The following is a 114,488-nucleotide window of genomic DNA, read 5'->3' on the forward strand; positions in this document are numbered from 1 at the left end:
CGCCTTCGACATGGAGAAGATCGCCGTCGATAACGGCTCGATGATCTCGGCCAGCTTGCTCGGCGCGCTGGCCGGGTCCGATGCCTTGCCGTTCACACGCGAGAGCTATGAGCAGGCCATCGGCGCCGGCGGCCGCGGCGTCAAGGCAAGCCTCGCTGCCTTCGCCGCCGCCTACGATCGGGCGCGCGCCATCGCGAGTGCGCCTTCGGGCGACAAGACTGCACACCCTGCGGCCGCTGAAACCCGCTCGGCCGCGGCGACAAATGTCAGCGGCCCGGAAAGCCTGTTGAAGGGCTGGCAACAATTGGCGGCGCGCGTCGCTGCTTTGCCTTTACCCGTGCACGACATGGCGCTTCGCGGCCTGAAAAAAGTCGTCGACTACCAGGACATCGCCTATGGTGGCGAGTATCTCGACCGGCTCGACCGGGCGGTCGTCCTGGACAATGCCGAACATGACTACGTGCTGTCGATCGCCGCGGCCAAGCATCTGGCCAACGCCATGTGCTACGATGACATGATCCGCGTCGCCGATCTGAAGACACGCTCGACGCGCGACCAGCGCGTACGCCGCGAAGTCGGTGTCAAGCAAGGCTCAGTCCTGCAGGTGACCGAATATTTCCATCCGCGCATCGAGGAATTCTGCGGCACGCTGCCGGCCGGGCTCGGCAGCTACATCGAGGACCGGCCGAAGCTCGCCGCCTTTCTCGACCGCCGCATCAATCGCGGCCGCCACATCCGCACCGACAGTTTCGCCGGCTTTGCCGCTTTGTGGTTCATCGGCGGCTTGCGCCGCTGGCGCCGCCGCCTGCTGCGCCACAAGGTCGAGACCGCGCATCTCGATCGCTGGTATGCGCTGGCGCTGGGCCAGGTCGGCCAGGACTACGCGCTTGGTACGGAGATCCTCAACTGCCGCCGGCTGATCAAGGGTTACAGCGACACCCACGCCCGCGCGCAGTCGAAATTCGACCGGGTGCTGTCGGCGCTGGACATGGTCAAGGGCCGCCCGGACGCCGCCGACTGGATCCGGCGCCTGCGCGAAGCGGCGCTGAAGGACGAGAAGGGCGCCATGCTCGACGGCGCGCTGAAGACCGTGGCGTCGCTGGGCGACACCTCGCCGAGCTGAGGCGCTCGTTCGATCCGGCTGCAACTCAGTCTGTCTTCCATGTCGCCTTCGACGCGGCAGTCTGCACGGCAATTCTCAGGCCAATGATCTCAGCGATCGCCGCCTCCAGCACGCCGACTTCTACTCCCGCGACAGGCGCAACACATCCCGCTCTACTACGAGAAGCAACCGGCGCTTGTTTGAACTACGAAGGGCACCCTGGAAATCCGGACTGCCCGACGTGTCGGTTACGGACATGGATTTCGCTTATTTGGGCTTGCGTCCAAATAACTTCTCTAACAGACAGGGCTAAAATTTGCCAGCAATTCCAAGGATAACTGGTGCCGCTTGCGTGACTCGAACACGCGACCCCATCATTACGAATGATGTGCTCTACCAACTGAGCTAAAGCGGCCCGGGAAGCCGTGCTTCCAAGATGGGCTGGGTGATAGACGCAACCGGCCGCGAATTCAAGATGGCTGCCGCGAATTCAGGACGAGCAATTCGTCTCCGTCCCAGGACGGGCACAAGGGCAGCCGCCGCGCCGATGCGATGCCGTATCGGCAGGCCGCCCCGTCCGTCACGTCGTGGCCGTGACGGAAGAATCAGCGAAAAAGGTTGATTTCTTTACCGAAAACCGCCGAAATGAGCTTTGTTTCCCCCGGCAAGGCAGAATGCACCCGCTCGCTTGTTGATTGATTGGTCGCCTGCGGCTAACGATCATGACAATGTGAGTGAAATTGCAGAGGGAATTCGTTTGGACGCGATCGAAAAAGCGATCCGCAACGCCTTCGAGAAAGGCAATGCCGACGACCGGGCGTTTCGCGAGCGGGTCTACCGATCGGCTTTCGCGGCACTCGACCGTGCCCTGCAGGCCAATCCAAACGTCACCGTGGAAGTCGCCATCAAGCGCCGCAAGGCGGTCCAGGCGAAGATCACCGAAATCGAATCGGAATTCCTGCCGGCGGTTGCCGACGTCGCCGCGCCGACCGACAGTTTGGAGGCAGCACCGGAGGTGGAGCCTCTGGCCGAAGCCGAAGCCGAGCCCGCGCCGTCGCCCGATGTCGTCGTTGACAGTCCGGCACAGCCGCCCGAATCCGATGCGCCCCGGTCGCGCGTCCTGCCGGTCGTCCCCGACATAATGCCCGATGCGCCTGTTCCCGAAGCGCCGGTGATCGACATGGGAGCCTCGGCTCCGGCCGAAACCGACGCCGAAACAGACGACGCGGAAGTGACGCCCGACCGCGACGACCGGCGGGCGAGGCGGCGGCGCCTGCCTTTGACCGCGATCTTCTTCGGTGTGACGCTGCTCGCAGCCGCCGGCATCGGCCTTTATTTCGCCAACCAGACCGGCGTCTTCAAATCGGCGACCGAGCTCGACACGGCGCCGCCAGAAGCGCCGCCAACGGTCGACGGCGATGATTTCACGCCGGACAACACCGCTTCGCCGCCAAAGCAGGGCGAGGCGGACCAGGCGCGCGACTGGATCAACGTGTTTTCGCCGGGCGACCCGACGCAGGTCAATGCACCGTCGGACGCCAAGGCCGACGTTATCCAGGACGAAAGCGGTTCCTTCCTGCGCATCCGCTCGGGTGCATCCGGTTCGGCCATCAGCTTCGACGTCGGGCAAGGCGTGCTGGAAAAACTCGCCGGCAAGCATGCCACATTCGACATCATCGCGCGCTCCGAGGAGGGCCAGGAGACGCAGATTTCCGTCGATTGCAATTTCGGCGAACTCGGCGACTGCGGCCGCAAACGCTATGCCGTCGGTCGCGAGCGCAATGAATATCTGTTCGACGTGCGCTTTCCCGACAAGCATCCAGGTGCTGCCGGCACCATCGCCATCAATTCCGACTTCGACAAGCAGGGCAAGTCGGTCGACATCTACGAGATTCGCGTCTCGGTCGTTCCGTAAAGCACGTGGCGTTCGGACCGGCCTCATGCGACGCAGTTTAGGTTCTTGTTTTGATGCATGTCGTTACCGCAAAACCGCTGCACGCTTTTGCGCGACATGCATTAACTATCGAGCAGCGCCTGCAGCGTCTCGATGCGGTCGGCTTCCGCCGCCGGCTTGTCCCAGCGCAGCCGCGAAATGCGCGGAAAGCGCATGGCGACGCCGGATTTGTGCCGCGTCGAACGGTTGAGCCCTTCGAATGCCACCTCCAGCACCAGGCCCTGTCTGCGGTCGGCCCGTACCGAGCGCACCGGGCCGAAGCGCTCAATCGTATTGTCGCGGACATATTTGTCGATTTGCCTCAGTTCCTCGTCGGTGAAGCCGAAATAGGCTTTTCCCACCGGCACCAGCTCCTCCGATCCTTCCGGCCCGGACCAGACGCCGAATGTGTAGTCGGAATAGAAGCTCGAGCGTTTGCCGTGGCCGCGCTGGGCGTACATCAGCACGGCGTCGACCGTGTGCGGATCGCGCTTCCATTTGAACCACGGGCCCTTCGGTCGCCCGGCCACATAGGGCGAATCCCAGCGCTTCAGCATGACGCCTTCGATTACCGGATGCAGCGGCTTGCGGCGCAATTCCTCCAGCACCTGCCAGGTGGTGAATTCGACCAGCGGCGACAGATCGAAGCGACTCGGATCGAGCGTCCTGACGAAGGCCTCGAGCCGGCGGCGCCGTTCGCGGAAGGGAAGTCCGCGCACATCCTCGTCACCAATCTGCAGCGCATCGTAGCAGCGCATGAAGGCGGGGTATTGCTGCTGGATCTTGGGTGACACGCTCTTGCGGTTCAGCCGCTGCTGCAGGTCCGAGAACGTGCCCGTCGCCTGCCTGGGGTCACCGACCAGAAGCTCGCCGTCGAGGGCGCCTGAAAAATCCATCGCCTCGGCAAGATCCGGAAAGGCGCCGGAGACATCGTCACCGGTGCGCGAATAGAGCCGGCGAATGCCGCCTTCGCAAACCGCCTGGACGCGGATGCCGTCCCATTTCCATTCGGCCGCGTAGTCGGCCGGGTCGAGCTTTTCGAGGTCGCCGTCGCCGACGGCGTTCGACAGCATCACTGGTCTGAACAGCGCCAGCGCCGTCTTCCTGGGTTTTTCCGCCTTGCCCTCCAGCCAGGCGAACAGAGCCGCATAAGGCGGCGTCAGCCCGTGCCAGAGTTCCTCGATCTCGGCGATATCGACCTTGCCGAAATCGGCCAGCGCCTGCTTGGCGAGCCGCGCCGAAACACCGATGCGCAGGCCGCCGGTGACCAGCTTTATGATGGCAAAGCGCGCGGACGTGCTGGCGCTGTCGAGCAGCCGGGCCAGCACCTGTGGCCCGTCGGAACGGCTTGCCGCCTGCAGCTTGGCCACCACCTCGGCCAGCGTCGGCGCGTGGTCCGCAATATCGAGAGGCGATTGCGGCCAGACCAGCGACACGGTCTCGGCCAGGTCGCCGACATAGTCGTAGGAATAGCCGAACAGCACGGGATCCATGCGCTCGATCACTAGCGTGCGCAGCATTGCCGGCTTGACCGCGGCGATGGAAAAATCGCCGGTAATGGCCGCCAGCGCCAGCCCGCGATCCGGATCCTCGACGCTGCGGAAATAATCGGTCAAAAGCGTCAGCTTGCCATTGCGCGACGGCGTCAGCACCAGCCGGTCGAGAAGCTCGGCGAAGCGGTTCATGGGAGGGGCGCCAAGGGGGGAAGTTTGCGATCCTTCGCGCCCCCCTCTGTCCTGCCGGACATCTCCCCCACGAGGGGGGAGATCGGATGTCGCGACTGGTTTCGCCAATCTCGAACGTCGCTGGAATGAGCGCGGCGGCGAAGAAGCCAATCTCCCCCCTTGCGGGGGAGATGGCCGGCAGGCCAGAGGGGGGTGTGAAGGATCGCGGCGCCCGCGATTGGTGGTTCAACAATTGCCATCAATCGCCCTCGTCCTCATAGCCAACCAGATGCAGCGGCCTGGCGGCGATGCCTTCGAGTTCGCACCAGCGCACCAGCGCCTCCTCGCGGCCATGCGTCACCCAGATTTCTTCCGCGCCGGTCTCCTTGATCGTTGCTGTCAGCTCGTCCCAGTCGGAGTGATCGGAGATGATCAGCGGCAGCTCGACGCCGCCCTGCTTGGCGCGTTGGCGGATGCGCATCCAGCCTGAGGCGAAGCACGACATCGGATCCGGAAAACGCCGCGCCCAGCGATCGGCGAAGGCGGATGGCGGGCCGATGACGATGGCGCCGGCAAAGTCGCTTTTTTGGCCGGTCTCGACGGTCGCCGGTTCCAACGTGCCGAGATCGATGCCCTGGCTCTGGTAATATTCGCTGAGCTTGGCCAGCGCACCATGGATGTAGATCGGCTTTTCGTAGCCGACATCGCGTAGCAGCCGCATGACACGCTGCGCCTTGCCCAGCGCATAAGCGCCGACCAGATGCGTGCGCTCGGGAAACTGTTCGGTCGATTTCAGCAGCCGGGCGATCTCGTCGGAATCGGGCGGATGGTGAAACACCGGCAGGCCGAACGTCGCCTCGGTGATGAAGACGTCGCACTTGAGCGGCTCGAACGGCTCGCAGGTCGCGTCGTTCTGGCGCTTATAGTCGCCGGACGCGACGATGCATGTGCCCTGATGCGCGACCTTGATCTGCGCCGAGCCCAGCACATGGCCGGCCGGGTGAAAGCTGACGGCCACACCGCCTAGCGCAATCGTCTCGCCGAGCACTGCGGCTTGCGTGGTTCCGGCAAAACCTTCGCCGTAACGCAGACCCATAATATCGAGCGTCTGCTGCGTCGCCATTACCGAGCGGTGGCCGGAGCGGGCATGGTCGGAATGACCATGCGTGATCAGCGCCCGGTTGACCGGCCGCACCGGGTCGATGAAGAAATCGCCGGGCGGGCAATACAGCCCTTCCGGCCGGGGATGAAGCAGGTCGCTGGCGCGCATGGCCCCAAGATAGGCGCTAATTCCGGCGCGGGAAGCCTGTTGTAAGTCACTGCTGACTCCAGCATAGAGCGCAAGCCGGCTGCAAACACCCGGCGGAACTCGATCACGATGAAACCGCTCCAGACCTCGTCCGGCGATTTGACCGCCGACCGCCGCGCCGACTATGCCGAAATGCTCTATGCATCCGGCGATCATGCGGCCGCCGCGGAATTGCTGCTCGGCGCTCTCGAACTGGCGCCGCAATGGCCAGCCGGCTGGTTCCGCCTCGGCGAGATGCAGGAAGCGGCGGGCGCGCCCGATCGTGCCGCGCAGGCCTGGACGACGGCACTGCGGCTCGACCCGGCGGACAGGCTCGGCGCGGTGCTCAAGCTGCAATTGATCGGCAGGGCAGCGGCGGCCCAGGCGCCGCCCAGCGCCTTTGTCGAGACGCTTTACGACCACTATGCCGAAAGCTTCGAGAGTGAGCTGGTCGACAGGCTCGGCTACCGTCTGCCCGAATGCCTCGACCGCGCCATCCGGGCAGCACGGCCGGGCCGGTTTTCGCTGGCGCTCGATCTCGGCTGCGGTACCGGCCTCATGGGCCAGAAGCTGCGGCCGATCGCCGATCGGCTGGAGGGTTACGACATCTCGGCCGGCATGCTGCGGCAGGCGCGCGCCAAAGGCCGCTACGATCTGCTCGTCAAGACGGACCTGCAGGATTTTTGCTATTCTGGCCCGAAAGCCGATCTGGTGACGGCGGCCGATGTGTTCATCTATGTCGGCGCACTCGACAGGGTGGTGAACAAGATTGCCGGAATGCTTGCCGGCGGCGGTCTGTTTGCGTTCTCTGTCGAGACGCTCCCGGGCGGAGAATCGTCTGACCGCGCCGATTTCGCCCTGCAGCCGTCGCGCCGCTACGCGCATTCGCGAGGCTATATAGAGCGGGTTCTGGATGCCGACGGCTTTTCGATCCTGTCGCTGCAGGCAACGATCATCCGGCAGGATCGCCGCGAACCGGTCGAAGGGCTGGCCGTAGTGGCAAGCTTGCTTTCCGGCAGCGTAAAATCTGGCTAAGACTTCTGCCGCTGCGCATGAGAAGCCGCAGCGGCGAAAGACAAGGAGCACGTTCATGCGCTGGAACATGACGGTCTTGGCATCTTGCCTGGCGATGGCTGGCTGCGTCGGCAATTCGATGTCCGAACGGCAGGACGAAAACGTCCAGTCCTCGCTGCTGTATGACAAGGTGCCTTGCGATCAATTGCTGGCGCAACGAAACGGCCTGGCGCAGCAATATCATCTGCCGGTGGACGCCGAGCCGTCCTTCTCCAACCCGGCGACGGGCTTTGGCCCGTTCACGCCGGATATCCGCTCAAAAGCCAAGCGCGACGCCGACCAGGCAAGCGGCAAGATCGACGCCATGAACCGGTCGATTGCCCGCCGCGAATGCGGCAAGCCGGCCAAAAAGAACAAGCTCGGCCTGACCTGACCGGATCCTAATCCGCCACCTTCCACTGCTCGCGCGAGGCGCTGGCGGGATAGACGCCGAGAATGCGCATTTCGCGCGAGAAAAAGCGCAACTCGTCGAGTGCCAGCTTCACCAGCGGATCGTCGGGATGGCCCTCTATGTCGGCGTAGAACAGCGTCGCTGTAAACGCGCCGAGCTGGTAGCTTTCCAGCTTGGTCATGTTGATGCCGTTGGTGGCAAACCCGCCCATCGCCTTGTAGAGCGCCGCCGGCACGTTTCGGACGCGGAAGATGAAGGTCGTCATCATCTTGGCGTCGGCCGAGGGACGTTCGGCCCATTGCTTGTTCTTGGTCAGCACCACGAAGCGGGTGACGTTGCTGTCGGTGTCCTCGACATTCTCCTCGATGATTTCGAGTCCGTAGAGGGTCGAGGCCAGCGCCGGCGCCAGCGCGGCCATGGTGCGGTCCTTCATCGCGGCGACCATCTTGGCGGCGCCCGCGGTATCGCCGGCAACCGCCGCCTTCCAACCGTTCTTGCGGATGTATTTGCGGCATTGGCCGAGCGCGTGGATGTGGCTGTGCACGGTCCTGATCTCGTCGCGCCTGACGCCCGGCAGCACCATCAGCTGGAAGTGGATCGGCAGAAAGTATTCGCCGATGATGTGCAGCTTCGATTCCGGCAAGAGGTGATGGATGTCGGCGACGCGGCCGGCAATGGTGTTCTCGATCGGGATCATGGCCAGATCGGCCTTGCCGGTCTCGACGGCGTTGAAGGCGTCCTCGAAGGTCGGGCACGGCAACGGCTCCATCGAAGGGAACATGTTGCGGCAGGCGGTGTCGGAATTGGCGCCCGGCTCGCCCTGGAAGGATATTTTGTTGGTCTTTTCAGGCATGCGCGGAGTCTCGGGAATTGGGGGAAGAATTTCTTAGTTGGAAAGGAGCGCCCTGGCGCGTTCGAGATCGTCCGGCGTATCGACGCCAAGCGGCACCGACTGCACGATCTCCGCATCGATGCGCATGCCAGCCTCCAGCGCCCGCAACTGCTCGAGCCGCTCGCGGCGCTCCAGAGGCGACGGCCTTAGCGCAACGAAGCGTTCGAGTGCGGCGCGGCGATAGGCATAGAGGCCGATATGATGGTAGAGCGGGCCTTCGCCCCAAGGGGCGGTAGCGCGGGTGAAATAGAGCGCCCTGAGCCGCGTCGTCGAGAGTGGCGAGCCGACCAGCTTGACGACGTTCGGATTGGTCTTTTCCTCATCGCGGACGATCTCGACGCAGAGCGTGGCGATATCCACCGCCGCGTTCTCGAAAGGCTTCAGCGCGGCGCCGATAACAAGGGGGTCGATGGTCGGCAGATCGCCCTGCACATTGACGATGGTCTCGACGCTGTTGCCAGGGTCGAGAATGGTCAGCGCTTCGAAGATGCGGTCGGAACCGGTTTCGTGGTCCGCCCGCGTCATCACCGCCTCGAAACCATGCGCGCGCACCGCCTCCGCAACGCCTTGCGTATCGGTGGCGACGACCACCCGGCCGAGCCCCGCCTCGGCAGCACGGCGGGCGACGTGGACGATCATCGGAGTGCCGGCAATGTCGGCCAGCGGCTTGCCCGGCAGGCGGGTCGAGGCCATGCGGGCCGGGATCAGGATGAGCGTGGACATGAGGCGGGCAGGGGCTCGAAAAAGAGGGGGACAAAAGTGGCAAAAGGTCTCACTGGCAGCGCCCTTATAGGTGTTGCAACGCCGGAGCAAAAGACCTAGTTTCCGCGCGATTTGACCGCCTTGCAGGGTGGTTCACGATACCGACGGACGGAGTGGACGGATCGGTCCGCCGGAAAAGGGAGCCTGGGGCGTATGGATTCCAACGAAGTCAACAAGCTGCTCGCCGGTTTCCTCGGCACGGTGTTCATTGTCTTTTCCGTTGGCATCGTATCCGACGCGCTGTTTGCCTCGCCGACGCCGGAAAAGCCCGGCTTCGCCATCGAGGCGACCGAGCCCGCCGAAGGCGGCCCGGCCGCTCCCGCCGCGGAGGCCAAGCCGATCGCCGAGCTGCTGGCCACCGCCAACGCCGAAGCGGGTGCCGCCATCTTCAAGAAATGCCAGGCCTGCCACTCCGGCGAAAAAGGCGGCCCCAACAAGGTTGGCCCCGATCTGTGGGACATCATCGACCGTCCGGTCGCCGAGCATGAGGGCTTTGCCTATTCGGCCGGCATGAAGGAGTTCTCCAAGGGCGGCAGCGAGAAGTGGACCTACGACAATCTCAACCACTTCATCACCTCGCCGAAGAAGTTCGTGAAGGGCACGGCGATGGGCTTCGCCGGCCTGCCGAAGGATGAGGACCGCGCCAACGTCATCGCCTATCTGCGCACGCTGTCGGACAATCCGAAGCCACTGCCGGCCCCCGGCGCCTCGGCCGAGAACGCGCCCGCCAAGCCGGCCGAAGGTGCAGCCCCTGCCAAGCCGGCAGAAGGCGCCGCTCCGGCCGCTCCGGCCGCACCCGCAAAATAACAAAACTGTAATGACATAATCCTTGAAAAAGCCGGGTTCAGCCCGGCTTTTTCGTTTGGGAAAATGCATATGCGACGACAAAGCCACTCGGTTGCGGTTTTCAGCGCCGCCAAATGATCTAGATTGGGCCCAGACGCTATGGTGACGGCGCTATATCGCGAAGAGGAGAACGCATGACGGTTGGCCGAGCGCGGACGCTTCTGAAATCAGTGCTGATGCTGGCTGCTTTTGCCAGCGGCCTGCAGGTGGCCTTCGCGGACCAATGGCGCACGACCTCGTCGCTGATCGGCGAATCCAAATATGGCGACAATTTCCAGCACTACGATTACGTCAATCCGGATGCACCGAAGGGCGGCACGCTGAATTCGGTTGTGCTGGGCACGTTCGACAGCTTCAATCCCTACATCGTGCAGGGTTCGCCGGCCGCCGGCTTTGCACAGTTCGGCGGCGGCCTGCTCTACGACACGCTGATGGAGCAGGCGACCGACGAGGGCAGCACCAGCCATCCGCTGATCGCCGACGCCTATAAATATCCGGCCGACTATTCCTCGGCGACCTACCGGCTCGACCCGCGGGCCAAATGGCATGACGGCCAGCCGATCACCACGGACGACGTGATCTGGTCGTTCCAGGTACTGAAGGCCAACAGCCCGATGTACAGCCGCTATTTCGAAAACGTCACCGACGCCGTCGCCATCTCCGACCGCGAGGTCGAGTTCCACTTCAGTCAGAAAGGCAACCGGGAGCTACCGAAGATCATCGGCGACCTCGTCGTGTTGCCCAAGCACTGGTGGGAAGGCACGGACGCCAGTGGCAAGAAACGCGACGTCACCAAATCGACATTGGAGCCGCCGCTGGGATCGGCCGCCTACAAGATCGCCAGCTTCAAGCCGGGGTCCGAAATCATCTGGCAGCGCGTACCCGATTACTGGGCGGCCAAGCTGCCCGTAAAAATCGGCCGCGAGAATTTCGACAGGCAGCGTTTCAGCTATTTTCTGGACGACAACGCCGCCTGGCAGGCCTTTACCAAGGGCGGCTTGGACGACATCAAGCCGGAGAACAGTTCGAGGCGCTGGAACACATTCTATGATTTTCCGGCAGTCAAGGCCGGCGACGTCATCAAGAAGGAATTCAAGACCGCGTCGCCCGAACCGATGCAGGCCTTCATGCTCAACACCAGGCGCCCGCTGTTCCAAGATCGCCTGGTGCGCGCCGCGCTGATGTACCCGTTCGACTTCGAGACGATGAACCGGACCCTGTTCTTTGGTTCCAACACCCGCACCAGCAGCTATTTCCAAGGCACGGAACTGGCGTCGAGCGGCCTGCCGCAAGGCAAGGAACTGGAGATCCTGGAGCAGTACCGCGACAAGCTGCCGCCCGAAGTCTTCACCCAGGAATTCAAGCTGCCGGTCTACGACACGCCGCAGGCGGAGCGCAAATACCTGAAGACCGCGGTCGATCTGTTCGCCAAGGCCGGCTGGGTGATCAAGGGCGGCAAGATGGTCAACGCCAAGACCGGCGAACCGTTCAAATTCGAGATCCTCGGTTGGAACGACACCGACCAGGTCATCGCCAGCCCATATATCGCCAATCTGCGCAAGATCGGCGTCGACGCGACGCTGCGCCTGATCGACCAGACCCAGTATATCAACCGCGGCAAGCATTTCGATTACGACGTCATCATATGGCAACTCGGCCAGTCGGACTCTCCCGGCAACGAACAGCGCGACTTCTGGAGCTCCAAGGCCGCCGATTCGCCGGGATCGCGCAATTACGCCGGCATCAAGAATCCGGTCGTCGATGCGCTGGTCGATCGGATCATTTATGCCACCGACCGCGACGATCTCGTTGCCGCCACCCATGCGCTCGACCGGGTGCTGTTGTGGAATTTCTACGTCGTGCCGCAATATTACCGCGCCGTGGTCTGGCTCGCCTACTGGAACAAGTTCGGTATGCCGGAAAAGCAGCCCGCCTATAGCGGCGTCGACCAGAATTCCTGGTGGATCGACCCGGCCAAGGAAAAGGCGCTGGCGGCCAAATACAAGAGCGGCAATTGATGGCGGCGCTGCCCCGTCGCGACTTCCTCGCCCTGGGCGGTGCCGCCGCGGCCGCAGCGCTGCTGCCCGGCCGGGCTTTCGCGGCCATTCCAACCGGCGTGAAACTGCACGGGTTGTCGGCCTTCGGCGATCTCAAATACGGGCCGGATTTCACGCATTTCGACTATGTCAACGTCGATGCGCCAACCGGCGGCATCTTCAATTTCTCCCCGCCCAACTGGGGCTACAATCAGAATACGGAAACCTTCAACACGCTCAACTCGTTCACGTCCAAGGGCGACGCGCCGCCGCGTATGGGGATGTGCTTCGACGCGCTGATGGTCCGGGCGTTGGACGAGCCGGACGCCGTTTACGGCCTGCTTGCCGACGGCGTAACAGTTTCTCAGGATCGCAACAGCTTCGAGTTTTCAATGCGGCCAGAAGCGCGCTTTCATGATGGCACGCCGCTGACCGCGCAAGACGCCGCCTTTACTTTCAAGCTTTTCAAGGACAAGGGCCACCCAAGCCTGTCGTTGCCCTTGAAGCATCTAGACGACGCAGTCGCCGTCGACGCGCGCACGCTGCGTTTGGTGTTTTCCGGCAAACATTCTGCCCGCACGTTGCTTAACGTCGTCGAGTTCCCCATCGTGTCGAAGGTCTTTTACGACGCCAATCCTTTCGATTCCTCGCAACTTAAACCGGCGCTTGGTTCCGGTGCCTATAAGGTTGGACGCTGGTCGGCCGGGGCATGGATCGAATACGAGCGCGTGCCTGACTATTGGGGCCGCGATTTCCCGGTCAATCGCGGTCAAAACAACTTCGACCGCATCCGTATCGAGTTCTACCAAAACCGCATGGCCGGCTTCGAAGCTTTCAAGAAAGGTGAGATCGTTTACCGGGAGGAAGCGACCGCGCGCGTCTGGGCAACGGCTTACAACTTTCCGGCGTTCATCGCCGGCAAGGTGGTAAAGCGCGAATTCCCCAGCGAAAAATTACCTTCCATGCAGGCTACGGCCGTCAATCAGCGACGTGAACACTTTCGCGACGCGCGGGTACGGCAGGCGATCGCGCTCTGCTTTGATTTCGAATGGACGCGGCGTAATTTCTTCTTTGGCACCTATGAGCGTTCGCGATCGTGCTTCGAGAAATCGGACTTTCGTGCCGAAGGCATGCCTTCGCCTGAAGAACTCGCCTTGCTGGAGCCGCTGCGCGACCATGTGCCGGCTGAGACCTTTGGCGAAGCGGTCGTGCAGCCGGGTTCCGACGGTTCTGGCCGCGACCGAAAATTACTTGGCCAGGCGGCGAAGCTTCTAAACGAGGCCGGCTGGAAACGATCCGGCGATTTCGTTGTCAACGACAAAGGCGGGAGACTGTCCGCCGAGTTCCTAGTCGATGATGACACTCTCGCGCGTACCTTCTCGCCCTGGGCGGAGAACATGAAAGCGATTGGCATAGACGCCTCGATACGGCTGGTCGATCCGGCGCAATATCAGTTGCGGCAATCGACATTCGATTTCGACCTCATCTCGGCCGCCTTCTCGTTTCCAGCGTCGCCGACCCGCGACGATCTCGAAATATTCTTTCACTCGAGCGCCGCAACCGTGCCCGGGTCGAGCAATCTGCCGGGCATATCGAGCCCCGCCGTCGATGCGCTGATCGACGTGGTCGGAGCCGCCAAGGACCGCGAGAGCCTGACCGTGGCGATGCGGGCGCTCGACCGGGTCTTGCGCGCGCGCCGCGATTGGATTCCAAGTTGGTTCCTGGCGAATCACCGAAGCGCCTATTGGGACATGTTCGGCTTTCCGGCTCAAAAGCCGGATTACGGCTTTCCGGTCGAGACGCTGTGGTGGTTCGACAAAGACAAGGCGGCAAAGATTGGCAAAGGCTGAGATTTTTGCACAAGCGAGGCAGGGAACCTGATGGGCGCCTATATACTGCGCCGCATCCTGTTGATGATCCCGACCCTGTTCGGCATCATGGCGGTATCCTTCGCCGTCATCCAGTTCGCGCCGGGCGGGCCGGTCGAGCAGGTCATTGCCAGGCTGACCAACCAGGGCGGCAGCGATCGCCTCGGCGGCGGCGGGGGTGATGCCGGCGGCGCCAATTTCGATGTCGCCGGCGACGTCGGCTCGAAATACCGCGGCGCGCAAGGGCTCGACCCGGAATTCATCAAGAAGCTGGAGAAGCAGTTCGGTTTCGACAAGCCGCCGCTCGAGCGCTTCGGCATGATGCTGTGGAACTATCTCCGCTTCGATTTCGGCGACAGCTATTTCCGCGACATCTCGGTGCTCGACCTGATCCTGGAAAAGATGCCGGTGTCGATCTCGATTGGACTGTGGATCACGCTCTTGTCCTATCTGATCTCGATCCCGCTCGGCATCCGCAAGGCAGTCAAGGACGGCTCCACCTTCGACGTCTGGACCAGCGGCGTCGTCATTGTCGGTTACGCCATTCCGGGCTTTCTGTTCGGCATATTGCTGATGGTGCTGTTTGCCGGCGGCTCGTTCTGGGACTGGTTTCCGCTGCGCGGCCTCACCTCCGACAATTGGGACCAGCTGTCCTGGCCGCAGCGGATTGTCGACTATTTCTGGCACATGACCCTGCCGCTGACGGCGCTGGTGCTGTCGGCCTTCGCCACGACGACGCTGCTCACCAAGAATTCCTTCCTCGAGGAAATCCGCAAGCAATATGTGGTCACAGCCCGCGCCAAGGGCCTGTCGGAGCGGCAGGTGCTTCATGGCCACGTCTTCCGCAACGCCATGCTGATCGTCATCGCCGGTTTCCCCGGTGCCTTCATCTCGGCATTCTTCACCGGGTCGCTGCTGATCGAGAACATCTTTTCGCTCGACGGCCTCGGCCTGCTTGGTTTCAACTCGGTGGTGCAGCGCGACTATCCGGTGGTCTTCGCCAATCTCTACATCTTCTCGCTGCTTGGCCTGTTCGTCGGGCTGCTGTCCGACCTGATCTATACCTGGGTTGATCCGCGCATCGACTTCGAGCGGAGAGACGTCTGATGGCGCAGGCGACAGCCGAAACGGCGCCGCCTCGGATCGCGCGGCCCTTTCTGTCGCCGCTCAACCAGCGGCGCCTGCAGAACTTCAAGTCCAACCGGCGCGGCTACTGGTCGTTGTGGATTTTCCTGTTCCTGTTCGTGCTGTCGCTGGTTTCCGAACTGATCGCCAACGACAAGCCGATCATCGCCTCCTACAAGGGCGAGATCCTGTTTCCGGTCCTGGTCGCCTATCCCGAGGAGAAGTTCGGCGGCTTCTATGCGGTTACCGACTACCGCGACCCGGTCATCCAGGACGAGATCAATGCCAATGGCTGGATGGTCTGGCCGCCGGTGCGCTACTCCTACCAGACCGTCAACAACGCCATTCCCGAAGCAGCACCGACCAAGCCGTCCTGGCTCTACGACAAGAAGACGCGCTGCAACCAGTATCCGAAAGGCGAAGCGGACCCCAATTGCAACGTCGGCAACTGGAACTGGCTGGGCACCGACGACCAGGCCCGCGACGTGCTGGCGCGCGTCATCTACGGCTTCAGGATATCGGTGCTGTTCGGCCTGATCCTGACCGCCGGCTCGGCGCTGATCGGCGTGGCGGCCGGCGCCTTGCAGGGCTATTTCGGCGGCTGGACCGACCTTCTTTTCCAGCGCTTCATCGAGATCTGGTCGGCGATCCCGGTGCTGTACCTGCTCTTGATCGTCGCCGCCATCCTGCCGCCCGGCTTCTTCATCCTGCTCGGATTGATGCTGCTGTTCTCCTGGGTGGCGCTGGTCGGCGTGGTGCGGGCCGAGTTCCTGCGCGCCCGCAACTTCGAATATGTCAATGCGGCGCGCGCGCTCGGCGTGCCCAACATCACCATCATGTTCCGGCATCTGCTGCCCAATGCCATGGTGGCGACGCTGACCTTTCTGCCCTTCCTGCTCAGCGGCTCGATCTCGACGCTGACCTCGCTCGACTATCTCGGCTTCGGCCTGCCGCCCGGCTCCGCCTCGCTGGGCGAACTGTTGAAGCAGGCGCAGCGCAACCTCAACGCCCCCTGGCTCGGCATTTCCGGCTTCGTCGTCATCTCGCTGATGCTGTCGCTGCTGGTCTTCGTCGGCGAGGCCACCCGCGACGCCTTCGATCCGCGCAAGACGTTCAGATGAGGGCGATGCGGGCTGGCATTCGGCATGTTATATTCCGGCCGATATCGAGCGAACCCGGAGCCATGACGGTGTTGGCGTCCGTGCAATCCGTCAATCCGCACATTGGGGAAGGAAAGGGTTATGAATAGGGTCATCCTTGAACACTACCCGGCATCGAAGCTCCCGGATGAACTGCGAAAAGGCATAGCTCCGAGCGCCTCGGTCAGAGTGACAGTGGAGGAGGAGGCCAACAGGCCCCTTGGCCGCGAACAATTGCTTGAACTCATGCGGGATGCTCAGGCCAACGCGCCGGGAACAAGCCTCGACGAGGCTGTCGCGCGTGTTCGTGCCCTCCGCGATGAGTGGGAGGATTGATGGCTGCAGTCCGGCTTTATGTCGACACCAACATTTTCATCTATGCCTTTGAAAACAATGATGCGCTTGCAAACAAACTGCTTCAGCTCATTTCACTGAACGAGGGCAGAAAGCAGCCTTTCCTGGCGACGAGTGAGATCGTGCTCGCGGAGTTGATGGTCGATCCCTTGAGAAAGAACAATGAGCGACTGATCGAGCTCTACGACAATATTTCAATCGGCAATGCCTTCATCTCAATTGGGACGATAACTCGCGACGTTCTCTGGCACGCAGCACAGTTACGTTCGGAATTCCTTTCGTTGAGATTACCAGACGCGATCCATCTTTCCACAGCGATGCACTTCGGCTGCACCCAATTTCTGACAGCGGACACGAGGTTGAAAGAGACCTATTCTATCGCACCAAATCGTCTCGTCCCCCCTCAAATGGCAGCCAAAATTTCGATCATACGACCGGAAATTTCCGCCTTGGACAGGGTTGTCGCGGAAGTTGAGCTATGACCCCCCCTCTCCTCTCGGTCCAGGACCTCAGCGTCGCCTTCACGCAAGGCGGCAGCCAGTCGATCGCCGTCGACCATATCTCCTTCGACCTCGCCAGGGGCGAGACGGTGGCGCTGGTCGGCGAATCCGGCTCCGGCAAGTCGGTCACCGCGCTGTCGGTGCTGAAGCTGCTGCCCTATCCGACCGCCAGCCACCCGTCGGGAAAGATCCTGTTCCTCGGCGCCGACCTGCTTGCCGCGGACGAGAGAGACTTGCGCCGCGTGCGCGGCAACAAGATCACCATGATCTTCCAGGAGCCGATGACCTCGCTCAACCCGCTGCACACGATCGAGCAGCAGATCGTCGAGGTGCTGAAGCTGCACCAGGGCCTGGGCGATCGCAACGCCAAGGCGCGCACGCTGGAACTTCTGCACGAGGTCGGCATCCGCGAACCGGAAAAACGGCTCGACGCCTATCCGCACCAGCTTTCCGGCGGCCAGCGCCAGCGCGTCATGATCGCCATGGCGCTCGCCAACGAGCCTGAACTGTTGATCGCCGACGAACCGACGACGGCGCTCGACGTCACCGTCCAGGCGCAGATCCTCGAATTGCTGGCCGGCCTGAAAAGCCGCAAGAACATGTCGATGCTGTTCATCACCCACGATCTCGGCATCGTCAGGAAGATCGCCGACCGGGTCTGCGTGATGACCAAGGGCAAGATCGTCGAGACCGGCCCGACCAAGGAGATATTCGCCAATCCGCAGCACGCCTACACGCGGCATCTGCTTGCCGCCGAGCCGAAAGGCAAGCCGCCGGCGGCCAACCAGGCCGCCAAGCCGGTGATGGTCGGCAAGGACGTCAAGGTCTGGTTTCCGATCAAGAAGGGCTTCTTCCGGCGCACCGTCGACAATGTGAAGGCGGTCGACGGCATCGACGTCACCGTGCGGGCCGGTCAGACGCTTGGCGTCGTCGGCGAATCCGGCTCAGGCAAGACGACACTCGGCCTGGCGCTGGCCAGGATGATCTCGTCGACGGGGACCATCCAGTTCAACGGACGCGGCATCGATCAGCTGTCCTTCAGCGAAATGCGGCCGTTGCGGCGCGAGTTGCAGATCGTCTTCCAGGATCCGTTCGGTTCGCTCAGTCCGCGCATGTCGGTCGCCGAGATCATCGAGGAAGGGTTGAAGATCCACGAGCCGAAACTGTCTCCTGATGCGCGCGACGAGCGTGTCGTCGACGTGCTGAAGGAAGTCGGCCTCGATCCGGCGACGCGCAATCGCTATCCGCACGAATTCTCCGGCGGCCAGCGCCAGCGCGTCGCCATCGCGCGCGCCATGGTGCTCAACCCGCGTTTCGTCATGCTGGACGAGCCGACCTCGGCACTCGACATGAGCGTGCAGGCGCAGGTCGTCGACCTCTTGCGCAGCCTGCAGGCCAAGCACGACCTCGCCTACCTCTTCATCAGCCACGATCTGAGGGTCATCCGCGCGCTCGCCAACGAAGTCATCGTCATGCGCAACGGCAGGATCGTCGAGGCCGGTCCTTCCGAACAGATTTTCGGCAACCCGCGGACCGACTATACAAAGGCGTTGATCTCGGCCGCCTTCAAGATCGAAACGGCGCCGGTCGGTATCGTCAGCGAGTAGATTTTCGCCAGAGATCATGCACAAAATCAAAACGCTGCCGCGCCCCTGCAAGTGCGGACGCGAACGCTGTTGGTAAAAGGGAAAAACAATCCGCAATGGAAAAAGGCCGCATCCTGCTTGCCCTCACCGGTATTCATCCGCTGCGCTGGCGCGAACTGCTGTCGGCGGAGCGCGAAGTGGTGCTCGAGCCGAATGGCGCCGGCGATCCCTCGATTACCTATGCGGTGGTGTGGAAACAGCGGCCGAACCTGTTGTCGTCGCTACCTAATCTGCGGGCTATCTTCTCGATCGGCGCCGGCGTCGACCACATTTTCGCCGATCCCACCTTGCCCGACGTACCGGTCGTCAAGGTGGTCGCCGACAACCTTACCCAGTACATGACCGAATACGTCGTCTGGCGAGTGCTCGACCACCATCGCCAGGGCATGCTCTACCGCGCCCAGCAGCAGAAGAAGATCTGGCACGAGCCGCAGCAGCGGCCGGCCGGCGACATCTCGGTCGGCATCATGGGGCTCGGCACGCTTGGCCGCGCGGCGGCATCGGTACTGTTGTCGCTCGGCTTTCCCGTTAATGGCTGGTCGCGCAGCGATCGGCCGATGGAAGGTGTCTCGACTTACGCGGGCGAGGCCGGCCTGATCCCGTTCCTCAACGCCACCGATATCCTGGTGGTGCTGTTGCCGCTGACGCCACGGACGCACGGCATCATCAACCACGGCGTGCTGAAGGAGCTGCGCAAGCGCAACGGCCTCGGCGGCTCGGTGCTGATCAATGCCGGGCGCGGCAGGCTGCAGAAGGACGCCGACATTTTGCGCGCGCTGGACGACGGCACGCTGAAGGAAGCCAGCCTCGACGTGTTCGAGGTCGAGCCGCTGCCGAAGACCAGCCCGCTATGGAGCCACCCGAAAGTGTTCGTGACGCCGCACGCGGCGGCAACTTCCGATCCGATCCACCTGGCGCCGATCATGCTGCGTCAGATGGACGCCTTCGAGCGCGGCGAAGCGCTGGAAAATGTGGTGGATCGCGACGCGGGGTATTGATTTTTTAGAGCGTCGCTTTCCAGTCTCAGGCCCAGCCGAGCGGCACGTAGTCGATCTCCATAAACGCCTCGACCTCCGGGATCCAGCGGTCGCGGACGAAGGCGACGTGGTCGGGATGGTCGTTGTAGCCGGAGTAAGCCCGCTGATCGGCGAACTCCATCGAGAAGCCGAAGCGGTAGTCGTTCTTGGGGCTGACCTGCCGCAACTGCTCGAAATGCGTGACGCCCTTTATCGCCGTGAGGATCGTCTTGGCGTCGGCGAGGAACCTTTTTTCCTCGAGCGAATGCGGCGGGTGCTTTAGCGTGAACACGACGGTGTGACGGATCATTTTTTGCTCCTGCGATGTCTTCGTGTCACGCGCTGTCGGCCCAGGCGCGGATGAGGTTGTAGGCGATCGCCCCCTTCGGCGGTGTCACCAGGCCGCCCGGATGCTCGCGGGCCAGCATCGAGAGCACCTCGTCGCGAAAGAACCAGCGGCAATCTTCCAGCTCGTTGAAGTCGGGGTGGATATCGTCGTTGAGCGGTTCGCCGAAGCAGCCGATCATCAGCGAATAGGGAAACGGCCAGGGCTGGCTGGCGTGGTAGACGACGCGGCCTAGCCGAATGCCGGCTTCCTCCAGCGTTTCGCGGCGCACCGCCGCCTCGATCGTCTCGCCCGGTTCGATGAAACCGGCGAGCGCCGAATACATGCCGGGCCCGAAATGCCGGCCGCGGCCGAGCAGGCATTTTTCGCGTGTTGCCGTCAGCATGATCGCCACCGGGTCGGTGCGCGGAAAGTGCTCCGTCCCGCAGGTCGGGCAATGCCGCTTGTAACCGCCCGCCCGCATCTCGGCTTCGGTGCCGCATTTGCTGCAGAAGCGATGGCTGGCATGCCAGGCAAGCAGCGCCGCCCCTTGCGCCAGCGCGCCGGCGGCCGCTTCGTCGATCAACCCCTGCATATAGACCGAGCGATAGTCGATGGCCTTGATCGTCTCGGGGAGCTGCTCGGGCTCGACTCCGGCCGGCACCGCCAGCACCGGGCCGCTTTCGGAAAAACCGAGCAGCACGCCGTTTTCGAGCGATGCTTCGAGCGGCCGGCATTCGGCCACGCCGAACCAGGGGTCGAATGCGCCTTGCGCAAGCTTCAGATAGAGCCGGCCGCCACGCATCAGCAAAAGCCGCGCCGAGGGATCGGCGAGCGCCTTTTCGACGGAATCGTCGGCGCGGTTTTCGGACTGCCGGTCGATAATGTTGCCGGCGAAGCCGACGAACTGGCTCGGCTCGCGCAAGGGCGCGTCAAACAGGCGAAAGCTCATGCAGACTCGGGAAGGTTCAAGATGGACACGGGGGAGGCTTATAGCGCTGCCTTGATCTTTTCCGCAAACTTGCGGAGGTCGGAGCGCTGATAGGGCTCGCGCAGGCCGTGCCCCCACACCGGGCCGGGCCAGCCGGGATCGCCTTCCGAGCGCGCAATGACGTGTACATGCAACTGGCGCACGATGTTGCCGAGTGCGCCGGTGTTGATCTTGGTGCAGCCGGTCACCCGCTTCAGCGCCAGCGCCACCATATTGGTCTCGAAGGTCAGCATCGCCTGGTCGAGCGGCGTCATATCGTGGATTTCCTCGATGCCCGGCCGCTGCGGCACCAGCAGCAGCCATGGCCAGCGGCGGTCGTTCATGACGCGCAATTCGCACAGGCCGAGCCACATCAGCTGTTCGCTGTCGGCTTCCAGCTGGGCGTCAAGCGTGAATCCGGCCTTGAGGCCCGGCAGCATCGGCGTTTCCCTCACTTTTGGACGTTTTTTGAACTCTATCGACGCTAGAGCGGCTTCCGAAGGGCCGCAAGGGGCAGCAAGCAACATTGGCCGTCGCGGCGCTGATTGTGCGCGAAGAAGTGAAGGCCCGGGCAAATTGCATCAGGTTGGCGCTGCCCCGCCGAGATCGACGATTTTGATCGTGGCCACATTTTGTTCTTGCTTTGTGCCGGCAGCTATGCTACTAATCCCGCTACTGTGATTATTCGCACCAACGACCCGCCCGCCGAGGCGGGTTTTTGGTTTCAGCTTTCGCCGTCGCTCAAGGCCCCCTATCATCCGCACTTGCATTTCATCGCCGGATTGCCGATATGGAGGCTGGGAGGTTGGTGGTGGACGGTCCACTCGCCAACCGGGTCAGGTCCGGAAGGAAGCAGCCCTAACGAGCCCGGAACGGGTCATTGTTCCAGCCTCCCGCCTCTTCGCCTTTTGCCCCGACATTGACGGCGCCAAGCCGTGCGGGCGAAACTATGCGCAGGAATCGGCCGCCTCCAGTGGCAGCCCTTGGAGCTTAACGGGCGAATGAGCGAAGCCGGAAACGAGGCCGGGAAATTGGACAAGCCTGCCGCCTACCGCGTGCTGGCGCGCAAATACCGACCGTCGAATTTCTCCGAGCTGATCGGCCAGGAGCCGATGGTCCGCACCTTGACCAATGCCTTTGCCACCGGCCGCATCGCCCAAGCCTGGATGCTGACCGGCGTGCGCGGCGTCGGCAAGACCACGACCGCGCGCATACTCGCCCGGGCCCTGAACTACAAAACACCGACGGTCGACCAGCCTTCCGTCGACCTTGCCGTGCTCGGCGAGCATTGCCAGGCGATCATGGAAGGCCGGCATGTCGACGTCATCGAGATGGACGCCGCCTCGCATACCGGCATCGACGACATCAGGGACATCATCGAGCGTGTGCGCTACGCCCCGGTGTCGGCGCGCTACAAGGTCTACATCATCGACGAAGTGCACATGCTTTCCAACCAGGCCTTTAACGGCCTGCTGAAGACGCTGGAAGAGCCGCCGCCGCACGTCAAGTTCATCTTCGCCACCACCGAAATCCGCAAGGTGCCGATCACCGTCCTGTCGCGCTGCCAGCGTTTCGACCTCAGGCGCATCGATGCGGCAATGATCAAGGCCGACCTTGCCAGGATAGCCGGTCTGGAGGGCATCGAAGTTGAAGACGACGCGCTGGCGATGATCGCGCGCGCGGCCGAAGGCTCCATGCGCGATGCGCAGTCCATCCTTGACCAGGCGATCGCCCATGGCGGCGGCGCGGTCAGCGCCGAAGCGGTGCGCGCCATGCTCGGCCTTGCCGACCGCGCCCGCATCGTCGACCTGTTCGAGCATGTCATGAAGGGCGACGTCGCCGCCGCGCTTGCCGAATTCCGTGCCCAGTACGATACCGGCGCCGATCCTGCCGCGGTGCTGACCGACCTTGCCGAGTTCAACCATCTGGTCACCCGTCTGCGTTTCGTGCCGGCTGCCATCGACGACGCCTCGCTGTCCGAGGACGAGCGCCGGCGCGGCGCCGATTTCGCCAGCACGCTGTCGGTCAAGGTGCTGTCGCGGACATGGCAGATGCTCTTGAAAGGCATTCCCGAGGTGCAGACCTCCAACCGCCCGGTCAGCGCCGCCGAGATGGTGCTGATCCGGCTGGCGCATGCCGCCGACCTGCCGACGCTGGACGAGGCGCTGAAATCGTTGGAGAACGGCGTTTCGCCGCCGGGCGCCGCGCCGCGCGTGAATGGCGCGCCGGCAAGCCCCGGCCCCGCAAACCATGCGCCTGCGAGCGGTGGTGCCGGTGCCGTGGCGCAGACGCGGATGCCGACGGCCAATGGCGGCGCGCAGACGATGCGCCTGGTCGAGGCCGAGCCCGTGCCGACCAACTTCGTTGCTCCGCCGGAGCCGGTGGTCGAGGCGCCGCCGGTGCCGGTGAAATCGCTGGCCGATATTGTCGCCCTTGCCGACGCCCAGCGCGACATGGCCTTCAAGGTGCTGGTGAAGCGTTGCGTGCGCCTGGTGCGCATCGAGCCCGGCCGTATCGACGTCAGCCTGACCGACGATGCGCCGAAGATGCTGCTCAACGATTTGACCGCCAAGCTGCGCGCCTGGACGGGCCGCAGCTGGCTGGTGTCGCTGTCGAAGGAGGAGGGCGGCCAGACGCTGGCCGAGATGGAATCGACAAAGCGCGAAAACGCCTTCCTCGATGCCAAGAGCGACCCGACGGTCGCTGCCATCCTTGCGCGCTTTCCCGGCGCCAAGATCATCGACGTGCGCATTCCCGACGCGCCGGAAGCCGATGCGGCAGAGGCCGAAGTGCCGGTCGAGCCGCCGGCCGACGACGACGAAACCTGAACAACCAGCACCAACTGCAAAGGACCGTGCGATGAAAGATCTTCTCGGCCTGATGGGCAAGGCAAAGGAAATGCAGGCCAAGTTCCAGGCCATGCAGGATGAGATTGCCACGCTGGAAGCCACCGGACAGGCCGGCGGCGGCCTGGTCAGCGTGACGCTGACCGGCAAATTCGAGATGAAGTCGCTGAAGATCGACCCGGCGCTGTTCAAGGAGGACGAGGTCGAGATTCTCGAGGACCTGCTCCTCGCTGCCCACAACGACGCCAGGACCAAGGTCGAGCAGATCATGCAGGAGAAGACCAAGGCGCTGACCGCGGGACTGCCGCCGGGAATGAAGCTGCCGTTCTAAGGTGTGTTGATATTCAGGTGATGCCGGCCTGCAAACGGCGGCTTCCTGCGCTTCCGGTGCTCACGTACGAAACGTACGCTCCGCTCCGGTTCTCGGAAGCCGCCATTTTCGGCTCGGCCTGACCTGAATCTCAGCGCACCTCGAGCTGTGTTTACAGTTACCGCGTCGACTGAACCAATCTCTCCAGGCTTGGGCAAGCCCTCTTGCGGAGATTGCGGCGCTCCAAGGTCACGGCATGAATCCTTGGAACCATGCCGGCACCTGACCGAAGAGGGCAGCGATCCAACGCTCTTCGCCCGCCAGCTGTGTCTATTGGGCAACGCCCCACACTTAATAACGCTTTAGCCATCTTTTTGCCTGAAAGTGTCTCATTCTTGCCGCAACCAGGGGCGGGCTGGCAGCAGAATGAGGGGACGCCTGTTGATCTCTACCCGATGGAAGACGCCGTTGCGGCTCGGCGTCGTTGTCTCGCCGCTGTTTTTGGCCGCTTGCAGTCAGACCGCCTCGCACGGCATGTCCAGCCTGACCGATGCCATTACGCCGGGTTTCCTGAGCTCGCGCTCCTACAATTCCACGCCGAAGGAGAAGGAATGCCTGGAGCGGGCGATGTTCTTCGAGTCCAACCGGTCGAGCCGTGACGGCATGATTGCGGTCGGCACCGTGGTGATGAACCGGCTGCGGTCCGGCAAGCACGGCAGCACCATCTGCGAAGTGGTTGGCGAGCGCGGGCAGTTCGCGCCGGGCGTCATGACACGGCCGATGAATTCGAAGGCGATGCCCGACGTCGAGGAGGCCGCCGAGGCGGTGCTCAAGGGCGAGCGCAAAGCCAAGTTGAAGAACACCATGTATTTCCACACCGCCGGGCTGCGCTTCCCCTACAAGAACATGCACTACACCATGGTCGCCGGCGGCAATGCCTTTTATGAAAAGCGCGGCCGCAACTGGCAGCCGCTGCCGGACGAACCGGTGGTCGCCATGGCCCAGGCCAAGCCGCAAGCGCCTGCCGCTCAGGCCATACTTGTCGCTTCGGCGGAGCCGGCTCGCGAGGTCAAGCCGACATTCGCCAAGGCAACCTATGTTACCGCCGCCGCATCGCAGCCAGCAAGGCAGACAAGGGTGACTGCAGGAATGGCGACCGCGGCGAGGGCGGCACCGGAGAAGCCAATCCTTGTGGCGCTGCAAGAGCCAATGCAGGAACCGGACGCGGCCCGTTTCGGTGGAACCGTGAACCCCCGGCCGGTCACATCATTCCAGGCGGCGCCGGCAGAGCCGACAATGTCGTTCGAGACGACGCCCGAGAACACCGACGCCATCGGCGCGATGATCGCCGGCCAGACCCGGCCGCTGGAGGAAAACTGAGGCGGCCGGCGTCGGCGCGTTGTACGGGGAGAAATGCCCGGCAGGGCAATGAGGGGCGGCGCAACGCCGGGCGATTGCCTCTTTGCAGGCTGAACAGCACGCCTCAGCGCTGTTCCAAAACCCGTTGAAAAATCCTAAACCGGTGCGATGTCGAAGCGAATCGCCGGTCCCGAGATCGAACGCCTGATCCAGCTGCTGGCCAAGGTGCCGGGGCTTGGCCCGCGTTCGGCACGGCGCGCCGCGCTCCACCTCATCAAGAAGAAGGAGCAACTGCTGGCGCCGCTTGCCGCTGCCATGGGCGAGGCCGTCGACAAGGTGCGCATCTGCTCGACCTGCGGCAATGTCGACACCTCCGATCCATGCATGATCTGCACCGACCCGCGCCGCGACCCCACCACGCTCATCGTTGTCGAGGACGTGGCCGACCTTTGGGCGCTGGAGCGGGCGACCGCGATGAACGTGCGTTATCATGTGCTCGGCGGTACGCTGTCGCCGCTCGACGGCATTGGTCCCGATGAGCTCAACATCCGTTCGCTGGTCGATCGCGTCGCCGGCGGCGAGGTCAAGGAAGTGATCCTCGCCGTCAACGCTACGGTCGAGGGCCAGACTACCGCGCACTACCTCACCGACCAGCTTTCCGGCTTCGACATCAAGGTGACGCGCCTGGCGCACGGTGTTCCGGTCGGCGGCGAACTCGACTATCTCGACGAAGGCACGCTCGCCGCGGCACTGCGCTCGCGGACGGTGTTTTGAGGCGAGTTGCGGGGAGGATGATGGTTGCTAAGCATTCTTTAAGGCTGGCACTCCGTCCCACCCCCCTCTGCAGGACAGAGGGGGGTGGGACGGATCGCTGTTTTCGCAAAATAGCCGTCGCGTTTCTTCTTGCAGTCCTCTTTGCCCTCATCCTCGCCACCCCCGCCTCCGCGGCAAAGATCGACGACCAGTTCCGCGCCTGGCTTGGCAACGACCTCTGGCCCGAAGCCAGCGCCAAAGGCATCTCCAGAAAAACCTTCGATGCCGCCTTCGACGGCGTCAAGCCGAACCTCAAGCTGCCCGACCTGGTAAAGCCGGGCGAGAAGGCGGTGACGCCGCGGAAACAGCATCAGGCCGAGTTCGGTTCGCCCGGCGCCTATTTCGCCGAAAGGATCGTCCGTGCGGTGACCGCCGGTGGCCGCACCCGCGAGGCGGCCAACGCTAGGACCCTTGCAGCGATCGAGAAACGCTACGGCGTGCCTGGCGAAGTGCTGCTGGCGATCTGGGGCCGCGAGAGCGGCTTCGGCGCAGCGAAGCTGCCTTTTGACGCCTTCGAGGTGCTGGGCACCAAGGCGTTCATGTCGACCAAGAAGGAATTCTTCCGCACCGAGCTCTTGGCGGCGCTGGAGATCGTCGAGCGCGGGCTTGCCCCGGTCGGTGCGATGAAATCGTCCTGGGCCGGCGCGCTCGGCCAGCCGCAGTTCATGCCGACGTCGTTCCTCAAGCATGCCGTCGATTTCGACGGCGACGGCCACACCGACATCTGGAATTCGACGCCCGACATACTGGCATCGATCGCCAATTATCTCGTGCATTATGGCTGGGTCAGGGGCCGCGGCTGGGGCTTCGAGGTGACGGTGCCGGAAAGCGTCTCGTGCTCGCTCGAAGGTCCGGACCAGGGCAAGAAGATTTTCCAATGGGCTGATATGGGCATCAGGCGTGTGTCGGGTAAACCGTTCCCGGCGAGCGAACTGAAAGCCGAGGGCTTTCTTTTGATGCCGGCCGGGCGTAGCGGCCCGGCCTTCATCGTGACCCCCAATTTCTACGTGCTGAAGCAGTATAACACCAGCGATCTCTATGCCCTGTTCATCGGCCATGGCGCCGATCGCATCGCCCATGGCGACAGCAATTTCTCAAGCAATTGGGGCGCGGTCGGCGGGCTCTACCGCTCCGACATCGCCGCCCTGCAGCGGGCGCTGGAAGCCAAGGGCTACGATGTCGGCAGCGCCGACGGCCTGCCTGGCTTCAAGACGCGCCGCTCGATCGGCAAATGGCAGGCCAGCAACGGCCGTTCCGCTACCTGCTTTCCCGACCCCGACCTGGTTACCGCGCTGAAATAGCCGGATTTTCGCACCGCCGGTCTGGCCCAATCGACCGTTCTGCAAATGCTCGTTGCCGCGCTCGAAACCGCCGGATATGGTGAGCTGGAACCGCACAAAAATTGCCAATACGACGGTCCGGGGATCACCGTTCGACGCGGCAAGAAATGCCACAACCCTGAGCCGGGAACTCAGGTCAACAAAAACAGGGAACAGTTGAAATGATGATGGAAAAGTTTGCTCTACGCACCCGCTTCTTGCTTGCGGGTGCCGCCATGTCCGCGCTGCTTCTGGCCGGTGCGCCTGCCTTCGCGGTCACGCCCGCCGACACGCTGGTCGAGGGTTTCGCCATCGACGACATTATCTCCATGGATCCGGGCGAGGCATTCGAATTGTCTACCGCCGAAGTCACCGGCAACACCTACGATCTCCTGGTGCGCCTCGACCTCAGCGACACCTCGAAGGTCAAAGGCGATCTCGCCGAAAGCTGGAGCGTCTCCGACGACGGCCTGACCTACACGTTCAAGCTCAAGCCCGGCCTCAAATTCGCCTCCGGCAATCCGATCACAGCGGCGGACGTCGCCTATTCGTTCGAGCGCGCCATCAAGCTCGACAAGAGCCCGGCCTTCATCATCGGCCAGTTCGGCATCGACGGCGGCAACGTCACCGAGAAGGCCAAGGCCGTTGATGACACGACGTTCCAGTTCACCGTCGACAAGGCCTATGCGCCGAGCTTCGTGCTGAACTGCCTGTCGGCGACGGTCGCCTCGGTCGTCGACGCCAAGCTGGTCAAGGAGCATGTCGCGGCGGTCACGCCGAGCGCCGACTACAAATGGGACAATGATTTCGGCAATGCCTGGCTGAAGACCGGCTATGCCGGCTCCGGTGCCTTCAAGCTGCGCGAATGGCGCGCCAACGAAGTTGTCGTCCTTGAGCGCAACGACAATTACTACGGCGAGAAGGCCAAGCTTGCCCGCGTCATCTATCGCAACATGAAGGAAAGCTCGGGCCAGCGCCTGGCGCTGGAAACCGGTGATATCGACGTCGCCCGCAATCTCGAGCCAAACGATCTCGACGCCATCGCCAAGAACGCCGATCTCACCACCACCAGCGCGCCGAAAGGCACGGTTTTTTACATCAGCCTCAACCAGAAGAACCCGAACCTCGCCAAGCCCGAGGTCCGCCAGGCTTTCAAATATCTGGTCGACTACGACGCGTTGAGCTCAACCATCCTCAAGGGCATCGGCGAGATCCACCAGACCTTCCTGCCCAAGGGCGACCTTGGTGCTCTCGACGAAAACCCGTTCAAGCTCGATGTCGCCAAGGCCAAGGACCTGCTCGCCAAGGCGGGTCTCGCCGACGGCTTCAACGTCACCATGGACGTACGCACCGGCCAGCCGACCACCGGCATGGCGGAATCGATCCAGCAGACGCTGGGACAGGCCGGCATCAAGCTGGAGATCATCCCCGGCGACGGCAAGCAGACGCTGACCAAATACCGCGCCCGCAACCACGACATCTATATCGGCCAGTGGGGCCAGGACTATTTCGACCCGAACTCCAATGCCCAGACCTTTGCCAGCAACCCGGACAATTCGGATGAAGCCAAGACCAAGACCCTGGCCTGGCGCAACGCTTGGGACATTCCGGACTTGACCAAGCAGACGGAAGCGGCCCTGCTCGAGAAGGATTCGGCCAAGCGCGCCGCAATGTACCAGGATCTTCAGAGGAAGATCCTCGATACCAGTCCTTTCGTCATCATCCACCAGCAGCTGGAAGTGGCTGGCCTGCGCAAGAACCTCAAGGGCTTTGCGCTCGGCCCGAGCTTCGACACCAACTTCGTCGGCCCGGTTTCGAAGGAGTGATGTCGGCGGACGCGCCGCATGAGCTTGGCTGAAAGGGAAACGACGGCGGGGCGCGGCAGCGCTCGCGCCGTTGCCGTTGCCTCATCGATCGCCCGGTTCCTGGTCATCGCGATAACGACTTATCTCGGTCTGCTCGCGGTGACCTTCTTCATCGGCCGGGTGATCCCGATCGACCCAGTGCTGGCGGTGCTCGGCGACCGGGCGCCGACCAATGTCGTCGAACGAACGCGCCGCGAGATGGGCCTCGACCTGCCGCTTGTCGAGCAGTTCTACATCTATGTCAAACATGCCCTGAACGGTGATTTCGGCACCTCGGTGCTGACCACCAATCCGGTGATGACGGACATCCGCCGCGCCTTTCCGGCGACGCTTGAACTGGCAACACTGGGGACGCTGATCGGTTCGGTGATCGGCGTGCCGCTTGGTGTGCTGGCGGCCGTGCGGCGCGGCAGCATCATCGACCAGATCGTGCGCATCATCGGTCTTGTTGGCTATTCCGTGCCGATCTTCTGGCTGGGGCTGCTGGCGCTGGTGCTGTTCTACGCCAAGCTGCAATGGGTCGCCTTTCCCGGCCGCCTCGATATCGTCTACGAATACACCTTCACGCCGATTACCGGCTTTTACCTGCTGGATGCACTCTGGCAGCGGCAGTGGGACGTATTTGCCGATGCCTTCCGCCACATCATCCTGCCTGCCTCGCTGCTCGGCTATTTCTCGCTAGCCTACATCAGCCGCATGACGCGCTCCTTCATGCTGAACGAACTCACCCAGGAATACATCGTCGCGGCGCGCGCCAAGGGCCTGTCGGAAACGCGCATCATCTGGGGTCACGCGCTGCGCAACGCCGCGGTGCCGATGGTTACGGTGATCGCTCTGTCCTATGCCGGGCTGCTCGAAGGCTCGGTGCTGACCGAGACGGTGTTTTCGTGGCCGGGCATCGGCCTCTACATCACCAACTCGCTGCAGAACGCCGACATGAATGCTGTGCTTGGCGGCACGATCATCATCGGCTCGGTCTTCATCGGCATCAATCTTTTGTCCGACCTGCTCTACCGGCTGCTCGACCCAAGGACCAAGGCAGGATGAGCGCAGAAGCGATTCAAACCCGCCGTGATTGGCTGCTCAGCGAGCGGCCGGCGTCGCGCGTGCAGGCAAGGCTCGGCCGCGCCTATGTAGCCTGGCGGCGCTTTTCCGCCAACCGGCTGGCCTTTGTCGGCCTGCTCATCATCATCGCCCTGCTGGTGGTCGCGGCCTTCGCCGATGTGCTGGCGCCCTATTCGCCGACATTCGGCGACCTCAAGGGCTCGCGGCTGCTGGCGCCAAGTGCCGCGCACTGGTTCGGCACCGACGATCTCGGCCGCGATATTTATTCGCGCATCATCTTCGGTTCGCGCTGGACGCTCTATGTCGTCATTCTGGTCGCCATCATCGCCGCGCCCATCGGCTTGCTGGTCGGCACCGTTGCCGGCTATGCCGGCGGCTGGACCGATGCGATCCTGATGCGCATCACCGACATCTTTCTCGCCTTTCCGAAGCTGATCCTGGCGCTGGCCTTTGTCGCCGCGCTCGGCCCCGGCATCGAAAACGCGGTGCTCGCCATCGCCATCACCTCGTGGCCGCCCTATGCCCGCATTGCCCGCGCCGAAACGCTGACGGTGCGCAATTCCGATTACATCAAGGCGGTGCAATTGATGGGCGCTTCGCCGTTCCGCATCGTGCTTCGCCACATCATGCCGCTCTGCATCTCCTCGCTGATCATCAGGGTGACGCTCGACATGGCCGGCATCATCCTGACCGCCGCCGGCCTCGGCTTCCTCGGCCTCGGCGCGCAGCCGCCGCTGCCGGAATGGGGCGCGATGATCGCGTCGGGCCGACGCTTCGTGCTCGACCAGTGGTGGGTGGCGGGCGCGCCGGGCTTTGCCATCCTCATCGTCAGCCTCGGCTTCAACCTGCTCGGCGACGGCCTGCGCGACGCGCTCGATCCGCGAAGCGGTGACCAATGAGCACGCTTCTCGAAGTCGACGACCTGCGCGTAACCTTCCCGACGCGCACCGGCCTGATCGAGGCAGTGCGCGGCGTTTCCTTCTCGCTCGGCCGCGAACGGCTCGGCATCGTCGGCGAGAGCGGTTCGGGCAAGTCGCAGACCGGCCGCGCCATTATGGGCGTCACCCCGCCGCAGGCCGAGGTGACCGCAAAGACGCTTGCTTTCGACGGCATCGACCTGCTGGCCGCCTCGCCGCGCGAGCGCCGCGCACTGCGTGGCAAGCGTATCGCCATGATCCTGCAGGATCCGAAATATTCGCTCGACCCGGTGATGAGCATCGGCCGCCAGATCGTCGAGACACTGCGCACGCATGAGAAAGTCTCCAAGGCCGAAGCCCGCGACCGCGCGCTTGCCATGCTGGAGGCTGTGCAGATCCGCGATCCGGCCCGTGTCTTCGACCTGCATCCGCACGAGGTTTCCGGCGGCATGGGCCAGCGCGCCATGATCGCCATGATGCTGATCGCCGGGCCGGAGATGATGATCGCCGACGAGCCGACCTCGGCACTCGACGTCACCGTGCAGCTCGACGTGCTCGGCATCCTCGACCGGCTGGTCAGCGAGCGCGGCATGGGGCTGATCTTCATCTCGCACGACCTGCGCTTGGTCTCATCTTTCTGCGATCGTGTCATCGTCATGTATGCCGGCAAGGTGGTCGAACAGCTCAAAGCCTCGGAGCTCGGCCGTGCCCAGCATCCCTATACGCGCGGCCTGCTCAACTGCATGCCCAAGATCGGCGCCGACCGTCACCCGCTGCCGGTGCTCGACCGCAAGCCGGAGTGGGCGGCATGACGGCAGCCCTTTCCGTCGACCGGCTGGAGGTGGTCTTCGACCGTTTTCGCGCGCTGAAGGGCGTCAGCCTTGAAGTCGAGTCCGGTGAATCCTTCGGCCTGGTCGGCGAGTCCGGCTCCGGCAAGTCGACGTTACTCAGGGCAATCGCCGGCCTGGCGCCGGCCGCTTCGGGCACCATCGCCGTCAACGGCAAACAGCTCGGCGCGCGCCGCGACAAGGCGTTCTACCGCGAGGTGCAGATGGTCTTCCAGGACCCGTACGGCTCGCTGCACCCGCGCCAGACCGTCGACCGCCTGCTGCAGGAGCCGCTCGCCATTCACGGCTTTGTTGACGGCGAAAAGCGCATCCAGCGGGCGCTGGACGAGGTCGGCCTGGGCACCGGCTTCCGTTTTCGCTATTCGCATCAATTGTCCGGCGGCCAGCGCCAGCGCGTGGCAATCGCCCGTGCCCTGATCCTCGAACCGTCGATCCTGCTGCTCGATGAGCCGACCTCGGCGCTCGACGCTTCGGTGCAGGCGGAGGTGCTGAACCTGCTGGAGGAGATCCGGCGGCGGCGCAAGCTGACCTTTCTGATGGTCAGCCACGACCTCGCCATCATCACCCATATGTGCGAGCGGCTGATGGTGATGCAGAACGGCGAGGCGGTCGAGCACCTCACCGCCGGCGACCTCGTCGAGCGCCGCGTCACCAAGGACTACACGCGCAATCTGCTGAGGGCGAGCGAGGGGTTTGTCAGGACGGCATGAGCGACGGGCCTTCGGTTGCCGACATCGGCATCGACAGGCCCAATCGCCGGGCGACGGTGCCAACTTGAGGAAAACCTGAAACAAGCCCAAAAGAGTCTCAACAGCCATCAAACGAGAGCGGGCGCCGGTCCGGTGAGGGATACGATGACAAATTCAGCCATTTCCGAACGCAAGAACCAGTCGATTTCGCGCGGCGTCGGCATGACCACTCAGATCTATGCCGATCGCGCCGAAAACTCGGAAATCTGGGACGTCGAAGGCCGCCGCTATATCGATTTTTCGTCCGGTATCGCTGTCGTCAACACTGGCCACCGTCACCCCAGGGTCATCGAAGCGGTCAAGGCGCAGCTCGACCGCTTCACCCATACCTGCTACCAGGTCGTGCCCTACGAGAGCTATATCCGGCTGGCCGAACGGCTGAACGGCATGCTGCCCGGCAAGTTCGACAAGAAGACGATTTTTGTCACCACCGGCGCCGAGGCGGTCGAGAACGCTATCAAGATTGCCCGTAACGCCACCGGCCGGCCGGCGGTCATCGCTTTTTCCGGCGGCTTTCACGGCCGCACCTTCATGGGCATGGCACTGACCGGCAAGGTCGTGCCCTACAAGGCCGGCTTCGGCGCCATGCCGGCGGATGTCTTCCATGCGCCGTTCCCGGTTGCGCTGCACGGCGTGTCGGTCGCCGATTCGCTGGCGGCGCTCGACCGGCTGTTCAAGGCCGACGTCGATCCGGCCCGCGTTGCCGCCATCATCGTCGAGCCGGTGCAGGGCGAGGGCGGCTTCTACGAGGCGCCGCGCGACTTCATGACCGCATTGCGCAAGATCTGCGACCAGCACGGCATGCTGCTGATCGCCGACGAGGTGCAGACCGGCTTTGCCCGCACCGGCAAGATGTTCGCCATGGACCACCACGAGGTGGCGGCCGACATCACCACCATGGCCAAGAGCCTGGCCGGCGGCTTTCCGCTGGCGGCGGTCACCGGCCGTGCCGAGATCATGGATGCGCCGAACCCCGGCGGGCTCGGCGGCACCTATGGCGGCAGCCCGATCGGCGTCGCCGCGGCGCATGCCGTGCTCGACGTTATCGACGAAGAGAAGCTCTGCGACCGCGCCACCACGCTGGGCAACCGGCTGAAGCAGCGCCTGCAATCGATCCGTGACGAAGCGCCGGAGATCGTCGATATCAGGGGCCCCGGCTTTATGAACGCGGTCGAGTTCAACGATGTGACGAAGGGCCTGCCGTCGCCGGAACTCGCCAATGCGGTACGGCTGAAGGCGCTCGACAAGGGTCTGATCCTGCTGACCTGCGGCGTCTACGGCAACGTCATCCGCTTCCTCGCGCCGATCACCATCCAGGACGGCGTCATGAACGAGGCGCTTGACATCCTGGAAAGTTCGATCCGCGACGCCCGCGCCGCCTGAGCGGCGAGGATATCGCCTGGGATTCAACTGCGGCGAAGGCCGAGATAGGCGGCAAGCCGCCGTTCAACGCCCTATGCGAGCACGAAATTCGGCAGTCGAATTGGTGCGTGGAAACGGTTCGGAAGGCAACTGTACACCGAGAAAGGCACAAAGCGGCTCCCACCCTTCAGAGGCTTGATAAGTAAGAAGGCGTTCAGGTGGCAGCGTTGATTTCACGGAAGCGTTATGTGCTTCATAGACAGCGATTGCGTGATCACGGTTATCAAATCGACCGCCAAAGACTGTGTTTCCAATCACCGCCACACCAAAGGACTGTGGATCATTGGTAGCAGCATCCATCGTGAGCCCTATTGTTTGCGCCATGCTGTCGTACCAGGCTTCGGGGTCACGAACTGTCAGGATAACCTTCGCATCAGGGTAGTGGTCACTCACTTCGCGCCAAAAATACGCCGTTGGCCAATCGACCGCGGAAAGATAGCCGGCATATGCCGCATCCCAGGTCGGGAGTTGTCCCTGGCCGGCGGCGCGCCACAGCGTCTTCTGCTCGGGATTGGCGTGGACATCTGCCATGTGATGACACGGCCCGAACCCAAGATGCTCCAACGCGAGCTTCAGCGAATATGTGCCAGTGCGACCCATGCCTGCGCCAATGACATATAAAGCCATGAGCACCCCCCGACGAATTTCAATTGGTCAAAATACCGCCGTTTCCTCTACTTCGCTATATCTTTTGAAGGTCAGCTCCCGGTCGAATTAGACTAGGTCATTCAGGGTGATTGGGTTTGATCTTATCCCGCAGCGCGGACAGGCTCTTCTTCCTGGAAGGCGGCGAGCGCCGCCTTCAGCCCGTCGGGCCCGGTCGCGACAATCTGCGGCGACGGCGAAAAGCCGGCGCCGAGCATCTTACGGCCAAGCATGTGGTCGCCGGGCCGGTTGACCGATTCGATGCCGAGCAGCCGGCTTCCGGCATAGTGGTAGATGGAGAATTTGTTCTCGGCCACGTCGCCCAGCACGATATGGCTGTCGCCGCCCGCAATCAGGCCGACCATCTGCAGCTTCATGTCGCCGATATCGGACCAGAACCAAGGCACCGCCGAGTAATTGTCGGTGTGGCCGGCAATGGTGCGTGCGGCGAGCCGCGCCTGGTCGGTGGCGTTCTGCACCGATTCCAGCCGCACATCGCCGCCTGTGAACCAGTGCCGGTAGGACGCCGCGTCGCCGATGGCGAGGATTTCCGGCACCGACGTGCGCATCTGCTGGTCGACGCGGATGCCGTTGGCGATGGCAATGCCGGCGGCTTCGGCCAATTCGACATTCGGCACGACGCCAATGCCGATGACGACCATCTGCGCCGGCAATCCTTCGCCAGATGAGGTGATTGCAGCCGAAACACGACCGTTCTCTCCCTCCAGCCGTTCGATGGTGGTGCCGGTAAGGATGCGCACACCGGTCGCCTCCAGCCGCTGGCGTACATGGCCGGCGATCACCGGCGCCACGGCGCGGCCGAGCAGCCGGTCGACCGCCTCGACCACCGTAACCTTGCGGCCGGCGGCGGTGAGCGTTGCGGCAATCTCCAGGCCGATGAAGCCGCCGCCGAGGATGACGACCTCCTCGCTTTGCGCGCTCAATTCGCGGATCAGGCGGGCATCGCTGAGCGAGCGCAGCGGCAGAACGCCAGAAAGCTCCGAACCCGGCAGCGGCAGCAGGCGCGGACGCGCGCCGGTGGCGAGGATCAGCCGGTCGAACGACAGCACGCCGCCTGATATCTCCAGCCGGCGGCCGGCGACGTCGATCCGCTCGACCCGCAGGCCTGGCCGGTAGTCGATGGCGCTGCCGGTATAAAAAGCCTCGCCGCGCAACGGCTGCGGTTTTGCTTGCTGATCCTTGATGAAGGTCTTCGACAGCGGCGGCTTGTGGTAGGGCAATTCGTTTTCGTCGCCGATCAGGATTACCGGCCCGTCATAGCCTTCTTCGCGCAGACTGGCGGCCGCTTGCACGCCCGCATGACCCGCACCGACAATGACGACCCCGATCTTCATAACAGCCCGATTCCTCACCCAAATCTAGGACGTCCCGCCAGGTGGCGATTGTCTGGTCCCGCCGCAAGAGCGCCGATCCGGGTCGCACCCGGAACGGCCGCCTGTCAACCGCGTCCTGCGCCGGCATCCCTATACATCGGTGTTAAAGTTGACAGTTCTAGTTTAGAATAATTCTAAACTGTTGTTTCAATTGAATTTTTTCTATGCCACCAGTTGACATCCGGTGTCTTCGCCGTTTTATGGAAGCTCGCGCGTCAGCGCATCCCTTTGATGTCTGGGCCTTGAACCCTTTCGATTGGAGGCATTTCGGTGTCTTTCTTCCGCGAACCGCGCGATGGCGCGACCCTTCTTTGCCCGCTGGCAGCTGCCCGCCGCGGCGCCGGCATTTCATTGATTCCCGAGGAGAGACAGTCATGAGAACGATGATCATGGCACGGTATGGCGGCAGGCTTGCGGCGATCGGCGCCACCGCGATGCTCACGGCGGCGGTGTTCGTGCTGCCGGCCAAGGCACAAACCGATGTCAAGGCGGTCATCAAGGCCTATTCCGACATCGCGCTCGCCAAATACGAGGATTCGCTGATCACGGCCGAGGCGCTCGACAAGGCTGTCGCTGCGCTGCTCGCCAAGCCATCGGCCGAGACGCTGAACGCCGCCCGCGAGGCCTGGAAGGCATCGCGCGTTCCCTATCAGCAGACCGAGGTCTATCGCTTCGGCAATGCCATCGTCGACGACTGGGAAGGCAAGGTGAACTCCTGGCCGCTCGACGAGGGCTTGATCGACTATGTCGCCAAGAGCTACGGCACCGAGTCGGACGCCAACGCGCTCTACACCGCCAATGTGATCGCCAACAAGTCGATTGAGATCAACGGCAAGAAGGTCGACGCCACCAATCTGACGCCGGAGTTCCTTTCCGGCACCCTGCAGGAGGCCGGCGGAATCGAGGCCAATGTGGCGACCGGCTATCACGCCATCGAATTCCTGCTTTGGGGTCAGGACCTGCACGGAACCGGTCCGGGCGCCGGCGAGCGGCCCTACACCGATTACGACCTCGCCAATTGCACCGGCCGCAATTGCGACCGTCGGGCGCAGTACCTGAAATCGGCGAGCGACCTTCTGGTTTCCGATCTAAAGGATATGGTCGACGACTGGAAGGAAGGCGGCGCCGCCCGCAAGAACCTTGTCGATGGCGAGCCGAACGCCGCCATTTCGACCATCTTCACCGGCATGGGCTCGCTGTCCTATGGCGAACTCGCCGGCGAGCGGATGAAGCTCGGCCTTTTGCTGCACGATCCGGAAGAGGAGCACGATTGCTTCTCCGACAACACCTACAACTCCCATCTCTACGATGCGATCGGCATTCGTGCCGCCTATCACGGCAGCTACACGCGGCTTGACGGCACTGTCGTGGAGGGGCCGTCGGTGGCCGACATGGTCAAGGCGGCCGATCCGGCGATCGACAAGGAATTGTCGGCTAAACTGGATGTCACCATCGCCAAGATGGAGGCCATCAAGGCGCGGGCGCTTGCCGGCGAGGCCTATGACCAGCAGATCGCCGAGGGTAACGCTGACGGCAACGCCACCGTGCAGGCGGCGATCGACGCGCTGGTCGATCAGACCAAGTCGATCGAACGCGCCGTCGGCACCCTGAAGCTCAATGCCATCGCCTTCGAGGGCTCGGACAGCCTCGATTCACCGGACAAGGTGTTCCAGTAAACTTCGAAACCAACAGCCACGCGGCGCAATGAGCGCCGTTAGCCAGAGCGACAAATGCTGATCTGCCATTGCAACATCATCACCGAAAAGGAGATAGAGCAGACGATCGTCGGACTGCTGGATGAGGACCCCTGGCAGCTGATCGTGCCGGCGAAGGTCTACCATGCCATGCACAAGCGCGGTCGCTGTTGCGGCTGCTTCCCAAATGTGGTCGAAACGATCATTCGGGTCACCGAAAATTATCACGCCCGCTCGGCGGCGAGCGGCGTGGACATCGTTTCACACCTGGATCGCGTCAGAGGCCTGCGCGTCCAATACGGGAGCAGAATCCATGAAAGGCGAACAGCAGATCATAGAGCGGCTTAACGAGGCTCTGTTTCTGGAACTTGGAGCGGTCAATCAATATTGGGTGCATTTCCGGCTGCTGGAGGACTGGGGATACGCCAAGCTGGCGAAGAAGGAACGCGCTGAATCGATCGAAGAAATGCACCATGCCGACCGGCTCGTGGCGCGCATCATCTTCCTTGAGGGCCATCCGAACCTGCAGTCCGTGGCGCCGCTGCGTATCGGGCAGAATGTCAAGGAAGTGCTCGAATCCGATCTTGCGGGCGAATATGACGCGCGCACCGCCTACAAGCGTTCGCGCGAGGTTTGCAACGAAGCAGGCGACTACGTGACGATGAAGCTGTTCGAGGAATTGCTGGCTGACGAGGAAGGTCACATCGACTTCCTCGAGACGCAACTCGACCTGCTCGCCTCCATCGGCGAGGAAAAGTACGGCCAACTCAACGCAGCGTCGGCCGACGAGGCGGAATAAGGACATGCCGGAATGCGGCGCCCCCTAGATTGCTTGCGCCGCTTGCCGGCCGAAGGTTGCGGCCTGCCGCCTCAGAAGAAGCCGCGATACGGGATCCTTCGCGGCCCTTTTCTTGCCGTGGTGGCGACGCTCACAGCCTCGGCGCTGGCCGGAGCGCCGCAACCGGCGGGGCTTGCCACCAGCCGCACCGATCTGACGCCGAAGGATCTGGCGCGCGTCATCGCGATCACCAGGCCGACCAGCGATTTCTCCAAGCCCGAGCAATTCGAATTGATGCAGGGCGGCGCCGGCACCTCGAAGAAGGACGTCAACAAGGATGCCTTCTCGCAATCCTCCGCCAACATCGGCTTCGAGGAAGAGGGTACCTTCAAGCTCGGCAATGCCATTTTCCGCAAGAACTGGGTGTCGTCGCCATCCTCGACACAAGCCTCGGATGGGCTCGGTCCGCTGTTCAACGAGCGCGCCTGCCAAAACTGTCATCTGAAGGACGGCCGCGGCCATCCACCCGAAGGCGACAGCGGCACCACCTCGATGTTCCTGCGCCTGGCAAGGGAAGCCAGTACCGAGGAGGAGAAAGCCGCGCTCGCCGATCACAAGGTGCTCAACTTTCCCGACCCGGTCTATGGCACACAACTTCAGGAGCTAGCCGTTCCTGGCCTGCAGGGCGAAGGCAGGATGCATGTCGATTATCAGGAGCAAAAAGTAAAACTGGCGGACGGCAGCGTCGTGTCGCTGCGCAAGCCGAGCTATTCGGTCGAGGGTCTCGCCTACGGGCGGCTCGATCCGCACACCACGCTGTCGCCGCGCATGACACCGCCGATGATCGGCCTTGGCCTGGTGGAGCAGATCGCTCCTGCCGACATCCTTGCGCGTGCCGATGCGACCGACCGCGATGGTGACGGGATTTCCGGCAGGCCCAACATAATACGCGACGGCAGCAGCGGTGAACTGACGCTCGGCCGTTTCGGCTGGAAGGCGCAGGCGGCTTCGATCCGTCAGCAATCGGCGGACGCTTTTGCGGGCGATATCGGCATTTCGACGCCTGAGGTGCCGAGGCACTGGGGCGATTGCAGCGCCGCAGAAAAGACCTGCCTTGCCCTACCCAACGGTGTTCAGGAGCGCCTCGGTCCGGTCGAAGCGCCGCCGCCGGTCATGGACCTCGTGACCTTCTATTCGCAAAACCTTGCCGTGCCGGCTCGGCGCGATCTCGATAGACCGGACGTGCTCGCCGGCAAAAAACTGTTCTACGATATGGGCTGCATCTCCTGCCATACGCCGAAATTCGTCACCCGTCGCGGCACCCCGAACAAGGCGCAGGCCCTCCAACTGATCTGGCCTTATTCCGATTTTCTGCTGCATGACATGGGACCCGGCCTTGCCGACGGACAGGCGGTGGGCGAGGCCACGGGAAGCGAATGGCGCACGCCGCCGCTGTGGGGCATCGGGCTCACCCAGACCGTCAGCGGCAACACCTTCTTCCTGCATGACGGGCGCGCACGCAGCCTGGCCGAGGCAATCCTGTGGCATGGCGGCGAGGGCCAGAAAGCGCGTGACCGCTTTGCCGCTGCCAATGCGGCCGAACGCGCCGCGCTGATCAAGTTTCTGGAGTCGCTCTGATGCGGAAGCGTCTTGCACTCGCGCTGATGCTGGTCCTCGCCGATGCGCTGCCGGCATCCGCCGCGGTGAACGCTTCGGATGTGATCCAGCGGGCGATCGACGGCTTCGTCCGCCCGGCCTATGCCAGGCTGCATGACCACGCGGACAGCTTGGCCAAGACCATGCACGCGCTTTGCCAGGCGCCTTCGCAAGATACTCTCGATGCGGCACGCGCCGAATTCTCAGGCGTCGTGGATGCCTGGTCGGTGGTGGAAATCATCCGTTTCGGGCCGATCACCGAAAACAACCGGCTTGAGCGCATGCTGTTTTGGCCGGACCGCAAGAGCATCGGCCTGAAGCAGGTGCAGGCAGCACTGGCCGGCAAGGATCCGGCGGCCGCCGATCCGGCCCAACTGGCGACAAAGAGTGTCGCCATGCAAGGGCTCGGCGCATTGGAGTTCGTGCTCTACGGCGATGGCGCCGGTCAATTGGCCGGCAAGGGCGACGCCTATCGCTGCGCCTATGGTGCAGCCATTGCCGGCAATGTCGAGACGATTGCCGGCGAGGTCGGCGAGGCCTGGAACAAGCCTAACGGCTTTGCCGCGCTCTGGGCCAATCCCGGTCCGCAGAACGCGCTCTATCACGACGGAACTGAAGCGGTGACCGAACTGGTCGGCGTCTTCATCAATGAGTTGGAAATGGTTCGCGACGTGCGCCTGAAAGGCTTCCTGGGTGCCAAGCCGGAGGCCAACAAACCGAAACAGGCGATTTATTGGCGCTCGCAGAACACCGCACGCTCGCTGACCGGCAATCTGGCGGGCATGGATGCACTATTCCAAGCCTCCCAGCTTGGCGATGCGCTGCCGCCTGATGCACGCTGGATGGCGGAATCGGTCCACATCCAATTCACCAACGGGATCGAGGCCGCCAAGGCGATCAGAGGTCCGATTGACCAGGCACTAGCCGATCCGACGTTGCGCCAGAAGCTCGACTACTTCGCACTGGTGACATCCAGCCTGACGACCCTGATCGGCACCAGGCTGACCGCCGAATTCGGCCTGACCGCCGGGTTCTCGTCACTGGATGGCGACTGATCATGAGGACGCCGCTGATCGATCGGCGCGATTTCCTGAGGGCCGCGGGCGCTGGTTTCGTGGCGGCGATGGCGCCGTCGGCCTGGGCAAATACACTCGACGCCGACGCGGTCTTCGCCACGGCTTTCGTCAAGCGCGACGGCAGCTATGGCGCGGCGGTCCTGTCCGAGGCCGGAAAGTTGTTGCACACGATCGATCTGCCCGATCGGGGCCACGACGTTACCTTCGACCCGGTGTCTAAGCGTTCGGTGGTGTTTGCCAGGCAGCCGGGCACCTTTGCTGTCGTCTTCGACCATACCGGCCGCGATGAACCGCACACCATTGCCAGCGCTGCCGGCCGGCATTTCTTCGGCCATGGCGTGTTTTCGGCCGATGGCACGCTGCTCTACGCAACCGAGAACGATTTCGACAATGCCGCCGGCGTCGTCGGCGTCTATGACGCGCATGCGAAATTCAAGCGTATCGGCGAGATCCCGACCTACGGCATGGGGCCGCACGAACTTCTGCTTCTCTCCGACGGCAGGACAATCGCTGTCGCCAATGGCGGTATCGAGACGCATCCGGATTATGGCCGCGCCGAGCTCAATATCGCGACGATGAAGCCTTCCTATGTTCTGGTCGACCGCCTGACCGGCGATCTCACCGAAAAGCACGAATTGCCGCCGGCGCTGCACCAACTGTCGATCCGCCATATGGATGCCGACCGGTCCGGCACCGTCTGGTTCGGCTGTCAGTACAGGGGGCCGGGTACCAATCGTCCCCCGCTGGTCGGCCGCGCGCCGCGCGGCAAGGAGTTGCAATTGCTCGATATGCCGCAGGACGTGCTCTCCGGCTTCAGGAACTATATCGGCTCGGTCGCGGCCAACCCTGCCGTCGGCACCATCGCCGTGTCTTCGCCTGAGGGGAATTCGCTTGCCGTGATCGACACGGCCAGCGGCCGCATCGTCGCCACCAAGGCGCTGGTCGAGGTTTGCGGCGTTGCGCCCGATGGGGAAAGCTTCATGGCGACGACCGGCGCCGGCGATATCGTCGAGTCCGGTGGCCCGACACGTTCCGAGCCGGACTATGTCTGGGACAATCACCTGCTGCGTATCGAGCAAGTCGGCTAGTTCCGATACCTATTGTGGCGATTGCGTGCGTTGGAACTTACATTCTTGGACCCGCACCGAAGCCAAGTCGCCTGACGATTTATCCATTATTCCCTTGCGGGGATCAGCCCTGGCGGGCACAGGGAAGCTGTTTTCAAACCTGTCTCAACCGGCCGCTTCATGAAGTTGCTTGCCATCGACTGTGCCGCAAATCTCTGCGCCGCCTGCGTCTACGACGCGGCGGCCGGGAAAGAACTCGGCCGTTCGGTGCTCGATCTCGGTAAGGGGCATGCCGAGCATCTGATGGGTGTCATCGAAAAAGCTTTGGGGACCAGCAGAACCGACTATTCCGGCCTCGGCGCCATTGCCGTTTCGACGGGTCCTGGCTCCTTCACCGGTCTGCGAGTCGGCGTCTCGGCGGCGCGCGGCCTAGCGCTGGCGCTGAAAATCCCGGCGATCGGCGTGACGACTCTGGAGGCACTGGCGGCAGAGACCGCAGCGATATTTCCCCGCCGCGCCGTGCTCGCAGCGCTCGATGCAGGCCGCGAGGAGATCCATGCGGCACTTTACGATGAGAGGTCGGTTCTGATCTATGGTCCGGCTGTGACCACGCTCTCGCAAGCCGCAGCCATGGCGATCGACATCTCTCCGGTTCTGGCGGGCACGGCGGCAACCCAAATTGCCGCGGCAGCCGGGAGCAGCTTCGATCTCGGCGGGACGGCGGCCACCGCCGACATCGCTGTCTATGCCGGGCTGGCTGCGGCCCAAGGTGCCGGTAAACACGGTGAGGGCGAAAAGCCGAAACCGCTCTATCTGCGGGGCGCCGACGCCAAGCCGCAGGCCGGCTTTGTTCTATCCAGGCAAAAAAACTGATGCGCATTCCATTCCTCCAGCCGCGTCGCAGGGACTATGCGATCGAGCCGCTGACGGTTGCCGACAGCGCGGCCATGTCGGTGCTGCATCGCGAGGATTTCGCGCGGCCGTGGACCGACGACGAATTCGCCGCGCTGCTCGAGCAGGACACGGTGTTCGGCTATGCCGCGCGCGAGACCGGACAGGGCGCCAAGCCGCCGGTCGGCTTCGTGCTGGCGCGGCTGGCCGCCGGCGAGGGGGAGATCCTGACGGTCGCAGTGGCACGCTCGCACCGGCGCCGGGGGCTCGGCTGGCAATTGATGGATGCGGTGCTGCGTGAACTGCACGCACAGCGCGCCGAGGCGCTTTTCCTTGAGGTCGACGAGACCAACGTCGCCGCGATCGCGCTCTACCGGCGGCTCGGCTTCCGCGAGGTCGGCAAGCGCGCCAACTATTACAAGTCGCCGGAGCACGGCCCGACCGGCGCGCTTGTCATGCGCCGCGATCTTCGCTAGCCAAACGCCGGGGTGGTGCGGATGATAGGAAAAATCAGGGTTTTCCTGGCGCTGGGGCTGGTTGTCGTCGGCTCATTGGTGCTTGTGCCGCTGCAGGTCTTGTCGATGAAGACCGGGCTCTGGCGCGAGACCTTCATCCTGAAGATCTGGCACAGGATGATCATCAGGGCGCTCGGGCTGCGCATCCATGTCAAAGGGGCGCTATCCGGCCAACGCCCATTGCTGATTGCTGCCAACCACATCTCCTGGACCGACATCATGGTGCTGGGATCGATGGTCGACGTGACGTTCATCGCCAGGGCCGACATGGCAGGCTGGCCGCTGATCGGCATGCTGTCGAAGCTGCAACGCACCGTCTTCATCGAACGTGAGCGCAAACGTTCGTCGGGCGACCAGGCGAGCGAGATCGCCCGCCGGATGGCCAAGGGGGACGCCATGGTGCTGTTCGCCGAAGGCTCGACCGGCGACGGCAACATGATCCTGCCGTTCAAGAGCACACTGTTCGGCGCCGCTACGATGGCGATTGCTGAAGGGGCGGCCGAACAGGTCTTCATCCAGCCGGTTGCGATCGTTTATACGCGCCTGCATGGCGTGCCACTCGGCCGCCGGCATCGGCCGGTTGCCGCCTGGATCGGCGATGAGGAACTGATGCCGCACCTCAAGGTGCTGATGGCCGAGGGCGCTCTCGACGTCGAGGTGCATTTTGGCGAAGCGATTGCTTTCTCCAAGGGCTCCAGCCGCAAGGAGACGGCAAAGCAGATGGAACGCCAGGTGCGCGAGATGGTGCAGGCGGCGCTCGCCGAACCGCGCCCGAGCCGGTAGTCTGCGCGATACCGGCCAGATTCGTCTGTTTTTTGTCAGGGAAAGGCGCTAGAAGCCGCGAAATGGAATTGAACACGATAGAACGCGACGACCTCGGCGCTGCCGCCGAAGACCTGGTCGTTCCGCCTGCCGCGACCAGGAAGGTCTTCGTCAAGACCTATGGCTGCCAGATGAACGTCTACGATTCGCAGCGCATGACCGATGCTCTGGCCATCGACGGCTATGCCGCGACAGACGCCATTGGCGAGGCCGATCTGGTGCTGCTCAACACCTGCCACATCCGCGAGAAAGCGGCGGAAAAGGTCTATTCCGAACTTGGGCGCGTCCGGGAGTTGAAGGCGGAACGTGCCAAGGCCGGGCGCGAAATGCTGGTCGGCGTCGCCGGCTGCGTGGCGCAGGCCGAGGGTGCCGAGATCATCCGTCGCTCGCCGGCCGTCGATCTGGTCATCGGCCCGCAGACCTACCACCGGCTGCCCGCTGTGCTGGCGAAGGCGCGGAGCGGAGAAAAGATCGTCGAGACCGACTATGCCGTCGAGGACAAGTTCGAGCATCTGCCGCAGCCCAAGCGCGCCGAACTGATCAGGCGCGGCGTGACGGCGTTCTTGACTGTTCAGGAAGGCTGCGACAAATTCTGCACCTTCTGTGTCGTGCCCTATACGCGCGGCTCGGAAGTCTCGCGGCCGGTGGCACAGATCGTCGCCGAGGCCGAGCGCCTGGCGGATGCCGGCGTGCGCGAGGTGACGCTGCTCGGCCAGAACGTCAACGCCTGGCATGGAAGAGGCGAAGACAGCGAGGAATGGGGCCTTGGCCGGCTGCTGTTCAGGCTCGCAGAGATTCCAGGTCTGGCGCGGCTGCGCTACACGACCAGCCATCCGCGCGACATGGACGATGAATTGATCGCCGCCCATCGTGATTTGCCCGCGCTGATGCCCTATCTACATTTACCGGTGCAATCCGGCTCCGACCGCATACTCAGGGCGATGAACCGCAGGCATATGGCTAAGGACTACCTGACGTTGATCGACCGCATCCGTGCCGCGCGGAACGACATCGCACTGTCCGGCGATTTTATCGTCGGCTTTCCCGGTGAGACGGAAGCGGATTTCGAGGCGACGATGCAGTTGGTGGAAGACGTCAACTATGCCTCGGCCTTCTCGTTCAAATACTCTCCGCGGCCCGGCACGCCGGGCGCCGAAATGAACGATCAGGTGCCGGAGGCCGTCAAGGACGAGCGCCTGCAGCGATTGCAAGCGCTGCTTCTGAAACAGCAGCAGCATTTCGGCGCAAGCCTGGTCGGCAGGACCATCGACACGCTGGTCGAAAAGCCGGGCCGCCAGGCCGGCCAGAAGGTTGGCCGCTCGCCGTGGCTGCAGCCGGTTATTGTTGATGAAAAGGCTGGCGAAATCGGTGACATTATCCAGGTACGAATCACGAAGACGGGCTACAACAGCCTGTTCGCCGAATTGGCCTGAAGGCCTCGGCAGATGAGGAGAGACGGTTGAGCGCTGCTGAAGTCAAGAACCTGCCCCAGAATCTACCCTCCGGGGCCTCGGATATGGCGCACATCGTACTGACTTTCGACAATAACAAGCTTGCCAGCGCCCTTTACGGCCAGTTCGACGAGAATCTGGCCCGGCTCGAGCAGAAGCTCGGCGTCGACATCCGCTCGCGTGGCAACCAATTGACCATCAAGGGCTCTTCCTCGGCCGCCGAGCAGGCACGCCGCGCCTTGGACAATCTTTACGGCATTCTGCAGAAAGGCACTGATATCGGCCAGTCCGATGTCGACGGTGCGGTGCGCATGGCGATCGCCACCGACGACCAGCTGACGCTGCCGACGCTGGAGCGCAAGGGCAAGGTGTCCGCCGCCCAGATATCGACACGCAAGAAGACCATCTATGCCCGCTCGCTGAACCAGGACGCCTATATGCGCGCGCTGGAGCGGTCGGAACTCGTCTTCGGCATCGGCCCGGCCGGCACCGGAAAGACCTACCTGGCGGTGGCGCACGCGGCAATGCTGCTCGAACGCGGCATGGTCGAACGCATTGTGCTGTCGCGCCCCGCGGTCGAGGCCGGCGAACGGCTTGGCTTTCTGCCGGGCGACATGAAGGAGAAGGTCGATCCCTATCTGCGGCCGCTCTATGACGCACTCTACGACATGATGCCGGCCGACAAGGTCGAACGGGCGATTGCCGCCGAGGTCATCGAGATCGCGCCGCTGGCGTTCATGCGCGGCCGTACGCTGGCGCATGCCGCCGTCATCCTCGACGAGGCGCAGAACACCACGCCGATGCAGATGAAGATGTTCCTGACCCGGCTCGGCGAGAACTCGCGCATGATCGTCACCGGTGATCCGACCCAGATCGATCTGCCGCCGAACACCAAGTCCGGCCTGGTCGAGGCGCTGAGAATTCTCGACGGCGTTACCGGCATGGTGACGGTCCGCTTCAATGAAGGCGACGTCGTCAGACATCCGCTGGTCGCCGAGATCGTCAAGGCCTACGACCGTGACGGCAAGCTGGCCAGGGGCTTGGGTGTCGAAAGCTGATATGATTATGCGGCCGCATGGCTGAGGAGCAAAAGGCGGGAGGGCCGCTTCCCGTCGAGATCGATATCGCCATAGAGGCGGGCGACTGGCCCGACGAGACGACGCTGACGCGGCTGGTCGACCACGCCGTATCGGCCGCCTTTGCCGAAACCGGTGCGGACGGTCGTTCCGAGCTCAGCATCGTCTTTTCCGACGATGCCCATATCCGTACGCTCAATGCCGGCTGGCGCGGCAAGGACAAGCCGACCAACGTGCTGTCTTTTCCGGCTTTTCCCTTTACCAGGGGCGGGCCTCTGCCGCCGATGCTCGGCGACATCGTGCTGGCCGCCGAGACTGTCGCGCGCGAGGCGGCACTGGAAGACAAGCCCGTCGAGGACCATATCTCCCATCTCGTCATCCATGGCCTGCTGCATTTGCTGGGCTATGATCACGAAACGGATGCCGAAGCGGACCTGATGGAAGCGACAGAGCGCGCAGCACTTGCGAGGCTTGCCATTCCCGATCCCTACACGTAATTACAAAAGACCAATTGACCGGACGATGATGAACGACAAACCAGAGACTGCCGCCCGCTCCGACGCCGGCAGTGTGATCAAGCCTTCCGAAACGACGGAAGAGGGCTCGAGTCCGAGTACCACGACCGGCGGCTTCGCCAGCGAGGCATCGCCTGCCGGTCCTTCCCTGTTCGATCGCGTGCTCGGGCTTTTCAGGCATCGCAACGGCACCAGCCTGCGCGAGGAGATTGCCGGTGCGCTTGCCGAAACGGCGAGCGATGCAGAATCCTTTTCGCCCGGCGAACGCGCCATGCTCAACAACATCCTGCGCCTGCGCGAAGTGCGGGTCGAGGACGTCATGGTGCCGCGCGCCGACATCGAGGCGGTCGAGATCACGACGAAGCTCGGCGATCTTCTGGGGGTGTTCGAACAGTCCGGCCACTCCCGCATGCCGGTTTATTCGGAGACGCTCGACGACCCGCGCGGCATGGTCCATATCCGCGACGTGCTGGCGCACATCACCAAGGTCGCCCGCGTCAGAAAGGGCAGGACGACCAGGAAAACCCCGGTCGCGACGGTTCTCGATCTCGCCCAGGTCGATCTGGCGCGCACCATCGGCGATCTCAACCTGATCCGACCGGTGCTGTTCGTGCCGCCGTCGATGCTCGCCTCCGACCTAATGGGACGGATGCAGACGACGCGCACCCAGATGGCGCTGGTCATCGACGAATATGGCGGCACCGACGGCCTCGTCTCGCTCGAGGACATCGTCGAGATGGTGGTCGGCGACATCGAGGACGAGCATGACGAGGACGAGCCGATGATCACCCAGGCCGGCGAAGGCGTCTTCATCGTCGACGGCAAGGCCGAGATCGACGACGTCGCCAAGATGATCGGCGAGGATTTCGCCGCCGGCGAGCACGGCGAATATGTCGACACGATCGGCGGCATGATCTTCAACACGCTTGGCCGGGTGCCGGCGCGCGGCGAAGTGGTGCAGGCCATACCCGGCTTCGAGTTTCATGTGCTCGACGCCGATCCGCGCCGCGTCAAGCGCGTGCGCATCGTCGAGACCCTGAAGGGCGAGCGGCGGCGCCGCGCCGTCCGCACCGAGCAGGCTTAGGGTTTGTTTGGAGCCAAGCCCGCGGCCTGATAAATCTTGCTTCCTGATTCGCACGACTCGGAAGCATTGATGGAGCGCCAGGCCGGCCGGATAATTCTGCTTTGGGGCTGGCGGCGCGCGCTGGTGGCGTTTCTTGCCGGGGCGCTGGCGGTTCTTGCCCAGGCGCCTTACGATTTCTTCGCCGTCTGCTTCGTTTCGTTCCCACTGCTGGTGTGGCTTCTCGATGGCGCGACCGGCGAAGCCTCGGACGGTTTTCTGCGGCGCTTGCGGCCGGCTTTCGCCGTCGGCTGGTGGTTCGGTTTCGGCTACTTTCTTGCCGGTCTCTGGTGGGTCGGCTCGGCGCTTCTGGTCGAGGCCGACAGCTTTGCCTGGGCCTTGCCGTTCGCGGTGGTCGGCATCCCCCTCGCGCTGGCCTTCTTTTACGGTTTCGCTGCCGTGGTTGCCCGGCTGTTGTGGAGCAACGACATCGGCCGCATCGCCGCGCTCGCCTTCGGCTTTGCGCTGGCGGAATGGCTGCGCGGCTTCCTGTTCACCGGCTTTCCGTGGAATGCCGTCGGCTATGCGGCGATGCCGGTGCCTTTGCTGATGCAGAGCGTCTCGGTGACCGGCATGGTCGGCATGAACGCGCTTGCGGTCTTCGTCTTCGCGCTGCCGGCGCTGCTTGCGGCGCGCCAGCATCTTCGCCTCGGCGCGGCGTTGCTTGTCGTTCTCGTCGCCGCCCATGCCGGCTTCGGCTATATCCGGCTCGCCGCCCCCGAAAAACCGGCGGCCCATAGCCTCGACGTCCGTATCGTGCAACCTGCCGTCGATCTCACGGAAAAATGGGATGCCTCGGTGCGTGACCGCATCTTCGCCACCATGATGGGGCTTTCGGCCAAGGCACCGGAACCCGGCCATGACAGGCCGCAATTGATCCTGTGGCCGGAGACCTCCGTGCCGTTTCTGTTCACCGAACGTCCGGATGCCTTGCCTGCCATCGGAGAGATGCTTGGCGATGGCCAGATGCTGGTTGCCGGCGTCGTTCGCGAGGAAGGCGGCTCGGCGGCCCGCAGCCGTTACTACAACTCGGTCGTGGCGATCGACGACAGGGGCGAAATCGTCGATGCCGTGGACAAGGTCCACCTGGTGCCCTTCGGCGAATATCTGCCTTTCGCCGATCTGCTCGGCCGCTTCGGGCTTGAGCAGCTTGTTGCCGGTCCGATGACCTTCGCGGCGGGCAATGAGCGGCACCCGATCACGCTGCCCGGCGGTATCCGAGCGCTGCCATTTATTTGCTATGAGGTCATCTTCTCCGATCTCGTCGCGGTTGACGCAACGTCAGCCGAGCTTATTGTGAACGTCACCAATGACGCCTGGTTCGGCGACACGCCGGGGCCGTACCAGCACTTCAGGCAGGCGCAGATCCGGGCGGTGGAGAATGGGGTGCCCCTGTTACGCGCGGCTAATAACGGCATTTCGGCCGTTGTCGACCCGCGCGGCCGCATCGTCGACGCGTTGGCAATCGATGCACGCGGCGCCATCGATGTGCGTGTGCCGATCTCCAACCAAGCCATCGTTTCCTCCAGCCAACGACGCATTAACGGAATGCTGATCATGTTTTTGCTCGCCGTAGCGGCATGCATTTTGAACGTAAGGCAAAGGCTACGGGCGAATTGACAGCCGACACATTAGAAACTCATACTGTAAGCGCCTGAAAATTTTCGAAGTCGATAAGGTCGTTCTGTTGGGGCACGGGCCGCGGCGTCGTTTGGGCAGCAAAGTAGAAAAAGCCGGAAAAATTCGGCGAGGACAAAATGACAGAAGAAAACAAGAAAAAGCCGAATCCGATCGACATCCACGTCGGAAGCCGCATCCGGCTTCGCCGCAATATGCTGGGAATGAGCCAGGAAAAACTGGGCGAAAACCTCGGCATAACGTTCCAGCAGATCCAAAAGTACGAAAAGGGCACCAATCGCGTCGGCGCCAGCCGTTTGCAGGCAATCGCCTCCATACTCGGCGTGCCCGTCGCCTTCTTTTTCGAGGATGCGCCCGGTCAGGAGCCCGTGGGCAACCGTGGATTTGCCGAGGATGCGTCGATGACCTCCGCCGTCGAATTCTGCGGCAGCCCGGAAGGGCTCCAGCTGAATCGCGCCTTCGTCAAGATCGCCGACGTGAAAGTGCGCCGTAAGATCATTGAGCTTGTGAAGTCGCTCTCCACCGACGAGGTCGATTGACTGGCTCGCGAAGAGTTCAAAGAGGTAGAGTTCGTCGTGGCTGGGCAGGCAATTTCTCGCGCTTGCCCGCATCGAGGGATGTGCATTCCGCAGATGCGCCAAAGCGCGGATCGATTTTGCTCGACACGCTTCCTCGAAGCCGTTTTCCCTCAGTCTGTTGGCGCAAGGGCTGATCGCAGTGCGCCCTGCCGCCGTCTCGGGATGCAAAGATAAATAACGTCAAAATTTATGCCAGAACGGCTGCATGGCTTGACGACCGGCGCCCGGCACCGTTAACAACTGGCGCGCCAAAATCGGCGGCCTGCCGATATTTTTTCAAGAGGGGACACCCGTGACGCGGCACAATTACTTCTTCACCTCGGAATCCGTTGCCGAGGGCCATCCCGACAAGGTCTGCGACCGCATCTCCGACGAGATTGTCGATCTCGTCTATCGCGAAGCTAGAAAGACCGGCATGGACCCGTGGAAGGTCCGCGTTGCCTGCGAGACGCTTGCGACAACCAATCGCGTTGTCATCGCCGGCGAGGTGCGCGTCCCCGAAACGCTGCTCAAGAAGGACAAGGAGGGCAATGTCCTGAAGGATGCGGCCGGCCATCCGATTGTCAACCCGGCCAAGTTCAAGTCGGTCGCCCGCAAGGCAATCCGCGAAATCGGCTACGAGCAGGCCGGCTTCCACTGGAAGACGGCCAAGATCGAGGTCCTGCTGCACGGCCAGTCGCCGGATATCGGCCAAGGCGTCGACAACGCCTCCGACCGGCAAGGTGAGGAGGGAGCCGGCGACCAGGGCATCATGTTTGGCTATGCCTGCCGCGAAACCCCGGACCTGATGCCTGCGCCGATCTATTACAGCCACAAGATCCTCGAATTGCTGGCCGCTGCGCGCCATGAAGGCAGCGGTGATGCAGGCAGGCTCGGGCCGGATGCGAAGAGCCAGGTCACCGTCCGCTATGTCGACGGCAAAGCGGCGGAAGTGACGCAGATCGTGCTGTCGACCCAGCATCTCGATGAGACATGGGATTCGAAGAAGGTGCGCAACGTTGTCGAGCCCTATATTCGCGAAGCACTGGGCGACCTGAAGATCGCCGACAATTGCAACTGGTACATCAACCCGACCGGCAAGTTCGTCATCGGCGGGCCCGACGGCGACGCCGGCCTGACCGGCCGCAAGATCATCGTCGACACCTACGGTGGGGCTGCGCCCCATGGCGGCGGCGCCTTCTCCGGCAAGGACACCACCAAGGTCGACCGCTCGGCCGCCTATGCGGCGCGCTATCTCGCCAAGAACGTGGTTGCCGCGAAGCTCGCCGATCGCTGCACTATCCAGCTTTCCTATGCGATCGGTGTCGCCCAGCCGCTGTCGATCTACGTCGACCTCCACGGCACCGGCAAGGTCGACGAGGCAAAGCTCGAGCGTGCACTGCGCACCGTGATGGACCTGTCGCCGTCCGGCATCCGCCGCCACCTCGATCTCAACAAGCCGATCTATGCCAAGACGTCGTCTTACGGCCATTTTGGCCGCAAGGCCGGCCGCGACGGATCCTTCTCCTGGGAGAAGACCGATCTCGCCAAGGCGCTCAAGGACGCTCTCGCCGAACCGGTCGCCGAAGCAGTCGCCGCATAACTGCGGCGCCTATGGACCCGAAGGACCGGCCAAGCCGTGCGACCGAGGCGTTTTTCGGTCGCCGGCGCGGCAAGACCATTCGACCACAGCAGGCAGCGGCGCTGGAGAGCGGCTTTGCCGCCTACAAGCTCGATCTGACGGTTGAACCGCCGGCCGATCTGCGCAGCCTTTTCGAAGCCGGAGTTTCCGCTGTCCAGCTCGAAATCGGTTTTGGCGGCGGCGAACATCTTCTGCACCGTGCCGCGGCCAGCCAGGCGACAGGCTTTATCGGCGTCGAGCCTTTCGTCAACGGTATGGCCAAGATGATGATGGCGGTCCGGGAGCGGCCGCTTGCCAATCTGCGCGTCTATGACGACGACGCCACACGCCTGCTGGACTGGCTGCCGCAGGCTTCGCTTGACGGCATTGACCTTCTCTATCCGGATCCGTGGCCGAAGAAGAAGCACTGGAAGCGGCGCTTCGTCAGCCCGGTCAATCTCGACCGATTCGCGCGCGTCCTGAAGCACGGCGGAAAGTTCCACTTTGCGTCCGACATCGACAGCTATGTGAACTGGACGCTCCTGCATTGCCGGGCGCACGGCGCCTTCACGTGGCAGGCAAGCGAAGCAGCCGACTGGCATCGGCCCTATGATGGCTGGCCGGGGACGCGCTATGAGGCCAAGGCCATTCGCGAAGGCCGACGGCCCGCCTATCTGACCTTCGTGCGGAAATAAGCGGGAAATTAGAGCTAAGCACAAGGCGAGCGGGCCGAAGGCTCTCGGCGCTCACTTGGCTCAGAAGCGACGGATCTTGTCGAAGGCTGCCGGCTCCATGCCGAGATTGCGCAGATCATGCGCACGCGGCTTGCGGCCGCTTTCGACAGCTCGCGACGCGGCTACGGCGCTGCCGAACACGCTAAAGACATCGCCTATGGCTGAAAAAAAACCACGATCGTTCATGATGGTACCTTTCGAGCGCAGTGATCGCTCCAATTGTGCAATGCAACATAGATAGTCGTGCGTGGCCGGTGCTCAAAGGGGGATCACTGCATGGGCGCCATGCATTTGGCGCAGCGCTGCGGACTCGGAGCCTTGCCGTCATGCACGACGGGCTTGAAACGAGGACCACGATCGTCTATATCAGGTTCAAATTCTTGGTCGGTATGACGAAGAGTGGGTCCACCCGGTCCCGCTCTTTTTTATTACCTGCCGACCAGCAGGGATCGAGCGACAGGACCGAATGACAGTGACGGCAAGCGAAGGCGACGACCGCATCATCCGCGAAAGCGGCATCGATGCGCGCATCGCCCTGATCGTTCAGCCGGTACTGCGCGCCATTGGCTTCCGCTTGGTACGTGTGCACCTGTCGGGCCAGAACGGGCTGACGCTGCAGATCATGGCCGAGCGCGAGGACGGCACCATGACGGTCGAGGATTGTGAAGAGGTCAGCCGGGCGGTGTCGCCGGCGCTCGATGTCGATGATCCGATCGAGAAGGCTTATCATCTCGAAGTGTCGTCGCCGGGCATCGACCGGCCGCTGGTCCGCAAATCGGACTTTGCAGCCTGGACCGGCCATCTGGTGAAGATGGAAACGTCGGTTCTCGTCGCCGACCGCAAGCGCTTCAAGGGCAAGATCGCTGAAAGCGACGCGGACGGTGTGCTGATCGAGCGTGACAAGGCCGCTTACGGCGAGGAGCCGACGGTGCGTGTTCCCTACGATGCGATTGCCGAAGCGCGGCTGGTTCTGACCGACCATCTTATCCGCGATGCACTGTCGAAGGACAACCGGGCGCGCAAGGAAGCCAGGAAACGCCGCGGCGAACCCGAAGACGCACCAGCGGGTGCGGAAGACGAAACCGAACAGGAAATGTGATTGGGCTGCCGGCGGTAAGGTCGGCGACAAGCTCGGGAGAAAGAAGATGGTTGTAAGCGCCAACAGGCTTGAACTGCTGCAGATCGCCGATGCGGTCGCGCGTGAGAAGTCGATCGACAAGTCGATCGTCATCGCCGCCATGGCCGATGCGATCCAGAAGGCCGCGCGCTCGCGCTACGGCCAGGAAACCAATATCCGGGCGGATATCAATCCGAATACCGGCGAGATGAAGCTGCAGCGGCTGATGGAAGTGGTCGAGAACGTCGACGACTACGCGACCCAGATTGCCATTTCCTCGGCGCGCGAGCGAAATCCGGACGCCCAGCTCGGCGATTTCATTGCCGAACAGCTGCCGCCGATGGATTTCGGCCGTATCGCCGCCCAGTCGGCCAAGCAGGTCATCGTGCAGAAGGTGCGCGAGGCCGAGCGCGACCGGCAATATGACGAATACAAGGACCGTATCGGCGAGATCGTCAACGGCACCGTCAAGCGCGTCGAATACGGCAATGTCATCGTCGATCTCGGCCGCGGCGAGGCGATCATCCGCCGCGACGAGCTGATTCCGCGCGAAAACTACAAGTATGGCGATCGCGTCCGTGCCTATGTCTATGACGTGCGCCGCGAACAGCGCGGCCCGCAGATCTTCCTGTCGCGCACCCATCCGCAGTTCATGGCGAAGCTGTTCACCATGGAAGTGCCGGAAATCTACGACGGCATCATCGAGATCAAGTCGGTCGCCCGCGATCCGGGTTCGCGCGCCAAGATCGCTGTCATCTCGCGCGACAGCTCCATCGATCCGGTCGGTGCCTGCGTCGGTATGCGCGGCAGCCGCGTCCAGGCGGTCGTCGGTGAATTGCAGGGCGAGAAGATCGACATCATTCCGTGGTCGCCTTCGGCGGCGTCCTTCATTGTCAATGCATTGCAGCCGGCGGAAGTCGCCAAGGTCGTGCTCGACGAGGATGCCGAGCGCATCGAGGTCGTCGTTCCCGACGATCAGTTGTCGCTGGCCATTGGCCGCCGCGGCCAGAACGTCCGTCTTGCCTCGCAGCTCACCGGCTGGGATATCGACATCCTGACCGAGCAGGAAGAGAGCGAACGCCGCCAGAAGGAATTCGTCGAACGGTCGTCGCTGTTCATGGAAGCCCTCGACGTCGACGAGATGGTCGGCCAGGTGCTCGCCTCCGAAGGCTTCACCAGCGTCGAGGAAGTCGCGTATGTCGATTCCGGCGAAATCGCGTCGATCGACGGCTTCGACGAGGACACTGCTTCGGAAATCCAGACCCGCGCCCGCGAATATCTGGAGAAGATCGAAGCCGAGCACGACGAGAAGCGCAAGGCCCTCGGCGTCAAGGACGAATTGCGCGAGATTCCCGGCATCACCACCGCCATGATGGTGACGCTCGGCGAGGACGGCGTGAAGACGATCGAGGATTTCGCCGGCTACGCCGCCGACGACCTGACCGGTTGGAAAGAACGCAAGGACGGCGAGACGAAGGTATTCCCGGGTGTGCTCGCCAACCATGGCGTATCACGCGCCGATGCCGAGCAGATGGTCCTGGCGGCTCGCCTGAAGGCTGGCTGGATCACCGAAGACGAGCTTGCCGCCGAGGGCGTGCCGGCTGACGAAACCGTCGGTGCGTGAGGTGAAACCGCATCGCACCGAACCCGCCCTTGGACGAGATGAACGATCGCACCTGCATCGTCACCCGCAGGCAAGCCGAACCGGATGAACTGATCCGTTTCGTCGTCGGCCCGGATTCGGCCGTCGTTCCGGACATCAAGAGAAACCTGCCCGGCCGCGGTTGCTGGGTGACGGCCGACCGCCTACATATAGACAAGGCAGCGGCGAAAAACCTGTTTGCCCGTGCTTTTAAGGCGCAGGTGAGCGTGCCAGCCGATCTTGGCGGTATGGTCGACGCGCTGCTTTCCAGGTCCGCTCTGGGCATGCTTGGCCTGGCCCGCAAGGCGGGCGCCATAGCGCTCGGAGCGACCAAGGTCGAGAGTGCCGTGCGCGGCGGACTTGCACTTTTCGTGCTCCACGCGACCGAGGCTTCCGACGATGGCGTCCGCAAGATAAGCCAGGCGCGACGGGCAACCGTCCACCTCGGCGGGCCTGCGATCCGCGCTTACAAACTTTTCTCCGAGGCCGAGTTGAGCTTGGCATTGGGGGGTACAAATGTGATACATGCTGCCGTTCTCGCGGGCGACGCGGGCAGGGCGGTCCAGAAGCGCATGGTTGCGCTCGACCGATATCGGGGCGGTTCCCCGGACGATCTGGCAATGCTTGCGGCCGTTGCTGACGAAGATGATGCCGCAGAGGATATGGAATGAGCGATACGAAATCGGGCGACGACAAGACGCTGAGTGTTACGCCGAAGAAGACCTTGACGCTGAAGCGCCCCGGTATGGAACAGGGCACGGTGCGCCAGAACTTCTCGCATGGCCGCACCAAGTCGGTGGTCGTCGAGACCAAGAAGCGCAAGTTCTCGCTGCCTGGCGACAAGCCGGAGCCGGCGGCAGCGCCTGTGTCCGTTTTCACGCCGAAGCCGGTTGCGGCAGCGCCTGCCGTGCAGGAAGCTCCCAAGGCGCCGCCGCCTCCGCCGTCGGTCGAGCGCGGCGGCATGGTGCTGAACGAGTTGTCGCGCCAGGAAATGGAAGCACGCCGCCGGGCTCTCGAGGGCTCGAAGGTCCGCGATGTCGAGGATCGCCAGCGCGCCATCGAGGAGGCCAAGCGCCGCAGCGAGGACGAAGAGCGCCGCCGCCGCGAGCGCGAGGAATCGGCTCGCCGTCAGGCCGAGGAAGAGGCACGGCTGCAAGCCGAGGCTGAATCCCGCCGCCGTGCCGAGGAAGAGGCGCGCCGCCGCGCGCCGCTCGCCGCCGAACTGGCGACAGTCGATGACGAGGAAGAGGTCAAGCCGAAGCGGACCGGTGCCGGTGCACCAGTGCGCCGTCTGGTCACGCCCGAAGTGGCGCGTCCTGCCAAGCCGACCAAGGGCGAGGAAGACCGCCGCCGCGGCAAGCTGACGCTGAATTCGGCTCTTTCCGACGAGGATGCGCGCGCCCGCTCGCTCTCGTCGATGCGCCGTCGTCAGGAGAAATTCAAGCGCGCGTTGCATAACGAGCCACGCGAGAAAGTCATGCGTGAAGTGATCCTGCCCGAAACCATCACCATCCAGGAGCTGGCGCAGCGCATGTCCGAGCGCGCTGTCGACGTGGTCAAGTTCTTCATGAAGCAGGGCCAGATCCTGAAGCCTGGAGACGTCATCGACGCCGACACGGCCGAACTGGTCGCCACCGAATTTGGCCACACGGTCCGCCGCGTCGCCGAGTCCGACATCGAAGAGGGCTTGTTCAACATCGCCGATCGTCCGGAGGACCTGCAGCCGCGTCCGCCGGTGGTAACGATCATGGGCCATGTCGATCACGGCAAGACCTCGTTGCTCGATGCCATCCGCAATGCCAACGTCGTGTCCGGCGAAGCTGGCGGCATTACCCAGCATATCGGCGCTTATCAGGTCGAGAAGAACGGTCACAAGATCACGTTCATAGACACGCCCGGCCACGCCGCCTTCACGGCGATGCGTGCCCGCGGTGCCCAGGCGACCGATATCGCCATCCTCGTGGTGGCAGCCGACGACAGCGTCATGCCGCAGACGATCGAATCGATCAATCATGCCAAGGCGGCCGGCGTTCCGATCATTGTGGCGATCAACAAGATCGACAAGCATGACGCCGACCCGCAGAAGGTGCGTTCGGAACTGCTGCGCCACGAAGTGTTCGTCGAATCCATGGGCGGCGAGGTGCTGGATGTCGAGGTGTCGGCTACCAAGGGCATCAATCTCGACAAGTTGCTCGAAGCGATCCTGCTGCAGGCCGAAATCCTCGACCTGAAGGCCAATCCGGACCGCACCGCCGAAGGCGTGGTCATCGAAGCCCAGCTCGACAAGGGCCGCGGCCCGGTCGCTACCGTGCTGGTGCAGACCGGCACGTTGATGCCGGGCGACATTCTCGTCGCCGGCAACGAATGGGGCCGGGTACGCGCGCTCGTCAATGATCGCGGCGAGCAAGTCAAGGAAGCGCCGCCGGCAATGCCGGTAGAAGTCCTCGGTCTGCAAGGTACGCCGCTGGCCGGCGACCGCTTCGCCGTTGTCAACAACGAGGCCCGAGCCCGCGAGATCACCGAATATCGCCAGCGTCTCGCGCGCGAGAAGGCGGTGGCCAGACATGCCGGCCAGCGCGGCTCGCTTGAACAGATGATGTCGCAATTGCAGACAAGCGGATTGAAGGAATTCCCGCTGGTCATCAAGGGCGACGTGCAGGGCTCGATCGAGGCGATCAATGCGGCGCTCGACAATCTCGGCACCGACGAGGTGCGCGCCCGCATCGTCCATGCCGGGGCCGGCGGCATCACGGAAAGCGACGTGTCGCTGGCGGAAACGTCCGGGGCTGCGATCATCGGCTTCAACGTTCGCGCCAACGCGCAGGCCCGCGCAGCCGCGGCTGCGGCAGGCATCGAGATCCGCTACTATTCGATCATTTACAATCTGGTCGATGATGTGAAAGCGGCTCTTTCCGGCCTGCTCTCGCCGGAGCGTCGCGAGACCTTCATCGGCAATGCCGAGATCCTCGAGATCTTCGACATCACCAAGGTCGGCAAGATCGCCGGCTGCCGTGTCACTGAAGGCAAGGTCGAGCGTGGTGCGGGCGTGCGCCTGATCCGCGACAATGTCGTCATCCACGAAGGCACACTGAAGACCCTGAAGCGCTTCAAGGACGAAGTTTCGGAAGTTCCGGCCGGCCAAGAATGCGGCATGGCCTTCCAGAACTACGAGGACATGCGCGCCGGCGACGTCATCGAGTGCTTCCGCGTCGAGATGGTGACCAGGACGCTCTGAGCTCGAACGTTCGAGTTCGGGCATCCATCGAGACCGGGCGGTGGTCGAAAGACCGCCGCCCAAACCATATGAGACATGTGGTGCGGTCCTATCCCGCGCCCCACGATTTCAGGATAGAGAAAAATGCCCCGTTCAATCACATCAGGCCCATCCCAGCGCATGCTGCGCGTCGGCGAGCAGGTGCGCCATGCGCTCTCCGAGACTTTGCAGCGCGGCGAGATTCTCGATCCGCTGATCGAGAATGCCGTGGTCTCGGTTTCCGAAGTGCGTATGTCGCCCGATCTGAAGATCGCCACCGCCTTCGTCTCGCCGCTTGGCGCCAAGGATGCCGGCGTGGTGGTCGAAGCGCTCAACAAGCATGCGAAGTTCGTCCGCGGCCGCGTCTCCGGCGCGCTGCGGCAGATGAAGTACATGCCGGAATTCCGCTTCCGGCTCGACACCAGCTACGACAATTTCCAGAAGATCAACGAATTGCTGCACTCGCCCGAAGTGGCGCGCGATCTCAGCGCCGACGACAAAGACAAAGACGACCGGAAGGACAGCGAATAGTGGCGCGTCGCGGCAAGAAGAAGGGCCGGCCGATCTCGGGCTGGCTGGTACTGGACAAGCCGGTCGGCATGGGCTCGACCGAAGCCGTGTCCAAGATCAAATGGCTGTTCCAGGCGGAAAAGGCCGGCCACGCCGGCACACTCGACCCGCTCGCGTCCGGCATGCTGCCGATCGCACTCGGTGAAGCGACCAAGACCGTGCCATACGTCCAGGACGGCGCCAAGGTCTACCGCTTCACGGTTGCTTGGGGCGAGGAGCGTTCGACCGACGACCTCGAAGGCCCGGCGACCAAAAGCTCGGACCGCCGTCCGGCGGAAGCCGACGTACGGGCGCTGCTTTCGAAATATACCGGCGTCATCATGCAGACACCGCCGCAATTTTCGGCGATCAAGATCGCCGGCGAGCGCGCCTACGATCTTGCCCGCGATGGCGAGACGATCGACATTCCGGCACGTGAGGTCGAGATCGGCCGGCTCGATCTGGTCGAGCACATGGCCGATCGCACCATCTTCGAGGTCGAATGCGGCAAGGGCACCTATGTCCGCTCGCTGGCGCGCGACATGGGCCGCGACCTCGGCTGCTTCGGCCACATTGCCGAGCTGCGGCGGGTCGAGGTCGAGCCGTTCACGCAGGATGATTTCGTCACCCTGGCCGAGCTGGAAGCCGCCCGCTTCGGCGAGCAGGGCGAGCCGCAAGCAGGGGACGCCCCGATCGACTTCGGTGCCATCGATGCACTTCTGGTCGACACCGCCGCCGCCCTCGAATGCCTGCCGCAGGTCGCGATCAGCGATGATGCGGCAACCAAAATCCGCCTCGGCAATCCGGTCATCATTCGCGGCCGTGATGCGCCGGTAGAAGCGGAGGAGGCTTGCGCCACCGCGCGCGGTAAGTTGGTCGCCATCGGCGCTATCGAGCAAGGCATGTTCAAGCCAAAGCGGGTCTTTGTCGGGTAACAGCTGTCGCCCGGCGCATGATCTCCAAACCGGATTCTATTTTGGGAAACGATCATGCGTTAAATCAACGGGGCTACGGTGCCGTTTGCCGTCCGAAAGGATGCGCTGCGCTGTAGTGCCGTTCGACGCTGCACTCGAGGGGGCACATGGCAAAGGCTGACACGGTCAACAAACGAGCGGCGCTCAAAACACGGAGGCCGCCGGTCGGGGCTTCGCCGGGCACGCTGATCGCCGACCCGGCGGCGCGCCGCTCCGAGCTCAGGCTGACGTTGATCTCGCCCGAGAAGTTCAAGACGATCGACAATGCCAGCATCGACGACGTCAACACCCATTGCCACAATTGGCCGGTCATCTGGCTCGACTGCACAGGCCTCGCCAATATCCAGCTGATCGAGGAGATCGGCCGGATTTTCAACCTGCATCCGCTGGCGCTGGAAGACGTCGTCAACACCGGTCAGCGGCCGAAGGTGGATTTCTTCGAGGACCACGCCTTTGTCGTCGTCAGGATGATCGACGACGTCACCGCGCACCGTTACGAACAGATCGCCGTCTTCTTCGGCAAGACCTTCGTCGTCACCTTCCAGGAGCGCGAAGGCGACCCATTCGACCCCGTGCGCAAGCGGATCGCAAGCTCGGTGCCCAACCGCTTGCGCTCGCGCGGCGCCGACTATCTCGCCTATGCTTTGATCGACGCCATCGTCGACAGCTATTTCCCGCCGATCGAGGCTGCTGGCGAATTGGTCGATAGCATCGAGGACCAGATGCTGCACCAGGCGCACAAGCACCAGATGCGGCAGCTTCACGAATTGCGGCGCGATGCCAATGTGCTGAAGGGAGTGCTTTGGCCGATGCGCGATGCGCTGGCGACCATGATCCGCAACGACGTGCCCTATGTGAAGGCCGAAACCAAGATATTCCTGAACGACACGCTCGATCATTCGCTGCGATTGATCGAACTGGTCGAAACCCAGCGCGACATGCTGACCGGCCTGATCGAGATGCACTTGTCGCTCAGCCAGGCGCGCACCAACGACGTCATCAGCTATCTGACGATCGTCTCGGTGATCTTCATGCCGCTTACCTTTCTCGTCGGCGTATGGGGCATGAATTTCGACCCCGACACCTCGCCCTGGAATATGCCGGAGCTGAAGGCCTATTACGGCTATCCCCTGTCGCTCGCCTTCATGGCGCTTGTTGCGGTCGGGCTCTTTGCGTACTTCAAATGGAAGAAATGGCTCTGACTAGGCGGAAGTGCCCGTTTATGCAGCGAAAAGCCGGCTTGTGAATTAGGCTGGCCTTTTTGTCGGAATTGCACTATATGCGCCGCAGCTTCGCGCTTTGACGCGTTGCTTGCACCGGCCCCTGCTGGACGACATCCCGGCTGAGGGCGTCCCGTTTCCTCAAACAGACAAGGAAAAACACGATGTCGATTACTGCCGAACGCAAGAAGGAATTGATGGGCGAGTTCGCAACCGCCAAGGGCGATACCGGGTCTCCGGAAGTTCAGGTGGCCATCCTTTCCGAGCGCATCAAGAACCTGACCGATCATTTCAAGGACCACAAGAAGGATAACCATTCCCGCCGTGGTCTGCTCGCTCTCGTTTCCCAGCGCCGCAGCCTGCTTGATTATCTCAAGCGCAAGGACGACGCGCGCTATCAGACGCTGATCGAGAAGCTCGGTCTGCGCCGTTGACGAATTGACCGGCGGGTTCTTTCGAGAGCCCGCCGGTCGCGCATTGGAGCATCGGATCATCCAAGGCTCCAATGAAGAAAGCAGAGCGCCGCGCACCGGTTTGGCTGCGCAAAGGACGCTCTGAAGTTTTAGATTTGCGCAGGATACTTTCCGAAAACCTGGTTTTCGGGTTCACGCGCAAGGCCAGTCGGATCGATTGGCCAACCCGGTTTCGAAACAGCAGAGGGCCATTCGAAACCGCCCATGGACGGTCATGGGGCAGGATTGCAGGACGCTCGTGCGGCACCGCGCCGAATAGCCGAGCTTCCCGTTGTCTTGCCCGTGGCTGCCCGAGAAAGGAAGCCAAGGGAAAGGGGCATCCGCGCACGCTGAAACGGCGCGGCCCTTTCCGCATACGAAGGACAAGACATGTTCAATTACCACAAAGTGGAAATCGAATGGGGCGGCCGCCCGCTCATTCTCGAAACCGGCAAGATCGCGCGTCAGGCTGATGGCGCGGTGCTGGCCACCTACGGCGAAACCAAGGTTCTCGCCACCGTCGTCTCGATGAAGGAGCCGAAACCCGGCCTCGATTTCTTCCCGCTGACGGTCAACTACCAGGAAAAGACTTACGCCGCAGGCAAGATCCCGGGTGGCTATTTCAAGCGGGAAGGCCGTCCGAGCGAGAAGGAAACGCTGGTTTCCCGCCTGATCGACCGCCCGATCCGCCCGCTCTTCGCCGAAGGCTACAAGAACGACACCCAGATCGTCGTCACTGTCGTCCAGCACGATCTCGAAAATGATCCGGACATCCTGTCGATCGTCGCCACCTCCGCCGCCCTGACCTTGTCCGGCGTGCCGTTCATGGGCCCGGTCGGCGGCGCCCGCGTCGGCTACATTAACGGCGAATATGTGCTCAACCCGCACGTCGACGAGATGCAGGAATCGAAGCTCGACCTGGTCGTCGCCGGCACCGCCGACGCCGTGCTGATGGTCGAGTCCGAAGCCAAGGAACTCGGCGAGGACCTTATGCTCGGCGCCGTCATGTTCGGCCACAGGGGCTTCCAGCCGGTGGTCGACGCGATCATCAAGCTGGCTGAAGTCGCGGCCAAGGACCCGCGCGACTTCACCGCGCCGGACTATTCCACACTTGAAGCCGAGATGCTCAAGATCGTCGAAGGCGAGCTTCGCGACGCCTACAGGATCACCGACAAGCAGAAGCGCTATGCCGCCGTCGACGCCGTCAAGGCGAAGGTCAAGGCCGCGTTCGCGCCGGCAGAAGGCGAAGAGGCCAAATACACGTCCGAACAGATCGGCACCGTATTCAAGGAACTCCAGGCCAAGGTCGTACGCTGGAACATCCTCGACACCGGCTCGCGCATCGACGGCCGCGACCTGAAGACGGTCCGCAAGATCGTCTCGGAAGTCGGCGTCCTGCCGCGCACGCACGGCTCGGCGCTGTTCACCCGTGGCGAGACCCAGGCGCTGGTCGTCGCCACGCTCGGCACCGGCGAGGACGAACAGTATGTCGATTCGCTGACCGGCATGTACAAGGAGAAGTTCCTCCTGCACTACAACTTCCCTCCCTATTCGGTCGGTGAAACCGGCCGCATGGGTTCGCCGGGCCGCCGCGAAATCGGTCACGGCAAGCTCGCCTGGCGCGCCATCCGGCCGATGCTGCCGACCGCCGACCAGTTCCCCTATACGTTGCGCGTCGTTTCGGAGATCACCGAGTCCAACGGGTCGTCCTCGATGGCTACCGTCTGCGGCACCTCGCTGGCTCTGATGGACGCGGGCGTGCCGCTTGCCAAGCCGGTCGCCGGCATTGCGATGGGCCTGATCAAGGAAGGCGAGCGCTTCGCCGTGCTCTCCGACATTCTTGGCGACGAGGACCACCTCGGCGACATGGACTTCAAGGTTGCCGGCACCGCCTACGGCATCACCTCGCTGCAGATGGACATCAAGATCGAGGGCATCACCGAGGAGATCATGAAGATCGCGCTTGATCAGGCCAAGGAGGGCCGTCAGCACATTCTCGGCGAAATGGCCCACGCGCTGTCCGGCGCGCGTGCCGAACTCGGCGAGTTCGCACCGCGCATCGAGGTCATGCACATCCCGACCGACAAGATCCGCGATGTGATCGGCTCGGGCGGCAAGGTCATCCGCGAAATCGTCGAAAAGACCGGTGCCAAGATCAACATTGAGGATGACGGCACGGTCAAGATCGCTTCGGCCAACGCCAAGGAGATCGAGGCGGCGAAGAAGTGGATACACACCATCGTCGCTGAGCCGGAAGTCGGTGAGATCTACGAAGGCACGGTCGTCAAGACCGCCGACTTCGGCGCTTTCGTCAACTTCTTCGGCCCACGTGACGGTCTCGTCCACATCTCGCAGCTCGCCAATGATCGTGTCGCCAAGACCTCCGATGTCGTCAAGGAAGGCGACAAGGTCTGGGTCAAGCTGATGGGCTTCGACGAGCGCGGCAAGGTCCGCCTGTCGATGAAGGTCGTCGACCAGGCCACCGGCAAGGAAATCGCTCGCGACAAAAAGAGCGAAGGCGAAGAAAACGCCGCCTAAGCTGATCTAACTATGCAATCGAAGCGGGCGCGCCGGAAGGTCGCGCCCGTTTGCATTCAACAACAGCCTTGCAGTTCAAGAGTGGTGAATGTCCGCCGAGCCGCTGAAGACGCTTTTCCATCCATTCGAGGCAGGGGCTGTGTCCCTGCCTCGAAAGGATGAATGCATTCTCTTTCTCGGTGCCGAGCCCGGCTTTCGCTTACCCGAAGGCTTCGATGCCAAGCTTCATCTCGTCCAAGGCTTCAGGCCGCATTTTCGTGCCTTGCGGGCATCCGGCTTCACTGTCACGCCGCAGGTCGAAGGCGAGGCTTTCGACACGGCATTTGTGCTCGCCGGCCGCCATCGCGGCCAAAACGAGTTGCGCGTCGCCGAAGCGGTCAAACGCGTGGTACCAGGCGGGTTGATCGTCGTCGCCGGCGGCAAGGACGATGGCATCGCCAGCCTGCGCAAGCATGTCGGCGCCCTTGTGCGGCTCGAAGGCCACCTGCCGAAACATCACGGCATTGCCTTCTGGTTTCGCCGGCCGACCGATACCGTTGCCGCGGCAACGCTTCGCGCCGCCAATCCGGACTTGGTGGTCGAGGACCACTTCCGCACGGCCCCAGGCATGTTTTCCTTCGACAAGATCGATGCGGGATCGAAGCTGCTGGTCGAAAATCTGCCCAACGATCTGCGTGGCAGTGTTGCGGATTTCTGTGCAGGTTGGGGCTATGTCGCTGCCGAGGTCGCCGCCCGCTCACCCGGCATATCGGCACTTGACCTTTACGAAGCGGATTTCGAGGCGCTGGAGGCGGCCAAAACCAATGTCGGCAACACAGGCGTGGAGCCACGTTTCTTCTGGACAGATCTTTTGAGCGAACCGGTGGAGCGCCGCTACGATGTGGTCGTCATGAACCCGCCCTTTCACCGCAGCCGGGCGACTGAGCCGGAAATCGGTGCCGGTATGATCCGCGCGGCAGGCAAAGCGCTGAAGCCGGGCGGCCGGTTGTTCATGGTGGCAAACCGTCAGCTTCCCTACGAACCGGTGCTGGCGGCCGCCTTCTCCACCCATGCGGAGCTCGCCCGTGACGGCATGTTTAAGGTCTTCTCGGCGCGACGCTGAAACGCTGCGGCGCAAGCCGGCGACACGTCACTCGCGCTATTCCCGTCCGGCGTCAGTCTGCTTCAACTCGTCAAGCGTCGGCATGGACACGATGTGATAGCCGGAATCGACATAGTGGATTTCGCCGGTGACGCCGGAGGACAGGTCGGACAGCAAATAGAGCGCGGAGCCGCCGACTTCGTCGATCGTCACCGTACGGCGTAGCGGCGAATTGCGCTGCTGGTAGGAGAACATGTGGCGTGCGTCGGAAATCCCGGCGCCCGCAAGCGTCCGTACCGGTCCCGCCGATATGCCGTTCACCCTGATGCCGCGCGGGCCGTAGTCGTTGGCTAGATAGCGCACGCTGGCCTCCAGCCCGGCCTTGGCAACACCCATGACGTTGTAGTTCGGCATGACGCGAACCGAACCCGCATAAGTCAGCGTGATCATCGAGCCGCCGTCCTTCATCAACGTGGCGGCGTGGCGGGCGACCTCGGTGAAGGAATAGCAGGAGATCACCATGGTGCGGATGAAATTGTCGCGGCTGGTGTCGGCGTAGAGGCCTTTCAGCTCGTTCTTGTCGGAAAAGCCGATGGCGTGAACGATGAAGTCCAGCCCGCCCCACGCCTTGCCCAAGGTCTCGAAGGTGGCGGCGACCGACGCGCTGTCCTCGACGTCGCAAGGCACCACCAGCGATGCGCCCAGCTTCTCGGCGAGCGGCTTGACCCGGCGTCCGAAGGCGTCGCCCTGATAGGTGAAGGCGAGTTCCGCGCCATGTTCGGACAGTTTGCGGGCGATACCCCAGGCAATGGAATGATCGTTGGCGACACCCATGACAAGCCCGCGCTTGCCGTTCATCAATCCGTCCATGGTCGGCAAATCCTTATGCGGAATAGCGCTGGAAAATCAGCGTAGCGTTGGTGCCACCGAAACCGAACGAATTGGACAAAACAGTGTCGATCCTTGCGTCGTCGATGCGCTTGCGCACGATCGGCATGCCTTCGAATTCCGGATCGAGGTTCTCGATGTGGGCGCTCTCGCCGATGAAGCCGCCTTGCATCATCAGGATCGAGTAGATCGATTCCTGCACGCCGGCCGCACCTAGCGAATGGCCGGTCAGCGATTTCGTCGATGTGATGAAAGGCATTTCCTCTCCGAACACCTCGCGGATGGCGCCCATTTCCTTGGAGTCGCCGACCGGCGTCGAGGTGCCGTGCGTATTGATGTAGTCGACTGGTGAAGTGACGGTCGCCATTGCCTGTCGCATGCAGCGTGCCGCGCCTTCGCCCGATGGCGCCACCATATCGTAGCCGTCCGATGTGGCGCCATAGCCGACGATCTCGGCATAGATCTTGGCGCCGCGCGCTTTTGCGTGCTCGAGCTCTTCAAGAATCAGCACGCCGGCGCCGCCGGCAATGACGAATCCGTCGCGATCGACGTCGTAGGCGCGTGAGGCGACCGATGCCCTGTCGTTGAACTTGGACGACATGGCGCCCATGGCATCGAAAAGATCCGACATTGTCCAGTCGAGATCCTCATGGCCGCCGGCGAAGACGATGTCCTGCTTGCCCCACTGGATCAGCTCGTAGCCATTGCCGATGCAATGCGCAGACGTCGAGCAGGCCGATGAGATGGAATAGTTGACGCCGTGGATCTTGAACCAGGTGGCAAGCGTCGCCGACGCGGTCGACGACATCGCTTTTGGCACCGCGAACGGGCCGATCCGCTTGGGGCTGCCGTTTTTGATCGTGGTCTCGGCCGCCTCGACGATTGCACGGGTCGACGGTCCGCCGGAGCCCATCACGATGCCGGTGCGCTCGTTGGTGATGTCGGTCTCGTCGAGGCCGGCATCTGCGATCGCCTGGTCCATCGCGACATGGTTCCAGGCAGCACCCTGCGACAGGAAGCGCATGGCGCGACGGTCGATCATGCCCGATGGATCCAGCGTCGGCGCACCCCACACCCGGCAACGGAAGCCATGCTCGGCGAAAGAATCGGAGAAGCTGATGCCGGATCTGGCATCGTGCAGCGAGGTCTGCACCTCGTTGGCATTATTGCCTATCGACGACACGATGCCGAGACCTGTGACTACGACCCGTCTCATTCGCAACTCCTTCCAGCGCGGACCTCCGAAACCTGAAATCGATTTCCGGAACGGAACCATGCGCAAAATTAAAGTGCTACAGCGTCCTTTGGACGTCCAAGGCGTGGCACTGTAGGGTCTTCGTTCAGACGGCGGCCGATTGCTTGGAAAGACCGACCTTCAGATCCGTTGCCGCATATATGGGCTCGCCATCTGCCTTCAGCCAGCCATCGGCGATACCAAGCACAAGCCGACCGCGCATCACCCGCTTGAAGTCGACGCCATACTCCACCTTCTTGACCGTTGGCGTGACCATGCCTTTGAACCTCACCTCACCGGTCGACAGTGCCATCCCCTTGCCGGGTTCACCGAGCCATCCGAGATAGAACCCCGTCAACTGCCACATGGCGTCCAGGCCCAGGCATCCCGGCATGATCGGATTGCCGATGAAATGGCAGGCGAAAAACCACAAATCCGGCTTGATATCGAACTCCGCGCGGATGAAACCCTTGTCGAACGCACCGCCGGTTTCGCTGATCTCGGTGATGCGGTCGAACATCAGCATCGGCGGATAGGGCAGCTGCGCATTTCCCGGTCCGAACAGCTCGCCGCGGGCGCAGGCAAGCAATTCCTCGTAACCGTAGCTGGATTTCGAACCCGCCATCAATCTCGTCCCCGTGATCGTCCCGGGCGAAAGGCGCCCTTGTCGGTGGTTTCCTAACACAATCTGTTTCAGGCCGGAAACCGGCGTTTGCGCTTAACCTGCCCGTCTGCCCGGGTCAATGCGGGCTATTGATCGCATTCGGTCGACAGAATATATGTCAGGACACGTCCAGTTTCGGCAGATGCTCAATTTCTGCCATTTTGGACGTGTCTGAGGCGGAACTGTGAGCGCGACGGATAGATGGATCTGGGTTGCCGGAAGGATAATGTCGCTGTGGACAAGCGGGTTCGCGAGGCCGGTCTGAGGCCGACACGCCAGCGCATCGCGCTGGCCGATCTCCTTTTCGCCAAGGGCGACCGCCATCTTTCGGCCGAGGAACTGCACGAGGAGGCGCTTGCCGCCGGCGTGCCGGTGTCTCTGGCCACCGTCTACAATGCTCTGCACCAGTTTACCCAGGCCGGTCTTCTGCGCATCCTTGCCGTCGAGGGATCGAAGACTTATTTCGACACCAACACCTCCGATCACCATCATTTCTATATCGAGGGCGAAAACAGGATCTTCGATATCGACAGCGGCCCGGTGACGGTTTCCAACCTGCCGGAACCGCCGGAAGGCATGGAGATCGCCAATGTCGATATCGTGGTGAGACTGCGTCCGAAACGCTGCGACTGACCGGCGCCTTATGAAATTCCTGGATTTGACCCTCCGGCTCGAATGGGTCGCAGTCGCGGTGGCGACTCTTGTTTTCTATGCGATCGCTGGTGTTTCCTGGTGGTTATTTGCCGTGCTCATTCTGGCGCCCGACCTGTCGATGCTGGGCTACATGGCCGGGCCGCGCGTCGGGGCCGTCGCCTACAACGCCTTGCACATAATGATCTTGCCCGTTCTGCTGGCGCTTGTCGGCAACGTCTTTGACAAGGCAATGGCGATGGCTGTTGCGCTGATCTGGATCGCCCACATCGCCGTTGATCGCGCTCTGGGATAGGCTTGAAGCTGTCGAGCAGCTTCCAGGATACCCATCTCGGCCGCATCGGCCGCTAAACTATCCCCGAACCGAAGATCAGCGAAACAAGTGCCGGATCCGGTGCTTGCCGTGCTGGCCCGACCTGCGGTCCAGAAACGTCAGTTCTTGACCTTTTCGCCGGGATAGGCACCCCAGACGAGCGACTGCGCGAGCCAGCCGGTATGACCGTCGAAGGTCATTTCGCACCACTGGCCATCGCAGGACTTGATCGTGCCCATCACCCCCGGTTCGAGGATCGCGATGACGCCAGCATCTTTTGCCGGATCGTCTAGGAGGTTGACGCGAGCGTCCTTGCCGCGCTGCCAGGGGGCGACGATCGCCGTGCGGCGGCCCGAAAGCAGCGACTGATTGATCCAGCCTTCCGAGCCGTCGGCATCGCGCACACGGCGCCACGTATCGAACTCCTGGATGATCTCCATCGGCAGGCCTGGCTTCATATACATCCAGTCGACGGAATAATTGACGCCCGGCCCAACGCGCGAGTTGACGCGGCCGGATTTCAGGCTGACGAAGCGCGGCAGCGGCAAGCCGCTTGGTCCGAGCGTGACGCTCTGGGCGGGTGCCGCGGCACTTTGCGCCATCACCAGTGGGCTATGGATGAGAGCGCCGAGGAATGCTGCACTGAGGGTCAGGCGGAGCGACGCGAAACCAGACACTTTCGTTCCTTTCGGCGCCGGCCCATCCGCCTTCGCCCCTTTTTCTTTGTCTTCGGCGGAACCGCTTGTTACATGAATGACCGGTACCGCGATCGGCTCTCAGTTTCGCCGTTCTTGGTTAAAGAGGTCTCAACGAGATCGGGTTCGAGGAAACAATGGCAGGCAAAAAGAAGCCCCTCGTCATCATCACGCGCAAATTGCCCGACCCGGTCGAGACCCGCATGCGCGAGTTGTTCGACGCCCGCTTGAATGTCGAGGACAGGCCGATGACGCAGCCGGAATTGGTGGCGGCGGTCAAGGAGGCCGACGTGCTGGTGCCGACCGTGACCGACAATATCGATGCGGCGCTGATTGCCCAGGCTGGCGACAACCTCAAGCTGATCGCCAATTTTGGCAATGGCGTTGACAAGATCGATGTTGCCGCAGCGGCCAAGAAAGGCATCTCCGTCACCAACACGCCGAACGTGTTGACCGAAGATACGGCCGACATGACCATGGCGCTAATGCTGGCCGTGCCGCGGCGGCTGGCCGAAGGCGCCAACGTGCTGACCGGCGACAAGAAATGGGCGGGCTGGTCGCCGACTTGGATGCTCGGCCGGCGCATCTGGGGCAAACGGCTCGGCATTGTCGGCATGGGTCGCATCGGCACCGCCGTCGCCAGGCGCGCCAAGGCCTTTGGCCTCTCGATCCACTACCACAACCGCCACCGCGTGCTTCCGGCAATCGAGGACGAGTTGGAAGCGACATATTGGGAAAGCCTCGACCAGATGCTCGCCCGCATGGACATTATCTCGGTCAATTGCCCATCGACACCGGCAACCTTCCACCTGCTTTCGGCGCGGCGGCTGGCGCTTCTGCAACCGTCAGCTTACATAGTCAACACCGCGCGCGGCGATATCATCGATGAGGAATCGCTGGTCAAGCTCATCCATGACGGCAAGATCGCCGGCGCCGGCCTCGACGTCTACGAGCACGAGCCGGCGCTGAACAGCAAGCTGCTGAAACTTGCCCACAAAGGCAAGGTCGTGCTGTTGCCGCATATGGGCTCGGCGACCCTCGAAGGCCGTATCGACATGGGCGAGAAGGTAATCATCAACATCCGCGCCTTCTTCGACGGTCATCGCCCGCCCGACCGCGTGCTGCCGCTGAGGGCGTGACCTGCCATCGCGCCGGCATGGTCTTGCCGCGGCAACCGCGCGTTCGTCTTTGGATAGCGTTTGCCTACGGGAAGCATCTTGCGCATGGTGATTGAGGTCGGCCGGTCGTAGCCCTTGTGCGCCGTCCGTTCGGTTTCACGAAAACCGAGGCGGGCAAAGGCTGCGTGATTTCCGGTCAGCTCGATCCGGGTCTGGAGCTCTATGGCGGTCCTGTTGTGGCTGCGGGCAAGATCTTCGACGGCCTGCAGCAGCTGTTTTCCAATGCCTTGTCCCTGAAGAACCGGCTCGACCGCGAGCTTTCCAATATAGAAGTCGTGTGCGCGCTTCAGGACGAAGACGCAACCGACGATCTCGTTTTCCTTCAGCGCCAGGAATGCTGTCTCCTCCAGCGCTCTAGCCCTGAGATTTTCGACGGTGAGCTGATGCGCCGAGGACGGCGGGTCAATAACCCCGTCCATGAAGGCGAAGGCGCGCATGATCAGAGCCAGGACCTCGTCCCAACGGTTAAAATCGGCCGCAAGCTGCACAATGAAGACCTCGGCAGGCTGGCTCACGGGCTGGTTCGCTTGTAGCGGATCGTGTCGAAGCGTGCGGCCAGCGCATCGTAGAGCAGCAGTCGCCCGACCAGCGGCTCCCCGATCCCGGTGATCAGCTTGATCGCTTCCATTGCTTGCAGCGTGCCGATGACCCCGGTCAGCGCGCCGACAATGCCGGCCACCGCGCAGGACGGCACCAGTCCCGGCGGCGGTGCTTCGGGAAAAAGATCGCGGTAGCTTGGGTTCGACTTGCCGTCCGGGCCGGTCTCGAAAGGCTTCAGTACGGTGACCGAGCCGTCGAAGCGGCCAACGGCGGCATGCACGAGCGGCCGGCTTTCGGCGGCGCAGGCGTCGGCCACTGCGTAGCGTGTTTCGAAATTGTCGGAGCCGTCAACGACGATGTCATAACGGGCGATGAGAGCAGGGGCGGTGTCTGCGGTCAGCCTGAAATTGTGCGCTTCCACGACGACGTTTGGATTGATGCGGGTGATCGCAGCCTTGGCACTGTCGGTTTTTGCCATGCCGACCATGTCCGTGCCGTGAATCACTTGTCGTTGCAGGTTGGAAAGGGAGACGCTGTCGTCATCGACGATACCGAGCGCGCCAACGCCCGCAGCGGCGAGATATTCGAGCACCGGCGCACCCAATCCGCCGGCGCCGATGACCAGCACCCGCGCCCGCTTTAGCCGCTGCTGGCCGGCGCCGCCGATTTCGGGCAGCACTATGTGGCGGGCGTAGCGTTCGAGCTCTTCGTCGGTAAGGGCGGCTGCGATCATCCCCGGACCTTACAACGGAGGAAAAAACTTGTCAGGCATCAATACGTGCCGCTCGGAAATGCGCCATGGCCGAAGGTCAAATGGTCGGCCTGACCTTACCGTGATCCACGGTCAGGAACTGCGCTCGTCCCTTGAGGCTGTCAAACAACGCGGCGTCGGTCCCGGTCATGAAAGCCTGGCAGTTCAGTTCCTCCAGGATCGAGAACAAGGCCGCCCGTCTACCGCCGTCGAGATGGGCGGCAATCTCGTCGAGCAGCAGGATCGGCGTCATGCCCGATATTTCGCCGGTTAGCCGCGCATGCGAAAAGACGATGCCGACCAGCAGCGCCTTCTGCTCGCCGGTCGAACAGAGCTCGGCTGGCATCGCTTTGGGCCGGTGGCGCACCACGAGGTCGGTACGGTGCGGGCCGTCGAGCGTGCGCCCGGCGGTGCGGTCGCGGTCGCGCCCCTGGGCAAGCGCGCGACGGAACCGTTCCTCTACGTCGACGGCCGGTAAAATACCGATTTCGCCTTCCAGTTCGCCCGAGATGCCGATGTCGGCTTGCGGAAACGGTCCGTCGCCGGGCAGCCGGTCGATCATGGCGGCGAGCAGGCGCACCAGTTCGGCACGCGCAGCGGCAATTGCCACGCCGGTCTCGGCCATTTGCATCTCGATCGCATCGAACCACGCACTGTCGCGCGAACCGTCGGCGAGCAGCCTGTTGCGGCCGCGCATTGCCTTTTCGTAGTCAAGCGCGCGCTGGCCGTGGCCGGGATCGATCGCAAGCACCAGCCGATCGAGGAAGCGCCGACGATCGGCCGCCGGCCCGGGGAACAGGCCGTCCATAGCCGGTGTCAACCAGACCACGCGCAGCCATTCCAGCATGTCTTCGGCCGAGCGTGCCGCCGCGCCGTTGATCCGCACTCGCCGGCCGCCTTCGCCGTCGCTGCCCGCTATTCCGGTACCGATCTCGACCTGGCCTTCCGGCCCGTCAAGCCGGGCATGCAGCGCAAAGCCACCGTCGCCGCCTTCGCGCGCCACCTCGGCATAGGGTGCGCGGCGCAGGCCGCGGCCAGGCGTGAGCAGCGAGATCGCTTCAAGCAGATTGGTTTTTCCGGCGCCATTGTCGCCGGAGAAAACCACGGCGCCGGGATCAAGGTCGATTGCCAACGCCGCATAGTTGCGGAAATTCGTAAGTGTGAGCTTACTTATGTAGGTCTGCTGCGGTTTTGCAGATTTGGTCACGACAGCAAGATGGCCCTGTTCGGGCCCTACACCCGCATCGGCATCAGCACGTAGAGCGCGGTCTCGTCGGCCATGTCGTGGATCAGCGTCGGGGAACCGGCATCCGCCAGCATGAACTTCGCCTCGGTGCCGGTCAGTTGCGCGGCAACGTCGAGCAGGTATTTGGCGTTGAAGCCGATCTCGATCGGATCAGACGAATAGTCGGCCGCCAGTTCCTCGGTGGCACTGCCCGAATCCGGGTTGTTGACCGCAAGCGTGACCTGTCCTTCGGCGATCGAAAGCTTCACCGCCCGGCCGCGTTCGGACGAAATGGTCGAAACGCGATCGACGGCAGCGGCGAAACTCTGGCGATCGATAATCAGCTTCTTGTCGTTGCCGGTCGGAATGACGCGCTGGTAGTCCGGGAAAGTGCCGTCGATCAGCTTGGAGGTCAAGATAACGCTGCCGATGGTGAAACGGATCTTGGTGTCGGACAACTCGGTGGTGACTGCAACATCGGGATCGTCGACCAGCTTTTGCAACTCGCTGACCGTCTTTCGCGGGATGATGACGCCAGGCATACCCTCAGAGCCTGCCGGCGCATCGATCTCGGCGCGCGCCAGCCGGTGGCCGTCGGTCGCGACAGAGCGCAGCTTCAGCTTGCCGCCGGTCTCGTGCGTGTGCAGATAAATGCCGTTCAGATAATAGCGCGTCTCCTCGGTCGAGATGGCAAACTGGGTCTTTTCGATGAGGCCCTTTAGTCCGACGGAATCGAGCCGGAAAATATGCGAGAACGACCCGGCTGAAAGTTCGGGAAAGTCGGACTGCGGCAGACACTGCAGGCGGAAGCTCGAGCGCCCCGACGTCACCGTCATGGCGGTGCCGTCTTCGTCGGTCTTCAGCGCCACCTCCGCGCCGTCGGCAAGCTTGCGCACGATGTCGTAGAGCAGATGCGCCGGGACCGTTGTCGCCCCGCCGCGTTCGACCTTTGCCGGCGTCGCTTCGGTCACCTCCAGGTCGAGGTCGGTCGCCTTCATTTCAAGGCTGGCCCCCTCGGCGCTGAGCAGCACGTTCGACAGGATCGGAATGGTGTTGCGCCGCTCGACCACGCGGTGAACATGGTTGAGAGACTTCAGGAGATTTGACCGTTCCAGGATAACACGCATGACGAAACAGGCTCGCTTGAATGAATGAACGGGTCTCCGGCAAGCGGCGCCCCGCGAAAGGTCTGAACAGGCTCAGAATCTGCGTAAACTGACAGGAAAAACCCGGCAAACGCAAGCCCGCGCCACCGGTTCGGACCGGCTGCGCGGGCTTTCTGGGGATAAAAAGGCCGAAGTTCGCGAGCCGGCGTTTTTCGGGCCATCAGGCCTGGTCGTTGATCAGCCTTCTCAGCAATTCGAGTTCCTGCGCCAGTGTGTTGTCGGCACCGGAAAGATCCTCGATTTTGCGCACCGCATGCAGCACGGTCGTATGGTCGCGGCCGCCGAACCGCCGCCCGATCTCCGGGAGCGAGCGCGGCGTCAACACCTTCGACAGATACATAGCGACCTGCCGTGGCTTGACGATGGTGCGTGTGCGCCGGTTGGACAGCAGTTCGGTCTTCGACACGTTATAGTGGCGCGCGACGATGCGCTGGATGTCCTCGATACGCACCCGCTTGGGTTCGCCCGAACGATAGATGTGGCCAAGGATCTCATCGATGCGGTCGATGGTAATCTGCGGTTCGAAGGATTGGCGAAACAAAAGCTGGTTGAAGGCACCTTCGAGCTCGCGCCCGCTGCCGGTCACCGTGCGGGCGACGTGGTTGAGGATCTCTTCGGAAATATCGAGCGACGCATCGTCGAGCTTGGCGGTGGCAAGCCTGAGCTTGAGCATACCGATGCGCATGGCGAAATCCGGGGCTGACATTTCCAGCGCGACGCCGCCGTTGAGGCGCGAGCGGACGCGAGGCTCCAGCGACTCCAATTCCGACGGCGGCCGGTCGGCAGCGACCACCACTTGCTTGGCGCTGTCGAGCAGCATGTTGATCAAATGGCAGAATTCGTGCTGGATCGACTTGCCCTGCAGGAACTGCATGTCGTCGATGATGAGGAGGTCGATGTCGCGCAGCTGTTCTTTCAGCGTCAGTGCGTTGTTGTCGCGGATCGCGGTGGCGAACCTCCACATGAAATACTCAGCCGTAAGATAGACGACCCGCGATTTCGGATTCTGCTTCAGCGATTCTGCGGCGATCGCCTGCAACAGATGCGTTTTGCCCAGCCCGACCGTCGCGTGAAGAAAGAGCGGATTGAAACGCACCGCGCTCGACTGCGATTCCGCGACCGCCTTGGCGGCGGCAAATGCCACTCGGTTCGATGGTCCTTCGATGAAGGAGGTGAAAGTGTAGCGTGGATCGAGCGGCGAACCGAGAACATTGTGCCGGAACTCGGTTTCTGCCGGCATCCCCGGGCGGGGTGCCGGGACCCGTTCGACCCTGCTGGGGCTCGCCGTGCCGGCAGAGAGCGCGGTTTGCGTCTGCCTGGTCATCTTGCGCGCCGGCGCAACTTCTGGCTCGACGCTGTTGCGGCCCTGCCGTGTGGCAGTACGAACCACGATCTCGATCTTGAGGATCTCCGGATCCTCGTGCTTCCACAACTCGGTGATGAGATCGAGATAGTGGCCGTTGATCCATGAACGCAGGAATGCGGTTGGCACTGAGATGCGGACAATGCCCTTAGAGGATTCAGCGACCTTCATGCGCCCGAACCAGCTCGAATAGACCTCGGTTCCCAGACGCGCCTTCAACTGGGCCTTGACCCGATCGAACTTCTGTTCAGCTTCATTGGAAGCCGCCATGTCGTTCCTTCCGACTAACGTTCCAGGAAATGGGAGGTCGCCTGTAAGCTCCCTTTCGATGCCGCCGCTCTGCATGATCGAGTTCCTTGTCTCTTGTACCTGTTTTCCGCCGGGGATGCGCCTCCTGCATCCATGTTTCCGGCGACCGTGTCTTCGCTGCGACACCATCGCCGCCGCCGGCTGATGAATCGCCTCGTTGTCGGTCCGGCGCCGAAGCGCCGATCCGCTTTGGTCATGTCAGGGCAACAAAATGCCGTCCGGCGAAAAACCGCCGGCGCACCGTCGACCTGCCATGTACAATTACGCCAGTCCCCTACCGTATCGAAAAGACAAACCAACCCCGTCCGCGGAGTTGAATCCGCGCTGTAAACTCTGCCAATTTGAGCTGGCCGGTTTCAGGCTGGTCAAGGGCCAAGGGCCCATCCCTTCGATCGACAGACATTACCGAAATCGCTGTGGATAGGGCAAGGCCACCCCTAACGGATTTTTAAGGAATCTGACTAGCAAGGGACGTTTCGAACGCCATGCTGCAATAGTTGATTTTGACAAAGCCATTGTGATTCAAACCCTTTTCCGGCGAATATGAAAAAGGCCACACAACGCGAAATTTTCTGAAATAATTCACTTGACAGCCAATTGTCGCCTATCGGCCGCAGCTGATGTGAACAAGCTGTGGATCACCATCGGTAAGCTTCTGAAAGGAAACGGTAATCCGTGACGCTCGGAAATTTTCGTATTGGCGGTTTCGGTGGTTCCGAATATGAGCGGGCATGTATATGCCGGCAAAGCATTTCGAACTTTGAAATGCTCGCGGAGCGCCATTTTGCGGGCTTTCTTTTAAGTACTTGCCGGCAAACGAAAAAACCCGGCGCGATTGGCCGGGTTTGAAGTAGCGCAGTTCAGGAATGGATATATCAGGCTGACAGCACCTTGACCCGTTGGGCCAACCGCGACACCTTGCGCGATGCCGTGTTCTTGTGCACCACGCCCTTGGTGGCGGCGCGCATCAGTTCCGGCTCGGCCACCTTGAAGGCAGCCTGTGCGGCCGCCTTGTCGCCAGCCGCGAGCGCCTCTTCGACCTGGCGGATGTAGGTTCGGACGCGGGAGCGGCGGTTCTTGTTGATCGCTGCGCGACGGGCGATCTTGCGCGTTGCCTTTTTGGCCGAGGAGGTATTGGCCATGGTGCCTCTCTTCTGATCTGGTGGGCGCTTGCGGGATACCGCGGGGCGCAAAAAACAAACGGGCAGCCACAGGCCGCCTCGGTTGGTGCGGCTTATAGTTCAGCTTTTCCGGCACGTCAACGCTGCAGTGTTTTCTTTTTGACCGGTGCCCTCGTCATCTCATCGGTTCGTGAAATTCGGCTTCCGCTTGCCGGTGAAGGCCGCCATGCCTTCCTTCTGGTCATCCAGCGCAAACAGCGAATGAAACAGCCGGCGCTCGAACCGTAGACCCTCGGTGAGCGTCGTCTCATAGGCGCGGTTGACGGCCTCCTTCGCCATCATCACCGACGGCAAGGAAAAATCGGCGATCTTCGCTGCTGCCTTAAGCGCTTCCTCGATCAACTCGCCGGCTGGCACGACGCGCGAGACAAGGCCGGAACGCTCGGCCTCGGCTGCGTCCATCATTCGCCCCGTCAGGCACATATCCATCGCCTTCGACTTGCCGACAAAGCGGGTCAGGCGCTGCGATCCGCCCATGCCGGGCATGACGCCCAGCGTGATCTCGGGTTGGCCAAACTTGGCGGTGTCGGCGGCGATGATGAAGTCGCACATCATCGCCAGTTCGCAGCCGCCCCCCAGCGCATAGCCCGCCACCGCCGCGATGATCGGCTTTCGTGCCCGCGTAAATTCTTCCCAGCCGACGAAGAAATCCTGCACATAAGCATCCACGTAGGAGATCGACTGCATTTCCTTGATATCGGCACCTGCCGCGAAAGCCTTCTCCGAACCAGTGATGACCATGGCGCCAATGTCGGCATTGGCGCCCATGCTGTTCACCGAGGCGACCAGTTCCGCCAGCACTTGTGAATTCAGCGCGTTGAGCGCCTGCGGCCGGTTCAGCGTAATCAGCCCGACCTTGCCGCGGGTTTCGACGATGATGGTTTCATAGCCCATGCTTTGCTCCTCCTCGCTTCTGGTTTAAGCCTGACAGGCCCGGCAGTGGAAAGTCGAACGACCGCTTTGCACGATACGCTCGATGTGGCCGCCACAACCAGGCTTGGAGCAGGCTTCGCCCTCGCGATCGTAAACCGCGAAGGAATGCTGGAAGTAGCCCAGCGATCCATCGGTCTGCATATAGTCGCGCAACGACGAGCCGCCGGCGGCGATCGCATCGGCGACGACCGAGCGGATAGCTTCGGCCAGGCGTTCGCTCTGCTCTTTGGCTTTCTTGCCGGCTCTCGCGAGGGTGTCCGCTTCGCGCAGCGGCGACAGGCCGGCCCGCCAAAGCGCTTCCGAGACGTAGATATTGCCTAGCCCGGCAATTAGCCTCTGGTCCAGAAGTGCCGCTTTCAGCGGTGACTTGCGACCTTTCAGCAACGAAGCGAGCAGCGTGCCGTCCAGTGCGTTGCCTGTAGGCTCGACGCCTAATCCGGCCAGCATCGGATGCATGTCGGGCTCGCCTTCCGAAAACAGCATGAACCCGAAGCGGCGCGGGTCGTTGAAGATCACGCGAGAGCGGACGCCGGCAGGGGATGCGATGTCGAAGACGACGTGATCGTGAGCAGTGTTTTTCGAACGTTCGTGGTGGAACGTGCCGGGCGTTGCGCTCTCGTCGGCCGTTTCGATGCGAAACGAACCCGACATGCCGAGATGGCAGATCAGAACCGGGCCGTTGTCCATGTGCATTGTCAGATATTTGGCACGGCGGCCGAGCGCCGCAATCGTCTTGCCGGTCAGCCGCTCCGAAAATTTCACGGGGAACGGAAACCGCAAATCCGGCCGGCGTGCCTCGACACCGACAATGCGGGCACCTTCAAGGGCCGGCTGCAGACCGCGCCTGACCGTCTCTACCTCCGGCAGCTCAGGCATGGCCGCCTATCATCGCATGGAAGGAGGTGCCGTAAGGGCCGCGCGCCAGCCCGAGATGTTCGGCCACGGTTTCGCCGATGTCGGCAAATGTCATCCTCAGTCCGATGTCTGCGCCTTTGAAACCCGGCCGTGTCCCGATAACCGGAATCCGCTCGCGCGTGTGGTCTGTGCCGCGCCACGTCGGATCGTTGCCGTGATCGGCGGTCAAAATGAGCAGATCGCCTGACCTCAGCCGTGCGAATGCCTCGGGCAGGCGCCGGTCGAACGCCTCGAGCGCGGCGGCATACCCCGCAACGTTGCGCCGATGCCCGAACTCGGTGTCGAAATCGACAAAGTTCGCGAAGACGAGGTCGCCGTCGCGGGCGTCTTCCATGGCGCCAAGCGCTTTGTCGAACATCGCCATGTTGCCGGCAGCCTTGCGGACTTCCGAGATGCCCCGGTGGGCGAAAATGTCGCCGATCTTGCCGACCGCGATAACCCGGCTGCCGCGCGCCGTCAGACGGTCGAGCAGCGTCGGTTCCGGCGGCGGTACGGCATAGTCGCGACGATTATGCGTTCGCTCGAACGTGGCGGCGGTTTCACCGATGAACGGCCGTGCTATGACGCGGCCGATATTCAGCGGATCGACGAGCCTGCGCACCACCTTGCAGAACTCGTAAAGCCGTTCCAGGCCGAAATGAACCTCATGCGCGGCGATCTGCAGGACGGAGTCGATCGAGGTGTAGCAGATCGGCTTGCCGGTGCGGATATGGTCATCGCCGAACCGTTCGATAATCTCGGTGCCCGGAGCATGGCAATTGCCGAGGATGCCAGGCACCTTCCCTTCACGCACCATTGCTTCGGTCAACTCGGCCGGAAAGGCGGGAATCGCGTCCGGGAAGTAACCCCAGTCGAAACGGACCGGCAGGCCGGCTATTTCCCAATGGCCCGATGGCGTGTCCTTGCCGCTCGAAACCTCTTGGGCCGCGCCGTGAAAGGCGGCGGCAAGCGGCGCACTGCCGGCATTCTCGAACCTGAAACCCGTCGCCGTTGCCGCCGCCTGGCCGAGGCCGAGCGCAAGCATGTTTGGTACAAGAAGGGGCCCGTCACGCAGGCCTTCGCGATCGGCGCGGCCTTCCGCGCAGGCCCGCGCGATGTGTGCGAACGTATTGGAGCCGGTGTCGCCATAGCGTTCGGCGTCGGCCGCGCCGCCGATGCCGAAGGAGTCGAGGACAAAAAGGAAGGCGCGTGCCATCGAAAGGTTCATCATTCCTGTGTGTGGGCTCAGACATAGGGTTCCGCGCCGCCATTGGCAATTCGGAAACCCAAACAGCACGGTTGGCATGCTGGTCCCGGAGAGACGAATCGCGGCATGGTCGATCTGCGGATGGAAATGCGCGGCGCGGAGCTCGCATGAGGCTTGCCATGACAGCATTCGCCGCCGTACTGGCTTTGCTGCTGGAGGGGTCTTGCGCAAACCTGGCGCGCGCCGATGGCGCTATGTTATCGGAACGTTCCGTATCGGTATCGTCGCCGAACCGTTGCCGGTCCGAGGGACGATGTGCCGGCTGCAGCCATCGTGCGTGTAGTCTCGGCCCGCGGTTGCAAGCAATAGCAACAGACCGGTTAGCGGGCTTCAGGCGTCAGCAATCGCTGCACGGAATGGTCGGGCTCCTGCGCGGCCGCAGATAATAAGTTTCCGCCATCGATATCGAATTGAAGACCGAGCTCAACCCGAACCGGCTTTGGCCGTCCGCCGACCAGGTGATAATTGGCTTGTAGGCGAGATCGCTCTCGACCCGAATGAGGAAAGTGCCTTTGATCTTGAGCGCGCTCGGGACCGTTGTGGTGGAATCCTTGACAGCGTCGAGACTAGAGACGCCATCCACCAGTTTGCGCGACCACACGACCAGGACTTTCGGCGTCGTCTCGTTCGTCACCTGTATCGCCGTGATAATGATCTTCGGTTTCGAGCGGTTGTAGGGCTGGAGCGTGGAACTGCCGATCGCCATGATAGCATCGACATCGGCCGCCTTGATGGTCTGCTGCTGTGTGACGAGGTCCGCTACCATGCTGCCGATGCGGCTGACCTTCTTGCTGGTCTCGATGGCTTGCGAGGCCTCCATTGTCATAAAGTACATGATCAACAGGACAGGCACGATGAGGGCAAACTCGACGGCCGCAATACCGCGGCGGTCCGAGCAAAGCCGGACTGTTCTTGTACAAATCCCTGCGATGCCCAACTGTGCCACCGCACGAATCATGGCTTTGCCCTTTTCAAGCGACTAGGTGGTTCAGTTTTCGAAAGGCTCGTTCTGCCAAGTGATCGAGGCGAAATGCAGCGTTTTGCCGTCCTTCAGATTGGCCATCGATTTGGCCATGAAGTCGGTCATCACCGGCCATTTGTAAAAAACCCGCAGCATGTTTCTCGACTCCGCCGGGCCCGGTGCGACCGTGAAGGTCTGTGTGCTCGTGCCCTTGGTCAGCACGACGTCGCCATCCTGGATCTTGAAACCGGCCAGCGCCGCATCGGCGAAGGTCGGGTATTCGCGCAAGTCCACCAGCAATCCGGGACAGGTCTTGGCGACCATGATCTCCAATTTGGTGCAGATCATATCCCGCAGCTTGGTGCCGGACACATCGGCCGGTCTTAGCTGGCCGGTACGCAACTGGCGCGCGATGTCGTCTGTGGCGTTTGCCATCACTTCCTGTGCGGCAAATGAAATGCAGCTCTCCAGGATGGCGAATACAAGAAGCGCGAAAGGAATTGCAAGCATGGCGAATTCGATTGCCGTGCTTCCGCGGCGGTCGCCCAAAAACCGTCTTGGAGAACCTGCTCGTCCAGCCTTGCTCATGTCCTCTGCCCGCCGATGCCGCTTCTGTATCGGTCCTACCCTTAGTCGGAACCGATTGAAGTCCGGTTGGAATGACCGTTAAATTCAACGGGAAGGCCTTAACCCGGCCATAACCGAAGCACGTTCTCGCCAAAGACGGAGACGTCGGCTAGCTAATGCCCGGCGCTCATCTCGGCTTCAGAGGCCTTCTCGGCATCGCTCTTATACGAGCTTTCGCAATATGGCGCGCAGGACATCGTCTGCACTTCGGCGCGTCGATAGATGCGCACCGACGCCGCCGCCTGGCGCACGACGGTTATTTGCTCATCGACGATCGGGTTGCCCTCCTGATCGAGGACGACAAGATTGGTGACGCCAAATCCCTTGCCGGTCAGTACGATCGTCGATGCATCCTGCACGGAGGCGTCGGCGATCGCCGGATTGCCGACGACAATCGTATCGGCGGCGCGCGACAATTTGATGATCTTTGCCTGGTTCATCGTCACCTCGATGCCGGCGCCGGCCTTGGCTGGAAAGGCGAAAGCCGCTGCGGCACAAAGCACGGCAACTGGAAATGATGATCTCGGCCCGGCCATTGAGGCGCCCCCTGGCAAACTGCTCAACGGAACATGAACGAGATTGGTGAACCAACCGTTAAGCGGCTGGAGTTCACCGGAACCGGCATTGGGCCTAGCCGGCACGGCTGGAACATCTTTGCCGAATTGCGCCTTTTGTCGGCCCGGGGTCCTAGCGGCGGGTATTTTAGTTCTGGGTTAACCACGCAATGCCATCGAAGCGGGAAAGGAATCGGTAAGCCTGTTTATTAAGCCGATTGAAACAGCTTCTCCTTAGATTCGCAGTATCCGATCAGCCACCAAGAGAAGTTGACGGAAGTGCTGTAACAATTGGAGTAGGAGCTCAAATGTCTAACCTCATCGCACGTTTTGTGAAGGACGAATCCGGCGCGACCGCTATCGAATACGGTCTGATCGCCGCTCTCATCGCGCTCGCCATCATGGTCGGCGCCACCTCGCTCGGCACCGCGCTGAACGCCAAGTTTGACAAGATTGCCACCAAGGTCAACGCTTCGAATTAAACAACAACATTCCGTTGCTTCCCAATAAGGGCCGCCGCACTGGCGGCCCTTATTTAGTCCTACGCGTGATTTTGAACTTTAGACCTCATTAATCGTTAATCGAACATACCTAGGCTGGGACCAGGTACAGTTTGACCACAGGCGCCACGCCCATGCTTGAAGCCGTGATCTTCGTCGTCTTTCCATTCTGCATGCTTTTTGCCGCGATCTCCGACATGCTGTCGATGACGATCGCCAATCGCGTGCCTGTGCTGCTCGTCGTTGTCTTTGCCTTGGTTGCGCCCTTGACCGGCATGGACTGGGCCACTTATGGCGGGCACTTCGCCGCCGGCGGCCTGGTTCTTGTAGTGACATTCGGCCTGTTCGCGCTTGGCGGCATGGGCGGCGGCGACGCCAAGCTCCTGGCCGCCACTGCCGTATGGATGGGACTGAACATCCATCTCGTCGAGTATCTCGTCACCTCGACATTCATCGGCGGTCTGCTGACCCTTGCCATTCTCGCCTATCGAAAATCGCTGCTTGCCGCCGTCACAAGCCACAATCGGTTCCTGCGCCATTTCGCCGATGAGGCGACCGGCGTTCCGTACGGCATTGCGCTTGGCATTGGCGGTCTGCTCACCTATTCCGACTCACCGTTGATGGCCTGGGCGCTTACCAGGCTGGCGGGCTGAATTTCGCTTTCCGCCGTTGGCGCCGAGCAGGCGAATTGGCCACGTTTTCCTTCGGGCCAGAGTTGTCGCTCTAATTTATGTAAACCTTAAATTAATCACGATCGTAAGTATAACATTAACCTTGTTTTGACGATTGCCGCTGCAAAGTCCGGCTTGGCTAGTGGTTTGCCAAGGCGAGGTTCGGACAGATGCCAGCATCCCGACTAATTATTCTAGGCGTGGCGATAGCCGCGGCCGGCGGTGCAGGTTATGTCGCGAAGAACATGGTTGTGGCTCCGCCGCCTCCGGTTGTCGATTCCGGTCCTCAGGCGCCGGCGATCGCGCTGCAGGATGTGCTTGTTCTTTCCGGCGACGTTCCGATGGGCAGTCCGCTTGAAAACAACATTTCCTGGGAGTCATGGCCGTCCGCCGGCATAAACGCAAATTTCATCACCCGCGCTGCCGAGCCTGAAGCGCTGGACAAGCTGAAGGGCGCCGTCGCCCGCGTGGCGCTCTATGCCGGCGAGCCGCTGCGCCGCTCGAAGCTGATCGGTGAAGGGCAAAGCTTCATGTCGTCGATCCTGCCCTCCGGCATGCGGGCTGTCGCCACAAGCATTTCGGCCGACACCTCGGCCGGTGGCTTCATTCTTCCGAACGATTTCGTCGACGTCATCATGACCCGCAGAACCGATGCCGCCAATGGCGGTGGTCCGGGCTTCACGACCGAAACTATCCTCAAGAACATTCGTGTCCTGGCGATCGACCAGACCATTCAGGAGGATGAGGAAGGCAAGAAGACCAGAGTCGGCCAGACCGCCACCCTGGAGCTGACGCCGCAGCAGTCCGAGATCATCACCGTCGCACAGCAGATGGCGGATCGCCTGACACTGGCGCTGCGCTCGATCAAGGACAGCCAGGACAAGAATGTGGGCGAGGCCGACTACCTGGTTTCCGGCAATGGTCGGCGCGGCACCGTACGGTTGATCAAGTCGGGCGAAGTTTCCGAGGTGGGGGCAAGGAAATGAGGCTAAAAACCAAACTGCCGCTCACCCTGGCTGTGGCGATCGGCCTGTTTCTCCTTGGAACGAATGCATATGGCATCCTCGATGCCAGTGCGGCGGGCAATGCCAGGGTCACGGCTTCGACCGCCACCCAGCGGGTCAAACTCGGACTTAATAAATCGGTGGTCATCGACCTGCCGAGCGATGCCTATGATATTCTCGTCGCCAACCCCGCTGTAGCCGACGCAGTGACCCGCACCGCCCGCCGCATCTATCTGTTCGGAAAGGCGGTCGGCGAGACCAACATCTTCGTCTTTGGCCCGAATGGCGAGCAGATCGTCAGCCTTGACCTGGCGGTCGAACGCGATGTTGCCGGGCTGGAGGACTATATCAAGCGCTTCATCCCGTCATCGGAGGTCAAGGTCGAGTTGCTGAACGACAACGTCGTTCTGACCGGAACCGTCGACACTCCTCTTGACGCCAAGCGCGCGGCTGATCTGGCAAACATCTTCGTGTCCGGCGGCGAGGCTACCACGGGTCAATATTCGCAGACCGCTGCCGGCGGTTCGGCCGAAGCCGGCGTCGCCATCGACAACCCGGATGCCGAGCGCCGCGTCAGCCAGATCGTCAACCTGCTGCAGATTATCGGCGACGACCAGGTGACGCTGAAGGTGACGGTTGCCGAGGTCAGCCGCACGGTGATGAAGCAGCTCGGCGTCAACATGGTCGGCAACGGCAGCAGCAACGGCATCAGTTGGAGCGCTCTCACCACGCCTGCATACGGATTGGGAAAGCCACTGTCGCAATATTCGGGGGCGGCGATCGGCAGCTCAACTCTTCAAGCGTACATAAACGCCATGGAGCAAAGCGGTGTCATGAAGACGCTGGCCGAGCCGACTCTCACCGCCGTTTCCGGCGAGAAGGCGACCTTCAAGGTCGGCGGCGAATTCAATATCATCACCGGCCGAACAAGCAACGTTTCAAACGACAATCAAACTGGCCAGATTACCTACGAGCACGAACGCCTTGAATATGGAATTGGGCTCGAATTCCAGCCGGTCGTGCTCTCGGCGGGCCGCATCAGCCTGAAAGTGAGGACGTCGGTTTCGGAACCTACGACCGAAGGCGCCGCAGTCCTGGAAGGAGCCGGCGACTTACCCGGCACCACTTTGCTGTCGATCCGCAAACGCCTGGCCGACACCACGGTGGAATTGCCCTCCGGCGGTTCCATGATGATCGCGGGCCTTGTCCGCGACGACATCAGGCAGGCGGTTGCCGGGCTGCCCGGCCTGACCAAAATACCGGTGCTAGGCACGCTGTTCCGCAGCAGGGATTTCGTCCGCAACGAGACCGAACTCGTCATCATCATCACGCCCTATCTGGTGAAGCCGGTGGCGCGCAACGATCTTGCCAAGCCGGATGACAATTTCAACGCAGCCAGCGATGGCGCCGGCATGTTCCTTGGCCGCGTCAACCGCGTCTACGGCACCATGCAGACCGACAAGCCCAACGGCCGCTATCACGGCGTTGTCGGCTTTATCTACAAGTAAGCGGGGAAGTCGACATGTCTCAGGCAGTATCGAAGGCAAGGGCGGTCACCGCGATACAGTCCGTTCATTCGCGGATCTGGCGGCCGGCCGTTCCGATCATAGCGATCGCGGTAGCGGCATCACTGGCCGGCTGCGCCAATCGCGACAGCGTCACGGTCGGTGCCATACCGGACGACTATCGCACCACGCATCCTATCGTCATCGCCGAGAAGGTCCAGAAGATCGACCTTCCGGTCGGCGCCGGCGACCGTGGCATGACCAGATCCCAGCGTGACACGCTCCTGGGCTTTCTCAACGGATACGACAGGAGCGCGGCTCCGGTGCTGACGATCGAGATTCCGAGCGGCTCAGCTAACGAAATCGCAGCGGCCGCGGCCGGCCGCGATTTCGCCAGGCTCGCCATAGCCAGCGGCATCAGCCGGAAGCGGATCGCCATGCGGTCCTATCAGTCTGTTTCAGCCGAAGCGTCCGCACCGGTCCGCGTTGCCTACGTCTCGGTGAAGGCTCAGACGGATAAATGCGGGCGCTGGCCCGAAGACCTGCTGCAGACTTCGGAAAACAAGCACTATGCCGATTTCGGCTGTTCGTATCAGAACAACCTGGCTGCCCAGATGGCCAATCCGTCCGATCTGATCGGGCCACGCAAACCGTCGCCGATCGACGCGGAAAATCGCGGCGCGGTGATCGACGTCTATCGTGACAGGGGTATTTCGGACGAATTCCTCGGCAATTCGGAAGTCGATTATTAACGAGTGTCGAGGCTCAACAAACTCTAAGCCGCGCAAGTCACGGAAAGTGATGACAATGAGCAATCTTGCCTATGACACAGAGGTACCGGGCGGCGAAACCTCGGAGCAGGATATTGCCGCGATGCAGGCGTTGCGGCCGATCCCGCGCATTTCGATCCAGGCATTTTGCGAGACCGAAGGCGTAGCCAATCCGGTCGAGCGCGCCGGCGAGGATCGCCGCATGGCCAAGGCCCATCTGAAGATGCATATGGGGGGCATCCCCACCGCTATCGAATTCTATCAGTCGGCGCCGACACCGAACCTGATCCTGCTTGAATCCCGCAGCGAGCCGAAGCTGTTGCTGGAACAACTCGCCCAGCTCTCCGAGCATTGTGACCCGACCTCCAAGGTGGTGGTTGTCGGCCACTACAACGATGTCGGCCTGTATCGCGAACTCATTCGTTCGGGCATCTCCGAATATGTCATCGCGCCCGTATCGATGGCCGACATCGTCAGCGTGGTGTCTTCGATCTTCGTTGATCCGGAAGCTGAGCCGATCGGCCGCTCGATTGCGTTCATCGGCGCCAAGGGCGGCGTCGGCTCCTCGACCATAGCCCATAATGTGGCCTGGGCCATGTCGTCCCTTTTCAAATCCGAAGTGGTTGTCGCCGATCTCGACCTCGCCTTCGGAACGGCCAATATCAACTTCGACCAGGACCCGGCCCAAGGCATTGCCGAGGCGGTCTTCTCGCCGGAACGCGTCGACGAGGTCTATCTCGACCGACTGCTCGCCCAATGCGCCGAGCACCTGTCGCTGCTTGCGGCCCCTTCGACCCTGGAGCGGGTCTACGATTTCGATCCCGACGCTTTCACCCAGCTTATCGACATAGCCCAGCGTAGCGCGCCGCTCCTCGTGCTCGATGTTCCACACTTGTGGGCCGGCTGGACCAAGAACACGCTGGTCAAGGCCGATGAGATCGTCATCACGGCGACGCCCGAACTGGCCAATCTGCGCAACACGAAGAACCTGGTCGACATGCTGAAGCGGCTTCGTCCGAACGATCCTGCGCCAAAGCTTGTGATCAACCAGGCCGGTGTGCCGAAACGTCCCGAGATTACGCCGTCCGACTTCTCCGAATCCCTCGGCCTTTCGCCGATGTCGGTCATCCCCTTCGAGCCGCTTTTGTTCGGAAATGCTGCCAATAACGGACGTATGCTCGGTGAAATGGACGCCAAGAGTCCGGTCGTCGCCACGATCAACGAGATCGCCCATGTGCTGACAGGGCGCAGCGAAATCAAGGTGAAGAAAAAGGCTGGCCTCGGCAACCTGATAGGCAAGCTTTCGCGCAACAAGAAGTGATGCCTCAGCGGTGGAATTGGTAAGCGATCATGTTTGGTAAAAGAGGCAGCGACGACGGCAACCGGACCATCCCGGAATTCCGTCAGCCCGCACCCGCAGCTGCTGCGCCGGCTGCCGCGAACCCTATGGAAGCGGCTATAGCTGCCAGACCCGCGACGCTGCCGCCATCCGGCGCGCCTGCTGCGCAGGTTCGCCGTGCAGTCGAGCCGCCGCCATTGGCGCCGGAGCCGAAAACTATCCAGCGCCAAAAGAGCGAAACCTACTACGACACCAAAAGCCAGGTCTTCGCCGCACTGATCGACACGATCGACCTGTCGCAGCTGGCCAAGCTCGATCCCGAAAGCGCGCGCGAGGAAATCCGCGACATCGTCAACGACATCATCGCGATCAAGAATTTCGCGATGTCCATCGCCGAGCAGGAAGAGCTTCTCGAGGACATCTGCAACGACGTTTTGGGCTACGGGCCGCTGGAGCCACTGCTTGCGCGCGACGATATTGCCGACATCATGGTCAATGGCTCCAAGAACGTTTACATCGAAGTCAACGGCAAGGTCGAGCAGACCGGCATCCGGTTCCGCGACAACCAGCAGCTCCTCAACATCTGCCAGCGTATCGTCAGCCAGGTCGGCCGCCGCGTCGATGAATCAAGCCCGATCTGCGATGCCCGTCTTCCTGATGGCTCGCGTGTCAACGTCATCGCACCGCCCCTGGCTATTGACGGCACCGCACTTACCATCCGCAAGTTCAAGAAGGACAAGCTGACGCTCGACCAGTTGGTCAAGTTCGGCTCGATTTCGCCACAAGGGGCCGAGATTCTCAAGATTATCGGCCGTGTCCGTTGCAACATCGTCATCTCGGGCGGTACCGGCTCGGGCAAGACGACGCTGCTCAATTGCCTGACCAACTATATCGACCGCGAGGAACGCGTCATCACCTGCGAGGACTCGGCTGAGCTGCAATTGCAGCAGCCGCATGTGGTGCGTCTCGAAACCCGCCCGCCCAACCTCGAAGGCGAGGGCGAAGTGACCATGCGCGACCTGGTCAAGAACTGTCTGCGCATGCGGCCCGAACGCATTATCGTCGGCGAAGTGCGCGGACCCGAAGTGTTCGACCTGCTGCAGGCGATGAACACTGGCCATGACGGCTCGATGGGAACGATCCACTCGAACAGCCCGCGCGAATGCCTCAACCGTATAGAGTCGATGATCGCCATGGGCGGCTACACGCTGCCGCAAAAAACCGTGCGCGAAATCATCGTCGGCTCCGTCGACGTGATCATACAGGCTGCACGCCTGCGCGACGGATCGCGGCGCATCACCCATATCACCGAGGTGATCGGCATGGAGGGCGACGTCATCATCACCCAGGACATCGTTCTTTATAACATCAAGGGCGAGGACGCGAACGGCAGGCTGCTGGGCGAGCACGTGTCGACCGGCATCGGTCGTCCGCATTTCTGGGAGCGCGCCCGCTACTACGGTGAGGAGCAGCGCCTCGCCGTTGCGCTAGAGGCAATGGAGAAGCGCGCTGACTGATCCGTCCGGAAACGTGGGGGCCAGGATCGATGTTCGGAATTGACGGCACCGTATTGGCATTCGTCGTGCTCGCCGGCTTCAGCGCCGGCGCTGTGGCCTATGCTTTCCTGTTCAACCGGATCAGCACCGAGAAGCAGGTCGGCAAGCGGCTTGAATCGATCAAGACCGCCGAGACGGATCGGTCCGTCGTCAAGGCTTCGCGCGATCGCGTCGCGGAAGCGGCCAAGCGTCGCAAGTCCGTCCAAGATTCGCTGAAGGATCTCGATCAAAAGCAAAAGTCCAATCAGAGCCTGGTCAAAAAACCACCGCTGAAGATCCAAATCCGTCAGGCCGGCATGAAGATCTCGCTCGAGCGCTTTTATGTCTACTCGGCGGTCTGCGGCGTCGTCTTGACGGCTCTTATCTATTTCATCGGCGCACCGCTGCTGGTCTTGCCGGCTGCGCTGCTGGTCGGCGTCTTGGGTCTGCCACGCTGGTTCGTCTCGTTTCGCCGCGGGCGCCGCGTCAAGGCGTTCCTCAACGAATTTCCGAACGCGCTCGATATCATTGTGCGTGCGGTAAAATCCGGCCTGCCGCTGAACGATGCCGTGCGCCTGATCGCCAACGAATCCCCCGAACCGGTCAAGACCGAGTTCCGCCGCATCGTCGATTCGCAGCAAATGGGTTTGTCGATCCCCGACGCGGCCATGCGCATGCCAGAAACGATGCCGTGCACCGAGGCGAGCTTCTTCGGCATCGTCATCCAGATCCAGTCTCAGGCCGGCGGCAATCTTTCGGAAGCGCTGGGCAATCTTTCGCGCGTGCTTCGCGATCGCAAGAAAATGAAAGCCAAGGTCCAGGCGTTGTCCATGGAAGCCAAGGCATCCGCCGTGATCATCGGCGCGTTGCCTTTCGTCGTCGCCTGTCTCGTCTATTTGACGAGCCCGAACTACATCATGCCCCTATTCACCACCAGCACCGGCAATCTGATCCTCGGTTGTTCCGGCGTGTGGATGTCGATAGGCGTCCTGGTAATGCGCAAGATGATGAATTTCGAAGTCTAGGACTCGCGTATGACCGATCACGTCGTCAGAACTCTCACCGATCCGTCCCTGCTGATCGCACTGCTGGTCGGAATAGCGGTGTTTGCGACCGTCTTCACGCTGCTGCCCGCGTTTGGCGGGAACCAGCTTAAGGCGCGCATGAAATCCGTGGCGCTCGAGCGCGATGAGCTGCGCGCCAAGCAGCGGGCGCGGCTGGCAATCGAAGCCGACCGCCGCCGCAAAGGCCTGCGCGAAGAACAGTCGGTCGGCATGCGCAATATTGTCGATCGCCTGGATCTCAGGCGTGCGCTGGCGGATGAAGGTACCTTGCAGAAATTGAAAGTGGCGGGTTTTCGCGGGCAAAATCCGCTGACGCGCTTCCTTTTCTTCCGTCTCGTCCTGCCCTTCATCGGCTTTGCATTGGCGGCGATGTATCTGTTCGTGCTCGGCGGATTGCCCGAGCAGCCGTTTTTCGTGAAGCTGTTCGTGTGCATCGTGGTTGCCTATGCGGGATTCTACGCGCCGGTGCTCTACGTCAACAACCGCGCTACCAAGCGCAAGCAGTCGATTCAGATGGCGTGGCCGGACGCGCTCGACCTGATGCTGATATGCGTCGAGTCCGGCATGTCGGTGGAAGCGGCGCTTCGCAAGGTCGCCGATGAGATCGGCGCGCAATCGGTGGCATTGGCGGAAGAATTCATCCTGACCAACGCCGAGCTTTCCTATCTGCAGGAGCGCAAGCAGGCCTACGAGAACCTTGCAAGCCGAACTGGCCTGGAATCCGTCAGGTCGGTGTCCCAGGCGCTGGTTCAGGCCGAGCGCTACGGCACGCCCGTGGCGCATGCATTGCGGGTGCTTGCCAGTGAGAGCCGCGACATGCGCATGAATGCCGCCGAGAAGAAGGCGGCCGCGCTGCCGCCGAAGCTCACCGTGCCGATGATCCTGTTCTTCCTGCCGGTACTGTTCGCCATCATTCTGGGTCCCGCCGGCATCCAGGTGAGCCAGCGCGGCATCTTCGGCGACCAGCCGAAATCCAGCAGCGAGTAGCACCAGCGGCGTTGCCAGAAACGCTGATACGATTCAGCCACGCTGCCGGTGCAGCGCGGCTCTTTGCGTTAGACATGTTGCGGAATTCGTGCGCCGGTTCGGCGCCCGAGCCGGTCAGTTGGTGGCGGGCTTTGCCTTGTCCTGGTCCTTGAGCTGGCTCCAGGCATTCTGCTGCGCCAGCATCTGGCGAAGGTAAGCTACGTTAGCCTGCGCCTGATCCGGCGACAGCTCTTGCGAGGCGATCTTCTCAGCCTCGTCGAAACGGCCTTGCAGACCGACGACCAGCGCCAGGTTCTGGCGAACGCGGCTATCTGCATTCGGCTGCTGGGCGGCCGAGCGCATATAGGTTTCGGCCGTGCGCAAATCACCTTCCAGCACGTAAGACATGCCGAGATTGGAAAGGATCGACGGTTCGTTCGGCCTGAGGTCAAGCGCCTTGCGATAGCCTTGGCGCGCCTCGTCCTTTTGGCCCAGCTGGTCGAGAATGGCAGCTTCCGCCGACACCAGTTTCCAATCAGGATATTCAGGGGTCTGCGCGCGGCGCACGGCATCGAGAGCCGGTTCGAACTGTCCGTTGGCGGCAAGCGCCTTGCCATAGGCGGCGAGCACGTCGCGGTCCTTCGGCAAGGCGATCGCCAGCTTGCGCATCACCGCAAGCGATTGGTCTGCGTCGCCGTCCATCTGCAGCGCCGCGGCATAATTTGTCGCGATGCGCTTGTCGCTGGGGTTTTTCGCATAGGACTGGCCGAGCGCCATCGTAGCGTTGTGCAGTTCGCCCGCCGACATTGTTTCCAGCGGCCTGCCGCTTGGACGAGAAATCGAGCCAGTCGTCAATTTGCTGGTTCCGCAGCCAGCGACGCCTGCGGCAAGCGCCATCATCAACGCCGTGCTGATCAGCCTGTTTGCGCTGGCGTTCATCCTGCGGTTGGTCGGCATCGGCACCAGAGCTCCGTTCATCGCGTGACCATTTGCGTGGTCATCTTCCCTCCCGCAGAAATATTCTGTTAACCCTAACGGAGAGTTAAGAAACGCCGACTCGGAAACCCGGAGAGCAGCGGATGCCTGTCGAACTCGTCGAGAAAGAATTGAGCAATGCGCTGCCGGTCCATCTGGTGGCGAAGGATGCTCTGGCGGCAGCGGGCCTTGCGCCATCCTCGGTCGCCTGGGCCAAGGCCAACGGCTTCTCCGGCGAGGCTGGCAGGACGCTGATCGTGCCTGGCGACAACGGCGCGATTGCCGGAGCCCTGTTCGGCACCGGTGATGACGAGGGCGCACTGGCCATCGGCGCACTGGCGAGAGCCTTGCCCGCAGGCGACTGGCATTTTGCGTCGGCACCCGCCAAGCCGGAGCTTACGGCACTCGCCGTGGCGCTCGGCGGCTATGTCTTCACCCGCTACGGCAAGAAGCCAGGCAAGAGCCTTCGCCTCGCGCTGCCGGCAGGCACCGACGCTGCCCGCATCCGCCGCATCGCCAATGGCGTTTTCCTGGCGCGCGATCTGGTCAACACGCCGACCAGCGATATGGGCCCCGGCCAGCTGGAAAAAGCCGCCCGGACCTTGGCCGCGACGCACAAGGCCGAAATATCGGTGACCAAAGGCGACGATCTTCTTACCGCCAACTTTCCGATGATCCACGCCGTCGGTCGGGCATCTGCCGACGCGCCGCGCCTGATCGACATGATTTGGGGGCCGAACAATGCCCCCAGGATAACGCTGGTCGGCAAGGGCGTCTGCTTCGATACAGGCGGTCTCGACATCAAGCCGTCCTCGGGCATGCTTTTGATGAAGAAGGACATGGGCGGCGCTGCCAACGTGCTGGGCCTCGCTTCCATGATTATGGCCACCGGGCTGAAGGTCCGGCTACGCGTGCTCATCCCGGCTGTCGAGAATTCGATAGCCGGCAACGCCTTCCGGCCAGGCGACGTGCTGGTGAGCCGCAAGGGCATCACCGTCGAAATCGGCAACACCGACGCCGAAGGACGGCTGGTACTCGCCGATGCCTTGGCCTTGGCCGATGACGAAGAGCCGCAGATGCTGGTCGATATGGCGACGCTGACAGGCGCTGCCCGTGTTGCGCTCGGTCCCGACCTGCCGCCGTTCTACACCGGTGACGAGGCGCTTGCATCCGAGCTGGCGGACGCCTCCGTTGCGGTCGAGGATCCGCTATGGCGCATGCCGTTGTGGAAGCCCTATGACGCCAAGCTGGCGTCGAAGGTGGCCGACATCAACAACGTCACGTCAGACGGTTTCGCCGGCTCGATCACCGCGGCGCTTTTCCTGAAGCGCTTCGTGGAAAAGACCGCCGGCTGGGCGCATGTCGACATCTTCGCCTGGAACCCGTCCGACCGCCCGCACGGTCTTGCCGGTGGCGAAGCGCAAGGCACCCGGGCGCTGGAGCAGGTCATTTCGAACCGCTACGCTTGATTCTCGGGCATAGCCGACGAAGGTATTGACTGAAACGGAACCGAAACAATTTTCAGTCATGCTGGACGGATGTCGATTATCATGCGTCCAAGCCAGGCCTTGCGACTATGGCAACAGGTGGTGTTATCCGAGGTGCGTGACGACGCGCCCGATCTCACCATGCGCCAGACGGCGATCCTGTTCACCATCTATCTCGATCCGCCGCCACACACGGTACGGGGGTTAGCCGCCCGCCTCAACGTCACCAAGCCGGTGATCACCCGTGCGCTCGATACGATGGGGGCGCTGAAATTGGTGTCGCGCCACCGCGACGAGCTCGACAAGCGCAACGTGCTGGTCAGGCGTACTGTCGAAGGCGCGCTCTTTGTCGAGCGCTTTGGCGATGTTATCATTGCCAGAGCCCAAGAGTTGCCCATTTGAACGAGTTGCCCATTTGAACGAGTTGCCGATTTGACCGCCAGGGATGCCCGCCTCCATGCCTTCCGCTCCGATCTCGCCGACGCCAGACTGAAAGGCGAGGTTTCCGCCGACCGTTTCGTCGCCGGCCGGCCGGCTCGCATATCAGCCTCCGTCGCTGACATCCGCAGGGCGCCGCGGCCGGACGCCGGCGTCGATACCCAGCTTCTGTTCGGCGAAGACGTCCTCGTCTTCGAGGACGTTGGGGGCTGGGCCTGGATACAGGCCGAACGCGACGGTTATGTCGGCTATGTCGCCGACACGGCACTGGGCGCGCGGGACCATGCGCCGACCCATGTCGTTTCGGTGCCGCGCACGTTTCTCTATCCAGGACCCGACTTGCGCTTCCCGGTGAGCGGGCAGCTCTCGATGGGATCGTTGGTGACGGTGACGGGCTCAGCGGAAACGCGCGGCACGCATTATGCGCTGTTGCCGTCCGGCCAGGCGGTCATATCGGGTCATCTCAGGCCTGTCGCCGAGGCGGCCGCCGACTACGTTGCCGTTGCCGAGAGCTTTCTCGGCACGCCCTATTTGTGGGGCGGCGCCTCGGGCTTCGGCATCGACTGTTCCGGCCTGGTGCAGCTTGCGATGCGAATGGCCGGCAGGCAAGTGCTGCGCGACACCGACATGCAGGCGGCGACCATCGGTGAACCGCTCGATCCCGGGCCGGATCTTGCCGGGTTGCGGCGCGGCGACCTGGTCTTCTGGAAAGGCCACGTCGCGATCATGACGGATCCGGAGACCATGATCCACGCCAACGGCCACACCATGCTGGTGTCGCGCGAAGGACTGAGGGAGGCGGTCGCCCGTATCGGTTATCTCTATGGCGGCCCGACCGGGTTTCGCCGGCCCTAACGCGAATCGATCACCTTTTGTTCTGATTCTGCTTGGCGATTGCGCATCGCCGCGCTACCTCTGGCACGTGACAGAGCAGCCGCGCCTTGCCCAACAGAATGCCGCCGTCGTCCTGCCCGAGCCATTCGTCAAATGGTTTGCGGAAAAGGGCTGGTCGCCGCGCGCCCACCAGATCGATTTGCTGGCCAAAGCCCAGGACGGGCAGTCGGTATTGCTGATCGCCCCGACCGGCGCCGGCAAGACGCTGGCCGGGTTCTTGCCATCGCTGACCGAACTGGCCGGCCGACCGAGGAGAAGGCCGGGGCAGGCGCATCGAGGCATCCACACACTCTACATCTCGCCGCTGAAGGCGCTGGCCGTCGACATCGAGCGCAATCTCGGCAAACCCGTCGCAGAAATCGGGCTGCCGGTCACCGTCGAGACGCGCACCGGTGACACGCCCGCACACAAGCGCCAGCGGCAGAAGCTGGCGCCGCCCGACATTCTCCTGACCACGCCCGAGCAACTGGCGCTGCTGATTGCCGCGCCCGATGCCAGGCGCTTCTTCGAGGACCTGCGCTATGTCGTGCTCGACGAATTGCATTCGCTGGTGACCTCGAAGCGCGGGCATCTCCTGTCGCTCGGGCTGGCCCGGCTGCGCTCGTTTGTGCCCGCCCTGCAGACGATAGGCCTGTCGGCGACGGTCGCCGAGCCCGACGAATTGCGGCGGTGGCTGGTCAGCCAGAATCCACCAGGGCCGATGGCCGAACTGATCGTCGTCACCGGCGGCGCCAAGCCAGACATCTCCATTCTCGATTCGGAGGAGCGCGTGCCGTGGGCGGGACATTCGGCCCGTTATGCAACGCCGGAGATCTACAACGAGATCAAGCGCCACAAGACAACCCTGCTGTTCGTCAACACACGCAGCCAGGCGGAGCTGCTGTTCCAGGAGTTGTGGCGGGTCAACGAGGACACCTTGCCGATCGCGCTGCATCACGGTTCGCTCGATGTCGCCCAGCGCCGGCGCGTCGAAAAGGCGATGGGCGAGAATGCCTTGCGCGCGATCGTCGCCACCTCGACGCTCGACCTCGGCATCGACTGGGGCGATGTCGACCTGGTCGTCCATGTCGGCGCGCCGAAAGGTGCCAGCCGGCTGGCGCAGCGCATCGGCCGCGCCAACCACCGTATGGACGAGCCGTCCAAGGCGATCCTGATTCCGGCCAACCGCTTCGAGGTGCTGGAATGCAGGGCGGCGCTCGATGCCAATTATCTCGGTGCCCAGGATACGCCGCCGCTGGTCAATGGCGGGCTCGACGTGCTGGCGCAGCATGTGCTGGGCTGTGCCTGCGGTGCGCCGTTCCATGCCGATGCGCTGTTTGAGGAAGTGCGAACGGCAGCACCCTACGCCGATCTCGATCGGCCGACATTCGATCGCGTCATCGATTTCGTCGCCACTGGCGGCTATGCGCTGAAGAACTACGAGCGCTATGCCCGCATCCGGTTGAACAAGGACGGACTGTGGCGGGTCTCAAATCCTCGCGTCGCCCAGCAATACCGGCTTAACGTCGGCACCATCATCGAAGTGCCGGCGCTCAACGTCCGCTACGTCCAGCCCGGCAGCAGAGGCGCGGCTTCGCGTGGCGGCCGGGTTCTGGGCAAGATCGAGGAGGCGTTCCTCGAAACGTTGACGCATGGCGACACCTTCATGTTCGCCGGCAAGGTGCTGCGCTTCGAAGGTATCCGCGAGAATGAGTGCTTTGTCTCGAATGCACCCGGCAGCGACGCCAAGGTCCCGTATTACGGTGGTGGCAAATTCCCGCTTTCGACGTACCTGGCCGAACAGGTTCGCGCCATGCTGGACGATCCGCAGCGCTGGAAGAAGCTGCCGGAGCAGGTCGCCGACTGGCTGCGTTTCCAGGCCGACAAGTCGGTGCTGCCGAAACGCGACGATCTGCTGATCGAGACTTTTCCGCGCGGCAATCGCTACTATCTGGTGGCCTATCCGTTCGAGGGCAGGCTGGCGCACCAGACGCTCGGCATGCTGCTCACCCGCCGCCTCGACAGCGCGGGAGCCAAGCCGCTCGGCTTCGTCGCTACCGACTATGCGCTTGCCATATGGTCGCTTGCCGATATGGGCCGGATGTTCAGGGCGAAGAAACCGTCGCTGGCAGCGCTCTTCGACGAGGACATGCTGGGCGACGACCTCGAAGCCTGGCTCGCCGGCAGTTGGTTGTTGAAGCGCACCTTTCGCAATTGCGCGCTGATCTCGGGATTGATCGAGAAACGCCACCCGGGCCAAGAGAAGAGCGGCCGCCAGGTGACCGTGTCGACGGATCTCATCTACGACGTGCTGCGCAGCCATGAGCCTGACCATATCCTGCTGCAGGCGACGCGTGCCGACGCCGCGACCGGTCTGCTGGATGTCAGCAGACTTGCCGAGATGCTCTCGCGCGTCCAGGGTCGAATCATGCATAAGAACCTCGAGCAGATATCGCCGCTCGCCGTGCCGATCATGCTCGAGATCGGCAAAATGCCGGTGCACGGCGAGGCCGATGACACGCTGCTGATGGATGCAGCCACGCTGGTCGAGGAGGCCATGGGGACGAAATGACTGTCGCGCTGGCCATGGCTGCACCTGTGGCGGAGGTGGGCTCTGTCGATATCGCCGGCGAACGCGCGGTCTGCGACCGCCGCGGCGTGCTCTACTTTCCCGAATTTCGGCTTCTGGCCGTGTCCGATCTGCATCTGGAAAAAGGCTCCTCGCTGGCCAGGCGCGGCACGCTGGTTCCCCCTTACGACACCGGAGCCACGTTACTCCGCTTGCAAACGGTAATCGCCGACTACCAGCCTTCGATCGTCATCAGCCTGGGCGACAGTTTTCACGATGGCGGCGGCGCCGCGCGCATGCACGCAAGCTTTCGCGAAAGGCTGGAAGGCCTGATGGTTGGGCGCGACTGGTTCTGGGTCACCGGCAATCATGATCCTGAAGCACCGGCCGACCTGCCCGGTGAGACCGTGCGCGAATTGGCCATCGGCTCTCTGCTCTTCCGGCACGAGCCTTCGGCGGTAAGGGTGGAGGGCGAGATATCAGGCCATCTGCATCCTTGCGCCCGCATCGTGCAGCAAGGGCGCTCGGTGCGGCGGCGCTGCTTTGCCGGCGATGGCGGCCGCATGATCATGCCGGCCTTCGGCGCCTATACCGGCTCGCTCAATCTGCTTGATCGCGCCTATGCCGGGCTGTTCCGCCGCGAAACGCTGATGGCCTACATGCTTGGCACCGAACGCATCTTCGCGATTTCCCACGCGATGCTCAGGCCGGGCTGAACCTACCTTCCGTAGTACAAAGTGACGGTGTGCTTGGCCTCGGCGAAGAACAGCCAGCGCTCGACCAGCATGCCGGCGAGTTGGGCGGTCGCGGCGAGCATCGACGAAACCGCCGCATAGGGCCACGGCAGGGCGAACGCCGCCACCAACAGCAACGCAGGCAAAGCAAAGGCCAGCACCTGCGTGATCTGGCGTAGCCGCACGCTGTGCTTGCGCGCGATGCGGAAGCCCATCTCCTTGAGCAAGTAGTTTTCCTCGGTATGCGGCCATTCCATCGACCGCACCGTGCCGCCGGCCAGACCCGTCGCCGTGTTGGCTGTGGTCGGGATTTCCAGCCGGTCGTTGTACCGCCAGGTCGCCAGCTTCCAGCCCCAGCCGAGCACGGTCAGCAATAGGGCAGCCGCGAGAAGCGTATTCGAGCCGACGGCAAAACCCTGCAGCAGCGCATTAAGCAGCACGCAGCCGGTCATTGCCGAAAAGATCAGATAGCCGGGCAGGGTGAAGCGGCTGTGCCATTGGGCGATAGGCTTCAACGACGCGTAGATCATGCCGGTGGTGCAGACGGTTGCGACCGCGCCGATGGCAGCGAGCAGCCCGGCGACAGCCACCCAGCCGCTCGTACGGCCGAGGACCACCCAGCCAATACCGAACAGTCCCGCCGGCATGAAGGTCGCAACCGACGCAACGCCTTCGCGTGACAGCCAGGAGCTTCGCCATTGCGAGAAGGCACGCCAGGCGCGTTCGGGACGGCCGAGATGGCCGGCCGACGACAGCAGGCCTGCCGAGATCAGGCCAAGCGCCAGCCCCATGCCGGTGAGGCCAAGCCAGAAATCGGGCGGGATAAAGCCCTGTCCGGCGAGCACGCCAAGTAGTGCGAGCAGGCCGTAACCGGCGCCCGTGGCGGTGGTGAAAAAGACGACGGAGAATGCTGGATGCATGAGACGCGGGTTAGTTCGAAAGCATGCGGTCGACCCAGCCGAGGAAGCCGCCTTCGGCCCGCACCGCTTCAAGCGCCGGCGCCGGCACCGATGCGGCGCGGGTGGTGTGGGCACGTGGCGGCAGATATTTGTTGGTCGGCTTATAGCCCATTTCCGGCATCAGATCGACACCGCCGCGCTCGGCCACCAGTTGCGAGATAGCCGATGCCGGATCGCCCAGATTGCCGAAATGCCGCGCGCTGGTCGGGCAAGCAGCGACGCAGGCCGGAACGCGATCTTCTTCCGCCAGATTGTCGTTGTAGATACGGTCGACGCACAGCGTGCATTTCTTCATCACGCCGACATCGGTGTCGAACTCGCGCGCGCCATAGGGGCAGGCCCAGCTGCACAATTTGCAGCCGATGCACTTGTCCTCGTCGACCAGCACAATGCCGTCCGAGGCCCGTTTGTAGGAGGCGCCGGTCGGGCATACGGTGACGCAGGCCGGTGTCTCGCAATGCAGACAGGAGCGCGGGAAATTGACTGTGCGCCCACCCATCTCAGTCATGTGCTCATAGCTGTGCACGCGGTTGAACCAGACCCCGTCGGCGTCGCCGCCATAAGGATCGATGTCGGTCAGCGGCGCCATGTGGCCGCCGGTGTTCCATTCCTTGCAGGCGGTGACGCAGGCCTGACAGCCGACGCAGGTGTCGAGATCGATGACCAGGCCGAGCTTCTTGTCGGTTTGGGCGGGAAGGCAGGTCATGGTCTGCCAGCTTCTCTTTCCCAGCGGAACTCTGCGCCGAAAGTGAGCTTGTCGGGCGAGGGTTCGAAATGCGGTGGCTGCCGGAACCGCTCGAACTGCGGCTCGGTGAAGCCGGCTTCCTCGGCCGCGCATTTGACGATGCGCACGCGCAGGTCGAACCACGCCGCCTGGCCGGTCACCGGATCGGAATTCGAATAGCGTTTGCCGCTGGCATCGGCGGAGGTCTGGTCGCCGATGATGTGGTTGAGCAGGAAGCCGCGATTGGATTCGGCCGCGTCATCCTTGAGCCCCCAGCTGCCGCGACGCTTGCCGATCGCATTCCACGTCCACACCGTATCGGCGTTGACGCCGTCGACCAGCTTGACCTGTCCTTTGACCTTGCCGTTGATGCTCTCGATCCACACCCAGTCGTTATCGACAAGCCCGAGGCTGGCGGCGGTCCGGTGATGCACGAACAGCCGGTTCTGGCTGGTGATCTGCCTCAGCCAGGCATTCTGCGAGCCCCAGGAATGATACATGTGCATTGGCCGCTGCGTCAGCGCGTGCAGCGGATAGGCTTGGCTGTCGACCGCAGTCTCTTCGAAGGGCGCATACCAGAACGGCAGCGGATCCATATAGGTCTCGATGCGGCTACGCTCGGCTTCCGGCGGCAGCACCCGGCCATGGCCGCGTGCCGCCAGGCGGAAGCGCTGCATCGGCTCGGAATAGAGTTGGAACACGATCGGCTCGGCTTTCGGGATGAAGCCCATGCTCTCCGCGAAGTCGAGATAGGAGCGGTTGGCCATCTTGTAGTAGCGCTGATCGGCCGCGAAATCCTGGTGCCAGAAGCCGCCATTGTCGATGTAGCGCTGCAACTGGTAGGGATTGACGTCGCCCTTGCCGACCAAGGTCCCGTCCTTGCCGCGCCAGCCGGCGAGTGGACCGACACCTGGCGTACGCTCGTGATTGACGATGTAGTCGGCATAGTCGCGGTATTTGGCGGAGCCGTCGTCATCGACGAAACCGGGCAGACCGAGCCGCGCGCCGAGTTCGATCAGCACCGTCTGGAACGGCCTGACGTCGCGGTCCGGCTCGACGACGGGGTGGCGGATGGCGTCGCCCGGACCGTCGGCGTGGCTGATCGGCCGGTCGAGCAGACTGATACAGTCATGACGCTCGAGATAGGTCGTGTCCGGCAGGACCAGATCCGCAAAAGGCACGGTCTCGGAATAATAAGCGTCGGAATAGATGATGAACGGGATCTTGTACTCGCCCGCCGCATCGATATCGGTCAGCATCGCCATCGTCTCGACCGTATTCATCGACGAGTTCCAGGCCATGTTGGACATGTACATGAACAGAGTGTCGATCTTGTAGGGATCGCCTGCCCAGGCGTTACGGATGACCGTGTGCATGAGCCCATGGGCGGCCAGCGGCGCATCCCAGGAGTATGCCTTGTCGATACGAACAGGCTTGCCGCCTTCATCGATCAGCAGGTCCTCCGGTCCGCAGACGAAGCCGAGCGGCATGCCTTCGAGCGGTGTCATCGGCTTCACATTCTTGCCGGCGGGCTTTGGACCCGGCGGCGCGGACCGCGGATAAGGCGGTTTGAAGCGGAAGCCGCCCGGCACGTCCACCGTGCCGAGAAGCACCTGAAGCAGATGAATGGCGCGACAAGTGTGAAACCCGTTCGAATGGGCCGAGATGCCGCGCATCGCATGCATCGAAACCGGCCGACCCTTGATGGTCTCGTGCCGGTGCCCGGCCCAGTCCGTCCAGGCCACCGGCAGTTCGATTTGCTGCTCGAAGGCGACATGAGCGAGTTCTGCAGCAATGCGTCGGATCGTGTCGGCGGAGATGCCGCACCGGTCAGCGACGGCGTCGGGTGAATAGCACTCGTCCAGATAGCGGTCGGCGACGAGTTGAAAGACCGGCACGCAGCGGCGGCCGTCGACGAGAACGCTGCCGGTCAGTGCGGGCTTTGCGTCGGTATCGCCGGCGTCGACAGGCGTCTTCGCCACCCTGTCCCAAGCCAACGGATTGCCGTCGCCGTCGCGCATGAACAGCCCGTCATCGGCGGCTCCAGGCTCCTGAATGACCAGGATGTGGGCGTTGGTGTAGCGCAAGAGGTAGTCGAGATCGACGCGCCCTGCTTTCAGCAATTCGTGGATGAGGGCGAACACAAACAGGCCGTCGGTGCCGGGCCGGATGCCGATCCAGTCGTCGGCAATCGCGTTGTAGCCGGTGCGGCAGGGATTGATTGAAACTACCTTGGCGCCGCGCGCCTTGAGCTTGCCGAGGCCGATCTTGATCGGATTGGAATCATGGTCTTCGGCAACCCCGAACAGCATGAAATACTTGGTGTTGTCCCAGTCGGGCTCGCCGAACTCCCAGAACGAGCCGCCAATCGTGTAGAGGCCGCCGGCTGCCATGTTCACCGAGCAGAAACCGCCATGGGCCGCGAAGTTCGGCGTGCCGAACTGGCTCGCCCACCAACCGGTCAGCGATTGCGACTGGTCGCGGCCGGTGAAGAAGGCGAGTTTCTTCGGATCGGTCTGGCGGATGTTCGAAAGCCGCTCTGTCGCGAGCGACAAAGCTTCCTCCCACTCGATCTCGCGGAACTCGCCCGAGCCGCGCAGTCCGGTGCGCAGCAATGGTTTCGTCAGCCGGGCCGGGCTGTAATGCTGCATGATGCCGGCGCTGCCTTTGCCGCACAGCACGCCGCGATTGACCGGATGATCCTTGTTGCCGTTGATGTAGCGGACCTTGCCATCTTTGATATGGACGTCGATGCCGCAGCGGCAGGCGCACATATAGCAGGTGGTCTTGGCGATGCTGTCGGAGACATCAGGCGAAGTATCGACACCGTCGCGTTCAGCGGGCGCTCGCGTATCGGCAAGCGGCCGTTGTGATGGTGCCGAATTAGCTCCGCGCAGCAGGTTGTTGGTCATGATCCGGTGATGCTCTTGCGCCCCGCGAACTTGGCTCTCGTCTTCGGGCCTGGGCCGCGCATGTAATGCTCTTCCGGCCGATAGCGTTCACCCAAGAGCCGCCGCCGCAGGCTGCGGGTCCAGTGCGCAAACACGGATTTGAACCGCCCCACCAATTCTACCCTCGACTGCTCTGGCGCGACTTTTTTCCAATTTCGAGCCAAAATTTAGAACAAAGCGACCGATCCGTCTAACAACTTGCTCTTGTAATTCCAATCGGATTTGCTTCTTAGTGTCGGAATGACCCTGGACCAGTTGCGGATCTTCGTCGCCGTCGCCGAACGGGCGCACATGACCAAGGCGGCCGAGTTGCTGGGCATCTCACAGTCGGCCGCATCCGCCGCGATCCGCTCGCTCGAACAGCAGCATGGCGTCCAGTTGTTCAACCGCGTCGGCCGCAACATCGAGCTCGCCGAAACCGGACGCCGATTCTTGCCCGAGGCCAAGGCGGTCCTCGAGCGGGCTGCGGCCGCCCACAACGTGCTGGAGCATGTCTCGCAAACGATCACCGGCAGTCTCTCGATCGCTGCCAGCCAGACCATTGCCAGCTATTGGCTGCCGCGCCGGCTCGCCTCTTTCCACGAAGCCTATCCTGCCGTCAGGCTGAGCGTGAGCATTGGCAACACCAGGCAGGTCGAGACCAATGTACTTGATGGCGCAGCCGATTTTGGCCTGGTCGAGGGGCGCACCGAATCCGACATTTTGCGGCGTGCCAAGGTCGATATCGATCGCATGATGCTGGTCGTGGCGCGCTCGCACCCTGAGATCGCGGAAGTTTCGCCTGGACATCCCGACCTTGGCGGGCTTCGCTGGATCATTCGCGAAGGCGGCTCGGGCACGCGCGAGGCGCTGGAGGACCTTGCCCGACGCGACGGGATTTCGTTCGCGGACCTGCAGATATTCCTGGTATTACCGAGCAATGAGGCTATTCGCCAGGCGGTCGAGGCCGGCGCCGGCGCCAGCATCATCTCGGAACTCGTCGTCGCACGCGCGGTCGCCGAAGGTAGCCTACGTTCCGTGCCGGTCGATCTGCCGAAGCGCGAATTTGCCATGATCACGCATCGCGACCGGCAGCCGAGCCTGGCCCAGATGGCGCTCAAGGCGCATCTTGGCGGCAAAGCTGAGAGACCCGCGCCGCTTTAAGCCGATCAGCCGAACTTCCGCTGCGCGTCGAGCGCCAGCCCAAGCCCGACCGAGCCGAACACATCGCCTTCGATTACCGACGCCTGCGGCACCAGCGCCAGGATCCGCTTCCTGGCCAGCGGGATCGCGGTCGATCCGCCGGTCAAGAACACCGCGGTGACGTCCGAGGCCTCCACCTGTGCGTCGCGGATGGTCTGCTCGACCGTAGCCGCAACACGCTCAATGTCCCTGGCTAGGGTGGCTTCGAGACCCTTGCGCGTGATTTCTGCCGTGAACCTCACCTCCGGCAGCGCGACCTCGACATCGGCCGACGAACGGTCCGTCAGCTCGATCTTGGCCTTTTCGACCAGCGCCGCCAGCGCGTGGCCGTAACGATGCTCGACGATGTGGATGAAGCGGTCGACCAGGTCTGCGCGCTCCGCCTCATAGCGGATCTGGCGCAGATGCGTCATCGCCCTCGCGGTATAGACCAGGTTGATGCGCTGCCACGTCGCCAGGTCGATGAAGTAGCTCGCCGGCAGATTGCGTTTGCCATCCTTGGTTGGTGAGAGATAGCCGAACTGCGGCATCACATGGGCGATGCTCAACAGCCGGTCGAAGTCGGTGCCGCCGATGTGGATGCCGCGGCTGGCCAGGATGTCGTCCTTGCGGTCAAGCGAGCGGGCGCGCTCGGGCGAGACGCGCACGATTGAGAAGTCGGACGTGCCGCCGCCCATGTCGATGATCAGCGCCAGTTCCTCGCGCGTCACCTTTTGTTCGTAGTCGAGTGCCGCGGCAATCGGTTCGAACTGGAAGGCGATGTGCTTGAAGCCGTGGGCCCGAGCGGCATTTTCGAGTTCGTGCTCCGCCTTCGCGTCAGCCTCGGCATCGTCGTCGACGAACTGCACGGGCCGTCCCAGCACGACGCTGTCGACCGCGTCATGGGCTTCTTCTTCCAGCTTCTTTTTCAGATGGCCGACGAACAGGCCGACAATCTCCATGAAGCCGATCGAGCGCGCCTTGATGCGTGTCTTTTCGTGGGCGAGCGAGCTGCCGAGCACACTCTTCAACGAGCGCATCAGGCGGCCTTCGATACTGTCCGTATAGTTGGCAAGGGCGCGTCGCCCGAAATAGGTGCGGTTGTCCTCGAAATTGAAAAATACCGCACTGGGCAGCGTGACCTGGCCGTCTTCCAACGCCACCAGCCTCGGCTGCCCGTTCCTGACCACACTTACGGTGGAATTCGAAGTGCCGAAGTCGATCCCGGCGAATGCTGGTCGCATCGTGCGTTCCTGTATTTCTGATTTGGGGAGCAGCAGCTCGTGTCCGGTCGGGCCCGGGGGTCGCGGTCTAACCCATACCCTCGGAAAGGGAAACCACTTTTACGAGAGTTCAATCTTTCCTGAAGACCAGTCTTCCGAGCCAGCCTGTCAGCATGGCCAGCGATACGGCAAAGACACCGTAGAGGAACGAGTAGTCGTGGGCGACGCGGAAGATCGACTGTTCGAAACCGGACTTGCGGATTTCGAGCTGGGCGGAGCTTTCCTTGATGAACAGGCCGCTCTTGAATAGGAAGGCGCGGGCCTTATGGGTGCCGACCGGAACGTTTGGGGCGAGCCTGACGGTGGCGCGGAACAGGTTCTGCGACAGGAACTGCACACCGCCGACATTCTCGCTGTAGAGGCCGGTCGCCGACTTGCGTTCGCGCAGCGCGGCGGTGAACTCCTCGATTGTCGCCGGGCTGTCGCCGGCGTCGGCCGGCTGCAAATAGAGGTTGGAGGCGCCAAGCGACAGCTGCTTGTAGCTGTTCGGATCGGTGACGTCCTGCAGCGGCCGCGTCGTCGCCACCGAATAGGAGACAGGTACGTTTTTGAAGGTCTCCGACTCCAGATTGACCCAGACGCCGAGCACCCGGTCCTTGCGGCGCACGACGACCGGTCGGGCCGGGCCTTCCAGCACGACGATCACGTCGTAGCGCCCTTGCCGCGCGACAAGCGGATCCGCATTTTCCAGCGAGCCGAAGATGGTCAGGTCGGCGCCGGAAAAGCCGGCGGTAATCGAGACATTGTCGGTCGAAAGGCCGATCTGGATATTTTCGGTCAGAGGCGCCTGCGCCTTCGCCGGTGGCGCAGCCGCCAGCAGCGACAGCAAGGCGGCGGCCGCGAGCGTCCTTAAGCCAGCCATCAGCTCAGGCCCACGCCGGACAGCGAATAGAGATTGGGCGGCGTGACGAAGAGATCGATGGCAAGCCGGATGGCGACCGCCAGTACCAGCAGCGCCAGCAGCGCCCTGAGTTGCTCGCCCCGCAGCCTCTGACCGGCCTTGGCGCCATATTGCGCGCCGGCGACGCCGCCTGCCATCAACAGGAAAGCGAGCATGACGTCGACGGTCTGGTTGGTGGTGGCGTGGACCAGCGTGGTGTAGGCCGAGGTGAAGATGATCTGGAACAGCGAGGTGCCGATGACGACGTTGGTAGGCACTTTCAAAAGGTAGATCAGGGCCGGCACCATGATGAAGCCGCCGCCGACGCCCATGATCGACGACAGGAAGCCAATCGCCGCGCCCAGCCCAAGCACCGGAATGACGCTGACGAAGAGCTTTGAGGCCCTGAACCGCATCTTCAGCGGCAGGCGGTGGATCCAATTGTGCTGGCCGGATTTCTTCAACACCGGTGCGGCGCCGCTGCGAGTGGCGCGCAATGCATTGACACTCTCGACGAGCATCAGTCCGCCGACAGTGCCGAGCAGCACGACGTAGAGCAGCGAGATAAACAGGTCGAGCTGGCCGAGCCGGCGCAGGAGCGCAAAGACATAGATACCACCGGTCGAGCCGACGATGCCGCCGCCTAAAAGCACGCCGCCAAGCTTGAAGTCGAGCGTGCCGCGCTTCATGTGCGACAGGGCGCCGGAGAAGGAGGAAGCGATGACCTGGTTGGCGCCGGTGGCGACCGCGATTGCCGGCGGTATGTTGTAGAAGATCAGCAGCGGCGTAATGAGAAAGCCGCCGCCCACGCCGAACATGCCCGACAGGAAACCCACCGCCGCACCCATGGCCAGCAGCACGAAGATGTTGACGGAAATTTCCGCGATCGGGAGATAGATGCCCACCCGTCAGTCTCGATCAGTTTGCCTCCTGGCGAATGCAACCGTTGCGGGCATTTTGCGCCAAAAGGCTATTTCGTTCTTGCGCCGGCCGGGCGGTGAAGTCAAACTTCGCCGCGCCGCCGAAACAAAAAAAAACTCAATCAGTTAACAGGCAAATCTGTGGCAAGGGCGTCGCGGAAACGACGCATCCGCCGTTATTTACGCGCGAGCAGCGCTTTGACCAGCTTTTCGTCGATCGCGCCGGTTGCCCTCATATCGTTGTCGGCCTGGAAGGCCATGATTGCGTTCTTGGTTTTCAGGCCCATCATGCCGTCGGGATTGCCGGCCTCGTAGCCGTTCTTGTTGAGAATGCGCTGGATGTTCTGGACCGCTTTCTTCATATCGATGCCGGCGGTCGTCTGCGGTGTGCCGTCCTGCCACGATTCAGGAATGTCGGCCGAATTGGCGGCTGGATCGAGCGGCTTGGCTTTCCACAGTTCAGCCGCGGCCCGCGCACGCTCCAACTGCTCGGGCCTCAGCGCCTTGGCGATCTCGTCGCGCTTGGCCGCTGCATCCTTGTCGCCGGTCTTGGCGACGAGCGCGAACCATTTATAGCTCTCCTCGAGGTTCTGCTTCATGCCGACACCCTTCGCCGCGAGGATGCCGAGGTTGAACTGGCTGTCCTTGACGCCGAGATCCGCCGCCGCCTGGAACCAGCGTGCTGCCGATTCGTTGTCGGTCACGCCGTCCGCCGCCATCGCAAACAGCACGGCAAGATTGTGCATTGCGCTGGCATTGCCCTGCTCTGCGGCAAGCTGGTACCAGGTCTTCGCTTTCTTGATGTCGCGTGCGACGCCGATGCCCTTCTCGTAGAAATTGCCGATGCGGTATTCTGCCGGTGCGAAACCGAGTTCGGCAGCTTTCTCATACCATTTGGCGGCCGCCGCCACGTCTTCCTTAACGCCGCGCGACTCGGCGTAGCGCGAGCCGATCTCGAACAGCGCCTTGGCGTCGCCGCCGGCCGCTGCATCGCGCAGGGCAGCCGGACCGGCATCGGCCGGAACGTCGATCTTGGCAACGCCTGCCGGGGCAGCATCCGCCGGCGGCACAGTGCCGGTCGTGTCCTGCGTCGCAGCGGGGGCAATAGCAGGCGCGGCAGCCTTTGGCTCGGCGGTCGCCGTTGCCGGCGCGGGCACTGCGGCCGTGGTGTCTGGCGCCGCCAGGTCAGCGGACGCTCCGGAAGCCGAGGGCGCCGTCGATGCCTCGGCTGCCGGTGTGGCGGGGCCGGTTTGCGCCGCCGTGTCGTCCTTGGTCATCGATGCGGATGGCTCGGCCTGCCTGACGGTGGGCGACGGCGCGCTCTCCTGTGTTGTTGTCTGCGCGTCCGCCTTCGGCTCGCTGGCAACGCTGGCCAATGCGGTTTCCACCGGCTGTACGGCCACGACCGGCGCCGCCTCATTGTTGGCGACTTCGACCGGGTCGGAGAAGAAGGCTTTGCCCAGTTGCAGGCCGGCAAGCGCCAGCATGATGGCGATTGCCCCCATCAGGATCGGCTTGCGCCGCGCCTTGAGCAGGTCGCCGATCCTGAGTGCCTTGACCGGGCCTTTCATCGTCGACTGGCGCTTGAGGGCGTCCGCCTCGGCGGCCGCCGCTTGCGCGGCCCTTCTGGCTGCCGCGATGAAGTCCGATTTCGCCGCCTCGGCGCTGCCTTCCCTGGCCGGCTGCCCGCGCTCGTCGCGCACGCGCTTCATGATGGCACTGAGGTCGGGTGCGCCGGAGCCGGGTTCCAGTGGCCGGTTGGCGAGCTTGGGGTCGAGGGGCTCGTCGAGATCGACGCTCGGTATCTCGGCGCTCGGCGCCGAGCCTGCAAGCGGCGGCGTCTCAGCCTCCTTCTTGCCCTTCAGGGCGCGCGCCAGCCCGCCTAACATCGATTTCCTGCCGCCGCCTTGTTCGTTCTTTTCAGGTGTCGTGTCTGAACCGAGAGCCGCCAGTGCGGCTGCGGCGGCGGCCTCGGCCGGCGTTCGCGGACCTGGCTCTCCGCGCACGAGGGCCGCGGCGCGGCCGTCGAGATCGGCCATGTTGCCCGTCAACGGCAGCGACTGGTCGATGTCCATCGACGGTGCGTCCTGCACCGATATCTTGGATGCCCGGCCGGAGCGTTTGCTCAACTCGGCGCTTGCCGGTTCGCCGGTCTCCAGTGAACCAAGCCTGTCAACGATCTTGAGCAGCGTATCGTGGATAGCCTCGAACGTCCTCGAATTGCGCTCGTCCGAACGGCGCGTCAGCGCCTCGAGCGTCTTCAGGTCCTGGGCGAGGCCCGTAACGGCCGCCGTGTTGGCGCTTGATCCGGCCAGCGAGCGGACGGCACTCTCGGCCGCCTCGCGCGCGGCGCCGAGGATGGAATCGCGGGTTCCGGCCAGCGATTTCTCGATTTCGTTGAGACGCGGGCTGATGTCGTCGAATTCCGGCAGCGGCGTGCCGGGCTTGGAAAGATGCGCCGTCAGGCCGGCGACCTGCGCTTCGAGGCTGCGGATCAAAGCCGGGTCGATGCTGGCGACTTGTGCGGCGGACGAATCCAGCCGGCTTGAGATGTCTTCGAGCCGGCTCTCCAGGCCGCGGATCGCCGCCTCGTTGGCGGGATCTGGAACGCGTGTCTCCATCCGCTTGGCCAGCGCGGTGAAGCGGGCGTCGATGGCATCCATGATGTCGGCGCTGTCGACCTGGGGCATGCGCTGGTCCAGCCTGTCGGCGACCTCGTCCAACCGGCGCTCGAGGTCGCGAAACAGCATGTTGCCTTGTTCGATGGCGTCGCCCTGGCGGCGTTCCATCATGCTGGACAGCACGTCGAAGCGCTGCTCGAGCCCCTGGAAGATGTAATCGGCGTCGGGCATGGCCGGTGCGTGGTCGATCTTGTCGGAGATAAGCGCGATTTGCCTGGCAAGTCGCTCCATCGCCTGTTCCGGCAGATTGGCTCGGCCGGCCAGTTCATCCACGCGGCTCGACAATGTGTTGAGACGGTCGATGACCTCCCGGCCCGGACGATCCTGCGACACTTCTTCGATTTGCTGGGCCAGTGAATCGATCCGCTTCTCGATGCGTTCGAAGGGCTCGGGGTCGAACGAATTGGCTTGCGCGGCAACCGTCGAGGCGACGATCGCGCGGGAAATCTCGTCGAGCCGCTCGTCGATCTGACTGAATGTGTCGCCGCCGCGATTGTCCTGCTGGCGGGCGAAATGGTCGACCGCTCCGGCAAGCGTGCGGACCTTTTCTTCGAGCGAGCGCAGCGACAGCGATTCCGGCAGATTGCTGACGGCATTGCTGATCTGTTCGAGCCGCTCCGTCAGCGCCGACAGGCCGGGCGCGTCGGAGCGCTTGCGCTGATCGGCGTCGACGCGGTCCTCGAAGGCGTTCCAGCGGCGGTCGAATTCGTCCCAGCGGCGGCCGACCGCCTGCACGCTCTCCTCGCGCGCCAGCGTATCGAGCGCGGCCTTGACCTGCTCAAGCTCGAGCCGCAGCATATTGACGCTTCTGTCGTCGCTTTTTTCGGCCAGTGTCTGGATGGCGCCGGAGAGCCGCTCGAACTCGACGCCGAGTTCGGCGCTGCCTTTGCCGCCGCCATTTGACTGGAAGGCTCGCTCAATATTCTTGCGCAGTACGTCGAACTCGCGTTGCAGGCCGGAGGTCATCTGCTGGCGCAGCTCTTCGCGCAGGCCGCGCAATTCCCCGGCGATCTTGCCGGCTAAGGCGACGCTGTCCTCCTGACCGCGCACCCGGTCGATATCGCGGGCGATCGCCTGGTAGTTCTGGTCGAAGGCCGCTGCTGGACCTTTCGGCTGCTGCGCCTCGCGTGGGTCTTCATACCGGCGCTGCTGGCCATAGGGTTGAGCGCTGGGATAGCGCGGTTCTGCCGCTGGTCGGCGCGGATCGGGGTGGTTTGTCGTCTCCTCGCGCGTCCGCTCCAGCCGCTGCTCCAGAGTTTCCAGGGAGCGGTTGAGCTCTTCAAGCGTCGTGTGCGGCCGGCGTTGCCTGCCGGCGTTGAGTGTATCGAGGTAGGACCGCTTGCTGTTCATCAATGCGCCCGTTTCAGAATTGCTGGCTTTCACCAGGTTCCCAAAGTCCTGCCGGGACGAAGGCGACTGCTTGGCTTGTTGCAGTGGAAGACGAGCTTCCCGGGTCTCATCCGCGCTCCGAAAACCGTGAAAAATTCAATACAGGATAGACACGGGTAACCGACATGCGCACATTTCGCCCCAACGTGGTAAACAACGCGTTAACCAAGCTTAAGAAGTTGCAACTTTGTCGGCTGGCTGCGGACGGCGCCGGGTGTCTTTTATTGGACGCACAAAAGACGCCGTGGACGTTTGATCAGCCGCATGATCGCTCCCGAAATCGGCAACGACTTTTTAGGTTATCCGCCGGCGCTGCGGCATAAAGTTCCAAGCCTAGAACGCTCTTGCGTGGTAAGGCGGCTATCGATATAGAATTGACGTAAACGTAAATGAGCGGATCACGCCGTTTGCGATTTGTTTGTTGAAACCACGAGTGGAAGCACGCCCCCGCTTTCACTCAGGCGACGCTAGGTCCGCGACCGCGACGCCACCAGACGGGGAAAGCCAGTGACCATGAAACTTATTTCGCCCGGCCAAGCCGCGGCCAACACCAACGATATGTCGAGCGAAGCCGGTGAAGAGCTTGTCCGCATCGGCGAAATGGCCAAGAAATACGGAGTGACGCTGCGTACGCTGCGTTTCTATGAGGACAAGGGTCTACTCAACCCGCGGCGCGACGGCTCGACCCGCCTCTATACGCGCCGCGACAGGGCCCGGCTGAAACTGATCCTGCTTGGCCGCAAGGTCGGATTCTCGCTGCGTGACGTCAAGCAAATGATGGACCTCTACGATCCGAACGGCTCCAACACAAAGCAATTGCGGCTGGCGCTCGACAAGTCGGAGAAGCAGCTTGCCCGTCTGCAGAAGCAGCGGGCGCTGATCGACGATGCCATCAGCGAACTGAGTGCTTCGATGTTGACCGTCCGGCAAATGCTGATCGAGCGCTCGACGCCGCAGGCCAGCGCGGCGAGCTAAACTAAGCTTTCGATTTCCGACGGATAAGAGCCGCGCAGCTTTCGCTGCGCGCTTCTTCGTCGTTTGCCGTCCTTCGCCGTTTGCCGTCTTGGCGCGCCGGAGAAAATTCGTCGCGCCGCAGAATTGACGTTTACGCAAACGTCAACATTTGCTATCTCCGACCCGTCATACTGGCCCGCCTGCTATCCTCATACACTGGTACACTGGGGCTGATTTCGGGG

At 62.7% G+C, this 114,488-nt stretch carries 102 protein-coding genes, 1 tRNA gene, 1 other RNA gene and 2 pseudogenes (1 of these 106 only partly in view); 71 read left to right on the forward strand and 35 right to left on the reverse strand.

What is annotated here, in order from left to right; genetic code table 11:
- Positions 1–1,123, forward strand: the 3' portion of a protein-coding gene (locus tag NKH98_RS00260) for an indolepyruvate oxidoreductase subunit beta family protein (RefSeq protein ID WP_352895790.1). It extends 467 nt beyond the left edge of the window; 1,123 of the gene's 1,590 nt are visible here — the last part of the coding sequence; the start codon falls outside the window, past its left edge; it ends in the stop codon at positions 1,121–1,123.
- 318 nt (positions 1,124–1,441) lie between these two features.
- On the opposite strand, the gene NKH98_RS00265 is transcribed toward NKH98_RS00260, so the two are convergent.
- A tRNA-Thr gene (locus NKH98_RS00265) sits at positions 1,442–1,517 on the reverse strand.
- A gap of 342 nt (positions 1,518–1,859) precedes the next feature.
- On the opposite strand from NKH98_RS00265, the gene NKH98_RS00270 reads away from it, so the two are divergent.
- Positions 1,860–3,017: a hypothetical protein gene (locus NKH98_RS00270; RefSeq protein WP_352895792.1), complete on the forward strand. Its 1,158-nt coding sequence runs from the start codon at positions 1,860–1,862 to the stop codon at positions 3,015–3,017.
- 101 nt (positions 3,018–3,118) lie between these two features.
- Here NKH98_RS00270 and NKH98_RS00275 read toward each other — a convergent pair whose 3' ends face one another.
- Positions 3,119–4,720 carry a cisplatin damage response ATP-dependent DNA ligase gene (locus NKH98_RS00275; RefSeq protein ID WP_352895795.1) on the reverse strand — a complete coding sequence of 534 codons (1,602 nt, stop codon included), beginning with the start codon at positions 4,718–4,720 and terminating at the stop codon, positions 3,119–3,121.
- A 238-nt stretch (positions 4,721–4,958) separates the two neighbouring features.
- Positions 4,959–5,969 (reverse strand): ligase-associated DNA damage response exonuclease, encoded by a 1,011-nt coding sequence (locus NKH98_RS00280; protein ID WP_352895797.1) that lies wholly within the window; start codon positions 5,967–5,969, stop codon positions 4,959–4,961.
- A 108-nt stretch (positions 5,970–6,077) separates the two neighbouring features.
- On the opposite strand from NKH98_RS00280, the gene NKH98_RS00285 reads away from it, so the two are divergent.
- On the forward strand, positions 6,078–7,022 hold the full coding sequence (locus NKH98_RS00285; protein WP_352895800.1) for a methyltransferase domain-containing protein: 945 nt from the start codon (positions 6,078–6,080) through the stop codon (positions 7,020–7,022).
- 55 nt (positions 7,023–7,077) lie between these two features.
- Positions 7,078–7,434: a hypothetical protein gene (locus NKH98_RS00290; RefSeq protein WP_352895802.1), complete on the forward strand. Its 357-nt coding sequence runs from the start codon at positions 7,078–7,080 to the stop codon at positions 7,432–7,434.
- 7 nt (positions 7,435–7,441) lie between these two features.
- Here the strand turns inward: NKH98_RS00290 and NKH98_RS00295 are convergent, their stop codons facing one another.
- Together NKH98_RS00295 and NKH98_RS00300 are read right to left on the reverse strand one after the other, a co-directional pair.
- On the reverse strand, positions 7,442–8,305 hold the full coding sequence (locus tag NKH98_RS00295) for a prephenate dehydratase (RefSeq protein ID WP_352644444.1): 864 nt from the start codon (positions 8,303–8,305) through the stop codon (positions 7,442–7,444).
- 33 nt (positions 8,306–8,338) lie between these two features.
- A complete protein-coding gene (locus NKH98_RS00300; RefSeq protein ID WP_023676856.1) occupies positions 8,339–9,067 on the reverse strand; it encodes a 3-deoxy-manno-octulosonate cytidylyltransferase in 729 nt (242 codons plus the stop codon).
- A gap of 192 nt (positions 9,068–9,259) precedes the next feature.
- Between NKH98_RS00300 and NKH98_RS00305 the strand changes: the two genes are divergently transcribed.
- From NKH98_RS00305 to NKH98_RS00345, 9 genes are all read left to right on the forward strand, one after another.
- Positions 9,260–9,913 carry a c-type cytochrome gene (locus NKH98_RS00305; RefSeq protein WP_352476004.1) on the forward strand — a complete coding sequence of 218 codons (654 nt, stop codon included), beginning with the start codon at positions 9,260–9,262 and terminating at the stop codon, positions 9,911–9,913.
- A 173-nt stretch (positions 9,914–10,086) separates the two neighbouring features.
- Positions 10,087–11,970, forward strand: a complete 1,884-nt coding sequence (locus NKH98_RS00310) for an extracellular solute-binding protein (RefSeq protein ID WP_352895804.1) — start codon at positions 10,087–10,089, stop codon at positions 11,968–11,970.
- Positions 11,970–13,838, forward strand: coding sequence for an extracellular solute-binding protein (locus tag NKH98_RS00315; protein WP_352895806.1), 1,869 nt, complete (start codon positions 11,970–11,972; stop codon positions 13,836–13,838). Before NKH98_RS00310 ends, NKH98_RS00315 begins: the two co-directional genes overlap by 1 nt.
- A 30-nt stretch (positions 13,839–13,868) precedes the next feature.
- The gene (locus NKH98_RS00320; RefSeq protein WP_352895809.1) at positions 13,869–14,963 is read left to right on the forward strand and encodes a microcin C ABC transporter permease YejB; all 1,095 of its coding nucleotides are present in this window, start codon (positions 13,869–13,871) and stop codon (positions 14,961–14,963) included.
- Entirely contained in the window at positions 14,963–16,102 is a 1,140-nt protein-coding gene (locus NKH98_RS00325; RefSeq protein WP_254816204.1) for an ABC transporter permease, read from the forward strand. The genes NKH98_RS00320 and NKH98_RS00325 overlap by 1 nt, the downstream gene beginning before the upstream one ends.
- Before the next feature lie 120 nt (positions 16,103–16,222).
- On the forward strand, positions 16,223–16,456 hold the full coding sequence (locus NKH98_RS00330) for a hypothetical protein (protein ID WP_352895812.1): 234 nt from the start codon (positions 16,223–16,225) through the stop codon (positions 16,454–16,456).
- Positions 16,456–16,956, forward strand: a complete 501-nt coding sequence (locus NKH98_RS00335) for a type II toxin-antitoxin system VapC family toxin (RefSeq protein WP_352506117.1) — start codon at positions 16,456–16,458, stop codon at positions 16,954–16,956. Before NKH98_RS00330 ends, NKH98_RS00335 begins: the two co-directional genes overlap by 1 nt.
- Positions 16,953–18,581 carry an ABC transporter ATP-binding protein gene (locus NKH98_RS00340; RefSeq protein ID WP_352895815.1) on the forward strand — a complete coding sequence of 543 codons (1,629 nt, stop codon included), beginning with the start codon at positions 16,953–16,955 and terminating at the stop codon, positions 18,579–18,581. Before NKH98_RS00335 ends, NKH98_RS00340 begins: the two co-directional genes overlap by 4 nt.
- A gap of 95 nt (positions 18,582–18,676) precedes the next feature.
- Positions 18,677–19,618: a 2-hydroxyacid dehydrogenase gene (locus NKH98_RS00345; protein ID WP_352895817.1), complete on the forward strand. Its 942-nt coding sequence runs from the start codon at positions 18,677–18,679 to the stop codon at positions 19,616–19,618.
- Between the two features lie 25 nt (positions 19,619–19,643).
- On the opposite strand, the gene NKH98_RS00350 is transcribed toward NKH98_RS00345, so the two are convergent.
- From NKH98_RS00350 to NKH98_RS00360, 3 genes are read right to left on the reverse strand one after another with little or no spacing between them, the layout of a single operon-like run.
- Positions 19,644–19,946 (reverse strand): Dabb family protein, encoded by a 303-nt coding sequence (locus NKH98_RS00350; protein ID WP_352805488.1) that lies wholly within the window; start codon positions 19,944–19,946, stop codon positions 19,644–19,646.
- A 25-nt stretch (positions 19,947–19,971) separates the two neighbouring features.
- The gene (gene nudC / locus NKH98_RS00355; RefSeq protein ID WP_352895819.1) at positions 19,972–20,913 is read right to left on the reverse strand and encodes an NAD(+) diphosphatase; all 942 of its coding nucleotides are present in this window, start codon (positions 20,911–20,913) and stop codon (positions 19,972–19,974) included.
- A 38-nt stretch (positions 20,914–20,951) separates the two neighbouring features.
- The gene (locus NKH98_RS00360; RefSeq protein ID WP_023676868.1) at positions 20,952–21,371 is read right to left on the reverse strand and encodes an HIT family protein; all 420 of its coding nucleotides are present in this window, start codon (positions 21,369–21,371) and stop codon (positions 20,952–20,954) included.
- Positions 21,372–21,731: 360 nt separating this feature from the next.
- On the opposite strand from NKH98_RS00360, the gene ffs reads away from it, so the two are divergent.
- The 12 genes from ffs (at position 21,732) to NKH98_RS00420 (ending at position 34,405) form a co-directional block, all read left to right on the forward strand.
- Positions 21,732–21,828: signal recognition particle sRNA small type (ffs, locus tag NKH98_RS00365), an RNA gene on the forward strand.
- Positions 21,829–21,932: 104 nt separating this feature from the next.
- Positions 21,933–23,759, forward strand: a complete 1,827-nt coding sequence (locus NKH98_RS00370) for a DNA polymerase III subunit gamma/tau (protein ID WP_352895821.1) — start codon at positions 21,933–21,935, stop codon at positions 23,757–23,759.
- Between the two features lie 31 nt (positions 23,760–23,790).
- Entirely contained in the window at positions 23,791–24,108 is a 318-nt protein-coding gene (locus tag NKH98_RS00375) for a YbaB/EbfC family nucleoid-associated protein (protein ID WP_352895824.1), read from the forward strand.
- A 420-nt stretch (positions 24,109–24,528) separates the two neighbouring features.
- Positions 24,529–25,467, forward strand: coding sequence for a cell wall hydrolase (locus NKH98_RS00380; protein ID WP_352702361.1), 939 nt, complete (start codon positions 24,529–24,531; stop codon positions 25,465–25,467).
- A 147-nt stretch (positions 25,468–25,614) separates the two neighbouring features.
- Positions 25,615–26,220, forward strand: a complete 606-nt coding sequence (gene recR / locus NKH98_RS00385; protein ID WP_352448580.1) for a recombination mediator RecR — start codon at positions 25,615–25,617, stop codon at positions 26,218–26,220.
- A 17-nt stretch (positions 26,221–26,237) separates the two neighbouring features.
- Entirely contained in the window at positions 26,238–27,560 is a 1,323-nt protein-coding gene (locus NKH98_RS00390) for a lytic murein transglycosylase (RefSeq protein ID WP_502894178.1), read from the forward strand.
- Between the two features lie 200 nt (positions 27,561–27,760).
- The gene (locus NKH98_RS00395) at positions 27,761–29,404 is read left to right on the forward strand and encodes an ABC transporter substrate-binding protein (RefSeq protein WP_352895827.1); all 1,644 of its coding nucleotides are present in this window, start codon (positions 27,761–27,763) and stop codon (positions 29,402–29,404) included.
- A gap of 18 nt (positions 29,405–29,422) precedes the next feature.
- The gene (locus tag NKH98_RS00400; RefSeq protein WP_352686841.1) at positions 29,423–30,490 is read left to right on the forward strand and encodes an ABC transporter permease; all 1,068 of its coding nucleotides are present in this window, start codon (positions 29,423–29,425) and stop codon (positions 30,488–30,490) included.
- Positions 30,487–31,407, forward strand: a complete 921-nt coding sequence (gene nikC / locus NKH98_RS00405) for a nickel transporter permease (protein ID WP_254816191.1) — start codon at positions 30,487–30,489, stop codon at positions 31,405–31,407. The genes NKH98_RS00400 and nikC overlap by 4 nt, the downstream gene beginning before the upstream one ends.
- The gene (locus NKH98_RS00410; RefSeq protein WP_254816190.1) at positions 31,404–32,237 is read left to right on the forward strand and encodes an ABC transporter ATP-binding protein; all 834 of its coding nucleotides are present in this window, start codon (positions 31,404–31,406) and stop codon (positions 32,235–32,237) included. The genes nikC and NKH98_RS00410 overlap by 4 nt, the downstream gene beginning before the upstream one ends.
- Positions 32,234–32,983 (forward strand): ABC transporter ATP-binding protein, encoded by a 750-nt coding sequence (locus tag NKH98_RS00415; RefSeq protein ID WP_352895830.1) that lies wholly within the window; start codon positions 32,234–32,236, stop codon positions 32,981–32,983. The genes NKH98_RS00410 and NKH98_RS00415 overlap by 4 nt, the downstream gene beginning before the upstream one ends.
- Positions 32,984–33,127: 144 nt before the next feature.
- Positions 33,128–34,405, forward strand: coding sequence for a 4-aminobutyrate--2-oxoglutarate transaminase (locus NKH98_RS00420; protein WP_352895832.1), 1,278 nt, complete (start codon positions 33,128–33,130; stop codon positions 34,403–34,405).
- Between the two features lie 63 nt (positions 34,406–34,468).
- On the opposite strand, the gene NKH98_RS00425 is transcribed toward NKH98_RS00420, so the two are convergent.
- Both NKH98_RS00425 and NKH98_RS00430 read right to left on the reverse strand, forming a co-directional pair.
- A complete protein-coding gene (locus tag NKH98_RS00425; protein WP_352895835.1) occupies positions 34,469–35,071 on the reverse strand; it encodes a sulfotransferase family protein in 603 nt (200 codons plus the stop codon).
- Between the two features lie 122 nt (positions 35,072–35,193).
- Complete coding sequence (locus NKH98_RS00430) at positions 35,194–36,444, reverse strand: NAD(P)/FAD-dependent oxidoreductase (protein WP_352895838.1); 1,251 nt, start codon at positions 36,442–36,444, stop codon at positions 35,194–35,196.
- A gap of 422 nt (positions 36,445–36,866) precedes the next feature.
- Between NKH98_RS00430 and NKH98_RS00435 the strand changes: the two genes are divergently transcribed.
- From NKH98_RS00435 to trmB, 17 genes are all read left to right on the forward strand, one after another.
- Positions 36,867–38,159 carry an imelysin family protein gene (locus tag NKH98_RS00435; protein WP_352896309.1) on the forward strand — a complete coding sequence of 431 codons (1,293 nt, stop codon included), beginning with the start codon at positions 36,867–36,869 and terminating at the stop codon, positions 38,157–38,159.
- A gap of 54 nt (positions 38,160–38,213) precedes the next feature.
- Entirely contained in the window at positions 38,214–38,525 is a 312-nt protein-coding gene (locus NKH98_RS00440) for a (2Fe-2S)-binding protein (RefSeq protein WP_352506130.1), read from the forward strand.
- A complete protein-coding gene (gene bfr / locus NKH98_RS00445; protein WP_023676883.1) occupies positions 38,491–38,976 on the forward strand; it encodes a bacterioferritin in 486 nt (161 codons plus the stop codon). The genes NKH98_RS00440 and bfr overlap by 35 nt, the downstream gene beginning before the upstream one ends.
- 12 nt (positions 38,977–38,988) lie before the next feature.
- Positions 38,989–40,593, forward strand: coding sequence for a di-heme oxidoreductase family protein (locus tag NKH98_RS00450; protein ID WP_352895841.1), 1,605 nt, complete (start codon positions 38,989–38,991; stop codon positions 40,591–40,593).
- Positions 40,593–41,666 carry an imelysin family protein gene (locus NKH98_RS00455; RefSeq protein WP_352895844.1) on the forward strand — a complete coding sequence of 358 codons (1,074 nt, stop codon included), beginning with the start codon at positions 40,593–40,595 and terminating at the stop codon, positions 41,664–41,666. Before NKH98_RS00450 ends, NKH98_RS00455 begins: the two co-directional genes overlap by 1 nt.
- Positions 41,667–41,668: 2 nt before the next feature.
- The gene (locus NKH98_RS00460; RefSeq protein WP_352895846.1) at positions 41,669–42,775 is read left to right on the forward strand and encodes a DUF1513 domain-containing protein; all 1,107 of its coding nucleotides are present in this window, start codon (positions 41,669–41,671) and stop codon (positions 42,773–42,775) included.
- A gap of 159 nt (positions 42,776–42,934) precedes the next feature.
- Positions 42,935–43,627 carry a tRNA (adenosine(37)-N6)-threonylcarbamoyltransferase complex dimerization subunit type 1 TsaB gene (tsaB, locus tag NKH98_RS00465; protein WP_352644425.1) on the forward strand — a complete coding sequence of 231 codons (693 nt, stop codon included), beginning with the start codon at positions 42,935–42,937 and terminating at the stop codon, positions 43,625–43,627.
- Positions 43,627–44,121, forward strand: a complete 495-nt coding sequence (rimI, locus tag NKH98_RS00470; RefSeq protein ID WP_254816257.1) for a ribosomal protein S18-alanine N-acetyltransferase — start codon at positions 43,627–43,629, stop codon at positions 44,119–44,121. The genes tsaB and rimI overlap by 1 nt, the downstream gene beginning before the upstream one ends.
- Positions 44,122–44,142: 21 nt before the next feature.
- Positions 44,143–44,943 carry a lyso-ornithine lipid O-acyltransferase gene (gene olsA / locus NKH98_RS00475; RefSeq protein WP_352644422.1) on the forward strand — a complete coding sequence of 267 codons (801 nt, stop codon included), beginning with the start codon at positions 44,143–44,145 and terminating at the stop codon, positions 44,941–44,943.
- A gap of 62 nt (positions 44,944–45,005) precedes the next feature.
- Complete coding sequence (gene miaB / locus NKH98_RS00480) at positions 45,006–46,415, forward strand: tRNA (N6-isopentenyl adenosine(37)-C2)-methylthiotransferase MiaB (RefSeq protein WP_352895850.1); 1,410 nt, start codon at positions 45,006–45,008, stop codon at positions 46,413–46,415.
- 83 nt (positions 46,416–46,498) lie between these two features.
- Positions 46,499–47,491, forward strand: coding sequence for a PhoH family protein (locus NKH98_RS00485; protein WP_352464821.1), 993 nt, complete (start codon positions 46,499–46,501; stop codon positions 47,489–47,491).
- Between the two features lie 17 nt (positions 47,492–47,508).
- The gene (gene ybeY, locus NKH98_RS00490; protein WP_352895853.1) at positions 47,509–48,006 is read left to right on the forward strand and encodes an rRNA maturation RNase YbeY; all 498 of its coding nucleotides are present in this window, start codon (positions 47,509–47,511) and stop codon (positions 48,004–48,006) included.
- 28 nt (positions 48,007–48,034) lie between these two features.
- A complete protein-coding gene (locus tag NKH98_RS00495) occupies positions 48,035–49,108 on the forward strand; it encodes a hemolysin family protein (RefSeq protein ID WP_352896311.1) in 1,074 nt (357 codons plus the stop codon).
- Positions 49,109–49,177: 69 nt separating this feature from the next.
- Positions 49,178–50,764 carry an apolipoprotein N-acyltransferase gene (gene lnt / locus NKH98_RS00500; RefSeq protein WP_352895854.1) on the forward strand — a complete coding sequence of 529 codons (1,587 nt, stop codon included), beginning with the start codon at positions 49,178–49,180 and terminating at the stop codon, positions 50,762–50,764.
- Between the two features lie 137 nt (positions 50,765–50,901).
- Complete coding sequence (locus NKH98_RS00505; protein WP_023676895.1) at positions 50,902–51,321, forward strand: helix-turn-helix domain-containing protein; 420 nt, start codon at positions 50,902–50,904, stop codon at positions 51,319–51,321.
- Between the two features lie 331 nt (positions 51,322–51,652).
- Positions 51,653–52,942, forward strand: a complete 1,290-nt coding sequence (metK, locus tag NKH98_RS00510; RefSeq protein ID WP_023719567.1) for a methionine adenosyltransferase — start codon at positions 51,653–51,655, stop codon at positions 52,940–52,942.
- Between the two features lie 11 nt (positions 52,943–52,953).
- Positions 52,954–53,655 (forward strand): tRNA (guanine(46)-N(7))-methyltransferase TrmB, encoded by a 702-nt coding sequence (trmB, locus tag NKH98_RS00515; RefSeq protein ID WP_352895857.1) that lies wholly within the window; start codon positions 52,954–52,956, stop codon positions 53,653–53,655.
- Positions 53,656–53,715: 60 nt separating this feature from the next.
- Here trmB and NKH98_RS00520 read toward each other — a convergent pair whose 3' ends face one another.
- A complete protein-coding gene (locus tag NKH98_RS00520) occupies positions 53,716–53,880 on the reverse strand; it encodes a hypothetical protein (protein WP_352895860.1) in 165 nt (54 codons plus the stop codon).
- Between the two features lie 280 nt (positions 53,881–54,160).
- Between NKH98_RS00520 and rimP the strand changes: the two genes are divergently transcribed.
- The 10 genes from rimP (at position 54,161) to NKH98_RS00570 (ending at position 66,541) form a co-directional block, all read left to right on the forward strand.
- Positions 54,161–54,793: a ribosome maturation factor RimP gene (gene rimP, locus NKH98_RS00525; protein WP_352895863.1), complete on the forward strand. Its 633-nt coding sequence runs from the start codon at positions 54,161–54,163 to the stop codon at positions 54,791–54,793.
- A 46-nt stretch (positions 54,794–54,839) separates the two neighbouring features.
- On the forward strand, positions 54,840–56,435 hold the full coding sequence (gene nusA, locus NKH98_RS00530; protein ID WP_254816266.1) for a transcription termination factor NusA: 1,596 nt from the start codon (positions 54,840–54,842) through the stop codon (positions 56,433–56,435).
- Positions 56,436–56,473: 38 nt separating this feature from the next.
- Positions 56,474–57,124, forward strand: coding sequence for an RNA-binding protein (locus NKH98_RS00535; RefSeq protein ID WP_352644408.1), 651 nt, complete (start codon positions 56,474–56,476; stop codon positions 57,122–57,124).
- Entirely contained in the window at positions 57,121–59,688 is a 2,568-nt protein-coding gene (infB, locus tag NKH98_RS00540) for a translation initiation factor IF-2 (RefSeq protein WP_352895866.1), read from the forward strand. Before NKH98_RS00535 ends, infB begins: the two co-directional genes overlap by 4 nt.
- A gap of 123 nt (positions 59,689–59,811) precedes the next feature.
- Positions 59,812–60,237: a 30S ribosome-binding factor RbfA gene (gene rbfA / locus NKH98_RS00545; RefSeq protein WP_352470068.1), complete on the forward strand. Its 426-nt coding sequence runs from the start codon at positions 59,812–59,814 to the stop codon at positions 60,235–60,237.
- Entirely contained in the window at positions 60,237–61,190 is a 954-nt protein-coding gene (gene truB, locus NKH98_RS00550) for a tRNA pseudouridine(55) synthase TruB (RefSeq protein WP_352895871.1), read from the forward strand. The genes rbfA and truB overlap by 1 nt, the downstream gene beginning before the upstream one ends.
- Positions 61,191–61,336: 146 nt before the next feature.
- Complete coding sequence (gene corA / locus NKH98_RS00555; RefSeq protein WP_254816272.1) at positions 61,337–62,431, forward strand: magnesium/cobalt transporter CorA; 1,095 nt, start codon at positions 61,337–61,339, stop codon at positions 62,429–62,431.
- Positions 62,432–62,571: 140 nt separating this feature from the next.
- Positions 62,572–62,883 (forward strand): 30S ribosomal protein S15, encoded by a 312-nt coding sequence (rpsO, locus tag NKH98_RS00560; protein WP_280940423.1) that lies wholly within the window; start codon positions 62,572–62,574, stop codon positions 62,881–62,883.
- Positions 62,884–63,291: 408 nt separating this feature from the next.
- The gene (gene pnp / locus NKH98_RS00565; protein WP_352895875.1) at positions 63,292–65,439 is read left to right on the forward strand and encodes a polyribonucleotide nucleotidyltransferase; all 2,148 of its coding nucleotides are present in this window, start codon (positions 63,292–63,294) and stop codon (positions 65,437–65,439) included.
- An 88-nt stretch (positions 65,440–65,527) separates the two neighbouring features.
- Entirely contained in the window at positions 65,528–66,541 is a 1,014-nt protein-coding gene (locus NKH98_RS00570; RefSeq protein ID WP_352895878.1) for a class I SAM-dependent methyltransferase, read from the forward strand.
- Positions 66,542–66,577: 36 nt separating this feature from the next.
- Here NKH98_RS00570 and fabI read toward each other — a convergent pair whose 3' ends face one another.
- The 3 genes from fabI to fabA all read right to left on the reverse strand — a co-directional run bounded on the left by fabI (position 66,578) and on the right by fabA (position 69,267).
- Positions 66,578–67,390 (reverse strand): enoyl-ACP reductase FabI, encoded by an 813-nt coding sequence (fabI, locus tag NKH98_RS00575; protein WP_352475969.1) that lies wholly within the window; start codon positions 67,388–67,390, stop codon positions 66,578–66,580.
- 13 nt (positions 67,391–67,403) lie between these two features.
- Positions 67,404–68,624, reverse strand: coding sequence for a beta-ketoacyl-ACP synthase I (gene fabB, locus NKH98_RS00580; protein WP_352475968.1), 1,221 nt, complete (start codon positions 68,622–68,624; stop codon positions 67,404–67,406).
- Between the two features lie 124 nt (positions 68,625–68,748).
- Positions 68,749–69,267: a 3-hydroxyacyl-[acyl-carrier-protein] dehydratase FabA gene (fabA, locus tag NKH98_RS00585; protein WP_352506149.1), complete on the reverse strand. Its 519-nt coding sequence runs from the start codon at positions 69,265–69,267 to the stop codon at positions 68,749–68,751.
- Positions 69,268–69,507: 240 nt separating this feature from the next.
- Between fabA and irrA the strand changes: the two genes are divergently transcribed.
- Together irrA and NKH98_RS00595 are read left to right on the forward strand one after the other, a co-directional pair.
- Positions 69,508–69,939, forward strand: a complete 432-nt coding sequence (gene irrA, locus NKH98_RS00590) for an iron response transcriptional regulator IrrA (RefSeq protein ID WP_023676913.1) — start codon at positions 69,508–69,510, stop codon at positions 69,937–69,939.
- Positions 69,940–69,949: 10 nt separating this feature from the next.
- Positions 69,950–70,308: pseudogene (locus NKH98_RS00595) on the forward strand (DUF4260 domain-containing protein).
- A gap of 81 nt (positions 70,309–70,389) precedes the next feature.
- On the opposite strand, the gene NKH98_RS00600 reads toward NKH98_RS00595, so the two are convergent.
- A complete protein-coding gene (locus NKH98_RS00600) occupies positions 70,390–70,947 on the reverse strand; it encodes an SH3 domain-containing protein (RefSeq protein ID WP_023676915.1) in 558 nt (185 codons plus the stop codon).
- Between the two features lie 155 nt (positions 70,948–71,102).
- Here NKH98_RS00600 and NKH98_RS00605 point away from each other — a divergent pair, with 155 nt between their 5' ends.
- Positions 71,103–72,104 (forward strand): 2-hydroxyacid dehydrogenase, encoded by a 1,002-nt coding sequence (locus NKH98_RS00605; RefSeq protein WP_352895881.1) that lies wholly within the window; start codon positions 71,103–71,105, stop codon positions 72,102–72,104.
- Positions 72,105–72,175: 71 nt separating this feature from the next.
- On the opposite strand, the pseudogene NKH98_RS00610 reads toward NKH98_RS00605, so the two are convergent.
- The 12 genes and pseudogenes from NKH98_RS00610 to NKH98_RS00665 all read right to left on the reverse strand — a co-directional run.
- Positions 72,176–72,658 (reverse strand): annotated as a pseudogene (locus NKH98_RS00610) (GNAT family N-acetyltransferase); the annotation flags it as partial.
- Entirely contained in the window at positions 72,655–73,416 is a 762-nt protein-coding gene (locus NKH98_RS00615; protein WP_352895884.1) for a molybdopterin-synthase adenylyltransferase MoeB, read from the reverse strand. The pseudogene NKH98_RS00610 and the gene NKH98_RS00615, both read right to left, overlap by 4 nt.
- Before the next feature lie 76 nt (positions 73,417–73,492).
- Positions 73,493–74,641 carry a DNA replication/repair protein RecF gene (gene recF / locus NKH98_RS00620; RefSeq protein WP_352895887.1) on the reverse strand — a complete coding sequence of 383 codons (1,149 nt, stop codon included), beginning with the start codon at positions 74,639–74,641 and terminating at the stop codon, positions 73,493–73,495.
- A gap of 26 nt (positions 74,642–74,667) precedes the next feature.
- A complete protein-coding gene (gene dnaN, locus NKH98_RS00625) occupies positions 74,668–75,786 on the reverse strand; it encodes a DNA polymerase III subunit beta (RefSeq protein WP_352895890.1) in 1,119 nt (372 codons plus the stop codon).
- 199 nt (positions 75,787–75,985) lie between these two features.
- On the reverse strand, positions 75,986–77,533 hold the full coding sequence (gene dnaA / locus NKH98_RS00630) for a chromosomal replication initiator protein DnaA (protein ID WP_502894179.1): 1,548 nt from the start codon (positions 77,531–77,533) through the stop codon (positions 75,986–75,988).
- Between the two features lie 839 nt (positions 77,534–78,372).
- Entirely contained in the window at positions 78,373–78,639 is a 267-nt protein-coding gene (gene rpsT / locus NKH98_RS00635; protein ID WP_023676922.1) for a 30S ribosomal protein S20, read from the reverse strand.
- A 159-nt stretch (positions 78,640–78,798) separates the two neighbouring features.
- Positions 78,799–79,572 carry an enoyl-CoA hydratase gene (locus tag NKH98_RS00640; RefSeq protein ID WP_254816283.1) on the reverse strand — a complete coding sequence of 258 codons (774 nt, stop codon included), beginning with the start codon at positions 79,570–79,572 and terminating at the stop codon, positions 78,799–78,801.
- A 24-nt stretch (positions 79,573–79,596) separates the two neighbouring features.
- On the reverse strand, positions 79,597–80,487 hold the full coding sequence (gene mutM, locus NKH98_RS00645) for a bifunctional DNA-formamidopyrimidine glycosylase/DNA-(apurinic or apyrimidinic site) lyase (protein ID WP_352895893.1): 891 nt from the start codon (positions 80,485–80,487) through the stop codon (positions 79,597–79,599).
- Positions 80,480–81,721: a phosphopentomutase gene (locus NKH98_RS00650; protein ID WP_352895896.1), complete on the reverse strand. Its 1,242-nt coding sequence runs from the start codon at positions 81,719–81,721 to the stop codon at positions 80,480–80,482. Before NKH98_RS00650 ends, mutM begins: the two co-directional genes overlap by 8 nt.
- 388 nt (positions 81,722–82,109) lie before the next feature.
- On the reverse strand, positions 82,110–82,730 hold the full coding sequence (locus NKH98_RS00655; protein WP_352751491.1) for a TadE/TadG family type IV pilus assembly protein: 621 nt from the start codon (positions 82,728–82,730) through the stop codon (positions 82,110–82,112).
- A 30-nt stretch (positions 82,731–82,760) separates the two neighbouring features.
- Entirely contained in the window at positions 82,761–83,321 is a 561-nt protein-coding gene (locus NKH98_RS00660; RefSeq protein WP_352751493.1) for a TadE/TadG family type IV pilus assembly protein, read from the reverse strand.
- Positions 83,322–83,473: 152 nt separating this feature from the next.
- On the reverse strand, positions 83,474–83,896 hold the full coding sequence (locus tag NKH98_RS00665) for a pilus assembly protein N-terminal domain-containing protein (RefSeq protein WP_254816289.1): 423 nt from the start codon (positions 83,894–83,896) through the stop codon (positions 83,474–83,476).
- A gap of 326 nt (positions 83,897–84,222) precedes the next feature.
- On the opposite strand from NKH98_RS00665, the gene NKH98_RS00670 reads away from it, so the two are divergent.
- The 9 genes from NKH98_RS00670 (at position 84,223) to NKH98_RS00710 (ending at position 93,289) form a co-directional block, all read left to right on the forward strand.
- On the forward strand, positions 84,223–84,396 hold the full coding sequence (locus NKH98_RS00670) for a Flp family type IVb pilin (RefSeq protein ID WP_352895900.1): 174 nt from the start codon (positions 84,223–84,225) through the stop codon (positions 84,394–84,396).
- A 152-nt stretch (positions 84,397–84,548) separates the two neighbouring features.
- The gene (locus tag NKH98_RS00675) at positions 84,549–85,067 is read left to right on the forward strand and encodes an A24 family peptidase (protein WP_352475958.1); all 519 of its coding nucleotides are present in this window, start codon (positions 84,549–84,551) and stop codon (positions 85,065–85,067) included.
- Positions 85,068–85,255: 188 nt separating this feature from the next.
- A complete protein-coding gene (gene cpaB, locus NKH98_RS00680) occupies positions 85,256–86,071 on the forward strand; it encodes a Flp pilus assembly protein CpaB (RefSeq protein ID WP_254816292.1) in 816 nt (271 codons plus the stop codon).
- Positions 86,068–87,597 carry a type II and III secretion system protein family protein gene (locus NKH98_RS00685; protein ID WP_352475956.1) on the forward strand — a complete coding sequence of 510 codons (1,530 nt, stop codon included), beginning with the start codon at positions 86,068–86,070 and terminating at the stop codon, positions 87,595–87,597. Before cpaB ends, NKH98_RS00685 begins: the two co-directional genes overlap by 4 nt.
- A 14-nt stretch (positions 87,598–87,611) precedes the next feature.
- Positions 87,612–88,346 (forward strand): CpaD family pilus assembly protein, encoded by a 735-nt coding sequence (locus tag NKH98_RS00690; protein WP_352506158.1) that lies wholly within the window; start codon positions 87,612–87,614, stop codon positions 88,344–88,346.
- Between the two features lie 55 nt (positions 88,347–88,401).
- Positions 88,402–89,685 (forward strand): CpaE/TadZ family protein, encoded by a 1,284-nt coding sequence (locus NKH98_RS00695; protein WP_352895903.1) that lies wholly within the window; start codon positions 88,402–88,404, stop codon positions 89,683–89,685.
- A gap of 29 nt (positions 89,686–89,714) precedes the next feature.
- Positions 89,715–91,220 carry a TadA family conjugal transfer-associated ATPase gene (locus NKH98_RS00700; protein ID WP_352475953.1) on the forward strand — a complete coding sequence of 502 codons (1,506 nt, stop codon included), beginning with the start codon at positions 89,715–89,717 and terminating at the stop codon, positions 91,218–91,220.
- Between the two features lie 29 nt (positions 91,221–91,249).
- Entirely contained in the window at positions 91,250–92,263 is a 1,014-nt protein-coding gene (locus NKH98_RS00705; protein ID WP_254816297.1) for a type II secretion system F family protein, read from the forward strand.
- A gap of 9 nt (positions 92,264–92,272) precedes the next feature.
- Entirely contained in the window at positions 92,273–93,289 is a 1,017-nt protein-coding gene (locus tag NKH98_RS00710; protein WP_254816298.1) for a type II secretion system F family protein, read from the forward strand.
- Positions 93,290–93,403: 114 nt separating this feature from the next.
- Here NKH98_RS00710 and NKH98_RS00715 read toward each other — a convergent pair whose 3' ends face one another.
- Complete coding sequence (locus NKH98_RS00715) at positions 93,404–94,225, reverse strand: tetratricopeptide repeat protein (protein WP_352896314.1); 822 nt, start codon at positions 94,223–94,225, stop codon at positions 93,404–93,406.
- A 122-nt stretch (positions 94,226–94,347) separates the two neighbouring features.
- Between NKH98_RS00715 and NKH98_RS00720 the strand changes: the two genes are divergently transcribed.
- From NKH98_RS00720 to pdeM, 5 genes are all read left to right on the forward strand, one after another.
- Entirely contained in the window at positions 94,348–95,712 is a 1,365-nt protein-coding gene (locus tag NKH98_RS00720; protein WP_352895908.1) for a leucyl aminopeptidase family protein, read from the forward strand.
- 69 nt (positions 95,713–95,781) lie between these two features.
- Positions 95,782–96,132 (forward strand): MarR family winged helix-turn-helix transcriptional regulator, encoded by a 351-nt coding sequence (locus NKH98_RS00725; RefSeq protein WP_023676939.1) that lies wholly within the window; start codon positions 95,782–95,784, stop codon positions 96,130–96,132.
- 30 nt (positions 96,133–96,162) lie between these two features.
- Entirely contained in the window at positions 96,163–97,023 is an 861-nt protein-coding gene (locus NKH98_RS00730; protein ID WP_352895911.1) for a C40 family peptidase, read from the forward strand.
- Between the two features lie 67 nt (positions 97,024–97,090).
- Entirely contained in the window at positions 97,091–99,613 is a 2,523-nt protein-coding gene (locus tag NKH98_RS00735; protein WP_352895914.1) for a ligase-associated DNA damage response DEXH box helicase, read from the forward strand.
- Positions 99,610–100,326 carry a ligase-associated DNA damage response endonuclease PdeM gene (gene pdeM / locus NKH98_RS00740; protein ID WP_352895917.1) on the forward strand — a complete coding sequence of 239 codons (717 nt, stop codon included), beginning with the start codon at positions 99,610–99,612 and terminating at the stop codon, positions 100,324–100,326. Before NKH98_RS00735 ends, pdeM begins: the two co-directional genes overlap by 4 nt.
- A 2-nt stretch (positions 100,327–100,328) precedes the next feature.
- Here pdeM and NKH98_RS00745 read toward each other — a convergent pair whose 3' ends face one another.
- The 3 genes from NKH98_RS00745 to NKH98_RS00755 are packed head-to-tail and all read right to left on the reverse strand — an operon-like array spanning position 100,329 to position 104,939.
- Positions 100,329–101,264 carry a dimethyl sulfoxide reductase anchor subunit family protein gene (locus NKH98_RS00745; RefSeq protein ID WP_352895919.1) on the reverse strand — a complete coding sequence of 312 codons (936 nt, stop codon included), beginning with the start codon at positions 101,262–101,264 and terminating at the stop codon, positions 100,329–100,331.
- A 10-nt stretch (positions 101,265–101,274) separates the two neighbouring features.
- Entirely contained in the window at positions 101,275–102,009 is a 735-nt protein-coding gene (locus tag NKH98_RS00750) for a 4Fe-4S dicluster domain-containing protein (RefSeq protein ID WP_352895921.1), read from the reverse strand.
- A complete protein-coding gene (locus NKH98_RS00755; protein ID WP_352895924.1) occupies positions 102,006–104,939 on the reverse strand; it encodes a molybdopterin oxidoreductase family protein in 2,934 nt (977 codons plus the stop codon). The genes NKH98_RS00750 and NKH98_RS00755 overlap by 4 nt, the downstream gene beginning before the upstream one ends.
- A gap of 279 nt (positions 104,940–105,218) precedes the next feature.
- Between NKH98_RS00755 and NKH98_RS00760 the strand changes: the two genes are divergently transcribed.
- Complete coding sequence (locus NKH98_RS00760; protein WP_352895927.1) at positions 105,219–106,121, forward strand: LysR substrate-binding domain-containing protein; 903 nt, start codon at positions 105,219–105,221, stop codon at positions 106,119–106,121.
- A 5-nt stretch (positions 106,122–106,126) separates the two neighbouring features.
- On the opposite strand, the gene NKH98_RS00765 is transcribed toward NKH98_RS00760, so the two are convergent.
- From NKH98_RS00765 to NKH98_RS00780, 4 genes are all read right to left on the reverse strand, one after another.
- Positions 106,127–107,383 (reverse strand): Hsp70 family protein, encoded by a 1,257-nt coding sequence (locus tag NKH98_RS00765; RefSeq protein ID WP_352895929.1) that lies wholly within the window; start codon positions 107,381–107,383, stop codon positions 106,127–106,129.
- A gap of 109 nt (positions 107,384–107,492) precedes the next feature.
- On the reverse strand, positions 107,493–108,284 hold the full coding sequence (locus NKH98_RS00770; protein ID WP_352895931.1) for a TIGR02186 family protein: 792 nt from the start codon (positions 108,282–108,284) through the stop codon (positions 107,493–107,495).
- Complete coding sequence (locus NKH98_RS00775; protein ID WP_254816309.1) at positions 108,284–109,207, reverse strand: sulfite exporter TauE/SafE family protein; 924 nt, start codon at positions 109,205–109,207, stop codon at positions 108,284–108,286. Before NKH98_RS00775 ends, NKH98_RS00770 begins: the two co-directional genes overlap by 1 nt.
- 191 nt (positions 109,208–109,398) lie before the next feature.
- Positions 109,399–113,253 carry a peptidoglycan-binding protein gene (locus NKH98_RS00780; RefSeq protein WP_352895933.1) on the reverse strand — a complete coding sequence of 1,285 codons (3,855 nt, stop codon included), beginning with the start codon at positions 113,251–113,253 and terminating at the stop codon, positions 109,399–109,401.
- A 552-nt stretch (positions 113,254–113,805) separates the two neighbouring features.
- Between NKH98_RS00780 and NKH98_RS00785 the strand changes: the two genes are divergently transcribed.
- Positions 113,806–114,267 carry a MerR family transcriptional regulator gene (locus NKH98_RS00785; protein WP_352896317.1) on the forward strand — a complete coding sequence of 154 codons (462 nt, stop codon included), beginning with the start codon at positions 113,806–113,808 and terminating at the stop codon, positions 114,265–114,267.
- The last annotated feature ends 221 nt before the right edge of the window (positions 114,268–114,488 follow it).

It is taken from the genome of Mesorhizobium sp. M0833 (genome assembly GCF_040319905.1).
In the GTDB taxonomy this organism is placed as follows: Bacteria; Pseudomonadota; Alphaproteobacteria; order Rhizobiales; family Rhizobiaceae; genus Mesorhizobium.

What these genes read in the sequence shown, in the direction of transcription:
- trmB (WP_352895857.1), top strand. Translation starts at nt 52,954, where the DNA reads ATGGACCCGAAGGACCGGCCAAGCCGTGCGACCGAGGCGTTTTTCGGT.
- NKH98_RS00460 (WP_352895846.1), top strand. Translation starts at nt 41,669, where the DNA reads ATGAGGACGCCGCTGATCGATCGGCGCGATTTCCTGAGGGCCGCGGGC.
- tsaB (WP_352644425.1), top strand. Translation starts at nt 42,935, where the DNA reads ATGAAGTTGCTTGCCATCGACTGTGCCGCAAATCTCTGCGCCGCCTGC.
- NKH98_RS00420 (WP_352895832.1), top strand. Translation starts at nt 33,128, where the DNA reads ATGACAAATTCAGCCATTTCCGAACGCAAGAACCAGTCGATTTCGCGC.
- NKH98_RS00320 (WP_352895809.1), top strand. Translation starts at nt 13,869, where the DNA reads ATGGGCGCCTATATACTGCGCCGCATCCTGTTGATGATCCCGACCCTG.
- NKH98_RS00300 (WP_023676856.1), bottom strand. Translation starts at nt 9,067, where the DNA reads ATGTCCACGCTCATCCTGATCCCGGCCCGCATGGCCTCGACCCGCCTG.
- NKH98_RS00675 (WP_352475958.1), top strand. Translation starts at nt 84,549, where the DNA reads ATGCTTGAAGCCGTGATCTTCGTCGTCTTTCCATTCTGCATGCTTTTT.
- NKH98_RS00425 (WP_352895835.1), bottom strand. Translation starts at nt 35,071, where the DNA reads ATGGCTTTATATGTCATTGGCGCAGGCATGGGTCGCACTGGCACATAT.
- NKH98_RS00335 (WP_352506117.1), top strand. Translation starts at nt 16,456, where the DNA reads ATGGCTGCAGTCCGGCTTTATGTCGACACCAACATTTTCATCTATGCC.
- NKH98_RS00705 (WP_254816297.1), top strand. Translation starts at nt 91,250, where the DNA reads ATGTTCGGAATTGACGGCACCGTATTGGCATTCGTCGTGCTCGCCGGC.
- fabA (WP_352506149.1), bottom strand. Translation starts at nt 69,267, where the DNA reads ATGGCGGGTTCGAAATCCAGCTACGGTTACGAGGAATTGCTTGCCTGC.
- NKH98_RS00280 (WP_352895797.1), bottom strand. Translation starts at nt 5,969, where the DNA reads ATGCGCGCCAGCGACCTGCTTCATCCCCGGCCGGAAGGGCTGTATTGC.
- rpsT (WP_023676922.1), bottom strand. Translation starts at nt 78,639, where the DNA reads ATGGCCAATACCTCCTCGGCCAAAAAGGCAACGCGCAAGATCGCCCGT.
- NKH98_RS00690 (WP_352506158.1), top strand. Translation starts at nt 87,612, where the DNA reads ATGTCTCAGGCAGTATCGAAGGCAAGGGCGGTCACCGCGATACAGTCC.
- NKH98_RS00505 (WP_023676895.1), top strand. Translation starts at nt 50,902, where the DNA reads ATGACAGAAGAAAACAAGAAAAAGCCGAATCCGATCGACATCCACGTC.
- NKH98_RS00760 (WP_352895927.1), top strand. Translation starts at nt 105,219, where the DNA reads ATGACCCTGGACCAGTTGCGGATCTTCGTCGCCGTCGCCGAACGGGCG.
- mutM (WP_352895893.1), bottom strand. Translation starts at nt 80,487, where the DNA reads ATGCCTGAGCTGCCGGAGGTAGAGACGGTCAGGCGCGGTCTGCAGCCG.
- NKH98_RS00290 (WP_352895802.1), top strand. Translation starts at nt 7,078, where the DNA reads ATGCGCTGGAACATGACGGTCTTGGCATCTTGCCTGGCGATGGCTGGC.
- cpaB (WP_254816292.1), top strand. Translation starts at nt 85,256, where the DNA reads ATGCCAGCATCCCGACTAATTATTCTAGGCGTGGCGATAGCCGCGGCC.
- NKH98_RS00395 (WP_352895827.1), top strand. Translation starts at nt 27,761, where the DNA reads ATGATGATGGAAAAGTTTGCTCTACGCACCCGCTTCTTGCTTGCGGGT.
- NKH98_RS00535 (WP_352644408.1), top strand. Translation starts at nt 56,474, where the DNA reads ATGAACGATCGCACCTGCATCGTCACCCGCAGGCAAGCCGAACCGGAT.
- NKH98_RS00660 (WP_352751493.1), bottom strand. Translation starts at nt 83,321, where the DNA reads ATGAGCAAGGCTGGACGAGCAGGTTCTCCAAGACGGTTTTTGGGCGAC.
- rimP (WP_352895863.1), top strand. Translation starts at nt 54,161, where the DNA reads ATGACAGTGACGGCAAGCGAAGGCGACGACCGCATCATCCGCGAAAGC.
- NKH98_RS00520 (WP_352895860.1), bottom strand. Translation starts at nt 53,880, where the DNA reads ATGAACGATCGTGGTTTTTTTTCAGCCATAGGCGATGTCTTTAGCGTG.
- NKH98_RS00640 (WP_254816283.1), bottom strand. Translation starts at nt 79,572, where the DNA reads ATGGGCTATGAAACCATCATCGTCGAAACCCGCGGCAAGGTCGGGCTG.
- NKH98_RS00455 (WP_352895844.1), top strand. Translation starts at nt 40,593, where the DNA reads ATGCGGAAGCGTCTTGCACTCGCGCTGATGCTGGTCCTCGCCGATGCG.
- NKH98_RS00275 (WP_352895795.1), bottom strand. Translation starts at nt 4,720, where the DNA reads ATGAACCGCTTCGCCGAGCTTCTCGACCGGCTGGTGCTGACGCCGTCG.
- NKH98_RS00410 (WP_254816190.1), top strand. Translation starts at nt 31,404, where the DNA reads ATGAGCACGCTTCTCGAAGTCGACGACCTGCGCGTAACCTTCCCGACG.
- NKH98_RS00670 (WP_352895900.1), top strand. Translation starts at nt 84,223, where the DNA reads ATGTCTAACCTCATCGCACGTTTTGTGAAGGACGAATCCGGCGCGACC.
- NKH98_RS00665 (WP_254816289.1), bottom strand. Translation starts at nt 83,896, where the DNA reads ATGGCCGGGCCGAGATCATCATTTCCAGTTGCCGTGCTTTGTGCCGCA.
- NKH98_RS00330 (WP_352895812.1), top strand. Translation starts at nt 16,223, where the DNA reads ATGAATAGGGTCATCCTTGAACACTACCCGGCATCGAAGCTCCCGGAT.
- bfr (WP_023676883.1), top strand. Translation starts at nt 38,491, where the DNA reads ATGAAAGGCGAACAGCAGATCATAGAGCGGCTTAACGAGGCTCTGTTT.
- NKH98_RS00685 (WP_352475956.1), top strand. Translation starts at nt 86,068, where the DNA reads ATGAGGCTAAAAACCAAACTGCCGCTCACCCTGGCTGTGGCGATCGGC.
- recR (WP_352448580.1), top strand. Translation starts at nt 25,615, where the DNA reads ATGTCGAAGCGAATCGCCGGTCCCGAGATCGAACGCCTGATCCAGCTG.
- NKH98_RS00325 (WP_254816204.1), top strand. Translation starts at nt 14,963, where the DNA reads ATGGCGCAGGCGACAGCCGAAACGGCGCCGCCTCGGATCGCGCGGCCC.
- NKH98_RS00350 (WP_352805488.1), bottom strand. Translation starts at nt 19,946, where the DNA reads ATGATCCGTCACACCGTCGTGTTCACGCTAAAGCACCCGCCGCATTCG.
- nusA (WP_254816266.1), top strand. Translation starts at nt 54,840, where the DNA reads ATGGTTGTAAGCGCCAACAGGCTTGAACTGCTGCAGATCGCCGATGCG.
- NKH98_RS00785 (WP_352896317.1), top strand. Translation starts at nt 113,806, where the DNA reads ATGAAACTTATTTCGCCCGGCCAAGCCGCGGCCAACACCAACGATATG.
- NKH98_RS00450 (WP_352895841.1), top strand. Translation starts at nt 38,989, where the DNA reads ATGCGGCGCCCCCTAGATTGCTTGCGCCGCTTGCCGGCCGAAGGTTGC.
- lnt (WP_352895854.1), top strand. Translation starts at nt 49,178, where the DNA reads ATGGAGCGCCAGGCCGGCCGGATAATTCTGCTTTGGGGCTGGCGGCGC.
- NKH98_RS00390 (WP_502894178.1), top strand. Translation starts at nt 26,238, where the DNA reads ATGATGGTTGCTAAGCATTCTTTAAGGCTGGCACTCCGTCCCACCCCC.
- irrA (WP_023676913.1), top strand. Translation starts at nt 69,508, where the DNA reads ATGGATCTGGGTTGCCGGAAGGATAATGTCGCTGTGGACAAGCGGGTT.
- rimI (WP_254816257.1), top strand. Translation starts at nt 43,627, where the DNA reads ATGCGCATTCCATTCCTCCAGCCGCGTCGCAGGGACTATGCGATCGAG.
- pdeM (WP_352895917.1), top strand. Translation starts at nt 99,610, where the DNA reads ATGACTGTCGCGCTGGCCATGGCTGCACCTGTGGCGGAGGTGGGCTCT.
- NKH98_RS00400 (WP_352686841.1), top strand. Translation starts at nt 29,423, where the DNA reads ATGAGCTTGGCTGAAAGGGAAACGACGGCGGGGCGCGGCAGCGCTCGC.
- nikC (WP_254816191.1), top strand. Translation starts at nt 30,487, where the DNA reads ATGAGCGCAGAAGCGATTCAAACCCGCCGTGATTGGCTGCTCAGCGAG.
- NKH98_RS00485 (WP_352464821.1), top strand. Translation starts at nt 46,499, where the DNA reads ATGGCGCACATCGTACTGACTTTCGACAATAACAAGCTTGCCAGCGCC.
- NKH98_RS00745 (WP_352895919.1), bottom strand. Translation starts at nt 101,264, where the DNA reads ATGCATCCAGCATTCTCCGTCGTCTTTTTCACCACCGCCACGGGCGCC.
- NKH98_RS00725 (WP_023676939.1), top strand. Translation starts at nt 95,782, where the DNA reads ATGTCGATTATCATGCGTCCAAGCCAGGCCTTGCGACTATGGCAACAG.
- NKH98_RS00440 (WP_352506130.1), top strand. Translation starts at nt 38,214, where the DNA reads ATGCTGATCTGCCATTGCAACATCATCACCGAAAAGGAGATAGAGCAG.
- NKH98_RS00655 (WP_352751491.1), bottom strand. Translation starts at nt 82,730, where the DNA reads ATGATTCGTGCGGTGGCACAGTTGGGCATCGCAGGGATTTGTACAAGA.
- infB (WP_352895866.1), top strand. Translation starts at nt 57,121, where the DNA reads ATGAGCGATACGAAATCGGGCGACGACAAGACGCTGAGTGTTACGCCG.
- NKH98_RS00315 (WP_352895806.1), top strand. Translation starts at nt 11,970, where the DNA reads ATGGCGGCGCTGCCCCGTCGCGACTTCCTCGCCCTGGGCGGTGCCGCC.
- ybeY (WP_352895853.1), top strand. Translation starts at nt 47,509, where the DNA reads ATGGCTGAGGAGCAAAAGGCGGGAGGGCCGCTTCCCGTCGAGATCGAT.
- NKH98_RS00415 (WP_352895830.1), top strand. Translation starts at nt 32,234, where the DNA reads ATGACGGCAGCCCTTTCCGTCGACCGGCTGGAGGTGGTCTTCGACCGT.
- NKH98_RS00340 (WP_352895815.1), top strand. Translation starts at nt 16,953, where the DNA reads ATGACCCCCCCTCTCCTCTCGGTCCAGGACCTCAGCGTCGCCTTCACG.
- rbfA (WP_352470068.1), top strand. Translation starts at nt 59,812, where the DNA reads ATGCCCCGTTCAATCACATCAGGCCCATCCCAGCGCATGCTGCGCGTC.
- NKH98_RS00615 (WP_352895884.1), bottom strand. Translation starts at nt 73,416, where the DNA reads ATGATCGCAGCCGCCCTTACCGACGAAGAGCTCGAACGCTACGCCCGC.
- NKH98_RS00715 (WP_352896314.1), bottom strand. Translation starts at nt 94,225, where the DNA reads ATGCCGACCAACCGCAGGATGAACGCCAGCGCAAACAGGCTGATCAGC.
- NKH98_RS00605 (WP_352895881.1), top strand. Translation starts at nt 71,103, where the DNA reads ATGGCAGGCAAAAAGAAGCCCCTCGTCATCATCACGCGCAAATTGCCC.
- NKH98_RS00375 (WP_352895824.1), top strand. Translation starts at nt 23,791, where the DNA reads ATGAAAGATCTTCTCGGCCTGATGGGCAAGGCAAAGGAAATGCAGGCC.
- NKH98_RS00695 (WP_352895903.1), top strand. Translation starts at nt 88,402, where the DNA reads ATGAGCAATCTTGCCTATGACACAGAGGTACCGGGCGGCGAAACCTCG.
- dnaA (WP_502894179.1), bottom strand. Translation starts at nt 77,533, where the DNA reads ATGCAGAGCGGCGGCATCGAAAGGGAGCTTACAGGCGACCTCCCATTT.
- NKH98_RS00370 (WP_352895821.1), top strand. Translation starts at nt 21,933, where the DNA reads ATGAGCGAAGCCGGAAACGAGGCCGGGAAATTGGACAAGCCTGCCGCC.
- NKH98_RS00710 (WP_254816298.1), top strand. Translation starts at nt 92,273, where the DNA reads ATGACCGATCACGTCGTCAGAACTCTCACCGATCCGTCCCTGCTGATC.
- NKH98_RS00295 (WP_352644444.1), bottom strand. Translation starts at nt 8,305, where the DNA reads ATGCCTGAAAAGACCAACAAAATATCCTTCCAGGGCGAGCCGGGCGCC.
- NKH98_RS00285 (WP_352895800.1), top strand. Translation starts at nt 6,078, where the DNA reads ATGAAACCGCTCCAGACCTCGTCCGGCGATTTGACCGCCGACCGCCGC.
- NKH98_RS00650 (WP_352895896.1), bottom strand. Translation starts at nt 81,721, where the DNA reads ATGGCACGCGCCTTCCTTTTTGTCCTCGACTCCTTCGGCATCGGCGGC.
- NKH98_RS00720 (WP_352895908.1), top strand. Translation starts at nt 94,348, where the DNA reads ATGCCTGTCGAACTCGTCGAGAAAGAATTGAGCAATGCGCTGCCGGTC.
- NKH98_RS00435 (WP_352896309.1), top strand. Translation starts at nt 36,867, where the DNA reads ATGATCATGGCACGGTATGGCGGCAGGCTTGCGGCGATCGGCGCCACC.
- NKH98_RS00430 (WP_352895838.1), bottom strand. Translation starts at nt 36,444, where the DNA reads ATGAAGATCGGGGTCGTCATTGTCGGTGCGGGTCATGCGGGCGTGCAA.
- nudC (WP_352895819.1), bottom strand. Translation starts at nt 20,913, where the DNA reads ATGAGCTTTCGCCTGTTTGACGCGCCCTTGCGCGAGCCGAGCCAGTTC.
- dnaN (WP_352895890.1), bottom strand. Translation starts at nt 75,786, where the DNA reads ATGCGTGTTATCCTGGAACGGTCAAATCTCCTGAAGTCTCTCAACCAT.
- NKH98_RS00310 (WP_352895804.1), top strand. Translation starts at nt 10,087, where the DNA reads ATGACGGTTGGCCGAGCGCGGACGCTTCTGAAATCAGTGCTGATGCTG.
- NKH98_RS00360 (WP_023676868.1), bottom strand. Translation starts at nt 21,371, where the DNA reads ATGCTGCCGGGCCTCAAGGCCGGATTCACGCTTGACGCCCAGCTGGAA.
- NKH98_RS00770 (WP_352895931.1), bottom strand. Translation starts at nt 108,284, where the DNA reads ATGGCTGGCTTAAGGACGCTCGCGGCCGCCGCCTTGCTGTCGCTGCTG.
- NKH98_RS00570 (WP_352895878.1), top strand. Translation starts at nt 65,528, where the DNA reads ATGTCCGCCGAGCCGCTGAAGACGCTTTTCCATCCATTCGAGGCAGGG.
- miaB (WP_352895850.1), top strand. Translation starts at nt 45,006, where the DNA reads ATGGAATTGAACACGATAGAACGCGACGACCTCGGCGCTGCCGCCGAA.
- NKH98_RS00345 (WP_352895817.1), top strand. Translation starts at nt 18,677, where the DNA reads ATGGAAAAAGGCCGCATCCTGCTTGCCCTCACCGGTATTCATCCGCTG.
- NKH98_RS00765 (WP_352895929.1), bottom strand. Translation starts at nt 107,383, where the DNA reads ATGCGACCAGCATTCGCCGGGATCGACTTCGGCACTTCGAATTCCACC.
- corA (WP_254816272.1), top strand. Translation starts at nt 61,337, where the DNA reads ATGGCAAAGGCTGACACGGTCAACAAACGAGCGGCGCTCAAAACACGG.
- NKH98_RS00700 (WP_352475953.1), top strand. Translation starts at nt 89,715, where the DNA reads ATGTTTGGTAAAAGAGGCAGCGACGACGGCAACCGGACCATCCCGGAA.
- NKH98_RS00780 (WP_352895933.1), bottom strand. Translation starts at nt 113,253, where the DNA reads ATGAACAGCAAGCGGTCCTACCTCGATACACTCAACGCCGGCAGGCAA.
- NKH98_RS00495 (WP_352896311.1), top strand. Translation starts at nt 48,035, where the DNA reads ATGAACGACAAACCAGAGACTGCCGCCCGCTCCGACGCCGGCAGTGTG.
- pnp (WP_352895875.1), top strand. Translation starts at nt 63,292, where the DNA reads ATGTTCAATTACCACAAAGTGGAAATCGAATGGGGCGGCCGCCCGCTC.
- NKH98_RS00755 (WP_352895924.1), bottom strand. Translation starts at nt 104,939, where the DNA reads ATGACCAACAACCTGCTGCGCGGAGCTAATTCGGCACCATCACAACGG.
- fabI (WP_352475969.1), bottom strand. Translation starts at nt 67,390, where the DNA reads ATGGACGGATTGATGAACGGCAAGCGCGGGCTTGTCATGGGTGTCGCC.
- NKH98_RS00750 (WP_352895921.1), bottom strand. Translation starts at nt 102,009, where the DNA reads ATGACCTGCCTTCCCGCCCAAACCGACAAGAAGCTCGGCCTGGTCATC.
- fabB (WP_352475968.1), bottom strand. Translation starts at nt 68,624, where the DNA reads ATGAGACGGGTCGTAGTCACAGGTCTCGGCATCGTGTCGTCGATAGGC.
- olsA (WP_352644422.1), top strand. Translation starts at nt 44,143, where the DNA reads ATGATAGGAAAAATCAGGGTTTTCCTGGCGCTGGGGCTGGTTGTCGTC.
- NKH98_RS00305 (WP_352476004.1), top strand. Translation starts at nt 9,260, where the DNA reads ATGGATTCCAACGAAGTCAACAAGCTGCTCGCCGGTTTCCTCGGCACG.